The sequence below is a fragment of the Candidatus Desulfovibrio trichonymphae genome (assembly GCF_002355955.1).
Classification (GTDB): domain Bacteria; phylum Desulfobacterota; class Desulfovibrionia; order Desulfovibrionales; family Desulfovibrionaceae; genus Desulfovibrio; species Desulfovibrio trichonymphae.
Genome location: NZ_AP017368.1, coordinates 890001 through 1005343, shown reverse-complemented (window position 1 = coordinate 1005343; position 115343 = coordinate 890001). Strand labels below are relative to the sequence as shown.

At 55.6% G+C, this 115343-nt stretch carries 95 protein-coding genes, 4 tRNA genes and 2 pseudogenes (2 of these 101 cut by a window edge); 55 read left to right on the top strand and 46 right to left on the bottom strand.

The genetic code is table 11. From position 1 onward, the window contains the following. Positions 1-227, top strand: partial view of a bifunctional folylpolyglutamate synthase/dihydrofolate synthase gene (locus RSDT_RS04815; RefSeq protein ID WP_231941804.1) — the 3' end only. It extends 1102 nt beyond the left edge of the window; 227 of the gene's 1329 nt are visible here — the last part of the coding sequence; the start codon falls outside the window, past its left edge; it ends in the stop codon at positions 225-227. A gap of 274 nt (positions 228-501) precedes the next feature. Here RSDT_RS04815 and RSDT_RS04810 read toward each other — a convergent pair whose 3' ends face one another. Together RSDT_RS04810 and RSDT_RS04805 are read right to left on the bottom strand one after the other, a co-directional pair. Further along, complete coding sequence (locus RSDT_RS04810; RefSeq protein WP_408606723.1) at positions 502-828, bottom strand: zeta toxin family protein; 327 nt, start codon at positions 826-828, stop codon at positions 502-504. Between the two features lie 139 nt (positions 829-967). Then, on the bottom strand, positions 968-1309 hold the full coding sequence (locus tag RSDT_RS04805) for a hypothetical protein (RefSeq protein ID WP_408606722.1): 342 nt from the start codon (positions 1307-1309) through the stop codon (positions 968-970). Between the two features lie 39 nt (positions 1310-1348). Between RSDT_RS04805 and RSDT_RS04800 the strand changes: the two genes are divergently transcribed. Next, the gene (locus tag RSDT_RS04800) at positions 1349-1537 is read left to right on the top strand and encodes a hypothetical protein (protein WP_096399769.1); all 189 of its coding nucleotides are present in this window, start codon (positions 1349-1351) and stop codon (positions 1535-1537) included. Between the two features lie 82 nt (positions 1538-1619). On the opposite strand, the gene RSDT_RS04795 is transcribed toward RSDT_RS04800, so the two are convergent. From RSDT_RS04795 to RSDT_RS04785, 3 genes are all read right to left on the bottom strand, one after another. Then, a tRNA-Phe gene (locus RSDT_RS04795) sits at positions 1620-1695 on the bottom strand. Positions 1696-1776: 81 nt separating this feature from the next. Further along, positions 1777-2439, bottom strand: a complete 663-nt coding sequence (locus RSDT_RS04790; RefSeq protein ID WP_096399768.1) for a Maf family nucleotide pyrophosphatase — start codon at positions 2437-2439, stop codon at positions 1777-1779. Beyond that, the gene (locus RSDT_RS04785) at positions 2423-2641 is read right to left on the bottom strand and encodes a Trm112 family protein (RefSeq protein WP_096399767.1); all 219 of its coding nucleotides are present in this window, start codon (positions 2639-2641) and stop codon (positions 2423-2425) included. The genes RSDT_RS04790 and RSDT_RS04785 overlap by 17 nt, the downstream gene beginning before the upstream one ends. A 280-nt stretch (positions 2642-2921) precedes the next feature. Between RSDT_RS04785 and RSDT_RS07470 the strand changes: the two genes are divergently transcribed. Then, complete coding sequence (locus tag RSDT_RS07470; protein WP_231941802.1) at positions 2922-3989, top strand: hypothetical protein; 1068 nt, start codon at positions 2922-2924, stop codon at positions 3987-3989. 90 nt (positions 3990-4079) lie between these two features. Here the strand turns inward: RSDT_RS07470 and RSDT_RS04770 are convergent, their stop codons facing one another. Next, a complete protein-coding gene (locus RSDT_RS04770; RefSeq protein WP_096399766.1) occupies positions 4080-4460 on the bottom strand; it encodes a RidA family protein in 381 nt (126 codons plus the stop codon). A gap of 296 nt (positions 4461-4756) precedes the next feature. On the opposite strand from RSDT_RS04770, the gene dpaL reads away from it, so the two are divergent. The 13 genes from dpaL (at position 4757) to yqeB (ending at position 22055) form a co-directional block, all read left to right on the top strand. Then, positions 4757-5977, top strand: a complete 1221-nt coding sequence (gene dpaL / locus RSDT_RS04765) for a diaminopropionate ammonia-lyase (protein WP_096399765.1) — start codon at positions 4757-4759, stop codon at positions 5975-5977. Between the two features lie 31 nt (positions 5978-6008). Beyond that, positions 6009-7220 (top strand): YgeY family selenium metabolism-linked hydrolase, encoded by a 1212-nt coding sequence (locus RSDT_RS04760; protein WP_096399764.1) that lies wholly within the window; start codon positions 6009-6011, stop codon positions 7218-7220. Positions 7221-7231: 11 nt separating this feature from the next. After that, positions 7232-8197 carry a carbamate kinase gene (locus tag RSDT_RS04755; protein WP_096399763.1) on the top strand — a complete coding sequence of 322 codons (966 nt, stop codon included), beginning with the start codon at positions 7232-7234 and terminating at the stop codon, positions 8195-8197. A 603-nt stretch (positions 8198-8800) separates the two neighbouring features. Next, a complete protein-coding gene (ygeW, locus tag RSDT_RS04745; RefSeq protein WP_096399761.1) occupies positions 8801-9997 on the top strand; it encodes a knotted carbamoyltransferase YgeW in 1197 nt (398 codons plus the stop codon). A 72-nt stretch (positions 9998-10069) separates the two neighbouring features. Beyond that, positions 10070-11461 (top strand): dihydropyrimidinase, encoded by a 1392-nt coding sequence (hydA, locus tag RSDT_RS04740; RefSeq protein ID WP_096399760.1) that lies wholly within the window; start codon positions 10070-10072, stop codon positions 11459-11461. Between the two features lie 22 nt (positions 11462-11483). Further along, the gene (locus RSDT_RS04735; RefSeq protein ID WP_096399759.1) at positions 11484-12770 is read left to right on the top strand and encodes an amidohydrolase family protein; all 1287 of its coding nucleotides are present in this window, start codon (positions 11484-11486) and stop codon (positions 12768-12770) included. Positions 12771-12800: 30 nt separating this feature from the next. After that, positions 12801-15470: an FAD-dependent oxidoreductase gene (locus tag RSDT_RS04730; protein WP_096399758.1), complete on the top strand. Its 2670-nt coding sequence runs from the start codon at positions 12801-12803 to the stop codon at positions 15468-15470. 26 nt (positions 15471-15496) lie between these two features. Continuing rightward, positions 15497-16954: a uracil-xanthine permease family protein gene (locus RSDT_RS04725; RefSeq protein ID WP_096399757.1), complete on the top strand. Its 1458-nt coding sequence runs from the start codon at positions 15497-15499 to the stop codon at positions 16952-16954. A 30-nt stretch (positions 16955-16984) separates the two neighbouring features. Next, positions 16985-19555 (top strand): selenium-dependent xanthine dehydrogenase, encoded by a 2571-nt coding sequence (xdh, locus tag RSDT_RS04720; RefSeq protein WP_096399756.1) that lies wholly within the window; start codon positions 16985-16987, stop codon positions 19553-19555. Positions 19556-19575: 20 nt separating this feature from the next. After that, entirely contained in the window at positions 19576-20190 is a 615-nt protein-coding gene (locus RSDT_RS07465) for an alginate export family protein (protein WP_231941800.1), read from the top strand. Between the two features lie 28 nt (positions 20191-20218). Continuing rightward, positions 20219-20683, top strand: a complete 465-nt coding sequence (locus RSDT_RS07460) for a hypothetical protein (RefSeq protein ID WP_231941798.1) — start codon at positions 20219-20221, stop codon at positions 20681-20683. Positions 20684-20714: 31 nt separating this feature from the next. After that, positions 20715-21041 (top strand): hypothetical protein, encoded by a 327-nt coding sequence (locus RSDT_RS07455; RefSeq protein ID WP_231941797.1) that lies wholly within the window; start codon positions 20715-20717, stop codon positions 21039-21041. A 198-nt stretch (positions 21042-21239) separates the two neighbouring features. Further along, the gene (yqeB, locus tag RSDT_RS04710; protein WP_197702097.1) at positions 21240-22055 is read left to right on the top strand and encodes a selenium-dependent molybdenum cofactor biosynthesis protein YqeB; all 816 of its coding nucleotides are present in this window, start codon (positions 21240-21242) and stop codon (positions 22053-22055) included. Between the two features lie 140 nt (positions 22056-22195). On the opposite strand, the gene RSDT_RS04705 is transcribed toward yqeB, so the two are convergent. The 17 genes and pseudogenes from RSDT_RS04705 to RSDT_RS07450 all read right to left on the bottom strand — a co-directional run. Beyond that, positions 22196-22591: a PaaI family thioesterase gene (locus tag RSDT_RS04705; RefSeq protein WP_096399755.1), complete on the bottom strand. Its 396-nt coding sequence runs from the start codon at positions 22589-22591 to the stop codon at positions 22196-22198. A gap of 12 nt (positions 22592-22603) precedes the next feature. Further along, the gene (locus RSDT_RS04700) at positions 22604-23515 is read right to left on the bottom strand and encodes a Tim44 domain-containing protein (protein WP_096399754.1); all 912 of its coding nucleotides are present in this window, start codon (positions 23513-23515) and stop codon (positions 22604-22606) included. Positions 23516-23688: 173 nt separating this feature from the next. After that, a complete protein-coding gene (locus tag RSDT_RS04695; protein WP_231941794.1) occupies positions 23689-24726 on the bottom strand; it encodes a DUF4198 domain-containing protein in 1038 nt (345 codons plus the stop codon). Positions 24727-24799: 73 nt separating this feature from the next. Continuing rightward, positions 24800-25396: a ComF family protein gene (locus tag RSDT_RS04690; RefSeq protein WP_096399753.1), complete on the bottom strand. Its 597-nt coding sequence runs from the start codon at positions 25394-25396 to the stop codon at positions 24800-24802. Positions 25397-25563: 167 nt separating this feature from the next. Then, complete coding sequence (locus RSDT_RS04685) at positions 25564-26172, bottom strand: flavodoxin family protein (protein WP_096399752.1); 609 nt, start codon at positions 26170-26172, stop codon at positions 25564-25566. Next, on the bottom strand, positions 26169-26795 hold the full coding sequence (locus RSDT_RS04680) for an MBL fold metallo-hydrolase (protein ID WP_096399751.1): 627 nt from the start codon (positions 26793-26795) through the stop codon (positions 26169-26171). The genes RSDT_RS04685 and RSDT_RS04680 overlap by 4 nt, the downstream gene beginning before the upstream one ends. 1696 nt (positions 26796-28491) lie before the next feature. After that, a complete protein-coding gene (locus tag RSDT_RS04675; protein ID WP_096399750.1) occupies positions 28492-28917 on the bottom strand; it encodes a vWA domain-containing protein in 426 nt (141 codons plus the stop codon). Positions 28918-29009: 92 nt separating this feature from the next. After that, entirely contained in the window at positions 29010-29213 is a 204-nt protein-coding gene (locus tag RSDT_RS04670; RefSeq protein ID WP_096399749.1) for a VWA domain-containing protein, read from the bottom strand. A gap of 125 nt (positions 29214-29338) precedes the next feature. Further along, on the bottom strand, positions 29339-29473 hold the full coding sequence (locus RSDT_RS07695; RefSeq protein ID WP_269457525.1) for a hypothetical protein: 135 nt from the start codon (positions 29471-29473) through the stop codon (positions 29339-29341). Next, positions 29470-29760 carry a VIT domain-containing protein gene (locus RSDT_RS04665; protein WP_408606721.1) on the bottom strand — a complete coding sequence of 97 codons (291 nt, stop codon included), beginning with the start codon at positions 29758-29760 and terminating at the stop codon, positions 29470-29472. The genes RSDT_RS07695 and RSDT_RS04665 overlap by 4 nt, the downstream gene beginning before the upstream one ends. Positions 29761-29796: 36 nt before the next feature. Next, a complete protein-coding gene (locus tag RSDT_RS04660; protein WP_096399747.1) occupies positions 29797-30237 on the bottom strand; it encodes a MerR family transcriptional regulator in 441 nt (146 codons plus the stop codon). A gap of 280 nt (positions 30238-30517) precedes the next feature. Next, positions 30518-31870, bottom strand: a complete 1353-nt coding sequence (gene glmM, locus RSDT_RS04655) for a phosphoglucosamine mutase (protein WP_096400538.1) — start codon at positions 31868-31870, stop codon at positions 30518-30520. 2 nt (positions 31871-31872) lie between these two features. Continuing rightward, positions 31873-32856 (bottom strand): CdaR family protein, encoded by a 984-nt coding sequence (locus RSDT_RS04650; RefSeq protein WP_145954811.1) that lies wholly within the window; start codon positions 32854-32856, stop codon positions 31873-31875. After that, positions 32843-33577, bottom strand: coding sequence for a diadenylate cyclase CdaA (gene cdaA / locus RSDT_RS04645; protein ID WP_096399746.1), 735 nt, complete (start codon positions 33575-33577; stop codon positions 32843-32845). The genes RSDT_RS04650 and cdaA overlap by 14 nt, the downstream gene beginning before the upstream one ends. Further along, positions 33570-34478 (bottom strand): dihydropteroate synthase, encoded by a 909-nt coding sequence (folP, locus tag RSDT_RS04640; RefSeq protein WP_408606693.1) that lies wholly within the window; start codon positions 34476-34478, stop codon positions 33570-33572. Before folP ends, cdaA begins: the two co-directional genes overlap by 8 nt. 44 nt (positions 34479-34522) lie before the next feature. Further along, entirely contained in the window at positions 34523-36448 is a 1926-nt protein-coding gene (gene ftsH, locus RSDT_RS04635; RefSeq protein WP_096399745.1) for an ATP-dependent zinc metalloprotease FtsH, read from the bottom strand. 82 nt (positions 36449-36530) lie between these two features. Further along, positions 36531-36783 (bottom strand): annotated as a pseudogene (locus RSDT_RS07450) (IS1595 family transposase); the annotation flags it as partial. A gap of 192 nt (positions 36784-36975) precedes the next feature. On the opposite strand from RSDT_RS07450, the gene RSDT_RS04630 reads away from it, so the two are divergent. The 7 genes and pseudogenes from RSDT_RS04630 to RSDT_RS07890 all read left to right on the top strand — a co-directional run. After that, on the top strand, positions 36976-39015 hold the full coding sequence (locus RSDT_RS04630; RefSeq protein WP_231941791.1) for an Rne/Rng family ribonuclease: 2040 nt from the start codon (positions 36976-36978) through the stop codon (positions 39013-39015). 394 nt (positions 39016-39409) lie between these two features. Continuing rightward, on the top strand, positions 39410-39766 hold the full coding sequence (gene yajC, locus RSDT_RS04625) for a preprotein translocase subunit YajC (RefSeq protein WP_096399744.1): 357 nt from the start codon (positions 39410-39412) through the stop codon (positions 39764-39766). 34 nt (positions 39767-39800) lie between these two features. After that, a complete protein-coding gene (gene secD / locus RSDT_RS04620; RefSeq protein ID WP_408606692.1) occupies positions 39801-41384 on the top strand; it encodes a protein translocase subunit SecD in 1584 nt (527 codons plus the stop codon). Between the two features lie 15 nt (positions 41385-41399). After that, positions 41400-42503, top strand: coding sequence for a protein translocase subunit SecF (gene secF, locus RSDT_RS04615; RefSeq protein WP_096399743.1), 1104 nt, complete (start codon positions 41400-41402; stop codon positions 42501-42503). A 183-nt stretch (positions 42504-42686) separates the two neighbouring features. Next, a complete protein-coding gene (locus tag RSDT_RS04610) occupies positions 42687-43283 on the top strand; it encodes an epoxyqueuosine reductase QueH (RefSeq protein ID WP_408606691.1) in 597 nt (198 codons plus the stop codon). Between the two features lie 61 nt (positions 43284-43344). After that, positions 43345-43420: transfer RNA gene (locus RSDT_RS04605), tRNA-Asn, on the top strand. Between the two features lie 251 nt (positions 43421-43671). Continuing rightward, positions 43672-43854, top strand: a pseudogene (locus RSDT_RS07890) (Arm DNA-binding domain-containing protein); the annotation flags it as partial. Between the two features lie 13 nt (positions 43855-43867). On the opposite strand, the gene RSDT_RS07445 reads toward RSDT_RS07890, so the two are convergent. Next, positions 43868-44161: a hypothetical protein gene (locus RSDT_RS07445; protein ID WP_231941790.1), complete on the bottom strand. Its 294-nt coding sequence runs from the start codon at positions 44159-44161 to the stop codon at positions 43868-43870. Between the two features lie 90 nt (positions 44162-44251). Between RSDT_RS07445 and RSDT_RS04595 the strand changes: the two genes are divergently transcribed. Both RSDT_RS04595 and RSDT_RS04590 read left to right on the top strand, forming a co-directional pair. After that, on the top strand, positions 44252-44683 hold the full coding sequence (locus RSDT_RS04595) for a tyrosine-type recombinase/integrase (protein WP_145954810.1): 432 nt from the start codon (positions 44252-44254) through the stop codon (positions 44681-44683). Continuing rightward, positions 44683-44874: a hypothetical protein gene (locus RSDT_RS04590; protein WP_096399739.1), complete on the top strand. Its 192-nt coding sequence runs from the start codon at positions 44683-44685 to the stop codon at positions 44872-44874. The genes RSDT_RS04595 and RSDT_RS04590 overlap by 1 nt, the downstream gene beginning before the upstream one ends. A gap of 113 nt (positions 44875-44987) precedes the next feature. Here RSDT_RS04590 and RSDT_RS04585 read toward each other — a convergent pair. Continuing rightward, positions 44988-45080, bottom strand: a tRNA-Ser gene (locus RSDT_RS04585). A gap of 351 nt (positions 45081-45431) precedes the next feature. Between RSDT_RS04585 and RSDT_RS04580 the strand changes: the two genes are divergently transcribed. Then, positions 45432-47057 carry an outer membrane homotrimeric porin gene (locus tag RSDT_RS04580; protein WP_096399738.1) on the top strand — a complete coding sequence of 542 codons (1626 nt, stop codon included), beginning with the start codon at positions 45432-45434 and terminating at the stop codon, positions 47055-47057. Positions 47058-47238: 181 nt separating this feature from the next. Here RSDT_RS04580 and thrC read toward each other — a convergent pair whose 3' ends face one another. Genes thrC through RSDT_RS04565 form a run of 3 tightly spaced genes read right to left on the bottom strand, consistent with a single transcriptional unit; the run spans position 47239 to position 51492 of the window. Beyond that, the gene (gene thrC, locus RSDT_RS04575) at positions 47239-48687 is read right to left on the bottom strand and encodes a threonine synthase (RefSeq protein ID WP_096400530.1); all 1449 of its coding nucleotides are present in this window, start codon (positions 48685-48687) and stop codon (positions 47239-47241) included. Between the two features lie 16 nt (positions 48688-48703). Next, positions 48704-49321 carry a glycerol-3-phosphate 1-O-acyltransferase PlsY gene (plsY, locus tag RSDT_RS04570; RefSeq protein ID WP_096399737.1) on the bottom strand — a complete coding sequence of 206 codons (618 nt, stop codon included), beginning with the start codon at positions 49319-49321 and terminating at the stop codon, positions 48704-48706. 56 nt (positions 49322-49377) lie between these two features. Continuing rightward, the gene (locus RSDT_RS04565; protein WP_096399736.1) at positions 49378-51492 is read right to left on the bottom strand and encodes a ribonuclease catalytic domain-containing protein; all 2115 of its coding nucleotides are present in this window, start codon (positions 51490-51492) and stop codon (positions 49378-49380) included. A gap of 934 nt (positions 51493-52426) precedes the next feature. Between RSDT_RS04565 and RSDT_RS04560 the strand changes: the two genes are divergently transcribed. The 4 genes from RSDT_RS04560 to RSDT_RS04545 all read left to right on the top strand — a co-directional run bounded on the left by RSDT_RS04560 (position 52427) and on the right by RSDT_RS04545 (position 57762). After that, positions 52427-52618, top strand: coding sequence for a helix-turn-helix domain-containing protein (locus RSDT_RS04560; protein WP_096399735.1), 192 nt, complete (start codon positions 52427-52429; stop codon positions 52616-52618). Between the two features lie 17 nt (positions 52619-52635). Beyond that, on the top strand, positions 52636-55155 hold the full coding sequence (gene secA, locus RSDT_RS04555; protein WP_096399734.1) for a preprotein translocase subunit SecA: 2520 nt from the start codon (positions 52636-52638) through the stop codon (positions 55153-55155). A gap of 16 nt (positions 55156-55171) precedes the next feature. Then, positions 55172-56251, top strand: a complete 1080-nt coding sequence (locus RSDT_RS04550) for a M24 family metallopeptidase (RefSeq protein WP_096399733.1) — start codon at positions 55172-55174, stop codon at positions 56249-56251. Between the two features lie 293 nt (positions 56252-56544). After that, entirely contained in the window at positions 56545-57762 is a 1218-nt protein-coding gene (locus tag RSDT_RS04545) for an aspartate kinase (protein ID WP_096400527.1), read from the top strand. On the opposite strand, the gene RSDT_RS07885 is transcribed toward RSDT_RS04545, so the two are convergent. Continuing rightward, a complete protein-coding gene (locus RSDT_RS07885; protein WP_408606720.1) occupies positions 57696-58220 on the bottom strand; it encodes an MFS transporter in 525 nt (174 codons plus the stop codon). The genes RSDT_RS04545 and RSDT_RS07885 overlap by 67 nt on opposite strands. 313 nt (positions 58221-58533) lie before the next feature. Here RSDT_RS07885 and RSDT_RS04535 point away from each other — a divergent pair, with 313 nt between their 5' ends. The 4 genes from RSDT_RS04535 (at position 58534) to RSDT_RS04520 (ending at position 67741) form a co-directional block, all read left to right on the top strand. Continuing rightward, positions 58534-59553, top strand: a complete 1020-nt coding sequence (locus tag RSDT_RS04535; protein WP_096399731.1) for an NAD-dependent epimerase/dehydratase family protein — start codon at positions 58534-58536, stop codon at positions 59551-59553. Further along, a complete protein-coding gene (locus RSDT_RS04530) occupies positions 59550-61637 on the top strand; it encodes a peptidase U32 family protein (protein WP_096399730.1) in 2088 nt (695 codons plus the stop codon). The genes RSDT_RS04535 and RSDT_RS04530 overlap by 4 nt, the downstream gene beginning before the upstream one ends. A gap of 27 nt (positions 61638-61664) precedes the next feature. Then, entirely contained in the window at positions 61665-64994 is a 3330-nt protein-coding gene (locus tag RSDT_RS04525) for a UvrD-helicase domain-containing protein (RefSeq protein WP_096399729.1), read from the top strand. 365 nt (positions 64995-65359) lie between these two features. After that, positions 65360-67741: a tetratricopeptide repeat protein gene (locus RSDT_RS04520; protein WP_096399728.1), complete on the top strand. Its 2382-nt coding sequence runs from the start codon at positions 65360-65362 to the stop codon at positions 67739-67741. A gap of 18 nt (positions 67742-67759) precedes the next feature. Here the strand turns inward: RSDT_RS04520 and RSDT_RS04515 are convergent, their stop codons facing one another. Further along, entirely contained in the window at positions 67760-71014 is a 3255-nt protein-coding gene (locus RSDT_RS04515) for a DEAD/DEAH box helicase (RefSeq protein WP_096399727.1), read from the bottom strand. A gap of 52 nt (positions 71015-71066) precedes the next feature. On the opposite strand from RSDT_RS04515, the gene RSDT_RS04510 reads away from it, so the two are divergent. Further along, entirely contained in the window at positions 71067-72704 is a 1638-nt protein-coding gene (locus RSDT_RS04510) for a peptide-binding protein (RefSeq protein ID WP_096399726.1), read from the top strand. Here the strand turns inward: RSDT_RS04510 and RSDT_RS07435 are convergent. Both RSDT_RS07435 and RSDT_RS07430 read right to left on the bottom strand, forming a co-directional pair. Then, the gene (locus RSDT_RS07435) at positions 72686-73081 is read right to left on the bottom strand and encodes a hypothetical protein (protein WP_231941787.1); all 396 of its coding nucleotides are present in this window, start codon (positions 73079-73081) and stop codon (positions 72686-72688) included. The two genes, RSDT_RS04510 and RSDT_RS07435, sit on opposite strands and share 19 nt — an antisense overlap. After that, on the bottom strand, positions 73065-73346 hold the full coding sequence (locus RSDT_RS07430; RefSeq protein WP_231941785.1) for a hypothetical protein: 282 nt from the start codon (positions 73344-73346) through the stop codon (positions 73065-73067). Before RSDT_RS07430 ends, RSDT_RS07435 begins: the two co-directional genes overlap by 17 nt. 146 nt (positions 73347-73492) lie before the next feature. Between RSDT_RS07430 and RSDT_RS07425 the strand changes: the two genes are divergently transcribed. The 3 genes from RSDT_RS07425 (at position 73493) to RSDT_RS04495 (ending at position 77540) form a co-directional block, all read left to right on the top strand. Beyond that, entirely contained in the window at positions 73493-73825 is a 333-nt protein-coding gene (locus tag RSDT_RS07425; protein WP_231941783.1) for a hypothetical protein, read from the top strand. A 187-nt stretch (positions 73826-74012) separates the two neighbouring features. Further along, positions 74013-74321 carry a hypothetical protein gene (locus RSDT_RS04500; RefSeq protein ID WP_096399725.1) on the top strand — a complete coding sequence of 103 codons (309 nt, stop codon included), beginning with the start codon at positions 74013-74015 and terminating at the stop codon, positions 74319-74321. 234 nt (positions 74322-74555) lie between these two features. Continuing rightward, positions 74556-77540: an AsmA family protein gene (locus tag RSDT_RS04495; protein WP_096399724.1), complete on the top strand. Its 2985-nt coding sequence runs from the start codon at positions 74556-74558 to the stop codon at positions 77538-77540. Positions 77541-77656: 116 nt separating this feature from the next. Here the strand turns inward: RSDT_RS04495 and RSDT_RS04490 are convergent, their stop codons facing one another. The 8 genes from RSDT_RS04490 to RSDT_RS04455 form a co-directional block, all read right to left on the bottom strand. Further along, the gene (locus RSDT_RS04490; protein ID WP_096399248.1) at positions 77657-80728 is read right to left on the bottom strand and encodes an autotransporter outer membrane beta-barrel domain-containing protein; all 3072 of its coding nucleotides are present in this window, start codon (positions 80726-80728) and stop codon (positions 77657-77659) included. A gap of 347 nt (positions 80729-81075) precedes the next feature. Beyond that, positions 81076-82053, bottom strand: a complete 978-nt coding sequence (locus RSDT_RS04485; RefSeq protein WP_096399723.1) for a hypothetical protein — start codon at positions 82051-82053, stop codon at positions 81076-81078. A gap of 138 nt (positions 82054-82191) precedes the next feature. Next, entirely contained in the window at positions 82192-83463 is a 1272-nt protein-coding gene (gene sat / locus RSDT_RS04480) for a sulfate adenylyltransferase (RefSeq protein WP_096400525.1), read from the bottom strand. Between the two features lie 180 nt (positions 83464-83643). Next, positions 83644-84147: a single-stranded DNA-binding protein gene (locus RSDT_RS04475; protein WP_096399722.1), complete on the bottom strand. Its 504-nt coding sequence runs from the start codon at positions 84145-84147 to the stop codon at positions 83644-83646. Positions 84148-84180: 33 nt separating this feature from the next. Then, the gene (locus RSDT_RS04470) at positions 84181-84537 is read right to left on the bottom strand and encodes a hypothetical protein (protein ID WP_231941781.1); all 357 of its coding nucleotides are present in this window, start codon (positions 84535-84537) and stop codon (positions 84181-84183) included. Further along, positions 84519-85169, bottom strand: coding sequence for a biotin attachment protein (locus RSDT_RS04465; protein WP_096399720.1), 651 nt, complete (start codon positions 85167-85169; stop codon positions 84519-84521). The genes RSDT_RS04470 and RSDT_RS04465 overlap by 19 nt, the downstream gene beginning before the upstream one ends. A gap of 5 nt (positions 85170-85174) precedes the next feature. Next, positions 85175-87424, bottom strand: a complete 2250-nt coding sequence (locus RSDT_RS04460) for an acetyl-CoA carboxylase carboxyl transferase subunit alpha/beta (protein ID WP_096400523.1) — start codon at positions 87422-87424, stop codon at positions 85175-85177. Between the two features lie 73 nt (positions 87425-87497). Further along, positions 87498-88937, bottom strand: coding sequence for an ATP-binding protein (locus RSDT_RS04455; protein ID WP_408606719.1), 1440 nt, complete (start codon positions 88935-88937; stop codon positions 87498-87500). A gap of 200 nt (positions 88938-89137) precedes the next feature. Here RSDT_RS04455 and typA point away from each other — a divergent pair, with 200 nt between their 5' ends. From typA to RSDT_RS07690, 12 genes are all read left to right on the top strand, one after another. Further along, complete coding sequence (typA, locus tag RSDT_RS04450; protein WP_096399719.1) at positions 89138-90967, top strand: translational GTPase TypA; 1830 nt, start codon at positions 89138-89140, stop codon at positions 90965-90967. Positions 90968-90986: 19 nt separating this feature from the next. Further along, positions 90987-92045, top strand: coding sequence for a BMP family lipoprotein (locus RSDT_RS04445; RefSeq protein WP_096399718.1), 1059 nt, complete (start codon positions 90987-90989; stop codon positions 92043-92045). Positions 92046-92134: 89 nt separating this feature from the next. After that, a complete protein-coding gene (locus tag RSDT_RS04440) occupies positions 92135-93634 on the top strand; it encodes a DEAD/DEAH box helicase (protein ID WP_096399717.1) in 1500 nt (499 codons plus the stop codon). A 25-nt stretch (positions 93635-93659) separates the two neighbouring features. Beyond that, complete coding sequence (locus RSDT_RS04435; RefSeq protein ID WP_096399716.1) at positions 93660-94133, top strand: hypothetical protein; 474 nt, start codon at positions 93660-93662, stop codon at positions 94131-94133. Between the two features lie 68 nt (positions 94134-94201). Further along, positions 94202-94837 carry a hypothetical protein gene (locus RSDT_RS04430; RefSeq protein WP_231941779.1) on the top strand — a complete coding sequence of 212 codons (636 nt, stop codon included), beginning with the start codon at positions 94202-94204 and terminating at the stop codon, positions 94835-94837. A 1-nt stretch (position 94838) separates the two neighbouring features. Further along, positions 94839-95129, top strand: a complete 291-nt coding sequence (locus RSDT_RS07420) for a riboflavin kinase (protein WP_231941777.1) — start codon at positions 94839-94841, stop codon at positions 95127-95129. A 68-nt stretch (positions 95130-95197) separates the two neighbouring features. After that, the gene (gene mutL / locus RSDT_RS04425) at positions 95198-97048 is read left to right on the top strand and encodes a DNA mismatch repair endonuclease MutL (protein ID WP_096399715.1); all 1851 of its coding nucleotides are present in this window, start codon (positions 95198-95200) and stop codon (positions 97046-97048) included. 252 nt (positions 97049-97300) lie between these two features. Continuing rightward, a tRNA-Leu gene (locus RSDT_RS04420) sits at positions 97301-97387 on the top strand. Between the two features lie 653 nt (positions 97388-98040). After that, on the top strand, positions 98041-98421 hold the full coding sequence (locus RSDT_RS04415) for a type I restriction-modification system subunit M N-terminal domain-containing protein (protein ID WP_197702096.1): 381 nt from the start codon (positions 98041-98043) through the stop codon (positions 98419-98421). A 279-nt stretch (positions 98422-98700) separates the two neighbouring features. After that, complete coding sequence (locus RSDT_RS04410) at positions 98701-98898, top strand: heavy-metal-associated domain-containing protein (protein ID WP_231941776.1); 198 nt, start codon at positions 98701-98703, stop codon at positions 98896-98898. Between the two features lie 177 nt (positions 98899-99075). Continuing rightward, positions 99076-100071, top strand: a complete 996-nt coding sequence (locus RSDT_RS04405) for an NAD(P)H-dependent glycerol-3-phosphate dehydrogenase (RefSeq protein WP_096399713.1) — start codon at positions 99076-99078, stop codon at positions 100069-100071. A gap of 110 nt (positions 100072-100181) precedes the next feature. Then, complete coding sequence (locus tag RSDT_RS07690) at positions 100182-100424, top strand: hypothetical protein (protein ID WP_269457542.1); 243 nt, start codon at positions 100182-100184, stop codon at positions 100422-100424. Between the two features lie 133 nt (positions 100425-100557). On the opposite strand, the gene thyX is transcribed toward RSDT_RS07690, so the two are convergent. From thyX to RSDT_RS04370, 6 genes are all read right to left on the bottom strand, one after another. Next, complete coding sequence (gene thyX, locus RSDT_RS04395; protein ID WP_096399712.1) at positions 100558-101220, bottom strand: FAD-dependent thymidylate synthase; 663 nt, start codon at positions 101218-101220, stop codon at positions 100558-100560. Then, a complete protein-coding gene (locus RSDT_RS04390; RefSeq protein WP_096399711.1) occupies positions 101217-104459 on the bottom strand; it encodes an efflux RND transporter permease subunit in 3243 nt (1080 codons plus the stop codon). The genes thyX and RSDT_RS04390 overlap by 4 nt, the downstream gene beginning before the upstream one ends. After that, positions 104452-107553, bottom strand: coding sequence for an efflux RND transporter permease subunit (locus tag RSDT_RS04385; protein ID WP_096399710.1), 3102 nt, complete (start codon positions 107551-107553; stop codon positions 104452-104454). Before RSDT_RS04385 ends, RSDT_RS04390 begins: the two co-directional genes overlap by 8 nt. After that, on the bottom strand, positions 107550-108725 hold the full coding sequence (locus RSDT_RS04380; protein ID WP_096399709.1) for an MdtA/MuxA family multidrug efflux RND transporter periplasmic adaptor subunit: 1176 nt from the start codon (positions 108723-108725) through the stop codon (positions 107550-107552). Before RSDT_RS04380 ends, RSDT_RS04385 begins: the two co-directional genes overlap by 4 nt. A gap of 97 nt (positions 108726-108822) precedes the next feature. Then, positions 108823-109029: a hypothetical protein gene (locus RSDT_RS04375; RefSeq protein WP_096399708.1), complete on the bottom strand. Its 207-nt coding sequence runs from the start codon at positions 109027-109029 to the stop codon at positions 108823-108825. Positions 109030-109157: 128 nt separating this feature from the next. After that, positions 109158-109475: a hypothetical protein gene (locus RSDT_RS04370; RefSeq protein WP_096399707.1), complete on the bottom strand. Its 318-nt coding sequence runs from the start codon at positions 109473-109475 to the stop codon at positions 109158-109160. Between the two features lie 403 nt (positions 109476-109878). Between RSDT_RS04370 and RSDT_RS04365 the strand changes: the two genes are divergently transcribed. The 5 genes from RSDT_RS04365 to zapA form a co-directional block, all read left to right on the top strand. Next, positions 109879-110823, top strand: coding sequence for a DnaJ C-terminal domain-containing protein (locus RSDT_RS04365; RefSeq protein ID WP_096399706.1), 945 nt, complete (start codon positions 109879-109881; stop codon positions 110821-110823). Between the two features lie 14 nt (positions 110824-110837). Next, complete coding sequence (gene clpB, locus RSDT_RS04360; protein WP_096399705.1) at positions 110838-113438, top strand: ATP-dependent chaperone ClpB; 2601 nt, start codon at positions 110838-110840, stop codon at positions 113436-113438. Positions 113439-113571: 133 nt separating this feature from the next. After that, positions 113572-114927, top strand: a complete 1356-nt coding sequence (glmU, locus tag RSDT_RS04355) for a bifunctional UDP-N-acetylglucosamine diphosphorylase/glucosamine-1-phosphate N-acetyltransferase GlmU (RefSeq protein ID WP_096399704.1) — start codon at positions 113572-113574, stop codon at positions 114925-114927. A gap of 145 nt (positions 114928-115072) precedes the next feature. Continuing rightward, positions 115073-115318 carry a cell division protein ZapB gene (gene zapB / locus RSDT_RS04350; RefSeq protein ID WP_096399703.1) on the top strand — a complete coding sequence of 82 codons (246 nt, stop codon included), beginning with the start codon at positions 115073-115075 and terminating at the stop codon, positions 115316-115318. A gap of 6 nt (positions 115319-115324) precedes the next feature. Next, positions 115325-115343: the beginning of a cell division protein ZapA gene (gene zapA, locus RSDT_RS04345; protein WP_096399702.1), read on the top strand. Its footprint extends 245 nt past the window's final position; the window shows 19 of its 264 coding nt (coding positions 1-19); it begins with the start codon at positions 115325-115327; its stop codon lies beyond the right edge, outside the window.

Genomic DNA, 115343 nt, shown 5'->3' with positions numbered 1-115343 from the left:
GCGCCGCGTCGGCGCAACATGTGGCCCAAGTCTGCAACACGCTGCTGTCGTCGACAACCCTGGCTGTGCATAATCTTGCCGCAGCGCTGCACGCCGCTGAAGCTGTGCGGGGAGTCAGTGCAGAGTGTCCCGTATTGCTCACAGGCTCCTTATACTTGTTGGCCGAATTTTTTACACTCTATCCCGCACTGGCGGTGCCGGCACTGTTGCCGGAGAACAGCGTATGAGCCAGGTTTTCGTGCTATACTTTTACGCCGCTTTCGTCTGTGGTGATAAGATATGTCAAGTATTCCGCCGCTGAATTGCGGACGGTGATTATAGTATTTTAGATGGTTAATGTGGTATATAACAGCACACATTCTGCCTGTTCTGCGTAATTGTTTCTGACGACCAGAGGCGTACCTGTCATTTCCGCAAATTTACGCGCATCCTGATAGTGCATTGGTGGCTATTTCTATAAATTCCCGCAATTCAGGACTCGGCGCTATCGCTTTTGGCCGCTTATCCATTATTTTCTCCAGATTGTACATAAACAGGTTGTGTGTCCGCATTATCAAAAAGAATCCAGCTACCAACAATATGTTTATACAGCGCATCAAGATTTTCAAGGCCTGCATCAAATCTTCTGCGGATAACATCCTCGGCAATCGCGTGACCGCCTTGCGCCACTCTGGCGGCAACACGGGCAATGACGGTTTCCACATCAGGCAAAGTTAGGAAAATCAAATTCACACTATAACCGGCTTCCCGCCAAGCACTGATTTTTTTGGCATAGGAGCGCCCGGCCAAAGTAGTTTCCCGGCCAAAGTTTTCGCCTTGCTCAACCAGCTTGTCAATTTTAAATAATAAAAATATGTTAATTATAAAATCAGACTTGCCCCCGCAGTTGCCCCCAATAGTTTTGCTTGGTGCGAGATAACCAGTTCAACCCCGCGTTGCACTCAGTCCAATACCGAAAAGGCATTGCTTAATGCACAAGCCATTTCCCGTTTTTATCCGCGCCGCTACGTTCTATTAACCCAAGCTTTTTCAGCCTCTGAAGGATGTTGAGGCAATATTTTACGGAAAGACCTGCGCCACCATAGCCTTGAATGCGCCGCAATAACCCGCCGACTTTATCAGGGTCAGTAATCGAGGCACGGTGTTTTCTCGGAATGGGTTTCAGTGCGGTGACAATACGGTCAGCAATATTACGGTCGGCGTAGCCGATGCCCCAGGCAAACAGACATATTACGCTGGCATCCTGCGCCAGACGGTGCGCGGTATCAATACAGCCTCGCTCCTGTGTGGGCACTATTGCTTCTACGATGTCTCTGCGTTCAAGACGTGAAAAAGGAATTTTGCCGATATGCTGATTGAGAATACGCCGATGTCAGCGAATTTTCTCTGCGGTTTTTGGTGGGCAATCCGAGTATTCTTTTTCAAACCACTGCTCGGCTACCGCCTCAAAAGTCATGGCTTCTTCACGCTCCACAGCTTTGGCGACCGCTTTTTCCTCTTTACCAACAAAAATCTGGGCTATCTATGGATTTTATGAGACGGAGCGAGATGCAGAACCTATAAAAAAGCAAGTCCCGCAAGCCTTTTGGGACATTGCGGGACCTGGTGAGATTTTTGGATGGTGCCGGGGGACAGAATTGAACTGCCGACACGTGGATTTTCAGTCCACTGCTCTACCAACTGAGCTACCCCGGCCCGTGGTCGCAAGGCGTCAAACGCCGCGCCGTAAATGGAAAAAATTTTGTATTCGTTTGTCATGGCTTTGGCAAGCATTTTTTATGCGCCGTTGGAGACGGGCGAGATAATCCCCTCGTCCAGCATCGTCCGCGCCAGCATCGTTGTCGGCAGGCCCACCACCGTACTCCAGGAGCCTTCCACACGTTCCACCAGAAAAGCCCCCTGCCCCTGAACAGCGTAGCCCCCTGCCTTGTCGTCCGATTCGTGAGTGCGCACATACGCGGCCAGCACGCTCATCGGCCATGCGTGAAAAAACACCCGGCTCGCGTCGCTGAAAACGCGACGGCGACCATCGGGCAGAAGCAGGCAGACGGCGCTGATCACCTCGTGGCTTTGGCCTGAGAGCCGTTGCAGCATGCCGAGGGCTTCCTGCGCGTCGCGCGGTTTCCCCAGAATGTCGCCGTGCAGCGCGACGACAGTGTTCGCCGCCAGAATCAGAATTTCGTCCCCGGCCGTCTGCCGCGCAACGGCCAGAGCTTTGGCGGCTGCGGCGCGCCGACAGTATGCGTCGGGCGTTTCGTCGTGTTCCGGCCGCGGCTCCACGCCTTTCGGCCATACAGACGTGAAGGGCAGCCCCCATTCATGAAGGAACTGCCGCCGCCGGGGCGATGCTGAAGCCAGAATCAGCCGCAGGCCCGGCACAAGGGTAAAAAGAGGAATTATGCCGGCTTCCCCTGGCGCAATGTCAATCCTTTCCGGCATCAGGGTGTCCTTTGTCCCATGCGACACGGGGCACGGCTTCTTCTATCAACATGACGGGTATTTCGTCGACAACGGGGTAGACGGCCTGACAGGCCGCGCAGGCGAAGCCCACGGTTTCTCCGTTGCGGCACAGTGCCGTCAAATCGCCGAGACAGCGCGGGCAGGCCAAAATTTTTAATAATTCTTCAGTGTTGATTGGCATGCTTTCTCCTTGCGTGATGCAGCATACCCTGTGACGGCGCATGCTTCAAGACCAGGAGACATGGAGATCGCATGCGATATTCGTCAGTTCAAAAAAACCTTGACTCGTGGGGGCGGGTCTGGACATGCTGTCTCAAGCACCGGCTTTGCCGGTGGTAATATGAATTGCGTGTTGCCCTCAACGACAATGGTGTCTGACTGTACAGATCATATTGCTGCCCGTCTTTTCGGAGGTTTGTAAAATCATTTCGTTCCATTTCAGCCCCGACGTTTTTTCCGCCGTGGAACTCTGGCATTCGCTCGGTGTGCCGTTGTTGCGCCTGCTCACTGGGCTTGCCGCAGGTCTGCTGGTCGCCAATCTGCTGGAAGCCCTGCACTGGACCCGCCATATAGCCAGATTGGCCGCTCCGCTGTCACGGGCCGCGCATCTGCGCGAAACGGCGGGAGCGGCTTTTGCCCTTGCCTTTGTGTCTCCCGTCGCCGCGAACGGCCTTTTGTCTGAAAAATACAACGCAGGGCTGATTTCCGGCCGTGAGTTGATGCTGGCCAATCTGTTCAACAGTCTGCCCGCATATCTTGTGCACACGCCCACCATTTTTTTGCTCATCTGGCCGGTGCTCGGGCCGCCTGCAGCGCTTTATGTGGGGCTTACTCTGCTGGCCGCCGCCGGACGCACCTGTTTTACCGTGCTGCTCGGACGATTGCTTTTGCAGCCGGTTCCTGTCCGGCCCCAAACTGCGTTTCCCGCCGACACGCCTTTTGCCTCAGTGCAGAGGGATATTGAAAATGTGAAATTGCTTTGCAGGGATTTTGCAGCAAGTCCTTGCCTTAAAATTGTCGCAGGGCGAATCCGCTCCATCGTCAAGCGGCAGTCTCAGGCCTGTTTTGCTCCGGGTGACGCGCTGCGCAGAGCCTGTCGTCGATTTGCGCAGCGCTTGCCGAAATTGTTCGGCTTTACCGCGCCGGCCTATGTGTTGATGTACGCCTTGCAGCATTGCGGCGTTTTTCATTCGGCTGAACTGTGGATAACCGACAATATGGCTTGGCTCTCTTTTCTGAAGCCGCAGGTTATGGGCATTATAGCGCTGCATCTGGCCGCGGAACTGGGGGCGGCCCTCGGGGCCGCCGGATCTGCCCTGCAAGCCGGCGGGGTGTACCCGCGCGACATTGTGCTGGCCCTGATGGTAGGGAATATTCTGTCTACGCCCATGCGGGCTTTGTGCCACCAGCTCCCTTCCTATACGGGCTTCTTCCGCCCCGGTTTGGCGCTCAGGCTTGTTCTGGCCAATCAGGGCTTACGGGCCGTCAGCATGACGCTTATGACAGTGCTGTATTATTGTTGTTCGTAGCGCAGTTTTACTTTGAGACTCTTCTTTTTTTAAGATAATAAATTGCCGCAAAGAGAGGCGAAGGGAGTGTGTGATGCCGGAAAACTGTGCTTACACAGCCGCTACAGCTTCAATCTCCACTTTCGCCCCAAGGGGAAGAGCCTTCACCGCAAAGCAGCTCCTTGCCGGGAATGGTTTGGTAAAAAACGTCGCGTACACTTCGTTCACTGCTGCAAATTCCTTGATATCAGTAAGAAAGATGGTTGTCTTCACCACTTTTGCAAGGCTTGAGCCACCCGCTTCCAGAATGTTTTTCACGTTAGTGAGCGAGTTCTTCGCCTGTTTTCTGATATCTTCGGGCATGGTCTTGGTTGCCGGATCCATGGGAAGTTGACCTGAAGTAAAAATAAGGCCCCCCACGGTGATTGCCTGTGAATAGGGTCCTACTGCGCCGGGGGCATTGCCTGTGTCGATAACTGAAAGGGTGCTCATTGTAATGCTCCTCAGATTATAGATTATTTACGCAGACGCCTGTCGGCTTTGCCCTGCGTTGAGAACGCATGTAATAGGACAGGGGGAAGCGCTTCGTCAATCTACGTTACTGTCGGCAATCAATCCTCTACAATTTTAACCATGAATGAGGCTGATAAAAATATGGCCAGTCTGGCAGATATACAACAGTATGTACAGTCTTACGCCGATGTTGTTTCCCGTGTCACGGGCATTGACGTGGCCCTATTTTTGCTTTATTCTTGTATTTTTATTAAGCTGTAACCAGCGAGGCTGTGATGTCTGTCTGGATGTACGTCAATCACGACCGCAAGACCGCAGGATCTGGTGTCAACATTGACGTCCTGTCGCCAGCATGCGCCGATACGGTACGACGCTACCACGAATCTTTCAGGGAATATAAGCAAACCCCGCTAACGTCCCTGCCCGGCCTGGCGGCAAAGTTTAAGCTTAAGAGCTTTCTGGTTAAGGACGAATCGTTCCGCTACGGGTTGAACGCTTTTAAAGTTCTTGGCGCTTCCTATGCCATGGGCAGGTTTATTGCCGACAAGGTTGGTCGCAGCATGGAGGGCATGACCCGCGAAGAGCTGTGTTTGCCCGATATTCGCCAACAGGCCGGTGACATCACCTTTATCACCACTACAGACGGCAACCACGGTCGTGGCCTCGCCTGGACGGCTAGAGAACTTGGCTACAAAGCCATTGTGTTCATGCCCGAAGGTTCGGCGCCCATACGTGTGCAAAACATCAAGGCCGAGGGTGCGGAATGTACCGTAACCCAGTTTAACTACGACGAAGCCGTGCGCATGAGTTGGGATTTGGCGCAAAAGCATGGCTATGTTATGGTGCAGGACACAGCTTGGGAAGGATATACCGAGATTCCTACTTGGATTATGCAGGGTTACATGACGTTGGCTTTTGAAGCCTTGGAGCAGATGAGGGCCGCCGGCACAATGCCCACCCACTGCTTTTTACAGGCAGGAGTCGGTTCGTTTGCCAGCGCCGTTGTCGGCTATCTGACCGCAGCGCTTGGCGATGACGCACCCAAGTTTATTATTGTCGAGCCGCATAAAGCCAACTGTATCTATACATCAGCCGTGGCGGCCGACGGCCGCCCGCACAACGTCACAGGTGATCTGCACACACTTATGGCAGGGCTTGCCTGCGGTGAACCCAACACAGTAAGCTGGGAAATACTGCGCGACTACGCAACGGCCTATGTTTCCTGCCCCGATTACATTGCAGCTAACGGCATGCGGGTGCTGGCGGCCCCTGTTGGCGGCGACAAAGTCATTATTTCCGGCGAATCCGGGGCTGTGACCACCGGCCTTGTGCAGTGGCTCATGGAGCATCCGGCAGCCGCCACCCAGCGTGAGGCGCTGGGGCTGAACAGTAATTCCTCTGTGCTGGTTGTCAGCACCGAAGGCGACACCGCCCCCGACGTATACAGAAACGTGGTCTGGTTCGGTGCCCACCCTGACAATGACTGCCAAGTATAACTACAAATGCTATGCAAGGAGAGCATGTTAAATGGATGCCAACAAAATCAATGAACTGAGCAAGAAATATCAGCCACGCATGGTAAAGTTTCTGCGCGACATGATCCGCATTCCCTCTGAAAGCTGTCAGGAAGGGGGTGTTGTCAAGCGCATTGAACAGGAAATGGTAACTGTGGGTTTTGACCGCGTGGAAATTGACAAGATGGGCAATGTCATCGGCTATCTTGGCAATGGTTCCCGTCTTATTGCCTTTGACGCGCACATTGATACAGTCGGCATTGGCGAGCGCGCCAACTGGACCTTTGACCCCTATGAGGGCTACGAAGACGAGGAAACCATCGGCGGGCGCGGCGGATCGGATCAGGAAGGCGGCATGGCTTCCATGGTATACGGCGGTCTTATCATGAAGGAACTTGGCCTTATCTCGGCTGATGTTACCGTGGCAATGGTCGGCACCGTGCAGGAAGAAGACTGCGATGGTCTGTGCTGGCAATACCTCATCAAAGAACACGGCTTGAAGCCGGAATTTGTGGTCTCCACCGAGCCCACTGACGGTGGCATTTATCGCGGACAGCGCGGGCGCATGGAAATCCGCGTGGACGTGCGCGGCGTTTCCTGCCACGGCTCTGCCCCTGAGCGCGGCGACAACGCCATTTTCAACATGGCCCACATCTTGACTGAGCTGGAAGAACTGAACAAAAGGCTCAAGGACGACGATTTTCTGGGCAAGGGCACCCTTACCGTTTCCCAGATATTTTATTCCTCGCCCTCACGCTGTGCAGTGGCTGACGGCTGTTCTATCTCTCTTGATCGTCGTCTGACCATGGGCGAAGACAAGGACTTGGCGCTTGGGCAGATTCGCGAATTGCCTTCTGTCAAAAAGCTGGGCGACAAGGCTACTGTATCCATGTACACCTACGATTCCGCTTCCTGGACAAAGCTTGTCTACCCCACAGACTGCTACTTTCCCACTTGGGTGCTGCCCAAAGACTCTGTGGTGTGCAAAGCCGCCGGAGCAGCCTACCGCGCACTGTTTAATGCCGAACCGCGTATCGACAAGTGGACATTCTCCACTAACGGCGTGTCCATCACGGGTATGTTCGGCATCCCTGTTGTTGGTTTTGGACCCGGCAAGGAAAAAGAAGCCCACGCCCCCAACGAAAAAACTTGGAAGGCAGACCTTGTGCGCTGTGCCGCCCTGTACGCTGCCCTGCCTGAAACCTATGTGCGCCGGAACAAGTAGGGCAGGCGACCATGAGTGGCAGAAATAAAAATCTGGCAGTTATCGCCATTGGCGGCAACTCTCTGATCAGTAAAAAAAACAAAAAAAGCGTTGAGGATCAGTACGACGCCATCCGCGTAACGGTGCGCCACATTGCCGATGTTATTGAATCAGGCCGCCAGGTCTGCATTACGCACGGCAATGGGCCGCAGGTGGGGTTTATCCTGTTTCGTAGCGAAATTGCCCGCAAGCAAACCGGTATGCACCCCGTGCCACTGGTTTCCTGTGTGGCAGATACCCAGGGCGCTATCGGCTGGCAGATACAGCAGGCGCTTTCCAACGAACTGCGCGACCGGGGCAACAAGGCCGCAGGCCGCGTGATAAGCCTGGTCACACAGGTGCGCGTGGATGCGGATGACCTCGGTTTTGACGCGCCGGACAAGTATGTAGGCGAGTTTTACGACGAGGCCGAATTGCCCGGACTTCAGGCTCAGCACCCTGAATGGGTACTCAAGCAGGATGTCGACCGTGGCTGGCGTCGCGTGGTGCCGAGTCCGGTGCCCAGGGAAATTGTGGAGCTTGACGCCGTTCGCGCTTTGCTTGCCGACGGTTTCAATCTCATCACCGTAGGCGGCGGGGGCATCCCCGTTGTTACCGACACCAGGAATGACCTGCGTGGTGTGGACGCTGTTATTGACAAGGATCTGGCCTCGTGTCTTTTAGCCAACGAACTGAAAGCCGGGCTGTTCGTGATATCAACGGGCGTGGAAAAGGTTTGCGTCAACTTTGGCAAACCTGACCAGAAGGAGCTTTTCAGCGTTACAGCTGCTGAAATACGCGCTTATTACGACGAAGGTCAGTTCCCGGCCGGCAGTATGGGTCCCAAAATCAAGGCCGCGCTTAACTTCCTTGATAACGGCGGGGAAGAAGTCATTATCACCAACCCGGAAAACATGAAGATTGCCATGTCAGGCAACGGCGGAACGCATATAAAGTAACGATGCATAGAGTATTTTATGGGAGATCTAGAGCAAAGTGTGTTCCGTGCATTCACTTGTATTTATTGATGATCATCAGCAAAAACGAATAATGTGCGCTGTGCTGCAGATCAACAAAAAGTCGGCAATGTCACGATTCCACTTTCTGTTCATATATGGATGAGAAGGTCTATAGTTGGATGGGAAAAGGCAAGGCAGCGGTTTTAATCAACTTAATTTTAGCTTAGTTTGTTAGGTAAATATAGTTGAGATAGGATACCTGTACCACACGACTGCTAAAGAATGAGGACAAAATTATTTTATAATTTATAAATTGAGAAATATAATGGATAATAAAAGAGAAAAATTAGTAAAATGTCTATTTTCGCGGAGAAGAGCAGCAGAAAAAGATTCTTGATCCAACCCATCATCCACGACGGTTGGCAGTGGAAGTGTGGCATGCCTAGGTGAACAGATTCCGCAAGCTTCTGGTTCACCATGAAAAATTGCATTGCACATATATAGCGTTACTTCACTTGGTATACGCGATTATCGCCTTACGGAAAATTGGAATTATTTACGAATAACTTCTAAGTTTAACATCAAATATTAGGGAGAACTGCCATGGATCGCACCCGTATTCGCGAAATGATCAAAAATCTGACCCAGCTTGACTATAGCAAAATGTACATGCACGACTTTCTGGAAACCTGGCACAAAAACGACGACGAAATTGCCGCCACATTCAAGGTCGCCGACATCTTGCGCGGTCTGCGTGAAGCGGGCATTGCCCCGCGCATTTTTGACTCTGGCCTTGGCATTTCGCTCTTTCGCGACAATTCCACCCGCACGCGCTTTTCCTTTGCCTCTGCCTGCAACCTGCTTGGCTTGACCGTGCAGGATATGGACGAGGGCAAATCGCAGATTGCCCACGGCGAAACCGTACGAGAAACCGCCAACATGGTGTCTTTTATGGCGGAAACCATCGGTATTCGTGACGACATGTTCATCGGCAAGGGCAATGCCTATATGCGCGAAGTGTCCGCTGCCCTGGAAGAGGGCTACCGCGTGGGTGTGCTGGAACAGCGCCCGACAGTCGTGGATTTGCAGTGTGATATTGACCACCCCACACAGTGCATGGCCGACATGCTGCACATCATCAACTACTATGGCGGCGTGGACAAGCTGAAGGGCAAAAAAATCGCTATGACCTGGGCATACTCTCCCTCCTACGGCAAGCCCCTTTCCGTGCCGCAGGGTGTTATCGGCCTGATGACACGTTTTGGCATGGACGTGACGCTGGCTCACCCTAAGGGCTACGATGTCATGTCCGCAGTGGAGTCCATTGCCGCTGAAAACGCCAGGGCCTCCGGCTGCACATACAAGCGCACCCATTCTATGGAAGATGCCTTTGAGGGCGCCGACATTGTCTATCCCAAAAGCTGGGCGCCGTATGCCGCCATGGAAAAACGCTCCGACCTGTACACCAAGGGCGATCAGGACGGCATTAAGAAGTTGGAGAAGGAACTGCTTGCGCAGAACACCAACTTCAAGAAATGGGAATGCACCGAAAAGCTCATGAAGAGCACCAGCAAGGGGCAGGCCCTGTACATGCACTGCCTGCCTGCCGACATTACGGGTGTTTCCTGCAAGGAAGGCGAGGTAGAGGCATCAGTATTCGACCGCTACCGCGTACCCATGTACCGCGAAGCCAGCTATAAACCCTATATCATCGCCGCCATGATCTTGCTTGCCCGCAAGGCTGACCCGGCAGACACCCTCATGCGTCTGCTTGACAGCGGCGCTCAACGCATCAAGTAAACAGATCCGCCGGCAATCCGTGGTCTTCCGACCATAGGGGCTGGGTTGCCCGCGTCACAAACGATCTATGCTATGAAAATCCTGATCAGAAACGGAACAGTGGTAACGCCCAATGAGACAGTGGAAACGGATCTGCTGCTTGCAGAAGGTCGAATTATCGCCCTAGGCCACGCTCTTAGTACTGACGGGGCAGTAATGGTGGACGCTTCCGGCAGGTACGTGCTGCCCGGTGGTGTGGACATACACACACATATAATTTTTGATATCGATGCAACCGGCCCGGACACCTACTTTGCCGGTACCATGCCCGCTGCCTGCGGCGGCACCACCACCATTGTGGATCACATGGCCTTCATGCCCGAAGGCCGCGCCCTTGAGCAGCATATAGCGGCACACCGCGCCCTTGCCGAAAACAAGGCCGCCGTGGATTACGGCTTTCATGCCGTCATGCAAAACCGTGATGAGGCGAGCCTACAACGCCTTAAGTCTTTGCCCGAGCAGGGTTACACATCCATCAAGGCTTATATGACCTATGATAATCGCCTGGACGATGAGGCTCTGTTCAAACTTTTGCGGCGAACCAATGAACTTGACATGCTGTGCGCGGTACACGCCGAAAATCACGATATAACTACCTTGTTGCGTGCCGAATGTAAGGCCAAAGGCCTTGGTGAACCGAAATGGCACGCCAAAAGCTGCCCGGCACACACAGAGGCCGAGGCCGTAAGCCGCGTGCTGCATCTGGCGGCTATGGCTGACGATGCCACCGTGTACATTGCGCATGTATCATCGGCCCTGGGCCTTGCTGAAATACGCAAGGCCAGGGCGCAAGGGCAGAAGAATATCTTTGTGGAAACCTGTACGCAGTATCTTACCCTTACAGAAGAACGTTATTGCGATAAGGAAAAGGGCCTTAACTACATCATGTCCCCGCCGTTACGCACGCAGGCGGATGTGGATGCTCTCTGGCAAGGTTTGATAAACGGCGAAATACAAACTATCGCCACGGATCATTGTTCCTTTACAACGGCAGACAAGGCGCGTGGGCGCGGCGACTTCACCCGCTGCCCCGGCGGCGCGCCCGGAATTGAAGAACGCTTTTCCCTGCTGTTTTCCGAAGGCGTTGCCAAGGGCCGACTTTCCCTGAACGCCTTTGCCACCCTTATTGCCGCAAATCCGGCAAAACTCACCGGGCTGTATCCGAAAAAAGGCGCCCTCGTGCCAGGTTCCGATGCAGATTTTATTATTCTGGATCCAGGGTTCAACCCAGCAACCGAATACACCTTGTCGGCCTCAGACCTGCATGGCCCCTCGGATTATTCTGTCTATGAGGGCTTTAAGCTCACAGGCCGTATTGAAGCGGTGTATTTACGCGGTAGCTGTATCGTTCACAACAGCACCTATCTGGGTAAGCCCGGCGACGGGCAGTTTATGCAGCGGGGGCGCAACATGTTTCCAGGTTGATTTTGTAATTTTAGAGATATAAATGCTATACTTACGCAATGCCAGATATCTCGACAGTGTCACCTTTGCCTTTTTTGAGGGCAACATTGCCGTGGAAGAAGGCAAAAACGGCGACATACGCTTGGACGTGGTCATTCCGCCCTTGCCGGAACGTAACGTGGGTGATCGCGAGTTCGATTGCAAGGGGCAACTCGTCATGCGGGCCCTTTCCTGCGGTCATCATCATATCTATTCCATACTCTCACGGGGTATGCCGCCCCTGCCAAGAACACCGCAGAACTTCAACGAAATGCTGGAGCTTGTGTGGTGGCGGCTCGACAAGTGCCTTGATAACGACATGACCTATGCCTCGGCACTGGCTGCCGGACTTTTTATGGCAAAGAACGGCGTGGTTTTTTGCATTGACCACCATGCCTCGCCGCTGGCGGCTGACGGCTCCCTTTCAGCCATATCCAAGGCTTTTGAGCAAATCGGCATAGGGCATCTGCTCTGCCACGAGACCTCTGACCGTGACGGCATAGACATTGCCATGAAAAGCCTTGCCGAGCACGAGCGTTTCTTTGCCGCAGGCGGCAAAGGGCATGTGGGGCTGCATGCCTCCTTCACCGTGTCCGACGACACATTAAAAGCCGCCGTTGCCCTGGCGCAGCAGTACGATACCGGCATTCACATCCATGTGGCCGAGGCCAGGTCCGATCAGAAACACTGCCTTGCCACCTACGGCAAAACAGTGGTGCAGCGGATGAAGGATGCGGGCGTGCTGGATATGCCCAAAACCATTCTGGGGCATTGCGTGCATGTGAGTGAGGAAGACAAGGCCATCTTGGCCGCCTCGCCTGTCTGGATAGCCCAGAATGTCGAATCCAACATGAACAATAACGTGGGGCTTGGCGATTACAGCTTCAGCAAAAACGTCATGTTCGGCACAGACGGCATGCATTCCGACATGATTCGCTCTGCCCAGGCAGCCTATTTCACAGGCGTGATGACAGAAGGGCAAACTCTTGACGGGGCTTACAAGCGTTTGCGCAACGTCCACCGCCACACTGCTTTGCACGGGCCTGTGGGCGATGGGGCCAACAATCTCATAATTTTTAATTACGACAGTCCGACTCCGCTTATACCGGACTTGTCCCACGGCAACGTGCTTGGGCACTTCTTTTACGGTCTTTCGGCAAAAAACGTCAGCACTGTGGTGAGCCGGGGCAAAATTATTGTGGAAAATTGCCGGCTTGTCAGTGGCGATGAAGAAGAAATTTTAGCCGCAGCCTGCGAGCAGGGCAAGCGGCTGTGGGAAAAGTTGAGGTAGGCCGACATTAAAATTTTAACGGAGGGGACAATGGCCAGCGATCACATGCACGGCTTGAGCGCTGAACAGTTGCTGAAATGGATTTTGGACGATCTTGAAAGAGGTTCTGTTTTCGGTATCGTAAAAGACCTCTTCTTTATCCCCAAGGCTGATGACCCTTTCCGCATGAAGCGGTATAATGTCACCTTGGAAACCCCGCTGGGCGTGGCCGCCGGCCCACATAGCCAGATGGCCCAGAACATCGTCGCCGCGTGGTTCTGCGGAGCGCGTTACATGGAACTGAAAACCGTGCAGGTGCTTGATGCAATCACGGTGACAAAGCCCTGTATTGATATGGAAGATGAAGGCTACAACTGTGAGTGGTCGCAGGAGCTTAGCCTTGATAACAGCTATGACGAGTATCTGAAGGCCTGGATTTTGCTGCACATCCTGCACCACCGTATGGGCTTTGTGGGTAAACCCGGCATGATTTTCAACATGAGCGTCGGCTACAGTATGGAGGGTATTTTAAACCCGAAAGTGCAGCGTTTTTTGGACAGCATGCAGGATGCTTCCAAAGATGTGCAGGCCATAAAGCAGCGACTTGCACCGCTTTACCCCGCTGTGGCTGATATTGATATCCCGGGCTGCATTAGTGATAACCTTACCATTTCCTGTATGCACGGCTGCCCGCCCGATGAGGTGGAAAAAATAACCCTGTATTTCATTAAAGAGTGCAAACTCAACACCACGCTCAAGATGAACCCCACCCTGCTTGGGCCAAACTGTCTGCGCGGTATTTTGAACAACACATTGGGTTATAAAGTGGAAGTGCCGGACATTGCCTTTGAGCACGACCTTCCTTACGAGGAAGCCCTGCGCATCATCAAAAGCTGCCGCGAGGCCGGAGTAAGGGTCGGCAAGCCGTTCTCTATCAAGCTTACCAACACCCTTGAAACCATAAATGCGGAGCAAAATCTGCCGGACAGTGAAAAAATGGTCTACATGAGCGGCAGGTCTTTGCATCCCCTCTCCATTGCCGTGGCTGAGCGTCTGCAAAAAGACTTTGCCGGCGGTCTGGATATTTCTTTCTGTGCAGGCGTGGATGCGTTGAATGTGGCTGACACCCTTGCCTGCGGCTTCACTCCGATCACCATGTGTTCTGACCTTCTGAAACCCGGTGGATACGGACGCTTGGCGCAGTATATCTTTAACTTGCGCCAGGCATTGAAGGATGCCAAGGCCAACAGCATTGAAGCCTTTATTGTAAGCAGGGCCAAGGCCGGCGGGCACAAGTCAGCCATACTGAAAAATCTTGAAGCCTATGCAACGCAGGTTACCGCAGAAAGCTCACGCTACGCCAAGGCCGGCGGTTCCGGAGATGTGAAAAACTCTTGTCCGTTGCCGGTACTTGACTGCGCTGCCGCGCCCTGCATGAGCGCCTGCCCTGCACAGCAGCCCGTGCCCGCCTATCTTGCACATGCGGCATCAGGTGATCTGGATGGTGCACTTAAGGCCGTTTATACCACCAACCCTTTCCCGAATGTGCTCGGCAAGATGTGCAATCAGGTCTGCAGATCAAAGTGCATGCGCGGTCATTACGATGAAGGTTTGCACATTCGCGATATCAAGCGCTGCGCGGCAGAGCAGAGTAAGGGCAAAGCCGTAAAGCCGGCTCCTTTCAACGGGCGCATGGTCGCCGTGGTCGGCGGTGGGGTAGCCGGGCTTACCTGTGCGTACTATCTGGCGCTTTCCGGCTGCAAGGTCAGCGTGTATGAGGCAACCGACGCACTCGGCGGGTATATTCTGAGTAAGATGACCCGCGAGGCAGAGCGTATTGCCAAGGATGTAGACGCCATATTGGCCCTTGGGGTGAAGGTGCACATCAATCACCGTGTAGATGAAGCAATGGACAAGCTCAAAGCATCCTGCTCAGCTGTGTACAACGCGACTACAGGAAGCAGACTTTCTCTGGTTGAATCAGTAGGTTGCGGCAGGCGTGCGGCAATGGACATTTTATCCAGATTGGAAATTATTCCGCTGGTCCAATCCACACACAGCACAGGTCTTGATTACACTGCCCTGCGCGCAAAGCAGGCATATCGTGTTGCGCCTCACGGTAAAACCACAGCTTGTGAGAACGCAGCCGAAGAAGCGGATCGCTGTCTTCAGTGCGATCGTTACTGCGGTATCTGCGTTAGTGTGTGTCCCAACAGGGCAAATGTGCTGTTTGCTTCGCAAATACGCTCATACCCCATGCAGGAGGCCGTGCGCGCCAAGGAAGGAGTGCGCATAGTTACCGTAGCTCAGGGGAGCGTGCGTCTGCCCTGGCAGGTGGTGAATCTGGGTGATTTCTGCAACGAATGTGGCAACTGTGAGGCCTTTTGCCCCTCTATGGATGCGCCTTATCGCATAAAATACCGTCTGCACCTCTCGGAAAAATCCTTTTCTGCAGATCAAAACGGCCTTTTGCGCCTCTCAGCCACAGTCACCGAAGGCAAGCGTCAGGGCGAGAACTTTAGTCTGTGCGCTGAACCTGACGTGTATGTCTACAAAGACAGGCATATGCGCGTGAAGCTCGACAGGCTTAGTCTTGCCGCGCTTGAAGTGGAACTTCTAGACAAAAAAGCCTCATCCGCTTCGCTTTTGCAGGCCGTTCAGGCGGTCATTTTTTCAGAACTCACGGCTGGCACATCCACTGTATGCGCGGCCTTACAATAATAACCTCTAGATAGCAGGATATCTATATGGAAAACAAGCCGTCACCTCCACAACCTGTCAGCGAACTTATCTATCCTTTGGATGCCAATCCGCCTTTTGGCGTAACCGTGCTTGCCGCCGTCCAGCACATCCTGGCCATGATCATCGGCGTTATGACGCCACCGCTGATTGTGGCGAACGCTTTCGGAGCTCCTGCTGACGCTGTGGCCTACCTTGTCAGTATATCGCTCTTTTTTGCGGGAGCGAGTATTATTGTACAGGTAAGCCGACCTTTCGGCATCGGCTCCGGCATGCTCAACGTGCAGGCCACTTCCTTTGCCTTTCCTGCCACGCTTATCTCCATAGGCATGGCCTTTATGCAGACTCAGGGCATGACCTGGGACGAAACCCTGTGTACCCTTTTCGGCGTCTGCTTTGTCGGCTCTTTCTGGTTGACTTTGGGCGCGTACGCCATCGTATATCTGCGCAAGATAATCACTCACACCGTTGCCGGTGTTACCGTGCTCATGATCGGCGTTTCCCTTGTCAAGGTGGGCGCGGTTGATCTTGGCGGCGGTTTTGCTTCCATGAAAGCCGGCACCTACGGCAATTTGAGCAATCTTTTGCTGGGAGGCATCGTTATTTTGTCCGTGGTGTTTGTCAACCGTCTGAAAAATCCTATTTTCCGCATGTGCTCGCTGGTGCTTGGTATGGGCATGGGTTTTCTGGCTGCAATAATCATGGGCAAGGTAGACTGGAGCATTTTAACCAGTCCGCGCAGCTATTTTATGGTGCCCGTGCCCTTCAAATTTGGCTTCTTCGGCTTTGACTGGGAAGCCTTCGGGATATGTTCCTTCATCTTCCTTGTGCTCATTATTGAGGCCATTGGCGACATTACGGCAACAGCCTCAGTGTCGGAGCAGCCCACGCGCGGCTCCGTATACCGCAGCCGTCTTAAGGGCGGCATATTGTGCGGCGGCGTGTTCTCGGCCCTGGCTGCCGTGTTTGGCGGTTTCCCACAGATTACCTTTGCCCAGAATAATGGCGTTATTCAGCTTTCAGGCGTTGCCAGCCGCAAGGTTGGTCGTTTTTGCGGTGTGCTGTTCATGCTGTTTGCCATCTTCCCGGTGGTGGTGGTAATATTTGAACTGTTGCCGCGTCCGGTGCTTGGCGGGGCACTGGTTGTGCTGTTTGGCACCATTGCCACCTCAGGCATACGCATTTTGGCGGAAAATGGCGTGAACAGGCGTGAAAGCATTGTCATTGCCACGGCTATCGGTGTTGGGCTTGTTTCTATGTTGACGCCCGATATTTTTGCCAACATGCCGCAGTTCTTTAAAATATTCTTTTATTCCCCGGTGGTTTCGGGCGGCGTTACAGCCATGATTGTACACCAGATATTGCCCAAGCCGCCGATTGTTGCTGAGGAAGATGAAGAAGACGAGGCCGAGGCCCATCCTATTCAGGAAATGTACATCAAAGAACTCAGGGAAGAAGAGCGTTGAGTAGGCCTTATTTAGGAACAGGAGACAGCTGTGGCTACATTTACAGTGAACGGTAAGGCCGTAAGTACCAATAACGACAGCAAGAAGCTTTTGGCTTTTTTGCGGGAAGATTTACGGCTTATTTCCGTTAAAAACGGCTGTGGTGCGGGTGCCTGCGGCACTTGCACGGTGCTTGTTGACGGCAAGACCACCAGTGCCTGCATACCGACTGTGGGCAAGATGGAAAGTAAAAGCGTCATCACTGTGGAGGGCTTAAACCAAAGAGAAAAAGACGTCTACGCTTATGCCTTTGCCAAAGCCGGGGCGGTGCAGTGCGGTTTTTGTATTCCCGGCATGGTTATCAGCGCCAAGGGGCTTTTGGATACTACGCCAGACCCCACGCGCGAGGATGTGAAAAAGGCTCTGCGCGGGAATATCTGTCGCTGCACAGGCTATGTGAAGATTGAAGACGCCGTGCTTCTGGCGGCGGAGATGTTCAAGAAAAATAAGCCCATTCCTGATGTGGATCATAAAGGTGGACTTGGCGAAAATCTCCTTCGCCTGGACGCGAAGGAAAAGACTCTGGGCTACGGAGAATATGTGGATGACCTCGTCTTTGAAGACATGCTCTATGCCAAGGCTCTGCGCACAAAATATCCCAGAGCGAAAGTGCTCAGTATGGATACGGAAAAGGCGGCACGACACCCTGAGGCCGTGCGTATCATCACCGCCAGCGACATTCCCGGCAAGAAGAAGCTGGGACATCTGGTCAAGGACTGGGACGCACTGATAGCCGTTGGTGAAACAACCCGCTATGTGGGTGATTCCGTGGCACTGGCTGTAACCGAAAACAGGGAAGCGCTTGATGAGGTACTGGGCCTTATTGAGGTGGAATATGAGGAATTAAAACCTCTTGCTTCGCCTGCGGAATCCCTTGCCCCTGGTGCGCCGCTCATACACGAGTCCGGCAACCTGTTGCGTGAGGAAATACTGGACAAGGGGGATGCCGATGCTGCCATTGCCGGAGCTGAGCATGTGGTGAGCAGGCACTATTCCCTGCCCTTTACCGAGCATGCATTTATGGAGCCGGAGTGTGCCGTTGCCATGCCCGAAGACGATGGTATTTTAGTGTATACCGGCGGACAGAGCATTTATGACGAGCAGCACGAGATATCGGATCTGCTCGGCCTGCCGCACGAGAAGGTGCATGTACATTCGCAGCTTGTAGGCGGCGGCTTTGGCGGTAAGGAAGATATGGCGGTGCAGCACCATGCGGCACTGGCTGCCTGGATAGTGAAAAAGCCGGTCAAGGTCAGACTTTCCCGTCAGGAAAGCCTGATGGTTCACCCCAAGCGTCATGCCATGGAAATAGACTGCACCACAGCCTGCGATGAAGACGGCATCATTCTTGGAGCAAAATTCACAATCATTTCAGACACGGGGGCATATGCCTCACTGGGTGGGCCGGTATTGCAGCGGGCCTGTACGCACGCAGGTGGGCCGTACAACTTCCAGAATTTCCATGTGGTTGGCAGGGCTGCGTACACCAACAACGTGCCTGGTGGAGCTTTCCGGGGTTTTGGCGTAACGCAGTCGGCCTTTGCCATGGAATGTAACCTCAACCTGCTTGCCGAGATAGTGGGTATTTCACCCTGGGAAATACGCTACCGCAATGCCGTGCGTCCGGGGCAGGTGCTGCCCAACGGGCAGATTGCCGACGATTCCACGGGTGTTGTGCAGTGCCTTGAGGCTGTGAAAGAGGTCTATGAGAGTGCCCGGTACGCTGGCATTGCCTCTTGCTTCAAGAATGCGGGCGTTGGCGTTGGCATACCCGATACCGGGCGCTGCATCATTTCCATTGAGCAAGGCAAGCTGCATATCCGATGCTCTGCGGCCTGCATAGGGCAGGGCATGGCAACGGTCATGGTGCAGATGGCCTGTGAAACAACCGGGCTTGCGCCGGATATGTTCATTGTGGAACCGCCGGACACGCGCCGTACCCCCAATTCAGGTACTACCACGGCTTCGCGTCAGACGCTCGTCAGCGGTGAAGCGGTGACCAGGGCATCCGGGATGGTCAGGGTGGAGCTGGATGCCGGCAAAACTCTGGCTGATCTGGAAGGCAGGGAATTCTATGCGGAATATGTTGCCGAAACCGACCCCATGGGCAGCCCGAAGCCAAATCCTGTAAGCCATGTGGCCTACGGTTATGCCGCTCAGGTGGTGCGTCTGGACGAGCAGGGCAAGGTTATAGATGTAACCGCTGCCTATGATGTGGGGCGTGTGGTCAACCCGAAAGCTGCCGAGGGACAGATTGAAGGCGGCGTCGCTATGGGTCTTGGCTATGCCTTAACCGAGGACTTCCCTGTGGAAGGCGGCTATATCAAGGCCAGATACGGCACATTGGGGCTTTTCAGGGCAACCGAAACCCCGCCCATCATCGTGCGGATCATGCATCAAAAGCACTTTGGTCCCTTTGCTTACGGCGCCAAAGGTACGGGCGAGCTTGCCTGCATCCCCACAGCTCCGGCTGTGCAGGGGGCCTATTACAAGTTGGATAAGGTGTTCCGCACAAAGCTGCCGCTTGAAAACACCTTTTATAGAAAACCTAAAAACAGATAACCAGTGAATGGGTGGAAGTAATGAAAAAAATTGCGACGCTACTGCTGGCAGCCGGACTTGTGTTTGGTGCAACAACAGGCGCAAGTGCCGTTGACTTCAAAGTCAAGGGCGAATGGATCATGAGTTTTGACTACGGGCAAAACGGCAGGATTACCGGCGGCAACGGCGGTACCGGCTGGAACAACAGGGGTAGTGCCGGCGCTTCCGATGAGTTCGAGGCCGTGCAGCGCGTACGTGTGCGCTTGGACGCCGTAGCATCGGAATCCCTGTCCGGTACCGTGCATTTTGAAATAGGCGACTCGACCTGGGGCAGCAACAGAGTGGGCGTGAACAGCAGCGAAGGCGGCGCACTTGGTTCTGACGGTCATCCCGTGGAATTGAAGAATTCCTACATCGACTGGACGCCCCCGAACACCGATTTGAAGATCCGCATGGGTATTCAGAGCATAAAGCTGCCGAGTTTCACCACCGGGTCACAGGTATTCAACCATGACGCGGCCGGTATTACGGCAAGTTACACGTTCAACGACAACGTGGCTCTGACAGGTTTCTGGGCACGTGCGTATAATGACAACCTTGGAGATGGCAATATCTTGGGCCACCATGTATGCAAACGCTTACCTTTGACGGCGTGAAAGTAAGCCCCTGGGTGATGGCGGCATCGTGGGCCCTAACTCCGGCGGATACCATTTTGTCGGTACTCCCGGTGCTGCCGCTGGCGACATCAGGGCAGGCATGGTTCCTGTGGGTGGCGCGTACCGCAAGGACGGCACCCTTGCTGGCAAGTATCTGCAAAGTTACGGCAGTGCTTTTTGGGGAGGCGCGACCGGTGCTGCCGCCGTATGGGATCCTTTCTGCATTGCCTTTGATGTGAACTATGGTGCAATAACGTGGGGAGAAGACGGTCGTTTAAACCGCAGTGGCTGGCTGGCCTCCCTGCTGTTTGAATACAAGCTCGACTGGGCTGCTCCGGTATCTACGGCTGGTATTCCACAGGCGATGACAGCGACCCAAGCAACGGTTCCGAGCGTATGCCCACGTTCTCAACCATTCACACCAACAACGGCTTTTCCTCCTTTGCCTTCAACGGTCAGCCCTGGATTCCTGAAGGCGGGCGCGACAACGTGATAGGCAGAACCATGACAAGGCTACCTGGGGTGTGGGTGTGTATTTGAAGGATATAAGCTTTATTGACGATCTCAAGCACACGTTCCGCGTGAACTACATCGGCGGCAGCAACTCACCGGCCTTTGCGCGCCGCTATCTTGCCGGCAATAATCCCGACAACGGCAGGAGTGCCGTCCTTGACAACATATCCGGCCCCAATGCCTATGGGTTGGGCATGGATCCGCTGTATCTGACCACGAGGGACAGCGCGTTTGAAATTGGACTGGCTAACGAATACCAAGTGTATGAAAATTTTCAAATATACTTTGAAGGTTCCTACTTGGCTACCTTTATTGACAAAAATGAACGGCAAAAGTGATCAGGTGCGTGATCCCTGGAATATTAACCTGACCTTTATTTACTCATTCTAATCGGGTCAGCCGAACTGATAACAGGGGTACCCGTAAACGGTACCGGAGAGATTCGTTTTTTAATGATTTTGTATCAGTAATTCCATTGTTCTTGTTTAACAAAAATATCAGAATCATCACAAGGGCGAAATTCTCCGGTACCGACTATGAGCAACAAAATGGATTTAAATGCCTGCCGCCTTGTTATCAAGGGCGGGGGCGAAATGGCAAGCGGCATAGCCGTGCGCCTGTACAGGGCAGGCTTGCGCGAAATCCTGTTGTTGGAAGCGCCGGCTCCTTTGGCAGTACGCCGCACGGTAAGTTTTTGCGAGGCCGTATACGATGGTGAGCAAGAGGTGGAAGGTGTCTTGGCCCGACGTGAGCAGAACCGCGAAGAGATTGCCGCCTTGTGGCGGCAGGGCATTATCGCCGTGGCTGTTGATCCCGACTGGAAGTTGCTTGGGCAGATACGGCCGCATGTATGTGTGGATGCGATTTTAGCCAAGCGCAACACGGGCACGGCTCTTTCCGATGCACCGCTCACACTGGGCATTGGGCCCGGCTTTACGGCGAGAGTGGACGCTCACGCCGTCATTGAGTCCAACCGGGGGCACAATCTGGGGCGCGTGTACACCGAAGGTTCGGCGCAGGCCGATACCTGTATCCCCGGCGATATTGGCGGCTATACCGTGGAGCGCGTACTGCGCGCGCCAGAAGATGGCATAACGCGTGCGCACAGGAAAATCGGTGAACTTGTGCGGGCCGGAGATGCAGTGCTCAACGTGGGCACAACGCCCGTTACAGCACAGATTGACGGCGTGGTGCGCGGACTTGTCCGTTCAGGGGTGTCGGTAACAAAGAGAACCAAGGTTGGAGACATAGACCCGAGGGGAAATGCAGAATTTTGCTGCACTGTGTCGGAGAAAGCGCGAGCGCTGGGCGGGGCGGTTTTGGAAGCAATCTGCACTTTTATAACGAATTGACCCCGCACCAGCGAAAATCTCACCAGAGCATTTTGCTGTTGAGAACATTCACCTATATTCTCGTAATATTGTCCAGGGTGATCAAGGAGGTAAATAACGTGTTGCGAAAGAATATTGCCGGTTACAGATATTTGTTCTGTCTATTTCGGTAACGGCACATCAGTCAGAAAGCCGGACGACATGCATTTTGCTATCATCGCGCCTGAACCGTCAAAAATTTCGACGTCATAGGTTACGATATGCCGGCCTGCGCGCACCATCTTGGCTTCCGCCACAAGCGGGCCGGTCTTTCCCGGCCGTAGAAACTCAATATTTGTGCTGAGGCTGACGACAGCTGTTTTTGTATCTGCATTCGCGGCCGCGCCGAAGGCAACGTCGGCCAGTGAAAAAATAGCGCCGCCGTGGGCTATGCCCATGCCGTTTCTGTGGTGTTCCGTAAGGGGCATGCTGATCTTTGCGTAATCCTTGCGCACCTCGTTAATACTCATGTTAAGATGGCGCACAAGTTTGTCATGGTCAGCAACGTAATTTTTCATTGTTCGCTCCCGTCATGCAACCTGCTGTATGCCGTCCAGTTTCCATGCGTCGTTTTCTGTCGTCCGCACAAAATGCCAGACCTCACGCGTGGACGACGGGGCATCCTGATCTTGGTTTTCGCGCATGAGCACGTCAAAAAACACTTCGGCGCGTTCGTCGTTGCCGTCGGTTTCAATGTGCAACAAATAGGCGTTGACGAGAAGCAGCTCTGTGGTTGACGGCTTCGGGTCTTCTTCCATCTGTCCGCGCACGGCCGCGATCACGGCCGGTGTGGCAAATTCGGCTATATCTTCAAGGTCGCGTTTGTCCCACGCGCTTTGCAGGCGTCTATAGGCCATTTTTGCCCCGCGCAGAAATTCTTCCGTATTAAAACCTGCAGGCACGCCGTGAGGCATGCCTGCATCGGCCTGCGCGTCGTCCCGGCCTGTGTCGCGCAACCGTTCCCAGCCGGCGTCGCCATATGTTGGGACGTTGTTTTGCTGCGGCATGGAAGAAGGGGAGGTTGCGGCATATGCCGACGCCTTCTGCTGTCTCGCGTCTGCCGTTTTTGCGCGCGCGCGCGCAAAAAGTTTGAGGCAGAAGTACAGCAGCAGACCGAAAATTAGAATATCCAAAAAACCGCCGCCTGCGAAGCCGTGGCCGAAAAGCATGGAACCTATGAGCGTGCCCGCCAGGAGTCCGCCGAACAGGCCGCCCATGCCGTGCCGCTGCATGGCTGTGGGGGGTACCCCCTTTGACGGCGCGCTCTGCGTTGAAGGAGTCTGACGCGTCATGCCGGGCACGGGAGCCGGCCGGCTCATAAAGGGTTTGCCGCCGAAGGAGCGGCCGCCGCCCAAACGCGCCGCTTCAGCAGTTTCCGACAGGCAAAGTGCGCAAGTTGCGAAGAACAGAAAAAAGAAAATCAGAATGCTGTGTGTTTTCATGCGCTGTCCTGGTAAAAAAATGTTTCTTTTTGATTATATAAATTCGGGCGTCTAAAAGCAAGAAGGTTATTCTGAATTATGCTCAGCTGACTATATAATATTATTGATAATTTAAAATGACAGCGAATTTGTCCGCTTCTGTTGACCACAGATTTTTTGTGGAGAAGCCGTTTTCAGCGTTTGTGGGGTTCCGTAACCTGACCGTCCACATAAAACCATAACAGCGCTCCGAGTTCGAGGGCGCGCGGCCTGCCGTCCGGACCCCGCAGGGGCTCTCCCTCTGTCAGGGCCATACAGCACCACCAGCCCGGCTGGTTGAGCACTGAGGCAAACTGGCCGGCGGCGTCGGTCACGGCAACCAGCTCTTCATGCCATGGGGTGGGGGCGGTGCTTTTGTCCGTGTTGATGCGGGCAAGGCGCATGGTTGTATTGGACAGGGGCGCGCCGTTCAGGAGCACGCGGCCGGCAAAGAGCGCAGGCGAGGCGAGGCCGAAGGGGCGGGTCAGCGGCTGTATTTCAAAACGTTGTCCCACAGGGGAGTCCCATCCGCGTTCCACGCCGTGCACGGGCAGCATTGTTTTGACAAAATGCTGCAGAAAACGCTCCCGCGTTGCATCCCACCAAGGGCGGGCCTCAATGATGAATTGATAGAGGCCCGGCTTGTCAAAGGCCACGTTGGCCCCCCATGCCTTCTGGTCCAGATAGCGTATTGCCTCCATATCGCCGAGGAGATCGCGTCGTTCAGGCTGCAGGACTCCGTCTTTGACAGACATTGCGTTGTCATAGCGCAACACGGCGAAGAGCCGGGGCATGTCCATAACCATGGCCTCCCTGTTGAACGGGTGTATCATGGTGATCAGCACGTCCGCTTCTTCGGCGATGTTTGCTTCGGAGGAGGCATCGTCGGACTGCGGAGCCTGGGTGAGAGGAATCTCGTCGGGGCGTTGCGTTGTCTGTAGTGTTTTTGATTCTGCGGCGGAAGAAGTTTGCGTGGATTTTGCCTTGGGCTGTGCGTTTTTTTCCGCCGTCTTTTGGGCGTGTTCGCCGGTGACTGCAGGGGCTTCCACATTGGTGCGGCTCGGCACAAGCAACGTTACCTGCGCCCACGCTGCAGCGGCGGATAAAAGACAGCAAATCACCCCGGAAAGGACGAGCGCCGCAACACGGTGTCTTTCGGACAGATGCGGCATGACAAAACAGGCGACTGGCATACAACCCTCTGGTGTTTGTAGAGTGCAGTAAAGTGGAAGCGAAGTTGCATACTAGCAGAATTGCGCTGTCCTGTCAGCTGTGCAGGGGCGTTCTGGCCACAATGAGAACATATATTCCCTGCGCGCCGGCAGCGCACAGGGCGTGCGCTGCCGCCGACAGGGTAATGCCTGTTGTCATCACGTCGTCAATAAGCCAGACGCGCATATCCTTCGCTGCCGCTGGGGCGTGAAATGCATGGCGTTTGTTGCGTCGGCGTTCAGCGGCGGAGAGGCCTGTTTGCGGAATATGCGGCGCACGGCGGCGCAGCAGTTCCGTTTGCAGGGGGATGCCGGAAAATTTGTGCAGGGCCTTTGCCAGCTCGTGGGCCTGATTGAATCCACGTCTGCGCAGATGCACGGGATGCTGCGGCACGGCCGTCAGCGCGTCCGGCCGCGGCAGACAGCAGGAGGCTTCAAGCAGGCAGGCGCCGAGCAGGGGCGCTAAAAACAGCGCGCCGTCGAATTTGAGTCTGAGCAGCGCGTCGCGTAGTGTGCTCTGATAGAGGCCGTATGCGGCAATGCTATCCCAGGATGGCGGATTTTGCCGGCAGAAGGCGCACGGCACCGGGTCTGTTTGTAAGGGCAACGCGGGCCTTTGTAGGGCGTGAACAGGATGGAGCACTGCGGGCACAACGGCGCCGCAACGCCGGCCGGGCCGTTTTTCGGCGCATCAAGCGCATTTGAGGGGGCCGCCGGCGTGAATGGAGCGAGACAGTTTGCGCAACGCGTTTGTCCGAGTCCCATATTGCGCCACAAAAGACGCAGTCTGTTTGGAATCATGTCCGTAGCTGTGATGGATTATGTATTTTCGCGCATCCCGGCCGCCCACTGCCCCCAGTTGCGGCCAAGATCGCGCAGACAGGCGCAGGCCCGCCTGCGCCGCAAAAGATCCTTGGGGTCTTCAAGGCCGCGCAGCAAGCGCGTTTGTCGCAATTCAGCCCCAAGCGCGCGCAGAAAATATCCGAGCGTAAGCAGGGAGCCGCTAAACAGTCGTCTGCCGTGTTTTCTGCCTGCCGTCAGCGCTGCGACAACGGCGTTCTGCCGCTGCTGCGGACTCTGTCCCCGCGCGGCCCAAAAACGCTGGCTTCTGTCAATGAAGGCCTTGAAATGGGACGGCAGGGCATAAAAATAGACGGGCGCGGCAATGAAAACAAGCGGCGCGCTCCGCAGCAGGGCAAAGATCTCTTCCGTCTGGTCCGGCCGGCAGGCGGTTGGTGCCGCAATCCGGCACGAATGCGGCGGCGGCGCGCACTTTCTGCACCCGGTGCATGGCAGTATGCTGTAGTCGCGCAAGGCGACAGGCCGCATGCCGACGCCTGCCTCTGCCGCGCCTTCGGCAAAAATGCGAGCTGCAGTGTCGCTCACGCCTCCAGGCCTTGGGCTGCACAAAAGTGTTACAGCGCTCATTGGGCGTAGTCGCCGCAGAAGGGATTATTGACGCGTTCATCGCCGATTGTTGTTGCGGGACCGTGACCGGGAAAAACTTTTGTTTCTGTCGGCAGCGTGAAGAGCTTTTCGTGAATGGAACGCAGCAGGGTTGCGTGGTCTCCGCCGGGGAAATCCGTACGTCCTATGGAACGGTAAAAGAGCGTGTCGCCGGTAAAAACGAGTTTTTGTTCCGGAAAATACAGGGAAACCCCGCCCGGCGTATGCCCTGGCGTTTCAAGAATCTCGCAGTCCATGCCGCCGAAGGATCCCCGTCCGTCCGGCAACGGCAGGCTTTCAAAGGGGTCTACAAGGGGGAAACCCCATATCCCGCCTCGGGCTGATTCTGTCTCAGCAAGAGCGCCGTCGCCCGCAGGCGCGTGCACGGGCTGTTTGGTTGCCGCGGCAAGCGCCGCCACGCCGTAAAGGTGGTCAAAATGCAGATGGGTCAGACATATTGCGGCCAGCGGCAACCTGTGTTCGGCAAGCCAGGCGATCATTCCTTCAGGCTGGCCGCCGACATCAACGGCAACGGCCTGACTTTCATTGTGGAGAATGTAGCTGTTTGTCTCCAGCGGTCCGAGGGGAAAGGCGGCGACAGGCATGGTTTTCCTCTTTCAATTATGATTGATTAACTGTGCACTTATGGTATACGAGCGCGCGCCAGCGGGCAAGAGGCCGACCGGCCGGGTAGTGGGTCAGTTTGAAATAAAATAATTTGCGGTCTACTTTTACAGGTAGTCGCGGTGGTGGAAGCAGCGCGCTGGCTGGTAGCGGCTTCAGCTTCAATGATTTTCAGGGCTGTATTAAAACGTATGCAATAGTGAAAAGGAAAAAGTGAACGGATGCTTATAGAGCACTTTCTTACTAAGATCAACATATCCTATATGCTGATATGATACTATCTCTTTGTCTTTCCATTTCTCGCGTTGCATCATCTATAGTTTGCAGCTTATTACCGTATTGAGACTTAGGCTTTTTCGCACTATTATTTTGTGTTCTTGTATTGGATGAATTGGTATTCTCCTTACTGCTTGGCTCACCCTTTGATTTTAAAATTTGCACACATTTACTATTATCGGTTTACCATACCAACTTTTTTATTATATTTAGATATTACAGAAAACGAAAAATTTTTACATTCATTCTTATCAGAAAATGTACTACAACGTGGGCAGCGGTACTCCAGAATTTTACTAAGAGTGGTACTCGTTTTATTATTCTCTTGAGTGTCGTGATATTGCGTTGCTTCAGGCGTCGTTGCTGTGGCACTGACAGAATATTAACAACTGGCTTGTTCCACCCGTCATCATAAAGGGGTAACAGATTTTTTTTAAAAAAGCAACAAGTTGTTCCGTTCAAAATCGCGCTGTGGCGAATCCACAGCCAACGGCAGCAGACAACATAGACAGCGTAAACTGCATTTTTCATTCTGTCAAATCAGTTAGCCAGTTAGCGCTATCAATACTGACGCACAAGTATGCTAAGTAAAAAATCTTGGTATACGTAAAAACGCTATTCGCCAGTCCGTGAGTGGGCGTTACGTAGCGCGTGGTCGTCATTCCTACAATGGTCAAAATGCGATGTTATTTCCTTGATTACAGATGCTTTTACAACAGCATCCACAGCATCCACTGTGCGCAACTGCTCCCGTAAAAGTTTTGCCGCTTGGCGACATGGCGTTACTATATTTTTCAAGCGATCAATCAGGCCAATCAAGAACAATTACCCAGACCTGCTCAGAAGCTATGCCCTCCTGTACACTGATGTGCACAACAAATTCCGCTATATCACTGCCAGCAGTGTGCATTTCAATCTGTCGGACAGCCCCTGCATAAAATCAGCGCCTGCCAGCACCGCGTTATTCAGGCAGTTGAGAACATCACAAAGTGATTCTAGGCCAACCTGACTAGTTAATGAATCAGAATGTTTTCTTATATCGCTCAGTATTTCATTCCTGCTAAAAAAGGCGGGGGTGTCAAAATCTTCCTCAAAATCACATCTCGTTGCTATAGTTGCGGTCACTGTCCCAACGCCACCCCATCCGGCGGCAAGCATTTGCGGCACCTGTTGTAGAGCGGGCAGCCCCTCAACCTTCTTATCTTCACGGACATGCACTAAATAAAAACAGATTACTGTGCCTACTTACCAATTGATATTTCAGGGCAAGAGCTACCGCTTCCTGCGTGGTGCCAGCGATCAGCATCTGTTTTGCTCCGCCAAGTCTGGCTATGTCTTTATTTGTAGACTGACTGAGAGTTTCCGGTTTGGCAATGCCCTTATTCCCGTCACTTTTCCATGTTAGTTCGGGAACATATTCGGATTTTTTGGAAAATTTTGCAGAAATATGCAGCGTTTCACCGTCATATACCGGAGGGGCACGGGAGACTGCCAGAGAGGGTTTTGTCCCCAATCTACCTGCAAATCAATGCTCTTTGCACCGCGCATTCTGTGAAATATGCGTATGGTGGCTTCCGCAATATTTTCATTGGGTGCAACCAATTCACAGGCTCCGCCCGTTTTTTCAGCCAGATCGCGCAAAAGACTTTCAGCCGGGGAGCTTCCAACACCAACAGCAAAAATACGTTGTCCAGAATTCAGGCTTGCCCGGACAACGCCGTCCACGTCCCATACTTCCCCATCGGTAATAAGCAGCACACTGGGTACAGCCTCTTTGCCCTCCGGCGGAGCAATGTCTTTGAATGTGGCAAGCAGGGCATTTCCCATCTCCGTGCCCTCTCAAATCAGCGTCAGTATTCTCAACTGCTAGGGACAGTTTATGAATGGTTTCCGTTGAGCAGACGCACAATTGCCTGATCTCATGCCGCACATCCAAGCGCATATTTTGCCGATTCGATGCTGTTGCCGCTCATGGAACCGGAACAGTCCACCAGTATTTTTAACAACAAAGGTGCATCCTTCGCTGGCAACTCAGGGAAAAAACTGGCAAGCACCATATATTCGTCACTATCGGGGGCAATTTTGGCAAAGGACTGTCCGGTTAGGCCGTCAAGGTTCAGCACAAAATCACGATCCAGACAAAATCACGATCCAGCACGGCGTTGGATTCCAGAAAAACTGTCATGCCTTCCTCTGATGCCTCTGTTCTGATTTTGTGACTTGGCGAATGCACAGTGCTCTTTGCAATCTAGCCCAACAAATCAACCTTGAGGGTCAAGGGATACTCCGCCAGCAGGTCAACGCTGTCTGACTCATGCGGTGACAGACCACCTTGCCGGTGTGCGTCGCCATAGCGTGGAGCGATGACAGTGGGGATGCTCAACCGAACCCGGCCTTGTTCAAAGCGGAGCAAATGGGCATAGCTGTATACAGACCAGTAGTGGACTGTTCCACTTCATACTGTTGGTGGGCTTTCTTTTTTTCAATCACTGTAGCCTGCAAACGTTTTCCGGCAATGTCTACATCCATGCCCATAAGCGTTGCTCCCCATGCTAACGGGAAGGTGTAGAGCATCTCCAAATTTTTTCCTGTTTCATTGCAATAGCGCTGTTGTGCTGTCATGCTCAACATGAGTCCGTCAAGCCGGCCTTCCATGTGAACTGATTGCAGAGCAACTGCCCCTCCCCGCTGTTTCCATGTCCCTTTTTACATCTCATATTCATTCCCTGCCTTTTTTGTGTATGTTACCCCAGACGATACCCTACTTGCTGTCTCCATAGCTTCCCTGACAAAAGTCCTTACTTGTTCCGGTGTCATGCCCGCTTCTTCCGGTGAAATTTGTATCTCTATACCGGGAGCGACATAAAGATGGCTGCGCACTTCAACCGATCCGGGATGACGCTTACGGGGAGAAACAGGAGATTTTTCTCCCGCCAATACCTCACGTATGCGTTCCAGCGATACTCCCGCTTCAGACAGCTTTTTGATTTGGAGAAGCTGCCCAAGATGTGTGCCGGTGTAATGAGCTGCCCTGCCGTCACCGATAGGACGGGAAAGTAAGCCCAACTGGATATAGTACCTCGCCGTTCTTTTGCTGCAATCGGTGAGGGTACACAGTTCGTCTAATGTGAAAACTTTATTGCTCATAATGGCAGTCCGTACTGTCAGAGGTTGGTATAAGCTCTGTAGTTTTGCATACAGTATATATTAACAGTTATACTGTCAATATAAAGTGGCAAAAAAATCGGCGAGAGCATCGCCTTGCTCCATGTCAGCGGTAAACAGAGCAGCTACCGTGGCTGCTCTGTTGTCAGATTTTCTATGGGAAATTTGATGTAATTCTCAATAAGCGGGTGCGGTCAAGATTTTTGGGGAGTGAATGAGTGTACTTCTATAATTTTTTAGATTATATCATAGGGTTAAGTGTCTAGCACAGCTCCCGAACAACCACTTTGGCCAGTTGCGCGGCGTACTCCTTGACCTTGTCTTCGTCTTCTCCCTCCACCATGATGCGGCAAAGTGCCTCAGTTCCGGAATAACGCAAAAGCACCCTGCCACGACCGGCGAGCGCCTTGTCCACCTGCGCCACGGCCTTGCCTATGGCGGGGCGCTCTTCAAAGGGCAGACGTTTTTCCACCCGCACATTCACCAGTTCCTGCGGGAGGAGCGTCAACAAACCGGCGAGTTCAGAAAGAGGTTTTTCTTTTTCACGCATAATGCGCAAAATCTGCAGGGCAGCCAGCAAGCCGTCGCCCGTAGTGCTGTAACGGCGAAAAATCAAATGGCCGGACTGTTCGCCGCCAAGCATCGCGTCTTCACGGCGCATGGCCTCAACCACATAACGGTCGCCCACTGTAGTGCGCAAAAGCTTTCCGCCGTGCTCGTCCATAAAAATTTCCAATGCCATATTGCTCATAACCGTGGACACCAGCAGATTGCCCGGCAACTCGCCGCGTGCCATCATGGACTGCGCGCAGATTGCCATAAGCTGATCACCGTCAATAACTGCGCCGTGTTCATCCACGACAATCAGGCGATCAGCATCTCCGTCGAGCGCCAGCCCTACATCAGCGCGCACTTCACGCACTTTGGCAGCCACCACATCCGGAACAAGCGACCCGCAGTGATCATTGATGTTGACGCCGTTTGGCTCTGTTCCCAGACGGAAAACTTCAGCTCCAAGCTCTTCTAGGGCAAGCGGGGCAACCTTGTAGCTCGCGCCGTTGGCGCAATCCACCACGACGCGCATGCCGGAGAGGGTAAGGTGGGCCGGGAAGGAACTCTTGATGTAGACAATATACCGGCCGCCGGCGTCTTCAATTTTTGTGGCCCGCCCGGCATAGCGTGCGTCCGGCCAGGACCAGGCCATGTCCGTATTGAGCACCATCTCGGCGATTTCATTTTCGATCTGATCCGAGAGCTTGTAGCCGTCCGCGTCAAAAAATTTGATGCCGTTGTCGTAGAAAGGGTTGTGGGAGGCGGAAATCACCACGCCGAGGTCGGCCCGCATGCTGCGCGTGAGAAAGGAAATGGCCGGCGTCGGCAAAGGTCCCGTCATGATGACGTGCATGCCGGCCGCGCACAGGCCGGATGTGAGCGCGGATTCAAACATATAGCCGGAAAGCCGCGTGTCTTTGCCTATCACCACCTTATGGGGCGCCGTCCAGCGCCTGAAACGCATCCCGGCGGCAATGCCAAGACGCAAAGCCACGTCCACGGTCATGGGGGCGGCGTTGACCGTACCGCGCAGGCCGTCTGTGCCGAAAAAGCGTTCAGCCACCATCACTCTCCTCCGCCGGCAGAATGCTCATCAGCATCAACGTTTCCTGCCATTGGGTTGATATTTTTACGGACTATCATAACTTGTTCCGCCGGCGGATTCAAGAGCGTCATCCCTGCGGGCAAACGAAAACGCAGGTCAGCCTTGGCTTTTTGCCCCGGTTCAATCGACGGCGGCACAACGTTGACATCTAATTGCCCGAGGTAACTTGTATTTTTGCTCAATGCCTCCGGCACTTCCACAAGCACGGTTATTACTGTCGGGCTGATGTCATAAAGCTGGCTGTTTTCCGTAAACAGGTTTACCTTGCACTGGCGCAAAAGTACGGTGCGTCCGCTCGTTATGGTGTACCGCACCTGTACGGAAGAAGGCACCGCTGTAACCAGGCTCGGCGTATCAAGGACGATGTTTTTACTCACCGTGTCGCCCGTAGCCTGGGGATCAAGCATGATGGTCAGCGGCAGGCTGGAAATGGCCGAAACAACCCTCTCAGGCCCGCGCAGAAGAACAGAGGCCGGCGTCACGCTGACGTTGCCCACCGTCAGGGCTCCGTTGCGCAGGGGCGAATTCAGAATGGGGCGCAATGGCACGCTGCGTTCAGTCAAATTGTCCGCATTGATCACAATGCGCGTAGGTTGAATGTCTACAATCTCAAATGCCCGGAAGCTCGGCCCCATCGTGTCGCTGCTCAGAGGCACAACGGTAACGCCCTTCTTGATGGAGGCAATGTTTACAGCCCGAACCAGCCGTTGCTGGGTGACGGAACGCAACAGGATTTCAGGACCGCGAAGACGCACGACAACCTTGCTGATCAAGCCGTCTGTGACGACAAGGCCCGGTGGAATGCCGAAATAATCTATACTCACCTCAACCTGGGCTTCCAGCCTTTCGCGCACGCTCACCACATACCATAAGCAGATAGCCGTAAGAACGGCGACAACCAGTGAAAACAGATGGGGCAACTGCGGGTGTCTAAAAAATGTCATTGAGTTTCTGCCTCAAACGTGTGGCGTCTTGGGTGAGCAGCAGCTCGCCCCGTATGGCCAGCGAAATTTCGCCGCGTTCTTCTGAAACAACCACAGCTGCCGCGTCGCTCTCTTTCGTGATGCCCAGGGCGGCGCGGTGGCGTGTGCCGAAGCTCTGCCCCTTGGCTACGGCCAGAGGCAGAATGCAGGCTGCGGCCATGATCCGCCCGGCGCTGATAATCACAGCGCCGTCGTGCAGAGGAGCTTTGGGATGAAAAATATTCATCAGCAAACGGCGTGAGAGCTGGGCGTCCACACGCACACCCTCGCGTTCAATCATGTCGCCAAGGCGCATGCTGCGCTCAATAACAATAAGCGCTCCCACACGCAGACGCGCCATCTCCTGACAGGCCATGACAACTTCTTCTATGCCGCCCTGCTGAAGTTCATGCCGCTTGAAGAGTCGATGCATGCCGATTTCTCCGAGCGCCTGCCGTATGTCCCCCTGGAAGATGACCACAATAAGAATAAACAGGGAGCCGAAGACATGTTGTAAAAGCCAAGTAAGCGTATACAGTCCCAAGGAGCTGGACATAAAATACAAAAGCGTCAAAAGTCCAAGACCCGTCAGCACAGCAAAAGCGCGTGAACCGCGCACAAGCTGGATAACTTGATACAGTAGCGCACTGACAAGGGCGATGTCGAAAAGATCGCGCCAGCCAAAGACGAGAGAATCAAACACGGCCGCATTCCCTCTCAGGCGGTCGCAACGCAGCTGCCAGAACAAGACTGCGGCGGGTGGCGGTCACATCGTGCACACGGTGCCAAAACACGCCCCTGCTCCAGAGCAGGGCGGTGGCCACCTGCGTGGCAGCGCCGCGCGCGGCTGTGGGAAGATACAGCAGGTCGCCGAAAACAGACTTCATGGACAAAGCTGCAAGCACCGGCCTGCCGAAAGAAAGCCAGTCTTCAGGATGGGCCAGTAATGCCGTATTGTGGGCAAGTGTTTTGCCAAAGCCTATACCGGGGTCAAGCGCAATACGGTCCTCAGGCAGACCAGCCCCTGTCAGACGCGTCAGTTCGCGTTCAAAAAACGTCGTGACCTCACGGCGCACGTTGTCATAACGCGGATTGTGCTGCATGTTTTTTGGGCATCCCCGGCTGTGCATGAGCACATAGCCTGGCTTGTATTGAACAAGCACATCCAACAGCTCCGGGTCAAACGCACAGGCGGAAATGTCGTTAACAACGGTCGCGCCCAGATCAAGTGCGGCGGCGGCTGTGCCCGCGTGATAGGTGTCAACCGAAACCGTAATGTCCGGGGTTGTCCGGCGTAGGGCGGCCAGTACGGGCAACAGGCGGGACTGTTCTTCCCTCGGCGCAAGTTCTTTAGCCCCCGGTTTTGTTGTCTCGGCCCCGATGTCCACAATGTCCGCGCCCTCGGCGACAAGGCGTAAAGCGTGGGCGATGCCGGCCTCAGCTGTTGCGTGCGCACCGCCGTCGTAAAAAGAATCTGGCGTCAGATTGACAATGCCCATGACCCCGAAGGGGGCTGACGGCGTGAGCAAACGCCCCCTGCGCGCATGCCATCCTGTGTTTTTTTCCGCTTCATCCGACCCGGCCGATGTTTCTGTCCGTGACATTGCCGCCTTTCCTCTCGCCCGCTGCTCGCCACGCACAAGACACATTACTTCGGCTTGTCAGTCGTCTCTTTGCCGGCGGCATCCGGCTCCAGTGCAAAATCACCCGCTTTTGCGTCGCTTCCGTCCGTTCCTCCATCCTGGTTCTGTGCAGGTTTTTTGTCGTTTGTTTCAAGGGGCGGCAATTCCCGGTTGTTCATAAGCATGTCAAGTTCGTCGCCGCTTAAGGTTTCACGTTCAAGCAGAGCCGCAGCAATGCGGTGCAGCATTCCCGCATTTTTTTCCAAAAGCACGCGGCAACGGCCGTGGGCTTCTTCCACAATACTTTTGACTTCAGCGTCCACAAGACGGGCCGTGTCTTCGCTGTAGTTTTTGTTTTGTACCCATTCACGGCCGATAAAAACCTCTTCACCGGTTTCGCCGACGGCAATCGTGCCGATAACTTCGCTCATGCCCCACTCGCAAACCATTTTGCGCGCCATGCGCGTGACGCGCTCAATATCATTGGATGCGCCTGTGGTGATGTCGTCAAAAACCAGCTCTTCAGCCACGCGTCCGCCGAGCAGCACAACAAGATTATTGCGCAGGAACGTGCGCGAATAGCCGTGGCGGTCTTCTTCCGGTAACTGCATGGTGACGCCCAGAGCCCGTCCGCGCGGAATAATCGTGACTTTGTGCACAGGGTCGGAACCGGGCAGCAGCCGCGCCGCCAGAGCGTGCCCGCCCTCGTGATAGGCGGTGATACGTTTTTCTTTTTCTGAAAGAATCAGGCTGCGCCGCTCCCGCCCCATGAGCATCTTGTCTTTGGCGTATTCAAAATCGCGCAAGTCGAGCGCGTCCTGATTGAGCTTGGCGGCCTGCAGCGCCGCTTCATTTACCAGATTTTCCAGATCGGCGCCGGAAAAGCCTGGCGTGCCGCGGGCCAGCACGTCCAGATCAACACTTTCATCAATCGGCGTGCGTTTTGTGTGCACCTGCAGGATACGCTTGCGGCCGCGCAAATCCGGCGTGGGCACCACAACCTGCCTGTCAAAGCGTCCTGGCCGCAGCAGGGCAGGGTCAAGCACATCCGGCCTGTTGGTAGCGGATATCAGAATCACGCCCTCGTTACTTTCAAAACCGTCCATTTCCACCAGCAGCTGATTGAGGGTCTGCTCGCGTTCGTCGTGGCCGCCGCCTAGGCCCGCGCCGCGTTGGCGGCCAACGGCGTCAATTTCATCAATAAAAATTAGACATGGCGCGTTTTTTTTGCCCTGCACAAAAAGATCCCGCACGCGCGACGCGCCGACGCCTACAAACATTTCTACAAAATCAGAGCCGGAAATGGAAAAAAACGGCACGCCGGCCTCACCTGCCACAGCGCGCGCCAGAAGAGTTTTACCGGTGCCTGGCGGGCCCACCAGCAAAACGCCCTTGGGAATGCGCCCGCCAAGGCGTGTGAATTTTTTAGGGTTTGACAGAAATTCAACAACTTCAGAAAGCTCGTCTTTGGCTTCGTCCACGCCGGCCACGTCTTCAAAGGTCACGCGCGCGCTGTCCTGATTGAGCATGCGCGCTCGGGAACGGCCGAAGCTCATGGCCTTGCCCCCGCCACCCTGCATCTGGCGCATAAAAAAAACCCACACGCCGATCAGCAGCAACATTGGGAACCAAGAGACCAGCAAAGTCATATACCAGGGCTGCTCTTCCGGCGGCTCCGCCTTGATCTCCACTTTTTTTTCAATAAGTCTGGCTACAAGGCCGATATCCTGTGGAGCATAGGTCTGTATGCTTCTGCCGTCGGTGGTTTTGCCTGTGAGAGTGTGCCCCTGAATTGTTACGGACAAAAGCTGCCCGTCGTTGATCTTGGCTAAAAATTCCGTATAGGACACCCGCTGCACATTGCTCTGCGTCTGCTCAAATGTATTAAAAAGCATAACCATCGCCAGGACGATGATCGCCCAAAGCATCAGGTTGCGGCTAAATTGGTTCAATATTGCCTCCTAAACATGCGTATTCGGATATTACGGCAGAAAACTATCCTTTGTACCGCGTCGGTGTCAAATACGTCTGCAGACCGCCATCCACCAGGCCGCCACAGCCCTTCATCCATCGGAATGAATGGCACTTTCCGGAGATATTTTTCTCCGGATGATTCCTTGGTGCGTTTTTGCCGGACAGTCAGTGACAAGTTTGAAACACAACCGTTGAACCGTTGCACTCATAAATTCCGAAAATGGGCTGTTTGAGCGAACCACGGCCACTTTTACGGGGCAGGCACGGCTGTGTGCGCGAGTTGGCCGAAGAAACTTTCATTATGCTGCATCAGTATGGCATGCCATAGCGCATCAAGCAATACACATGCTTGCATATTTTTCAAAAAAACGTATTCTGCGCCATACAGGTTGGGCATGTCTGCGGCGAGAGCTTTTGCAGTTACCGCACTGCTGTGCTTTTGTTTGACACCCGGCCAAAAAATTTTCGCGGCACCCTGATGCGGTTGCCGCTCAAAAGGATTTCCATGACAATAGAACAGGATTTCTCTGCGGCTGCCGCGGGCAATGCCGCGCCTGCCCAAAAACGACGCCGGGTGTCCCGCGTCCGCAAAACAACCCCCTCTGATGCCACGATAAGTGCGGACAATATGTTAGGCGCGGACAAGCCGGCGTCTTCTTCCTATGGCCTGGGGCGACGCCGCGCAAGTCGCGCAAAAAAGCCCCGGCCTGATAATGAAGCGACGCCGTCTGTCGTGTCTGACGCTGTACCAGTTTCCATGTCTGCCGCCGAAGACAATGCGGAGGAGGCAGCTGTTCCTGCTGCGGAGGGAGGAACACCCCGGCGCAAAAGCCGGCGCGGACAGCGCGGGGGCAGGGGGCGTAATCGTAAAAAAAGTCAGACGGCCGCGAACGAGACTGAGGATGAAAAAGCAGAGGCAGGCGTCGTTTCTGTTGTGGCTGAGGATGCCGGCGAGGTGCCGAAAAATGACGCCGCTGATACTGGGCGGGATACGTCCGCCAGTGCGGGAGGCAAAAGCGGTGGATCCGGCAAGACCGCAGCTGAAGGAGGAGAAAAGGCCACGGTGCGCGCTGTTGCGGCCAAAGCCAAGGTTGGTGTGGCAGTACAGCGGTGTATGTTTATCAGTGTGATGTCTGGGGAGCAGGTGGAAGTGGCCCTGACGGAAGAAGGCGTTGTGCTGGAATATTATTTGGAAATGTTGCATCAGCGCAAAATCAAGGGCAATATTTACAAGGGTATTGTGCAGAATATAGACACGAATCTTCAGGCCGCGTTTGTGAATTACGGCGCCGGCAAGAACGGTTTTTTGCAGATAGACGAAATTCATCCCGAATACTGGCAGGCCCATTATGAGGCCGCAAGTGGCAATAAATTCCCGCCCATTCAAAAAGTGATCAAAGTCGGCCAGGATGTGCTGGTGCAGGTTGTCAAGGAACCTACAGGCAACAAGGGAGCTTTTTTAACTACCTGGCTTTCCCTGGCCGGGCGTTTTCTTGTGCTTACGCCGGGGCAGGAACAGACAGGCGTTTCGCGCAAGGTCGACAGTGAAGATGAACGCGTCCGTTTGCGTGAGCTGATAAGCGATATGTATCCCGGCTCCGGTCTCGGTGTGATTGTGCGCACGGTGAGCGCGGGTGCCACCAAGACGACGCTGAAAAGCGATTTGCAATACTTGAAACGCCTCTGGCGCGACATCCGCAAAAAGGCCACGGAAGTTGCAACGCCCGCTCTGGTGCATCAAGAACCGGGCCTCTCCGAGCGCGCCGTGCGGGATTATCTGACTGATGATGTGGGCGAAATTTGGCTTGACAATGAAGACACAGCTCAGGCTGTGCGCGATACAGTCACGCTGCTTTTCCCACGCAGAAAAGATCTGGTGCGTGTTTACAGTGATGCGCGTCAGCCGCTGTGGGAGCGGTTTAATCTGCGCCGTCAGCTTGATCAAATATATTCGCGTGAAGTTGTGCTGCCTTCGGGCGGGCGGCTTGTTTTTGACCAGACAGAAGCCATGATGGCCATTGACATCAATTCCGGAAAAATTTCCGGCAAGGCCAACTTTGAGGACATGGCTTACAAAACCAACATTGAAGCCGCGGAGACGATTGCCAGACAGCTCAAATTGCGGGATGTGGGCGGGCAGGTAGTGATTGATTTCATTGAAATGCGTGAGAAAAAGCATGTCTTGGAAGTGGAAAAAATTTTGCGCCATGCGATGAAGAACGATCGTGCCAGACACGATGTGGGGAATATCAGCTCGTTTGGCCTGCTGGAACTGGTGCGCCAGCGCACAGGCTCTTCCGCGCTTGCCATCACGATGGAGCCCTGCCACGCCTGCGGCGGCACAGGGCAGCGCCGCAATCTGGAATGGCAGGCGCTTCAGGCCCTGCGTGATCTGCGCCGCGCATTACGGATGGAAAGCGGCGAAAAGTGCCTTTTTGCAACCTCTCTGGAATTAGCCCTGTATCTGCTTAATCATAAACGCGACACCCTGCGCGAAATGGAGCAGGACTATGGGAAATGCCTGGAAATCACCTCGCGTTCCTAATGTCTAATTATTAAATTTCGAGCTTTATTTTTAAGCTGATTACCCTTGGCTCCACGCTTTCTCCATACAAAACAAAAGCTTTGCGGTTTTGTTGTAAGCGGAGATAAAGCGTTCCATACGAACGGCAAGTTCTTCCATGCTCCTGAAGTTCTTCTTGCGCAAAGGCTTTCGGGATAAAAACCGAATCATGTTGAGCCGGCTTGCGCTTGTCGGCGTGTAAGGAACAGTTCACGGTCATGGCATTTATTCAATTGGCTGCAAGATGTTTCATGCGTGACTGCCTGCGGAGGCCGGACAACTGTGAATCACAAACAGGCTTGCAAATCGGCGCGACAAAGAATAAAATATTAAATTGTTCTTTAATCACTAAAACAGTTCCTCATGGAGGTACGCTTTGTTTGACTCCGTCGCTTTTGCCATGGGTACGCCCCAGACCGGCGCCGCTCCCGCAAGCGGCACAGATATGCTGATGCAGTTTTTGCCGCTGATCCTGATGTTCGTCATTTTCTGGTTTCTGCTTATCCGCCCCCAGCAGAAACGCGCCAAAGCGCACAAACAGATGCTGGCGGAACTCAAACGCGGCGATTACGTTCAGACGGGCAGTGGGCTCATTGGCCGTATTCTGGAAATTGATGAAGAAAAGGCGCGGCTGGAATGCGGCAAAGCCGAACTCCTTATTGCCCGCGGGGCAATCGGCGCGCGGATGCCTGACAAAGGCGGAAGGTCAGCCGGAACGGAAGAGAAGAACTAACATGGGCTGTCGCCCTGTTTGTCGCGAAAGGTAAATGATGGCTTTGCGCTGGCGTTTGTCCATAGTGCTGCTTGTCTTTGTATTGTGCCTTGTGTACGCCCTGCAGAACGTCACGGCTCCCGGCACTCTGCTGGAACGCATTTTGCCGTCCTGCAGAATAAATCTCGGGCTTGATCTCAAGGGCGGCATCCACCTGACGCTCGGCGTGGAAGTGGACAGGGCAGTGAGCAACTCTCTGGCGCTTACCGGGCAGGATATGCGTCGTCTTGCGCAGGAAGAAAAAATTGTGATCCTGCGTCCGCGCGTTGTGGGCGGCGACGCTCTGGAATTTCTGCTGCCGCGCGCAGCAGATGAACAAAAACTCAAAGAACTGCTGCTCAGGCATTTTACACAGCTTGCCGTCAATGAGCCCCAAAAGGGAGATTCCGGCCAGTTGCGTTATGTCGCCCGTTTTACGTCAGCGGAAGTGTCGCGTCTGGAAAATCTGGCTCTCGACCAAGCATTGCGCACCATTCGCAACCGTATCGATCAGTTCGGCGTTGCGGAACCGGACATACGCAAGCAGGCCGGCAACCGCATCCAGGTGCAATTGCCCGGCATTTCCGACCCGCGCCGCGCAGTGGAACTGCTTAGGCAGACGGCGCATCTGGAATTTTATCTGGTGCGTGACGATGTGGACCCCGGCAAACCCGTGCTGCCCACAGGCGTTACCGTCCTGCCGCAGCTTGAGAAAACGGCGGGCCAGCAGCAACCGGAAAGCCGCATTGTTGTGGAGAAAGACGTCATGCTCACCGGCGAGGACGTGGCTGACGCCCGCCCCGCCTTTGACCGAATGAACAAAGCGTATGTGACGCTCAGCTTCAACAGCCGCGGCGCGCGCGTTTTTGAACAGATCACCGGCGAAAACGTGGGCAGGCGCATGGCTATTGTGCTGGACGGCAAAGTCTGTTCCGCTCCGGTCATTCGCGAACGCATCGGCGGCGGCAGAGCCAGCATTTCAGGAAATTTCACCACGGAAGAAGCCCAGGATCTGGCCATTGTGCTGCGCGCCGGATCCCTGCCCGCCCCCACCACAGTGCTGGAAGAACGCAGCGTGGGTCCCTCTCTGGGGCAAGAATCCATTGACGGCGGCATTAGGGCCGCTGTTGCGGGTGCGGCCGCCGTCGCGCTTTTTATGGCGATCTATTACGGCATAAGCGGCGTTATTGCCGACGCGATGCTCTGCTTTACCATGCTCATGATTGTAGCCGGTCTGACAGCCTTCGGCGCCACCCTGACTTTGCCGGGCATAGCCGGCATTGTGCTGACCATAGGCATGGCTGTTGACGCCAATGTGCTTATTTACGAACGCATTCGAGAAGAGCTGCGTATCGGCTTTACCCCACTGGCGGCAGTGAAGGCGGGCTTTGACCGCGCCGCTATTTCCATTACCGATTCAAACCTGACCACCATCATCGCCACGATCATTTTATACCAGTTCGGCACCGGGCCCATACGGGGCTTCGCGGTGACGCTCTCCCTCGGGATCATTGCTTCCATGTTTACGGCCATCTTTGTCTCGCGCGTTGTTTTTGAAGAATGGGCGCGCTGTTGCGGTTCCAAGGGTCTGAGCATTTAGCGCCGGGAATACAATATGGCTTTCGCATTCATCAAACACGATACACGCATAGATTTTATCGGCAAGCGATATTGGTCGTACGCCATCTCCATTGCGCTGATTCTTGTCGGGCTGGCCTCTGTACTATGGGGCAGCGGCGTCAAAATGGGCATTGATTTTGCCGGCGGTCTTATTGTGCAGGTGCAATTTCAAGAGCCTGTGGACGACGAGACTCTGAAAAAAAATCTGGATATGTTCGCCCTGCAAGGCATTTCCACGCAGCGTTTCGGCGAGGGAGGACGCGATTATCTCTTGCGTTTTTCCAGTCTGGAAAATGCCGACGCGTCCGCGCTGCGCACACAGATGACCCAGACACTTGCAATGGCCTTTCCCGACAATCCGGCGCAGATACAGCGTCTAGAAATTGTGGGCCCTAAAATAGGCGTCGATCTTACAAACAAGGCTCTGGCCGCGCTCTATTACTCCATTTTATTGATTGCCGTCTATATTTCCGGCCGCTTTGAACAGCGCTGGATGGCCGCGGCAATCATGGCTGCAGCGTTGTGGGGCGGCATGTACCTGATGAGCTTTACCGGCCTCGGCATGGGCGCACTTGTGCTGGTCGCTCTCGGCATCACACTTGTCGTCTGCTTTTTTCTCAAGCTCAACTTTGCTCTGGGGGCTGTGGTGGGCCTTCTGCACGATGTTTTTATCACCACCGGTCTGCTGTCCATCCTGAATGTGGAAATTGACCTGAACGTCATGGCCGCTCTGATGACATTGATAGGTTACTCGCTCAATGACACCATCATTGTCTATGACCGGCTGCGCGAAAATCTGCGTTTAAACGACACACTGACGCTCGACGCTCTTATCAACAAAAGCGTCAACCAAACGCTCTCGCGCACTATTCTCACCAGCGGAACAACATTGCTCGCCACTCTTGCCCTGCTGTTGCTCGGCGGCGGGGTGATACACGATTTTGCGCTCACCATGCTCATCGGCGTCTTCATAGGCACTGGCTCATCCATCTATGTGGCTTCGGCCATTCTGCTTTCGCTGGGCGACACGGACTTCTACCGCAATCTTCAGTCAAAGAAAAAAATTTACGAACGCCCCGATGAACACGGCGTAGTGTAACCCCGACAAAAATCCGCTGACCGGCGCACGGTGCTTTCCCCTTTGAAGCAATTGGAAAAGCCTTGAAATCAGTTGCCGCGGCCGACACATGTGGATGGCTTGAAACCTGTCGATATTTTCAACAGCAAAATGCTTAGGCACGAATATCATAATAATTGAAATTTTAGCAATTAGACACTAGCCGTGGCACCTGTCCCCAGAAACAAGGGAAGCAACAGCCTGTTGCTTCACGCCTGTTGTGGGCCGTGTGCCGTTATGCCCATTGTGCGTCTTTTGGACGAAGGTTTCAGTGTGACGGCATGGTTTATGAATCCCAACATTCAGCCGCTGACAGAATACCTGCGCCGGCGTGACGCGGCGCTGAAGGCCGCCGCGTTGCTGCATGTGGATATCATCTGCGCGGACGAAACTTGGGACATCACGCTCTGGCTGCGTGGCGTGGTCGGACGGGACACAAAGCTCGGACGTTGCGTTTTTTGTTGTGAAAGCCGTATCGCTGCCGCCTTTGCCAAAGCTTCTGAACTGGATTTTGATTGTGTGAGCAGTTCTCTCCTGTATTCTCGCTACCAGCCGCACGACTGCATTGCGGCGGCGGGCAGACGCATGGATGAGGAACATCCTGCAGGGCCTCGCTTTGTCTATCGTGATTTTCGTAACGACTGGCAGGACGGCATAGCGCTATCGAAAAGGTTGGGGCTGTACCGTCAGGCGTATTGCGGTTGCGTGTACAGCGAGGCGGAACGCTACGAGAAACGCCTTGCCGTGCTCGTGACGCGATGATGCCATTTTTTACTTGACCTCTGGGGTGTTTTTTCGTATAAGGTGATTTGCCATTATGCATTCCCCGATAGCTCAATTGGCAGAGCGGGTGACTGTTAATCACTAGGTTGGCGGTTCAAGTCCGTCTCGGGGAGCCAAAGAGATTTCCAAACAAGGCCGTTAATGTCCAAAAGCATTAACAGCCTTAGCTTTTATATCATCTTATAGTTCTTCACGTCTTTTATTGTTCGCTGACTGCCGCTTGCTTTTATGGTATTTCATAGGGCATATTGAGCCTTGAGGGCTTGAACGCCTGAAAACGAATACCATAAGGCTACCATCATGGCGACAAAAGCAGTTACCGACATAACGATCCAGAACTTGAAGCCCAAGGACAAGCTTTACAAGTTTGCCGTTGGCCGGGGGGCTGTATATTGCCGTAACGCCGATAGGCGGCAAGCTCTGGCGCTGGAATTATTCCTTCGGGCCGATAGGGCAGAACGGAAGGCGGCTGCGCAATCAGAAAACCCTGTCCATAGGCCCATACCCCTTTGTGAGCCTTGCAGATGCCCGTAGGAAGCACTTTGAAGCAAAGGGTATGCTTCTCACGGCATTGATCCAAGCGCGGCAAAAAAACAGGAACAGGCCGCAGCCGAACAGCGCGACGCTGAAAACATATTTAAGGCCGTGGCGCTGGAATAGTTCAAGACACATTCCAGAGATATTGCCGAGCAGAACGCGCATAAAAAGAAGCGGTTTTTCGACGCCGTTCTTTTCCCGTCCATAGGGGCAAAGCCTGTAAAGGACATTGTGCCCGCCGCATATTCCATGCTGTTCAGGATGCCCTGGACAAAGGGCACCTTGAAACGGCGCACAGGCAGGTTGGGCTTGTCCGCCAAGTTTTGGAATATGCTTTTATCAAGGGGCTTGTGCCATTTAACATCGGGGCGCGTATATCAGCGGCACTGCCGCCTGTAAGGGTAAAACACATGGCGGCGATCACCGAACCGGCAAAGATCGGCCGACTTTTGCGGGACATTGACGGGTATGGCGGAACGTCTGTTGCCATTGCCTATTTTTTTAAAATCCTGCCGTATGTATTCACGCGGCCTTCCGAATTGCGCCTTGCGGAATGGACTGAAATAGACTTTGACCAAAAGCTGTGGACTGTCCCGGCCGGCGGCTCAAAAACACGCAAGCTTTCTGAGCAACCCCTGCTTGTGCCCCTGGCGCGTCAGGTTGAGGGCATGTTCCGGGAACTGCGCCAAGTTACAGCTGACAGTCGATATTGTTTCCCGTCCACAAGAGGAAAGTCGCGGGTCATAAGCAACGAGGGGGCATTGGCGGCGGCGCAGTCTTGGATACAGCAAGGAAGAATTAAGCCTGCACGGAATGAGAACAACCGCCAGCACGCGCCTTAATGAAAGCTTCAATATTCTGCCCGGATGTGATTGAAGCGCAGTTGGCGCACAAGGGCAGGGACGCTGTGCGGGCCATCTATAACAGGTCTGAATACTTTGATGAACGGCGCGGGGCCATGCAGACCTGGGCCGACTACCTGGACGGCTTGCGGGAGGAAGAATTAACCCTGAAACGGATAAGGCAAACGTAACCAGCATTTTCGTTTAGCAAAGAATTTTTTAAAAGTTTCGGACAGGTCACTTTCGATATTCCCTTGATTTTCAGGAGATATTTGACTTGTCTGAGCTCGGCTGGATTAACTTCTGGCGGAGAGGGTGGGATTCGAACCCACGTATCGGGACTAACCGATAACCCGATTTCGAGTCGGGCGCGTTACGGCCGCTTCGCTACCTCTCCAGAAAAGACGGGATAAGGCAATGCTGCTGTGGGAACGCTGTTGGGTAACTCATTTTTACGGCAATGGCAATACCGTTGCAGGATACGCAAAGTCGCTAGGCGTTAGGACACGGAGCATCTGTTGTTCAGGTGGGAACGGCTGGTGAGGTTTTTGTTCAATTTTTTAAAAATGAATTTTAATTTTCTTGATATGCCCTCGTCTCCATGACATGGTTGTTGTCGTGTATTCATGTTAAACATATGCGCTGAGATTTTTTATTGCTGCCTTTTTATATCTCGTGTTACTTGTCAGGTCTCAGTTCACCTTACAGCAACAAAACAAACAAGTAATAAACAAATAAAGAGGATTCTATGGAAGCAAAGCAAAGGAGCAGACTGAAAATATGTAAAAAATGCTGCCTGACCATTCTGCTCGCGGCGGGGCTGTTGCTCAGCGCGGCAGGCGGCGCAAAGGCCGTTGATTTTCAGGCCAAAGGCGGATGGCTCATGGGTTTCGGCGTCAACGGCGGTCTGGGCGAGAACAGTTTCATAAACAAAGTTCGCAATAATGGCGGCAGCAAAACTAAAGCAAACACTCAGGACACCTTTGCTGCGGCACAGCGCATACGCCTTCAGTTGGACGCAGTTGCCTCGGAAGCACTCTCCGGCACGGTGTTTTTTGAAATCGGCGACACGACCTGGGGGCAGAATGCGACAGGAGGTGCGCTCGGCGCGGACAGAACCAGTGTTATTGAACTTAAAAACGCCTATCTTGACTGGCAGATCCCCAAGACGCAACTGCGCACGCGCATGGGCATTCAGGGCATAGCCCTGCCCAACACGGCCGGCGGTTCCGCTATCATGGACGCTGACTCGGCCGGCATTGTGGCCTCGTATCAGTTTAACGACAATGTTGGTCTTACAGCGCTGTGGATGCGCCCTGTCAACGGCAATTTTGCCGGATGGACTGACGGCGCGGATAGAGCACAGGGCAACAATTATCTTGATAATATTGACCTTATCGCCTTAACCCTGCCGCTCAAGGTTGACTGCGTCGAATTCACGCCTTGGGTCATGTACGGCATGATGGGCAAAAACGTCCTGGAAGGCTATGGCGACGGCAGTTATCCCTCACGTTATGCAAATGCCAATCCCTCCAGTTGGTCCACCGTGGACGGCAATCTTGCCTTCACGCTGAACAGCCTCTACCCAGGTTTCAATGCTCCCAACGGTCTCGGCAGCACAAGCAAGGCCTACGGCAGCATGTTCTTTGCGGGCCTGCCGCTCGCCGTCGCAGTATGGGATCCGCTGAATATTGAGATTGACCTTAACTACGGCTATGTGGAAGCCATGGGCCGCTACGACGTGGCGCGCTACGGCGATGTTGCCGACATCATGCGCGCCAGCACCCGGCGTCAGGGCTGGCTCGCCAAGGCCCTTATTGAATACAAAACGGACTGGGGCACGCCGGGCATTTTCGGCTGGTATGCTTCCGGCGACGACGGCGACGTGAAAAACGGCTCGGAACGCCTGCCAACTATTGCCGGCGCTGCCAATTTCACCTCCTTCATGGGCGACGGTAATCTGGGGTGGGTGCCGGGCGCGTGGTATGACCTCGACTTGTCGTACGCCGGTACATGGGGTCTCGGCATGCAGCTCAAAAACATGAGCTTTGTGGAAAATCTCACCCACACTTTCCGCATCGCTTACTGGAACGGCACCAACAGCCCGTCCCTGGTCAAGTACATGAGTGGCGCCACAGCCTGGACACAGGGAACAGGCGCTCAGGACGGCCCATATTTGACCACCAACGACGGCTTGCTGGAATTCAACCTGGTGAATTCCATGACAATATATGAAAACCTTGAGGCCAACCTGGAACTCGGCTATATTGCCAACATGGTGGACGACGGCACATGGAAACGCAACTGGACAGGCGACTCCTATGAAAAACAGGACGCATGGAAAGCGCAACTCGTATTTGCATATAGGTTTTAACGCATAAATCCCATCTCAACACACAAATGGGAGCGAAAAAACAGTTTTCGCTCCCATTTGTGTCTCCGAATTGACCCATTCCCGCGGCCGACATGTGCCCGCCCAGGCGGCGGTTTCACCGTGTGTTTTTTGGCATGACGGACACAGCAGTCTGCCCATCTTGCTTCAGCGGGTGGAGTATTTATTTTCGCCGCAGTTGCAGGCGTTCAACTACGGCTTGTGCCGCCAAGCGGGCGTATTCGCCGTCGCTTTTGCCCGTGCGCGCGCTTTTCGGCAAAAGGGAATGCGGCTCGTTGGCAAGGCTTTTATCAGGAGTGATGCCGTATTCCGGCGTGAAGCCGTCAGTAAAATACATTTCCTGAAAACCGGCGAATTTCAGACTGTGCGCCGTGGCGTTCAGCAGAGCGCGTTCTCCGTTGCCGATGAGGCCAAGGATTTTTGCGTTCATAAGCCCGGCCAGAGACTCGCCACCTTGGGTGCAGGCAATGTGGCCGTGGCGGTTGGCCTTGATCATGGCATCCATAATCTGCTGTTCCGTGACCTGAATCACCTGGAAGGCGCGTTCCCCGCCCGCTGCAGTGAAACGTTCGGCCAACGCACGCACGCGCGGGAAGGAAACAGGGTTGCCGATCATGGCTGCCTGGGCCACGCTGGACGTTACCCGTACCGGCCGCCACTGCCGGTTCTGCGCCGGCACGGCGTAATAGCGGTACACAGGATTTGCGTGCTCTGACTGTACGCCGAAAACACGCGGCAGGCCGGTGGTTATGCCGAGGTCGCGCAGTTTCAGAAAACCTGACATAATGGCCGTGATGTTGCCCGCATTGCCGATGGGCACAAAAAGGCACAGTCCCGTCACGTCCCAGTTATACCACTGTGCTGTCTCATATGCCCAGGATTCCTGCCCCAGAATGCGCCAGGCGTTTTTGGAATTGAGCAGGGCAACGCGATAGTTTTCCGCAAGATGCTCCACCGCCTTCATGCAGTCGTCAAACACGCCCGGAAGCTCCAGTACTGTTGCTCCGCTGCCGAGCGGCTGCGAAAGCTGTTGCGGCGTCACTTTGCCTTTGGGCAGCAGCACCACGGATTTGAGCGGCGGACCGATGTATGCCGCGTACAGCGCTGCGGCGGCCGATGTGTCGCCCGTGGATGCGCAGACAGTGAGCACCTCGTCCCACTGCCGGCAGCGGCAGAGCCATTTGAGGTAGCTGAACGCGCAGGCCATGCCGCGATCCTTGAACGAAGCGCTGGGGTTCTGCCCATCGTTTTTATAGGCGAACGGCAGTCCTACAGCGTCGCGCAGCGCGGGCGCGGCCTCCACAATCGGGGTGTTGCCTTCGCCGAGGTAGACAATGTCTTCTTCGTCAAGCAGGGGCGCAAGCAATTCGTAATAGCGAAAAACGCCGCGCAAGGCAGTAACGCGGCTTGCCGCGCGCGCGTCGAAAAGCTCGCGCCAGAACGCGCCGTCACGTTTTTTCAAAAGTTGAAAATCCAGATTTTCAAGCAGAAAAACCCCGCCGCATTTTGGACAAGTGTACAGCAGGCTGTCATGCGGGTAGCGCGCGTCGCAGCCGAGACAGACATATTCCATACGGCCGCGGTATGTCGGAAATGTTGCGGTAGAAGACATGAGGGCATTCTCCATCTTACGAGTTTTCATGCGTTTTGTCGGCATGCTGCCGGGATTTTTGCCAGCTTTTTTCTGTGCCATTGCGCAGGCGCCGGATATTTTCGGCATGTTTGCAGAGCACAAGGGCAAAGATGCACAGGCTCAACGGCAGCCATTGCCACAAGCCGCATACGGCCAGAAGCGGGGGCATGGCCGTGACAAACGTGAGCGACCCCAGGGAAACATAGCCGCTGCGCCAGATAACCAGAAGGCAGCACACCGCCGCCGTAAGCAGCTGCCAGAAGGCCAAGGGCAGAAAAACACCGATGCTTGTAGCCACGGCTTTGCCCCCCCTGAACTTTATGAAGCAGGAAAACACATGCCCCACAACGCACGCAAGCCCCACGGCCGACACGAAAACCGGAGATGTGTTTATGTGCGGGGCAAGCCATACGGGCAGGGAGCCTTTGAGAAGATCGCAGAGCAGCGTGGCGACGCCATAGCCGAAGCCGCAGAGCCGGGCCACATTTGTTGCTCCGGTATTGCCGCTTCCGCTACGGCGCAGGTCAACGCCGCAGCATATTCCGGCAATAAGCAGACCCCACGGCGCGGATCCCAGCAGATAGGCCATAACAATCAAAAGCGCTTCCGGCATGGTTGATCTTGGTTTCGCTACGTTGGGTTACTGCTCGTGCGTTGTTATATTTGCGGCTATTGCGCGGCCGCTTCCAATATTTGTATTTCATTATAGAGCGGATGTATTTTCCCCAGGCGCACCGCGACGGGCATGCCCGGATATGCCCTTTCGTCAAAAAGAAGGCGTCTGCCGCGCACAAACAGCCCCTGATCCGGCAGGTTCACGTTGACAACGGCGTCGTTTTCTTCGGTAATAACGCCGTGCCACCAGACTTTGTCCCCCTTCTGGCGGAAATAGAGCAGCTTCCAGTAGCGCGGGCGGAAACGTTGCGCCTGCCCTGCCGCGTTCAGAACGGGGGATAACGCGCCGAGAATGTCCACAAGACCAGCCTCGCTCCATAAGGGTGTGCCTGTTTGCAGAAAATGCGTCACTTGCGCCTCGTTGACAAGATCTGTATAGCGGCGCAGGGGCGAGGTGACAGGCGTATAGCGCGCAACTGCAAGGGCGGCATGGGGCCGAGCCTGTACTTCCAGGCAGGAGGAGGCGAGCGAGCGCATAATGCGGGTCAGGTCTTCCGGCAGTGTCCATATCCCGGCGTATTCTTTCGGCAGGGCCACGTCCTGCGTGCGGTGCAGCATGGACAGGCTGTGCGCGCATGCCCAGTTCGCCGCTGATGCGCTGGCCAGAATCATCAATTCAGCGACAAGGTTCTGTGCGTCACGGGCGGGGGCCGGCATTTCCATTTCCACGGTCGTGTTCGCGCCATCGCCGTGCAAATGCAGCACGGGCTCGACCCTGTCCATAATAACGGCGCCCGCTGCAATGCGCGCCTGTTGCCGTAAACGGGCGAGCGCCAGTCCATGACGCAATTGGTCGGCGTAAGGCCTTGCGGCATTGTCCGGCAGAGGAGCCTGTTTTCGATCGGCGTCAAATACGGCCTGACAGTCCGCGTAACACAGGTTTGCCGCAAGCCGGACCCTGGCAATAAAAAGCTCGCAATCGTCCGCGTTGCCCGCTCCATTCACCTGTATGCGCATGCACAGCGCAGGGCGCATTTGCCCGGCTGTCAGCGAAAAAGCCGCTGTCGCCATCATTTCCGGCAGCATGTGGCATGTGCCCTCCGGCAAATAGATGCTTGTGCCGCGGTACAGCACGGCTTTGTTGAGAGGGCTTTCAAAAGGCCAGAACAGGGCCGGACAGGCCAAGGCCAGCGTCAACGTACAACCGGTGCCGTTGGGTTCCACAAAAAAAGCGTCGTCCACATCACGGGTGCTTGCGCTGTCTATGCTCAGAAAAGGTATATCGCACAAGGGTGCATCGCAGTTTTGCGTAGTGAGCACAAGGGCGTTTGCTTCCCCGGCGTGGGGGAGCCACCAGTCGTCGCCGGGTGCGTAACCGGCCCTGTCCAGCCAGAAGTTATAATGTTCCGGCAACTCGCCCCACGCCGTGAGCAATTGCAGGGGCAGATGCGGCACGTCCGGCAGGGTTTTGACCAGCATGCGCCAGAGGTTTTCGTTCTCCTGACTTTCCGGATCAACCATCCTGGCGCGCAGCAGGGCTTTGAGCCGTTCTGCCACTTCAGGCGAGGGCCATTCACCGCATTCCGCGCCGCTCGTTCCTGACAGCGGCAGAACACATTTTTTGCAGGCGGCCTCCCACAGCAGACGAAAAAATGCCGCGCCGCCCGTGACAAGGGCCTCACGCACTTGTTTCTCGCGCTGCTCGGCAAGGCGTTTTTCCACTGTTTCAGCGGGAAAAATCTGAAAAGCGGGCGGCTGAAAACGAAAATGGCTTTTACAGGCAAGCAGCGCGCGGCCGCAGGCGGCTACAGCGTCCGCGTCCGGCTCGGCGGTGAAGAATTCAGCAAACCAGCGCGCCGGCGCCTGGGGGACCTCCCCTTGGGCGATGTCCCATACTTCGAGCGGCGCGACGGCAAGCGCCAGGGCTTCCCTTTTTTTTTTATGCGACTCCAGAATGCGCACAGCGTCTTCTCTGCCCATGCCGGACGCGTGCATGGGGCCGATCCAGGGCAGAATGCGCGCGGCGTTCAGGCGCATTTCGCGCCGGTTGGGCAGCAACAGACGCAGATGCCCTCCGGATTCTTCTGTGATCATGGCGATCTGGGGGGCATTGCCCTCCATGTATTCCACAATACAGCCCGGTGCAGGGTATCGCACGCAATCAGGCATACGCGCTCCTTCACGCTATGTTGTTCAACGCCGTTTGTTCCGACTGCCCTTTCAATCAGCACCAGATACGCCTGATGGCCGTGATCTTGAAGGTCAGGATTTGCCCTTTGTCCAGCGATTGCGCAGACACTAACGTCCTGCTGGATTTTTATGGGCGCGGTTGACCTGCTGTCGCAGCAGGCACCTGCTATGAGCATCCATCTGTTTTGCCGCTCGTCAACCTTGAAGCGGTAGTCGCCGTAGTTCGGCGCATGTCCTTGTTGACAGCATCCTTCAGTATTTCATGGCGCCTTTCAACATAACGCCCCGAAAAATTTCCTGTCGCAAAAATAAATGCAGGTTTTCGAGTTTTTCCTGTATTGGGCTGCGCGTATGGAAGAAGTATGCGACGCTCTGCTTGTCAATCACATTGCCTATTGTTTTCCTTGCGTCTTTCATCATATCAGCATCATCTCCGCTCCACTCAAAAAGACTTTAACCCGGAGGGCGGCTTCAGGCAAGGGGCAATAGCCTTGGAGTGTTTCGCCCTGGCAATGATAAGAGTTCAGAGATATTCCCATTGAACCTGAAGTTGGCAAATAACCGAGTCATCATTTAAAATTATTGGTCATGCTTGGCTGAAGGATTTTCCCTGAACATGTTTAGTACCATTTTGTATAATCTCTCTTTCTTGTGGTCAAAACAACATTCACATTCCTTCAATCGGAATAAATCTTGCGGATCAAAGCGCAGTGAATTGTTATCATAGGGCGTTTTATCCGCGATATGGGTTTTCATGCGTGAAAGACGGCTGTTGCATTGTATGGTGTGACGCGTTACAAGAGTAAAATGTCTACGCGCCGATTGTTGTTTCTCTCGCCGGCCAGAGCCGTGGCAGCCATTTCTCCGTCGTTGCGAGACGCGGGCTGTGAGATCGATCTGACAGAAAATCTCAATGGTTGCAGCAAGGTTGCTGGCCGGCTCGGTGATGCCCCTGCACGAAGTGGAAAAGCTCACGATTATCAAAGGTCTTGAAGCTATGGTCGGGAATTGCGCGCATGCCGCGGAACTGCTGGGCATTTTCGTGCGCACGCTGTGCAACAAACGCAATGTATACCGTTCTCAGGGCCTTCCTGCCGACGCATGAAATATTGAAGGAACCGCATGTTTTCTTTTTTATTTAAAAAAATTTTCGGCAGCAGGAACGAGCGCTTTCTGCGCCGCCTGCGTCCGTTGGTCGAGCGCATCAACGCGCTGGAACCGGAAGCGCAGGCTCTTGCCGACTCAGATTTTCGCGTCCGTATAGACGCTTTTCGGAAGGAGATTAAGGACAACAATGCCACGCCGGACAGCCTGTTGCCGGAAGTATTTGCCCTCACGCGCGAGGCCTCGCGCCGTACGCTCGGCTTGCGCCACTATGACGTGCAGCTTGTGGGCGGCATAACACTGCACTGGGGCAAAATCGCCGAAATGAAAACAGGCGAGGGCAAAACTCTGGCGGCAACGCTGGCCGCTGTGCTGAACGCGCTTTCCGGCAGGGGCGTGCACGTGGTTACGGTCAACGACTATCTGGCAAGGCGTGACGCGGCATGGATGGGTAAAATCTATCATTTTCTCGGTCTGACAACCGGCGTCATTGTGCACGATCTGGACGACAACGAACGAGCGGCCGCCTATAACGCGGACATCACCTACGGCACAAACAATGAATTTGGTTTCGACTATTTGCGCGACAATATGAAATTCTATGCCAACCAGCTTGTGCAATGCGGCCACAACTTCGCCATTGTGGACGAGGTGGACTCCATTCTTATAGATGAGGCCCGCACCCCGCTGATCATCTCCGGAGCTTCCGATGAGTCCGTCGGCATGTATCGTATGGTGGACGAGCTCGTGTGCAAGCTTGAGCCGGTACATTATAGCATAGACGAAAAAACCCGCACCGCCATGCTGACGGATGCGGGCGTTTCCCGGTGTGAAGAGCTTTTGAAGGTAGAAAATTTGTTTGATCCCGCCAACATTACCCTGCAGCACCACGTATTGCAGGCTTTGAAAGCGCACAGAATTTTCAGGCGCGATGTGGACTACATCGTCAAGGACGACCATGTGGTCATTGTGGACGAGTTCACCGGTCGGCTTATGGATGGCCGCCGTTACTCCGACGGCCTGCATCAGGCCTTGGAGGCCAAGGAGCATGTGACCGTGGCCGCGGAAAATCAGACGCTCGCCTCCATCACCTTTCAGAACTACTTTCGTCTGTACGGCAAACTCTCGGGCATGACAGGCACGGCGGACACAGAAGCTGTGGAATTTCAGCAGATATACAATCTTGAGGTCGTGTGCATTCCGCCCAACAAGCCCATGATACGCAAAGATTATCCCGACATGATCTATCGCAGCCGTCAGGAGAAATTTGACGCCATTACGGCCGCCATAGCCGACATCCACAAAGAAGGGCAGCCCGTGCTTGTGGGCACCATTTCTATTGAAACTTCGGAAATGCTTTCAAACCGTCTCGCGAAGCTGAACATCCCGCACAATGTACTGAACGCCAAACAGCATGAAAAAGAGGCGGAAATCGTGGCACAGGCCGGGCAAAAGGGTAGGGTGACTATTGCCACCAACATGGCCGGACGCGGTACGGATATTGTGCTTGGCGAAGGAGTGCCGGATATCGGCGGACTGCACATTCTGGGTACGGAGCGCCATGAGAGCCGCCGCATAGATAATCAGCTCCGCGGCCGTTCGGGCCGTCAGGGCGACATGGGGTCTTCGCGTTTTTATCTTTCGCTTGAAGATGATCTTATGCGTCTGTTCGGCTCGGACAGAATCAAGGGCCTTATGGAAAAACTCGGCTTGCGCGATGGAGAATCCATTGAAAATGCCATGGTTTCCCGCGCGGTCGAGAGGGCGCAAAAGCGCGTGGAAGCCCACCACTTTGAAATACGCAAGACCCTGCTTGATTATGACAATGTCATGAACCAACAGCGTGAAGTGATTTATGCTCTTCGGCGTGATCTGATGGTGGAGGAGGTTCTTGACTTTGTTGTGGACGAATTTTTTGGCGACGTGCTTGACAATGAATACGCACAACTCGGCAATGCCGGGCCTGACGCGGAGCAGGAGGCAGCCGTGCTGGCGCGTCTGCGCGAGATATTCAACCTTGATCGGGTGCTGCCGGAAAATGCCGCTCTGCCCTCCCGCGAAGAGTGCGAGGGACATGTGCGGCGCATGCTGGAGATGCTTAAAGCTGATACCGGCGAAAGCTGGACAGGCGTGCAGCGTTATTTTCTGCTGGAAGGGCTGGACCGCTGCTGGAAAGAGCATTTGCGCAACATGGACGCCCTGCGCGACGGCATTGGCCTGCGTGGTTATGGGCAGAAAGACCCCAAGTTGGAATATAAGCGTGAAGGTTTTGCCATGTTTCAGGAGACGCTGTTTCACATCCGGGAGAGCGTTTTTCGTGTGCTGACGCGTTTGCGTGTAGAAGCGCCGGCAGTTGAAGCAGCGGAGAACGTAACTCGGGAATACCGTCACAAGGAAGATTCGGCGACGGGGCTTTCTTACTCGGGCGGGGGAGAGGAGGCGGCGCGTGAGCCTGTCAGGGCAGCGCCCCGTGTAGGTCGTAACGATCCCTGCCCTTGCGGCAGCAGCCTGAAATATAAAAAGTGTTGTGGGCGTTAGGGAGTGGTTTTTTATTATGGAAAATATTTTCGCCGACCGTCGGGAACGGCTGCGCCGCGCCATGCGCGCGCGTGGTCTCGACGTACTATTGGTCAGTAACGCCGCCAACCGTTTTTATCTCTCCGGATTTGAATTGCACGATCCACAGCGTAACGAGAGCGCCGGGCGGCTTGTGATTACCGTTGACGGGCGGGACTGGCTTGCTACCGATTCCCGCTATGTGGACGCTGCCGCTTGCCTGTGGGAGACTGAGCGTGTTTTTCAATACGGTTCGGACGCTGCCGGGGATACAGCCCGTCTGCTCAAGCGTTGCGGCTCACGCGTCGGTCTGGAGGCGGACGACGTGAGCTTTGCCTTTGCCCGTGCGCTCGGCACGGCCGGAGGTCTGTTTCTGGAGGCAGCGGACGGCCTTGTGGAAGAACTGCGCCTTGTCAAGGGGTTGGAGGAACAGGCGGCGCTCGCGCAATCTTTCGCACTCAATCACAGGCTGCTTGCCTGGGTGGAGGGCGAGGTGCAGCCCGGCAAAAGCGAGGCCGAGATAAGTTGGGCCATTGAACGTTTTTTTCGGGAGAACGGCGCGGACGAACTGGCCTTTGCCGTTATTGCTGCAACAGGCAAAAATGCGGCGCTGCCGCATGCGATACCTGGGGCGGACAGGATTGTGGAGCACAATCCTGTGCTTGTTGATGTGGGCTGCCGTGTGCAAAATTACTGCTCAGATCAGACGCGAACTTTCTGGGCAGGCGATGAGTACGGGCCGTTGTATTCACGTTTCGCGCGCACGTTTGCGCTGGTACGCGATGCGCAGGAGGCGGCCTTGGAAACGATGTGCCCCGGCATGACCGGACGGGATGTCTATGCTCTGGCCCGTGCTGTGTTTGAAAAGGCCGGAGAGGAAAAAGCTTTTATCCACGGCCTTGGGCACGGCGTGGGCCTGGAAACGCATGAAGCGCCTTCCCTCAGTCCGCGTAGTGAGCGCGCACTCGCGCCCGGCATGGTCGTCACCGTGGAGCCTGGCCTCTATTATCCCGACTGGGGAGGCGTGCGCCTGGAATACACTGTGTTGGTAGAAGAGGATGGCGTCCGGATTTTGTAGGCTGTTATCCACCATGGCCTGCGCACCTATCTGGATGGTTTGGAAGAATCCCTGTCCGGCCCTGTTCTTTGCGGTGGATGAGAGTTTTACCTTTGTGATGTTTTTGATATTTTTACCAAGTAAAAACAATTGATTACTAGTATCTAATTGCTGAAATTTCAATCAGCCGATATGCCGGCGAAATCCGACGCAGATTGTGGACAAACGGCTGTTTGTCGGGATAATACACGCCCTCATGTGCAGGAGACCCCATGCCGTTCCCCTGCAGGATCATGGACAGAGTGGATACAGCTATGCAAATTCTCGTGCAAAAATTCGGCGGCACTTCCGTAGCCACGCTGGAGCGCATGGAAAAAGTGCGTGACAAAGTTTTAAATGGCCTCCAGCGCGCTGACAGAATTATTGTTGTGCTCTCGGCAAGGGCCGGGGACACAAACAATCTGCTGGCGCTTGCCGGGCAATGGTCGCCAACGCCGGATAAGGCGGAATGCGATGTGCTTGTTTCCACCGGCGAGCAGGTTTCCATCAGTCTTTTCACCATGCTGCTCAAAGATATGGGCATTCGCGCGCGTTCCCTGCTGGGGAGCCAGATACCTATTGTCACTGACGACAGTTTCGGTTGCGCGCGCATTCGCGCGATCAACAGTGAAGCCCTGCGCGGCTGGCTGGAACAATATGACATTCTTGTTGTCGCTGGCTTTCAAGGATGCACGGAAGACAAACGCGTCACAACACTTGGACGTGGCGGTTCGGACACGTCGGCAGTGGCTCTGGCCGCCGCCCTCGGCTCTGTGGAATGCGAAATCTATACAGATGTGAACGGCGTGTACACGACAGATCCCAATATATGCTCCACAGCACGCAAAATAGACCGTATCGCCTACAATGAAATGCTTGAGATGTCCAGCATGGGCGCAAAAGTTCTGCATATCCGCTCTGTGGAGTTTGCCCAAAAATACAAGGTGGCTGTGCGTGTTCGCTCCACCTTTGACGATGATCCCGGCACGCTTGTCACTCAGGAGGATTCCAGCATGGAAGCACTGCTCGTTTCAGGTATTGCGTATGATAAAGATCAGGCCCGCGTTACCCTGCATGATGTGCTCGATGTGCCTGGCGTCGCGGCTGCCGTTTTCTGCCCGCTTTCCGAAAAAGACGTGCTTGTTGACATGATTGTGCAAAACACCAGCCTTGACGGGCATACGGATATCACCTTCACCATTTCCCGCAGGGATTTGCAGCAGACATTGGGTATCATGGCGGAGATTTCTCCGAAAATAGGGATGTCGAAGGTGGTGCACGACGTGAATGTGGCCAAGGTTTCGGTCATCGGCGTGGGAATACGCAATCATTCGGGCGTTGCGGCTAGAGCGTTTGCGGCACTGACTCAGGAAGGCATCAACATTTTGATGATCAGCACCTCGGAAATAAAAATTACTATCCTGATTCAGGAAAAATACGTGGAACTTGCCGTGCGCATTCTGCACGACACCTTTGGCCTTGACTGGACATAGGCTGGGGCAGATTGCCTTTTTTCTGAAAAATGCACGGAATACCTGCGCCGGCTGAACCGTTTCTGCCGCGCCGCAACCGACACGAGGTCAGCCTCAGCATGCCCGCTCCCAGCATGGGCGCTATGGTGCTGATGCTCTGCATCCACACAAGCGCATTTTCCATCTCCCATCCCTTGAATGCGTCTTTGACGATTGCCATGGAAACGGAGCACACGGCTCCGCTGCCCGCCGCCTACAGGATGCGCCCGGCAATGAGTATATATGCTGACGGAAAAAAGGCAGACGAGCGAGGCTGCGGCATACACGCCCAGACCTGCGGCGAGTACTGGCTTGCGGCCGTATTTGTCGCTCAACGGGCCCCATACGAGCATGGACAGGGCAAAGCAGAGCATAAAGCCGCTGATGGTGAGGTCAACGAGCGCGCGCGGGCAGTCAAAGACCGCTATCATGCTCGGCAGCGCGGTGAGATAGAGATCTGTCGAAAGGGGAACAAAAGCGTTTAAAAAGGCCAGATAGACGATAAAGGGCGTGCGCCCGAAGCGGAAATCACCGCTGTGCCGGCGGCGTCGCAGTCACGTCGGATTTCGACGTCAACCGACGTCAATCCCGGCCTCCGTCTTAATAAATAGCAGCTCCGACGGCTTTTGGCAACAGCCAGCCGCGCAGCGGCGTAGCAACAGAGCGGCTTTCGTCCTGCCCGCTTGAAAAACCAGCCCTTGCCTTGGGAACACATCTGCCGTACTCTTGGCGCGGACAGGCAAAGGAGGCGGCATGCATGTGCTTGTGACCGGCGCGGCCGGTTTTATAGGCTATCACCTGACGTTGCGGCTGCTGGCTGCCGGTCACGACGTGACCGGCATTGACAATCTGAACGACTATTATGACGTGCAGCTCAAGAAAGATCGCCTGGCCAGTATTGCATCTGCGCCGGAAGCCGGCAAACACTTTCGTTTCGTCAGGCTGGATCTGGCCGACAATGCAGGCCTTGATGCCCTTTTTACGCACGAAAACTTCACTTATGTCGTCAATATGGCAGCGCAGGCGGGCGTGCGCTACAGCCTGCAAAACCCGGCAGCTTATATCAGCACAAATCTGACAGGATTCGGCCATCTGCTCGAATGCTGCCGCAACCACAACGTCGCCCACCTGATTTTTGCCTCATCCAGCTCGGTTTACGGCCTGAACACGCAAAGACCCTATTCTGTCCGCCACAATACTGATCACCCGGCAAGCCTGTACGCCGCCACAAAAAAGAGCAATGAACTCATGGCGCATGCCTACAGCCATCTCTACCGTCTGCCCTGTACGGGAGTACGCCTGTTTACGGTGTACGGTCCTTGGGGTCGGCCGGACATGGCCCCACACATTTTTGCCGCAGCCATTGTGCGCGGGCAGGAGCTGCGGGTATTTAACAAAGGCCGCATGTGTCGCGACTTTACCTATATTGACGATGCTGTGGAAGCTCTGGCGCGTCTTGTGCCCCTCATCCCCACGCCGGATACGGACTTTGACACGGCCGCGCCGAACCCGGCCGCAAGCTCCGCGCCTTGGCGCGTGCATAATATCGGCAATAACACCTCTGTTGAACTCAATACCTTTATATCCCTGTTGGAAGACGCCTTTGGACAAAAAGCTCGCAAAACGTTCTTGCCCATGCAGCCCGGCGATCTGGAAGCCACCTTTGCCGACATAAACGATATGAATGAACGCACCGGTTTTACACCCAAAACGCATCTGCGCGACGGCATTGCCCGTTTTGCGGCCTGGTACAGGGAATATTACAAATCATGACGGAGCATTCCGCCCAAACGCCGCCACGCACGCCGCCGGAAATTCTCGCACCCGCGGGCGACATTGACTCGTTTTTGGCCGCGCTGGCCGCAGGAGCGGATGCCGTATATGTGGGACTCAAGCATTTTTCCGCACGAATGCAAGCGGAAAACTTCAGCCTGACAGAGCTTTCGCGTCTGACAGATCTGGCGCACGCAGAGCAAAGGCGCGTCTACGTCACCATGAACACTCTGCTCAAACCGTCGGAAATAAAGGCAGCCTACCGTCTGCTCGTGCGTCTTGTGCGGCAGGCAAGGCCGGACGGCCTGATCATACAAGACATGGGGATGCTTGATCTGGCCCGTCAGGCAGGATTTGAAAAGGGACTTTTTCTCTCCACCCTTGCCAATGTGACCCACCCGCGCGCGCTTATCGCTGCGCGCTGCTGTGGAGCGGACAGGGTCATCCTGCCGCGGGAGCTCTCCATTGACGAAATACGCATGATGGACGCGGCCTGTCCTGACGGACTCAACCTGGAATGTTTTGTACATGGCGCATTGTGTTATTGCGTTTCCGGCCGCTGCTGGTGGTCAAGCTACATGGGAGGTAAAAGTGGGTTGCGCGGCTATTGCGTTCAGCCATGCAGACGCCTCTACAGCCAGGGGATCTCTGCTGTCCGCCGCCATGAACACAAACGCATTCCGGAAGACATTTATCATCATGAACGCCGCAAAGCATCCGGCGGCAAAGGGCGGGAAGGCCGCTTTTTTTCCTGTCTTGATCTCTCTCTGGACGTGCTCACAAAAACCCTCCTCGGCATGCGCCGTCTTGTTTCCTGGAAAATTGAAGGCCGTAAAAAAGGCCCTTATTACGTTTATCATGTTGTCACGGCCTATCGCATGTTGCGGGCCGACGCGTCTGACCCCAAGGCCCGTAAAATGGCGCAGGAACTCCTGCAAATGGCCTTAGGCCGCCCTCTCACCAGAGCGAACTTTCTGCCTGCCAAAGAGCGCGTGCCTACCGACCCCGGCGGGCAGACTTCTTCCGGCCTTCTGGCGGGCAAAATCAACATGACACAAAACAGGAGCGTGCTGCTCAAGCCGCATTTTGATTTACTGCCTGGTGATTGCCTGCGTGTCGGCGTTGAAGATGAAACTTGGCACGCCACGCTGCCCGTCACCCGTCGAGTCCCCAAGGCAGGTACATTAACTCTGCGCACGGCAAAGCACAAAACACCCAAAAACGGTACCCCTGTTTTTTTGATTGACCGGCGCGACCCTCAACTCGCAGCGGCGATTGCCTCTTGGCAGGCCAAACTTCGCGAGGTGCAGGGCCGTCCTGCAAAAGCCGTTGACGCCTCCCCCCGTCTTTCTATGCCCGTCCGGTCTGCCCCACAGCCGGATATGCTTCTGCGCGCAAGCGTGCCGCGGGGCAGGGAAACGCGTTTTAGCCGCAAGTTTGAGACGGCGCTCTGGCTTTCGCTACGCAGTGCCGCGCTTTCCCGCACTGTAGTTTCACGCGTTGTCTGGTGGCTGCCGCCGGTTGTCTGGCCGGAAGAAGAAGATTCTCTTGCCCGCCGCATAGAGCACCTCCGACGCGACGGTGCGCGGCGTTTTGTCTGCAACGCCCCCTGGCAGCGCTGCTTCTTTCCTGACCAGTCAGACAGTGTGCAGCTTTTGGCTGGCCCCTTTTGCGGCGCAGCTAATGCCGCAGCACTGGGCGTGCTGCGGAAAATGGGCTTTGCAGCCGCTTTTGTCAGTCTGGAGCTTGCCCGTGACGACTTGCTCGCGCTGCCGCGTCAGAGTCCCCTGCCGCTCGGTCTTGTTCTCACCGGGTTCTGGCCTGTGGGCATCAGCCGTTTTGGCCTGTTGGGCATCAAGACGGATATGCCTTTTGTCAGCCCCAAGGGAGAAATGTTCTGGGCACGCCGCTATGGTGCCAATATCTGGCTCTACCCCGGCTGGCCTCTCGACCTGACTGAAAAACGCAAGGAGCTTGTGGACGCGGGCTACAGTTTCTTCGCGCATATTGAGGAGCACACGCCGCACGGCTTGCCTGAATCGCGGCGTCAGGCTTTTTTTAACTATGATGGACAGCTCCTCTAACATGTTTTTCGCTCTTATGTTACGAATATGCTGACCTTTACTGCCGATCTCCATATTCATTCCCGCTTTTCGCGTGCCACCAGCAAGCAACTCAACCCGTTAACTCTTGCGGCCTGGGCTTCTTGCAAGGGCATAGACGTGCTTGCGACGGGCGATTTCACACATCCGCAATGGCGCGCGGAATTGCGGGAACATTTATGTCTTGACGAAGAAAGCGGCTTCTACCGTCTGACTAGTCCTGCTCCTCTTCGGGAAATTGACATTCCTTTTGTCCCTCCTTTTGTCCCTGCAACCGCCTCAGACACGCTTTTTTGCCTTCAGGCAGAAATCAGTTCCATTTACAAACGTCACGGTAAAGTCCGTAAAGTACACAACCTTGTCTATGCGCCCACACTTGAAGATGCTGACCGCATTGCTGACAGGCTTGCTTGTGTAGGCAATCTCTCTGCCGACGGACGGCCCATACTGGGACTTGACAGCCGTGATCTGCTTGAAATTGTTTTGGAGGCTGCTCCGCACGCCGTCCTGATACCGGCTCATATATGGACCCCCTGGTTTTCCCTTTTCGGTTCAAAATCAGGCTTTGATCGACTGACTGACTGCTTCGGCGATCTTTCCTCACACATTTTTGCGCTTGAAACCGGACTGTCATCTGATCCTGCCATGAACCGCCTTGTTAGCCGGCTGGACAACTTTGCTCTCATTTCAAATTCCGACGCACATTCCCCTGCAAATCTCGGAAGAGAAGCAAATCTCTTTGCAGGACGTCCCTCCTTTACAGGCTTGTTTACAGCGCTGCGAGCCGCGGCGGCGCGACGGACGAATCAAACGTCTTCCTGCCTTTTTCTCGGCACACTGGAATTTTGCCCTGAGGAAGGCAAATACTATCTTGACGGCCACAGAGCCTGTAATGTCGTTTTTGAACCGCATGAAACGCTGGCACTCAACAATATTTGTCCTGTCTGCAGCAAATCCCTGACTATTGGCGTGCTGCATCGTGTGCTTGCGCTCGCTGACAGGGAGTCGCCACCTGAGCTGCCACTGGAACCGTCGGCAAAGCCGCTGATACCCCTGCCTGAGTTGCTTAGTGAAATTCTTGGCGTCGGGCCGGAATCCCGCAAGGTTCACGACTGCTATATACGCCTCTTGCGTGACCTCGGGCCGGAATTGCGCCTCCTCTGTCTTTTGCCTGAAGCCGATATACGTGCGCGCTGGGATGTGCTCGGTGAGGCTGTTGCGCGCATGCGCCGCGGTAATATTATCCGCAGCGGCGGTTTTGACGGTCAGTATGGTTCAGCGCGCGTCTTCACACCTGAAGAATTGCGCGATATACGCGCCGGAAGCAAGGCGTTGCCCGGCTTTGCAATGCGCAGTGCACCGCAGTCCTTTCCTGCAACAGACATGCGGGCGTCCGCAAGGCTTCAAAAGCATCCCTCCACGGCACTTGAAGAACGGCCTGTGACATCTCTGATTTTCCACGAACAGGGGGGCCTTTCTGAGGAACAGCGAACCTCGCTTGCTGCCGGTCCCGCCCCTGTTCTTGTTCTTGCGGGACCAGGCGCCGGAAAGACCCGCATTTTGACAGGCCGCTTGCAATGGCTGCTTGAGCACGGCGTGGAGCCGCGGCGGATTGTTGCCCTCACCTTTACCCGTCGCGCTGCGGGCGAATTGCGTGAACGGCTGTCGCGTGCATTGCCGCATATGCGCGAGCATCTGCCGCGCTGCGACACCCTGCACGCCCTTGCCTACAGTGTTGTTCAGACGCACTATCCAAAATCTCTCCTGTTGACGGATGACGCATCTTACGCGCTTTTTGCAGCGGCAAATCCCGCCGTTGCGCAACGTGACTTGCGGAGACTTTGGGATATAATCTCCCTAGCCCGCGAGACCGGCGGCACTTTTGCTGAAGTCGCCCAGCTTGCCGTTGACCGCTATAATCAACGTAAAACCGCAAATCCGGAAATCCGCCTGCTGGACTATCAGGATCTGCTGGAAAGCCTTCTGGCACATTTGCCCACGCTTCCGCCAGCGGAACGTCCGCTGCATGTGCTTGTGGATGAAGTTCAGGATCTTTCGCCCGTCCAGCTTGAGCTTGTCCGCGCCATGCTGTCCGCTGGCGGCCAAGGTTTTTTCGGCATAGGCGACCCTGATCAAGCAATCTATGGTTTTCGAGGTGCCGGACAAAACTGCGCAGCAGTCCTTGCAGACTTCTGGCCGCAACTGTCCCTTTACCGTCTTGGACAGAGTTACCGTTCCGGGCAGGCGATTCTCACGCTGGCGCAGACGCTGCTTGGCGGCAGAGCAGCTTGCGCCCCGCTGAACGCTGTACGGCGCATTGACTGCAGCATCCATTTTTTGGACGCGCCGGACGATCAGGCGGAGGCCGACGCCATAGCCCGCCGCATACAACGCCTGCTTGGCGGCACAAGCCATACGCTGCTTGATCAGATGTGCTCCAATGGCGAAGACCGCGCAACGGGTGACGAGCCGGAACCGCTTTCTCCCTCGGATATTGCCGTGCTGGTTCGCCTCAAAGCACAAATGCCGGTATTGCGACGGGCTTTGGAGCGCGCCGGCATTCCCTGCGCAGCCCCTGCCGAGGAAAATATACTGCAGGATCCTGTCTGCGGACGCCTGCTCAAGATGGCTGCAGCACACTGCGGATTTGCGAATCTGTCTGTATCTCTCGGGCCGCTCCTCCCGGCTGATGACACAATATTGGTTGAGGACCTTCCATGGACTGCCGGTTTTCTTCCCTCCCCGACAGAACTCTTCCCTTGGCTCGCCCGCCAACCTTGGGCAGGAGAGCACATCAGCAGAAGTAGGGCATGGCGGGAAGTCTGCAGCCTTTTTCAGGAATGCGGTGACTGGGAGGAACTCTTTCGCCGTCTGATCTGGCTTCAGGAGGCTGAACTAGCGCGATCCAAGGCGGAGCAAGTGCAAATTCTCACTCTCCATGCCTCAAAAGGGCTTGAATTTGAAGCTGTTTTTCTGCCTGGGCTGGAAAACGGTCTGTTGCCGTTGCGTCGCGGCCTTCTTTTGCGCTGCGAAGACAAGGCCACTGCTGACCGCCCCACAGCCCAGACACCGGCAGATAACAGAGAAGATGAATCAGGAGAAGACGGCTCTGATGTTGAGGATGAACGTCGTCTTCTCTATGTCGGGTTGACACGCGCCGCACGAGTGCTGTTTCTGAGCCGCGCAGCGCAACGTGTGCTGTGGGGGACAAGGCTCCGCCTTGCGCTGTCACCATTTCTTAACGACATCAAACAATTCTGCCGCCCAAGCGCTCTTGTAAAGTACAAACGTGCCGCAGCGCGTCGTCTTTCGCTGCTGTCCGTTATGGGAACAAATTAGAGCATTGTGCTTTTGAAAATTATCTGGAGACAGTTTTAAAAGACATGGGAATCGCAAGCTAGGAACTCATTCTTTCACGGAAGAAAAATCATAAAATTTTAAAATATTATGAAGAAAAATACCAAACAAAGACCGACAGGCTGTGCGCCATAACAGGGCAGTGCCGGACAGATGCGTTTTGTATGTGTTTCGCTGTGCCGTATAGAGAGCTGCGCAACCGGTGGTGATGGAATGACAATAAAATCTAATAACAGCAATGGTTATGGATAAAATATGTGAATCTCCCCTTCTCCGTCAGCCTTCGTTGGACGTTCTGAGCGAACCTGCTGCTGGACAATCGGTCGCGCCTTCACTACACTGCCGGCATGAAAATTTCCCGTCAGTCTGGGCTTGAGCGTCGCGATCTGCTGGAAATGGAAGACATGCTGCGCCGGAATCTGGTGGATTTTTTTTCCTTCAGCGGGCACGCCCTGTATTTTCCCACAGAATCCGCGCCGGCAACGCCGAAGCTTGTGCCGCAAGAGCGGCGTCTGCTTCTGCCGCTTGCCCGGCAAAATCGCCTGCTGGGCGTTTTTATGGCGCGCGGCGTGCGTCTGCGCGAGATCAGACCGCTTTTGCCGGTCCTGCCCGCAGTGGCCGCGCTTTGCCTGGACAATCTTGCCCTTGTAAAAGCCACGCGCACAGATGCGCTGACTTCTCTTGCCACGGAAGAGGCTTTTTTTGCCGATATCCAGCAGCAGGCCCTTCGCGTGCGCGCTTTTTTGGATGACCCGGCCGCAACAGGCAATCAGTCCGCTCCCCTGCACAGTTTGTGCTTTGGGCTTGTGTTGTTGCGCCTGTGTAACGGCAAAGAAACTGCCCTGCGTGTGGGTTATGCCTCTGAAAATGCTCTGTTGCGCAAGCTGGCGCAGGCGTGCGCGGCCGACCTGCCCGAGGGCGTACAGGCAGCCCGCGTGGGGCGTCATGAGCTGGCTCTTGTGCTTCCTGTCGGCGGGCGTATGGCCTGTCACGAACTGGCCCGCGCCGCGCTTGACCGTATGGAAACAGTGCGTCTGCCCGATCCGTTGACAGGCAGATCCATCCGCCCCGTGCTCTGCGCGGGGCACGCGCTGTATCCGCAGGACATGCGGGGAGCGGAGATGCGGCTACCCATGTTTGAACAGGCCCGCAGGCTCATGTCGCTGGCAGGGCTCGCGGCGGACGTTGCGCGGGACGGCATGGCCGGAACGGGCAAAAGTCGCGTCATGCCTTTTGCCCGTATTTTGCATGAAGGCGGTGTTGTGCTGCAAAGTCTTCAGGGCGCGTGTCTGCGCGTCAGCCTCGGCCGCCGGGCCAAGGCTGCCGAAGGAATGCGCTTCGCGGTATACAGCCCGGAGAAAGGCCGGGAAACAGGGCGTGCCTGCAAAGGCGAAATTGTGCTGTTGCAGGTAGAGGAATCAGGCGCCGTTGCGGAAATTCTGCACGTTGCCGACGCGGCGAACATGCCTGCGCCGGGCGATGGACTGACCCTGCTTGACCCTGCGTCAGCCCCGGCTTCGCAGCCGAAGACCCATATTGTTCTCAGGGCGTCTGACTGCGCACATGGTGCAAAAGGAGAAAGCCTGTGCGGCTACGGCGATTTTTTGAAGCGTTCCGGCTTTGAAATGGAGAGGTCGGCGCGTTTTACACTTGTCCTGGTGCGCCTTGACAGGGCAGGATCACGGGCATGCGCCGGGGCATTTAGGCTTTGGCGCTCTCTCGTATCCGGGTCTGGCGGCCTGGGAGGCGGCGTTGCGCCTTTTGGCGGAAGATACGGCGACAACAGCCTGATTTTGTTTCATTCTGGCGCAACGCCGGAAGATGTGGCGCCGGTCTATCGCCGTTTGTGCGAATGTCTTGCACAGCGTGGCCTTGGCGCGGCGGCCGGCGTGGCAGGCTACCCTTTTTTGCGCTATACAAAAGCCGAGACGCGCGACTGCGCCTTGAAAGCACTGGAATACGCGCTTTTATTGCCGGAACCGAAAGCCGGGGTATGTAATTCTCTGGCGCTGAACATCAGCGCGGACAGGCTTTACAGTCTTGGCGACGTATTCGGAGCGGTGGAGGAATACAAGCTCGCCCTGCTGGCGGACAAGACCAATGTGATGGCCTTGAATTCGCTTGGCGTGTGCATGGCCGCCCTTGGGCGTAGACAGGATGCGCGCCGTCATTTTCTGGCGGCCTTGAAGCGCGGGGCTGACGGGCCTTTGGCAGGGCAGACCTGCTACAATTTGGGCGCAATCTGCCAGAGCCTTGGCGAGCGCCGCGCTGCGGGCCATTATTATCGCCGTTGCATCGCTGTTGTGCCGAATCACAGCTTTGCCCATATCCGTCTTGGGCAGATGTGTGAAGAACGCCGCAGGCCGGGGCAGGCAAAGCGTTTTTACGAACGCGCGGCGGCTTTGGAAGACGCGCAGCCGGGCAACCTGTGCCCGGCGCGAAGGCTGCTGGCCGGGCTTGCGGTGCACGGGCGGCAACAGGGCGAAGCGAGGGAACTCTTGCGTGAGGCGCTTTTGCGCAACCCGGATGATGCGGCGGCCATGCTGGCGCTGGCCAGACTTTATTTGAACGGCAATGAGGATCCGTCGCTTGCGGAAATGCTGGCCCGTAGAAGCGCGGCATTGCGCGACTGCCCGGAGGCGTGGCAAACACTGGCGCGGGCGATGCGCGTCTTGGGACGCGACGCGGAAGCGCAGCTTGCGGAAGCAAGAGCCGAGCGGCTTCCGTAACCTGTTGTTCAGCTGCGGTCATATGTCGAAGATCATCTCCAGATCGTCGCGCGTGAGCGGCTTCCACGCCCCCCTGCCGGGAATGATGGCCTCGGCCATGTCGCGCTTACTTGCCTGCAGTTTGACAATTTTTTCCTCCACCGTGTTCTCACAGATGAGCTTGTAGGAAAAAACTTGACGCGTCTGGCCTATGCGGTGCGTGCGATCTGTGGCCTGATTTTCCACAGCCGGGTTCCACCACGGGTCGTAGTGGATCACATAGTCGGCTGAGGTCAGATTCAGACCGGTGCCGCCTGCTTTTAGAGAAATGAGAAAAATGGGTATGTCGGGGCTGTTGTTGAACTTGTCTACCATTTCAAGGCGTTCTTTGCTCGCTCCGTCAAGGTAGCAGAAGGGCATTTTTGAGGCATCGAGCCATTGCCGTATGATGTGCAGCATCCGCACAAACTGCGAAAAAACAAGCATTTTGTGCCCACCTTCCACTATTTCTGTGACCATGTCTTTGAAAGCGTTAAATTTGCCTGACGGCAGATTGTTGCTGAACCCCGGCATCTCTATTTTGAGCAGACGCGGGTGGCAGCATATCTGACGCAGTTTGAGCAGCGCGTCCAGAATGGACATCTGGCTTTTGGCAATGCCTTTTTCGTCCACATCGGCCAGCACTTGGGCGCGCAGCTTGCGGGCAAGGGCCGTATACAGCTCTGCCTGAGCGTCTTCAAGCGCACAGAAGGTCACGTTTTCGAGTTTGGGCGGCAAATCCTGCGCCACTTCAGCCTTGGTGCGGCGCAGAATAAAGGGGCGAACGCGGGTGCGCAGGTATTCCAGTGTTTCCGTATCGCCGTCCTTGATGGGTTTGACAATGCCGCACTGGAATGCGTGCTGGGATCCCAAAAAACCCGGCATGAGAAATTCAAAGAGCGACCAGAGTTCAAAGAGGTTGTTTTCAATAGGCGTGCCCGAAAGGCACAGCCGCATGCGGGCGTTCAGGCGGCGCACGGCGCGGGCCGTGATGGTGTTGGGATTTTTTATGTTCTGGGCTTCATCCAGAATGACGGTGTTGAAGTCGTACTTTTCCATCTCTTCCAGATTACGTCGCAACAGAGCGTATGTGGTGACGACAATGTGTGCGTCCGCCGCATGTTTGAGCAGACCCCCGCGTCGCGCGCCGTAAATAATGACGCATTTCAGGTTGGGCACAAATTTTTTCGCCTCGCGTTCCCAGTTGGGTAAAACAGACGTGGGCACAACGATGAGGTTTTGTCCCTCACGGTGGCGTTCGGCCATATATTGAATAAAAGCGAGCGACTGCACGGTTTTGCCAAGGCCCATTTCATCGGCCAGAATGCCCCCGAATCCGTATTCCGAAAGAAAATTCAGGTACGAGAGGCCCTGCTGTTGGTAGGAACGCAAGGATGCGTTCAGTCCCTTGGGCGAAGCAATGGGCGTGATTTCGCGGAAAGAGCGAATTTTTTCGCGCAGGGAGTTCCAGAACGAGTCTGTGGTCGCGTTCGGCATATCCTCCAACAGAGTGTCGAGCACAGGAGCTTCAAACAGCTGAAATTTCTGTCGCGGGGGTTTTGAAGGGTCCAAACCCAGACTTTGCAGCCTGCGGGCAAGTTTTGACAGCCAGGCTTCCGGCAGGTTTGTGTATGCGCCGTCTTTCAATTGCACATAGCGTTTGCCGTGCGTCCATGCCTTCCATATTTTTTCAAGCGGCAGGCTCTGACCTTCATAACTCACGTTGATGTCGAGCGAAAACCATTTTTCTTTTTCATTGCTTGTCACATCTGCCGTGACAAAGGATTTTGCCGCGCGCACTTTGTAGCGGGTGAGCGCGTGTTCTCCGTAAATGCGGTAATAATCCACCATTGCGGGGTAAACATCGAGCAGAAAGACGATGGCCTCTTCCGGTTCAAGGAACCAGAGTTTTGTCGAGCGCGACTGAAAGCCGGCCCGGGCGAGTTCGGTGAGCAGCTGGGCCTCTTTTTCCTGATGACGGCGCACCAGATAGGTTTTGCCCTTGTATGCGTAGCTGCCTGTCTGGAAATCGGGATTAGGCCCGTTTATGGTGAACTCGCCGTGAACGGTTTCATAAATATTGTCTATTTCCAGCGTCAGCAGACTGCCTTCTTCATTCAGAAAGAGTTTGGGATTGTATGTGGCCGGCTGAAAAATGGGGCTTATGAGTTTTAAAAATTCCTGCGGCCGGTAAAGTTCCGAGGCCGGCATCCTGGTCCAGACGCGGTCCAGAAATTCTGAAATTTCTTCGTGCGGCACAACAGGGCAGTCGTGCAGGAGTTTGTGGACAAGTTCGGGGTTCAGGCATGTCTGCACAGGGTAAAATTTGTGGTTAAAGCAGACCCACAGCGGCATCTGCCCGTGAAAGGTGGTGGGCGGCTGTTCCGCAATGGTTTGGCCGTCTTCGTCCGCCTGTTCATTCAGTGTGCGTATTGTCAGGGGCGGGCGGCCTTCATGCTGAATAAGCACCTGAAAGCGCAGACCCGCATCGTCCAGAATGGGGTTGAGTTTCAGGGCAAAGGGGGCGCTTTCAATGCCGCAGGGTTGATCCGTGTCTTCCCAGAGCAGATAATATTCGTTGCGTATGGCCCAGAAAAACCAGGAGAGGAGGCCGTCCGGAATTTTAACCCTGTGGCCGTAGTAGTCGAGGCAACGGCCTATCTGGCTGGCCACGTGCGGCAATTGCGGCGAAGCCTCGCACCAGTCCGGGTTGTAGATGATCTGCTCAAGCGTTACTTCCGCATGTACGCTGGAGAGGCCGGTTTTATTCTGGCGCGCCCGGAAAAACGATACAAGCAGGCGGCCATCCTCCGGCGTGAAGCGAAAAATCAGGTAGTAGCGCCCTGGTTCCGCTTCCATAGCTGTGGAAAAAAAGCTGCGGAAACTGTGCTTCCAGTCCACGGTCACCGGGAAATCGTCTATATCATCGCCCTGTTCCCTGCGTATGTCTTCCATAAGGAGCAGGGCAAGCGCCGCCACATGGCGGCAGACTCCGGAAAAAGCGTCCGGGCAGTTGCAGTGGCTGGTTGTTGCGCGGTCGATCAGGGAAAAATTCAGGGAGGGGGTATACACCTGAAGGTTTTCTCCCTGCACGGAACCCCGCGCCGTCCAGGTTTCGCCCTCCTGAATATTTATTTTTTGCACCTCGTTGCCGGAGAGTATATGATGTGCCGCGTCACGGATGTATTCCTGCACGGAATCCTGCAGGAATATCCTGCACATTTCACTCACGGCGTTTTGTTCTGAACGGCTCATGTTCAGAAATTAACACAGGGCTCGAGACAAAGGCAACATAAGCGCACACTGTATGAATAAATTTTTTTGCATGCGTTCTGTCTTCCCTGCTGCTGCAGCTGTCATTCTTGCGCTCTGTCTTCCTGCGTTTTCAGGCGCTGTCTGGGAAAAGGACGATACAGGCCAGGCCTTTGGCGACCGCATTATTTTCGGCAGCGTTGGCGAAGCTTCCAATCTCATACCCTATCTGTCCACCGATTCGGCTTCACATGAAGTGGCTGATCTGATTTTTGTCGCGCCGCTGCGTTACAACGCCGATTTACAGATTGAGCCCTGGGCTGCGGAAACCTTTTCTGTGGAAGACGAAGGACGTTTTTTGCGTTTTACCCTGCGCAAGGGCATATTGTGGGAAGACGGGCGGGAACTGACGGCGGAGGACGTGGCCTTTACTTACAGACTTGTGATTGACCCGGCCACGGCAAGCCCCTATGCCGATGATTTTTTGCGCGTCAAGGAATTTCGCGTGACGGGCCGCTATAGCTTTGAGGCGAGGTATGAAAATTTTTTTGCGCGCGCCGTCGCCTCATGGATGAATCCCGTGCTGCCCAAACATATTCTTGAGGGGCAGGACATACGCAAAACGCCTTTTTCCCGCAAACCACTGGGCGCCGGGGCTTACCGCCTGAAAGACTGGGCGCCCGGCAGCCGCATCACCCTTGCCGCCTCGCCCACGTATTTTATGGGCCGTCCGCGCATTGCTGAGGTGGTGTACCGGATTATTCCCGACAATGCCTCCATGTTTATGGAAACCCGCGCAAACCGTCTGGACGTGATGAATTTAAGTCCCCTGCAGTACCTGCGTGAAACCGACGGTCCTGCATGGGAGGCAAATTTTGATAAATACCACTATCTTGCTTCTGTCTATGTTTTCCTGGGCTTTAATATGGAGCACCCTTTTTTCAAGGATGTCCGCGTGCGCAGGGCCATATCCCTTGCCGTGAACCGCGATGATATTGTGAAGGGGGTGTTGCTGGGGCAGGGTGTGCCGGCATTTGGACCTTTTATGCCGGGAACCTGGGCTTATCACCCGGCGCTTTCGCCTGTTCGTCAGAATGTGGAGGCCGCCGCAGCTCTGCTGGCCGAAGCGGGCTTTGCGGACAACGACGGAGACGGTGTACTGGAAAGGGACGGCCGGCCCTTTTCTTTCACAATATTGACCAATCAGGGCAACGACCAGCGCATTCTGACGGCCGAGGTCATTCAGAACGAGCTCGCCGCTGTGGGCATAGATGCGCGCATACGCACGGTGGAATGGGCGGCTTTTATCCGCGAATTTGTGGACAAGGGCCGCTTTGACGCTGTTATTTTGGGCTGGACTATTCCGCAGGATCCTGACATTTATACAATATGGCATTCTTCCCAAGCGCGGGAGGGGGGCCTGAATTTTACGCGTTACATCAGCAGCGAGGTGGACGCGCTGCTTGAAGAAGCGCGCACAACGCCCGACCAGAGCGTCAGAGCGGCGCTGTATCGTCGCTTTCAGGAGGTTCTGGACAGGGAGCAGCCCTATTGTTTTTTATTCGTGCCCTATGCCCTGCCGCTTGTGCAGCGGCGCTTCATGGGCATAAAGCCCGCGCTTGCCGGTATCATGTATAACTTTGACGAATGGTGGGTTCCCAAGAGCGCGCAACGCTATACGGTGACGCCGTGACTGCCTGAGACCGCGCCTGTCACGTCGGAAGGCATGTTCCACTGCCCCGGCATGGGCGCTGTTATTACGACCTTTTCCCCGAGCCAGGGGTTGAAATAGCCGTAACGCAGCCAGGGGCAGAGTAATGTCGTGAGTCCCATGCATGGGGAAGGCTGCGCCGCGTCCGCCGTCATGGTGAAGTGCCATTCCGGGTCAATGTTCAAATTGCGCCACTGCACCATGCTGACGCCGTTTTCGTCGACAAGCCGCGCAAGCGCGGCGAGTTCATCTTCCGTATCTGTGATGCCGGGAAAAAATATAAGATTCAGCGAAACAAAAATGCCGCGTTCTCTTGCCTCGCGCATGGAGCGGCGCACGTCGTCAAAATTGTAATCCATGGGGCGATAATAGCCGTGGTACAGACTGTCGCGGGCGCTGTTCAGGCTTACCCCGCAGGCTTGTCATGCCCGCTTGCGCAAGGCGGATAACGGCCTCGGGCCGGGATACGTTGGTGTTGCAGTTGATGGTGCCTCTGCCGCCGCCGTCTCGGAACGTCTGTATGCTTTCAGCAAGCAGATCCGCGTCCATCAGGGGGTCTCCCTCGCAGCCCTGACCGAAGGAATAGACAGGATGTCTTGTTTCGCGTTGTTCGTGCAGGCGCATGACCTCCACAATTTCCGACGCTGTCGGGCTGAAAGAGAGGCGGCATTGCGCAGTACACAATTGTTCAGAATATGGCTGATCAGACGGTTTCCAGGGTATGCGCGCAGAAGCCGGCGCGCATTTTGTTCGATGCGTGCCGGCGGAATATGCTGAAATTGCTGGCGCTGGTCTGTATCTACCCTGCGGGCGCAGACATAAAAGCGGCCCCCGGCAAAGCCTACGGCCCCATAAGCAAAGAGGGGCAGCAGTGGGGCCTTTGCGTCGCTTTTATACGCGGGATGGGCCGAAAACGTGTGCCCTGGGGCGACAAAAGCGGCCACAGCCGATTCCGGCAGGCATGTTATCCTGCCGCTTCGCGGGTCAAGCCCGGCGGCGCGGCGGCCGGGCAGGAGAAAGAGGTCGCTTCCCGGGGGCAGTACAAGCATTTCGTCCGGGCGCGGGATGCCCCATTGGCCGCCGCGGCGGCAGACCATCAGTAATTGCGGGGCATCTCGTCGGCCATGACAGTGCGGGGCTGGAGACGTGTTTTAGGCATACGCCGTAATCTCTTGTTGATAATGAATTATGGTCGTTTCAATCCATTCTGCGGCGGATTCTGGTCAATTATGTCTTGCTCAAGCTTGCGCAAAGGTGTAAAATGTTATATCCTGTTTTGTGGGGCGAGCCATGTTTTCTATTATGTTGTGCATGTTTTTTGGTTTTTCAGGCATATTGCTTGTGTTGTTCTTTATGTTGCGCAACGGAGAGCAGCAGTACAGGGCGTTGCGCGATGAACTAGACAAGACGCAGGCTCTTCTGCTGGCCCTTGAAGCGCGGCTGAACCTCCCGAATGCGGCGGACGAAGGGGAAGATCCCTTCCTCAAAATGACAGATGAAAAAAGCGCCTTCCCGGAACAGGGCGGCTTTGACCCGGCGCTGGATCTGCACTTTGACCCCGCCGCCGGGCAGGATTCAGACGGCCGCCACGGGCAGTGAAGACTTGATGCTGCGCCGGACACACAGGGGTAACATAGTGTAAAGCCTGTTGTTGTGACACTAGTCCATGACTTGCGCGGCGTCAAGGCACGACAGATTTGGCCTGTGTGGTCATGTTGCACAGCAATTATTTAAAACAGTTATATTTTTTATGCGCTTCCGCAAATCGGCGACACATAAAAAATATGTAATCCACAGAGTTACGAGCGCCGGTAGTGGAGTAAGGCCAATTTCATGCTGCATGTTTTCAGCCGGTTCCGTTTGCTGTTGGGCATTGTACTGGCACTGCTTTTTTTAGCGGCGGCGGCCTGCTGGTTTTTGCAACGCAATTTCGGGTACTTTGCACAGCAGTATCTGGACAAGCTGTCCGTGGAGACAGGCCTTGCGATACGCGCGCAAAGCGTGCGCGTATCGCTTTGGCACGCGCCGTCTTTTGTTGCTCGAACGTTTTCTGTAGAAAGCGCGGATATGCGTTTCAGCGCGGCAAAAGTGATTCTGTGTCTTGATTTGTTCGCTTTGCTGCGGGGCAAAGTTGTTCTGAAAAGCCTTTTGCTGGCGCAGCCGGCTGTGAAGGGAGAGGTCGCCCCTGACGACGCGCGGAGACTTGCGGCGTTTTTCGCCGCGCCGACACAAGGGGAGGCCTTTGCGCCGTCAGAGAAGTTGCGCTTGACCATTGAACAGGGCGAGGCGGATCTGGCAGGAAAGGACACTGTCCGTCTGCAACTCTCAGGGATGGATTGCGATCTTTCTGTGCTACAGTCGAAAGCCGGCGGATGGCGGGTCAAGGCGGATGTTCGCGGCGTTGTAGCTATAGACGGCGCGCGCACGCCTTTTTCTCTCGGCGGCGTTGCCGTGACCTGCGGCAGGAGCAATCAGGGCGGGCGCCTTGTCGGCTTTGAAGATATTGACATGAGGCTTGGCGGGGACAGCGCGCGGCTCAATGCTGTTTTGACGCGGCACGATGCGGATGCCGCAGGGTTCGGTCTCGCGGGAAGTCTGCATGTACAGCGCGTCAGCCTAACCCGCTGGCTCGGGTTTGCCCGCAACCTTTCCCCCGGTCTGCAATGGGCGCTTGACAACGTGACGGACGCTGTTCTGGATTTTTCCCTGGACGGGCGGGGGCTTTCCGTGCCGCATATTGAGGCGAGCGTGGCGGGCGGGCGTTTTACAGGTTCCGGCGGCGTGCGGACCTGGGCAAATCCGGAAGTGGCTCTGGATTTGACAGCTGACAGGCTCAGACTTGAAGCGGGGATTCCCGAAGCCGTGGGGCGCTTGCCCAGGCCGCCGGACTTCCCTCATGCTCCTTTGACTCCCATGCCCGGAGAACCGCTCAAACCCGGTGAAATCGGTGTCAATTATAATATCCGTCTTGGCGCGCGGACGCTGGACTATGCTTCCGTGGCCTTTGAGAACGCCGGCGTGGCGATAACGCAGGGCAAACAGGATGAGAATGGTCTGGAAGACACGCTGCTGACGGCTGACGCACGTTTCTGCGGCGGGAGCCTGCATGGAGAGGCGGTGTTTGGCGGCGGTCATGCCGGCCCTTATGCCGTCAATCTGCGTTTTCGCGATGTGGACGGCGCTGCCGCGTCCGAAATTCTGACCGTGCTGCCGCTAAACAAAGGCCGCTTGCGGGGCGATGTTCAGCTCACAAGCCAGGGTCGCTCCATTGCGGAATTTCTTGAAAGACTCCGCGCTAGGGTTGATGTGGTCCTTACGCAGGGGGCCTTGCTTTTACCGGACGCAGGATCTGCCAGAGAAGCCCGGGCCGGGACACTGGATATCCGCAGCCTTGTCGTGAGCGTCGACGCACATTCCGGCGTTTGGGAAAAAGGCAGGCTGGCTTTGAACGGGCAATGGAGTTCCGTTCTGGAGGCCGCCGGCTGCAAGCTGCGCTCGGAACTTGCCGGCACGCTGTCCTTCGGCGGCAGCGCCGACGAAGGCACTGTGTTCTTCAACAATTGTCCGGGCGTGTTCTCTTTGCAGTTTGTATCTGCCGACTGGGCTACCTTGCAGGGCGTGTCTGCGGAATTAAAGGGCAATTTTTCTTTGCGTGAGTGCAAGCAGGTGGAGGTCGGCAATGCGCGCCTGTCCATCCCCGGCATTGAGGTCAGCGGGAATATTCAGCTTGGCGGTGGCAGTGACGGCGCGGCTTTTAAGGGCGCTGTCGTCGTGCGCAGCAAGGATATGGGGCAACTTGCGCGTCTTTTTGGGGTGACGGGCGCGCATTTTTTGTCATCGGCGTGCGAACTGACGCTCGACACCGACATCAGGGGCGGCATGCGGGCCGTTACGCTCGGCAACCTGCGCGCGGTTGTTGACCAGACAAAGGTGACGGGTTCTTTTTCCGCCGTCTGGCGCGAACAGCCGAATCTGGAATTCGATCTTGCGGCCGACGCAGTGAATGCAGACCGTTTTTTCTCAGACAGGAAAGAAAAGACAAACAAAAAATCGTCTGCCGGCAAGGCGTGGGATTTGCGTTTTTTACGCGGGATGCATGTGAAGGGCGCGTTGCGTGTCGACAGGCTGGCCCTGTGGGGTTTGAACTTGCGTGACGTCATGCTGCCCGTTCTGCTGGAAAATGGCCATCTTGTCTGTTCGCCTGTAAAAGCGGGCTGTTATGGAAGCACATTGCACGGCAAAAGCGTAATGGATTTTGACCGGGGGCTGTGCTTTGCGGCTGATTTCAGCGTGGACGGCGCGGAAATGACAGCCGCGAGTAAAGATGTGGGCGGCGGCGTTGTGCTGGGCGGCAAGGTCGGCTTAAGCGCGGCGATCTCCGGCGTGCTGGGCGGGCCGGGGCAGATGCCCTCTGCGCTGAACGGCGCATGGCGTTTTCTCGTGCGTGACGGCTCGTATCAAAAGCGCGGAGGCGACGGCGAGGGGAAGGGCAAGGCTATAGAGTTTGCAACAGCCGGCGCCTCGGGCGACATCAAAGCCGGCGTGGCACGCAGTAATGATTTTGCGCTTCAGGGCAAGGGACTTGCCATGAACGGCGGGGGTGTTGTTGATCTGAACAGCGATGCCGTTGACTGCAATTTTATTGTCAATATGCCCGGTGTGCCCGAGATTCCCATCCGCCTGCACGGCGGCCTGCGCGACAGCAAAACAACCGTGAGCGTGGGCAAGGTTATTTTGAACACGCTTGGGGCTGTTCCCAAAGGCATTTTTGACGTGCTCGGCGATGTGGTGCAGGGCGCTTGGAAACTGCTGCGCTGAGAGGCTTGCCAGGTCTGCCAGGACGATGCTGAAGTTTCCGTATTGCAAAAGTGCGGCGCGGGCCGTCCCGTAAGGGCCGACACCGCGCCGCATCTGGTGACGTTGGCGGTTAACGCCTAGAATTCCAGTCCCACGCGGAGGGAACCGCTCACGCCTTCGCGTTTGCCGACATAGCCCTGCACGCCGAGATCAACGAGCCACGGAGATTTGCTGGAAGGTTTAAAAACCAAACCCGCTTCACCAATGCCCGTCTCTCCTTCGAACTTCGCAGCCTTGAGATCATAGCCCCATACAGACGCTCTTGCCTTGCCGTCAAATTCATATTCGAAGGCCGCACCGATATAAGGGCTGATATACTCGTTGATTGCATAGGCAAATCGAGCTCCGCCACGCAGACGATGAGAATCAATCGGATCAAAACTTACCGGTTCGCCTGTGGAAATTGTTGCGTCATTGCCGTCCTGGTGCAACCAGAAGTATTTGCCGTACACATCAAGAGAGGCTTCCTCGGTGATGTTCCACACATAGCCCACACCGGCGTGAATACCGTAATACGTCGATTCCGTATCAAACGAGGCCTTGCGTCCGGAAACATCCTTCAGTCTGGTGGATTCATAATCATTATTGAGTCCACCGATGCGGGCCGCGGCTTCTGTATAGAAGTGACCCGGGCCGACATCATTGAACTTTAAGTGACCCAGCAAACCGCCACCAATATAGGAAGTGTTGCCGCTTCCATGAATATCGTATGAAGCTCCACCATATTCAAAAAAGGCACCGGCAGTCAGTTTACCGATTTCCGTATTTATATTACGTGAAATACCGGCCATCAAATTTACACTGCTTGTGTCAATATATGAACCGGTGTTATAACGCATGCTGCTTGCATCAACAACAGCGAAAGCACCCCAGGCATCTTCTTTCGCAGAATTGATTGCGCTTCCCATACCTGCGCCTGCCGCAAGGTCCGCACCCTGATTGGCAAGAGCTGCCCCAACAGAGGCTCCTTCGGTTATCGATTTGGCACCGGGTACAACAGGAGTACCACCGCCGCCTGGGCCGTCAGATTCAATAAGTTCAGCAACGAAGTCGTTGTCGCCGTCTTTCCTCAACTGAAAAGTGAATTCAAGAAGAGAACCGTGTTGTATTGTTTGAATTCCGCTGTCTTTAATATTACCTGCCAATTCTGTACTTCCGCGAAGCAGATAGTATTTGTCGCCAAACTGCAATGGTTCAACATCGCCAGAGAAATCTAGTTGTGGCCACATTCCATCAATACTGATGCTGTCCGCTGTAACAGTTAACACTGGATTATCTTGATTATTGACTGGAATACCTCGCAGATAAAATGCTAACATTCCTCTTAAATCGGCCGCATGCACAGTCATGCTGCTTCCAGGATATATATGCAGATTTGCATAACGACTCATATTAAAATCGTGATTGGGCGCATCCAAATTGAAACCGCTCATTAACGATGTATTAGTATACTGACGCAAATTGACAATATTTTTTTCAGCATCGGGCGCGTCTACAATAAACTTGTTATCGCCGCCCCAGTAAAAGTATCCATCCTGAGTAACTTCCATTCCGAATGTTTTACCGTTGTCCTGTTCCACATAGATGGGGTCATACAAATATACATCACCACCCGAGAATGGGGAAATGACAAGAGTCGCGTCAGCATTGCTATGGGGTTCGATTATCGGTGTCGTCGATCGGATAGAGATGGAATTGGTCCGTTTTCCATCAATATCATTAATCTCGTTGTTCCGGAAAATCGTTGTGTTGCCGGCAGTTGCAACTATAGTTAAGGACAAAGTCCCAGAAGAAGCGGCGATGTCGGTGCCGGTATCCAGTGTAATGGCACCACCGTATACACGACCCGAATCATACGTCTGCAAAGAAGTAAATATATTATCTGTAAACTGACTATCAGTGACTGTCAAACTATCTTCAAGATACAGTATTCCGGCACGTATATTACCTCTTGCTGTAATTGTATTATCAGCAAATATACTGCCACTGATATCGCCTATTGTACTTGTTAAAGTACCAACAATACCGCCATTAATATCTATAGCAGAAATAACATTGTTGGTGAACGTACAATCAATAATATCGCCAATAGTACTCTGATTTAAAGCACCAACAATACCACCTGTCCAAAGTGAGCCCGTGGTAATTACAGTATTGTTATCGAAAACATTATTGACAATATCGCCTATTGTGCTGTATGTATCAGCACCAACAATACCACCACCAACAACTCCAGAAGCAATGATCGTATTACCGCTGAATATGTTATCTGTAATATCTCCTATATATGTCCCATCGGCACTTTGCAGGTTATCAGTGTAAACTCCAACTATCCCACCACCACGAATTACTGCGTCGATTGTTACCGTATTGTCGCTGAATATATTGTTCTTAACGGCACCAATAGAGGCTGAAGCTTCCTGACTACTATGAACACCAACTATCCCACCACCTGCCATAGTGTCGGCGATTGTTACCGTGTTGCCGCTGAATATATTGTTCTTAAGGGCACCAATGGCTGAAGCTTCCTGAACACCATAAACACCAACTATCCCACCACCACGCATTATTTCGGTGGCTGTTACGATGTTATCGTTAAATATACTGTTGCTGATATCGCCTATAGTTCCCCGATAGGCTCCGATAATGCCGCCACCCTGGAAATCGCCGTCTCCATTTTTTGTTACTGTGTTATTACTGAAAATAGCATTGTCGATGGCGCCTATCTGTTGATTCTCACCAGCTCTTAATACGCCGCCGCCTCGTAGATTGTCGCCCACCTCAAAGGTTACTGTATTATTGTTGAACACAATTTCACTAAGATTGCCGATATTGCCATATAGTACAGCATTGTTACCAGCATAATCCTTGAAATGGTATCCACCAAGATTTGTTGTTGGTTCAATCATCGCATCTGACGGAAAAGCTGTACCACCAAAACTGGTTATAGCAAGCTCTACAGCATCAGAAATAAGTTTTTTCAAACCGCCCGTTTCCCCTCTTGCTAGATCAATCAAGCCGGTGGACAAGTCTGAAGGCAACTTTCCACCACCATTAAGATCTTCCGCCCGGGTAAAAAACGGATACGCTGTAAACATGGTTATGGTTATCAGAGTAACCATAAACTGCTTTACGTAGTTTCTTTTCATAAATTCCTTCCCCTGTTTTTATATGTAAACGATAATGCTGAATTCACCATGTCCGAAGGAAACGCCGAAAGCCGCGCTGAACCTTGCGGCGGACAGCGCGGCACTGCGGAGTTAGTGTGTGTGTGTGTGTGTGTAGCAAGAATCGGGCCGAAACCGTCAGCTTCGCCCGAATCTCTCTCCGCTCCGCGCGGGAAAATTTGTCCTTGCCCTGACCACATGCACTATGCCTTTACGTTACAATGCAAAAAACCATGAGGTTTTTCTCTCTATACAAACAAAATACGAAAACTGTCAAGCACAAATGAAAATTTTATTACCCGGCTGCCCGTTTCCCTGCAGGTTCATATCTAAGGACAGGGCGTGGTTGCGCCGCAACGTTCTTCTGAGGGGGAATCAAGGGGGAGTGTTGCATCAGAGCCGTCGCGTGAAAGATTATCTTGCCCACGGCCTTGCGGCGGCAGCGTTCCTGTCTGTTTTTTTTGCATGAGCAGCGCGGCCGGCAAGCCCTGATATTCAAAAAAAGGCACTGATTGGGCGTCTGCTGAAAAAATATGGGCCTTGTTGCGTAGCATTCTGAAACGCAGCAAGAGCATGTCGGGACTGAAAGACGAAAAGCCGTGCGGCGCCTGCACCTCCCGCGACCGGGCAAGCGCTTCGGCAAGGTTCATGCCTGTGTCCAGCAGTTCGCGCATCTGTGCGATTTTGTAAATGTCTGCGTCATTCTCCCCAATCGGGTAGAAAGCCACATCCACATGGCCGGAGAGCATGGTGACCGCTTCCTGACAACCGGAGCAGGAAGGGGAGAAAAAAAGGCGTGTCGTTACTTCGTCATCCGCCGGGATAATTGGCCAGATTTCGCTCTGGGAGCGGACGAGGGCGCCGATATTGATTGTGAAAAGCAATGCCCAAACCCAGAGCAGAAGTGAACGGCGCCGTCTTGCGTTGCTGATGCGGATCGCCCCTGTTTCGGCATGGCTGAAGCTCATGTAGCTTGCGGCAAAAAACAGGGCCGCGATGAGGCAGCTTACGCATGGGGCGGTAAGTGTCATGAGCAGCAGCAGGCAGATATCGCCTGTCAGGGCAATGCCCGCGACTGCGCGGCCCAAGGATGCCGCGCCCACGAGAGACAGCAGGGCCAGCACGGCGAAAACGCCTGTGCCGACCAGCCACAGCGAAATGCCGTTGAGCGTGAAGTCCTGATACAGGGAGCATCCTGCAGTAACACAAAAATTGATGTCGTTGCCGAAGACGCTCCAGATGCAGAAAGCCGCGGCAAGAAGCGTAATGGACAAAGAGCCGGTAAGCACTTCACGGGGGCGATTCATGAAATACCTCTGGAGTTGGCAGACCGCAAGAACGACGATAAAATATAGATTGTTTTTTGTTGTTAGTAAAGCGTGTTTTTGCGTGCGAAAAAGGCGCCCTTTTCAGAACGCCTTTTTCGTAATGCTGTTGCGGTTTATTTACATAGTGAAACCGGCGGCGGCGCGCTGCATTTTGATTTCCACTTTTTCCGTCAGGCTGGAATAGTATTCGCGCAGGATGACAAGAACTTCATTGCGCCCGAAGTGATCCGGAACTTCAGCGCCTTCAGAGAGCATTTTGCGCAGTTTCGTGCCAGAGAGGATAACGCGGTCTTCCTTGGAATGTGGGCAGGTGCGCATGCTGGCCATGCCGTCACACTTTTTGCAGTAAAACGTCCAGTCAATGTTCAGCGGCTCGCAGAGCAGGCGTTTGGCGGGATCTGAGGGGCGGGGAATCCTGCGGAAGATTTCTTGGGCTTCAAACATGCCGTAAAAGTCGCCCACGCCTGCGTGGTCACGGCCGACAAGCAGGTTGTTGATGCCGTAATTCTGGCGGAAGGTGGCGTGGAGCAGAGCTTCGCGCGGGCCCGCGTAGCGCATGTCCAGAGGGTAGCCGGCCTGTATGACGAAATCTTTCACAAAGTATTTTTCGACCAGCTTGTCAATACACTGCACGCGCACTTCAGCCGGGATGTCGCCGGGCTTGAGCGAACCGACCAGAGAGTGAATCACCACGCCGTCGCAGACTTCAATGCCGATCTTGGCCAGATATTCGTGTGAACGGTGCATGGGGTTGCGAAGTTGGAGGGCTGCCACTTTTTGCCAGCCGCGTTCATCCATTTTGACGCGCAACTGGGCCGGCGTCATGTAGACGCCGGGAAATTTTGTCGGGAATTCGCCCTGGGAAAGCACCTTGACAGAGCCGGCGACGTTGTATCCCTTCTGGGCCATCACCATTTTGACGCCGGGATGGTCATTGAGGGCGACTTCCCAGAATTTTTCAGAGTCAGGCCCCGCGCCCTTGAAGATAAGTTCACATTCCCATTTCTTGTCTTTTTCAGTCATTTCATAAAGTTCTTCTACTTTCAGGGTTGCCATGATTTCGCCGTTGTGCACGAGGGCGACATCCTGATCGTTTTTGAGATTTCTCGCGTCAGCGGCGGAAACATCAAGGGTGACAGGCAGCGGCCAGAACGTGCCGTCGGTGAGCACCATTTTTTCACACACGCTTTTCCAGGCCGCTTTGTTCATAAAGCCGTTCAGCGGCGAAAAACCGCCGATGCCCATCATAATCAAATCGCCTTTGGCTCGTGAAGAAATCTCGATCCGCTTCAGTCCGGCGGCTTTTTTCTTTTCGTCTTCCAGCGCCTTGCCTTCCAGAAGGCAGCATACCAGACCTTTTCCTCCATGAGCGGGCACCAGTTTGGACATGGTTGAATCCTCCGGGTTATATATATGGTTTGACGTTGCCTCACCGTGCCGATCCGCAGGGAGCAGGCAGGCAGGCAGCGGGAAAGACTGTTTCGGCGGGGGTATCTTGTGAATAATCGAACAAAAAGTCAACCGCCCTTTGGAAATTTTCAGACTGAATTTCATCAGAAGGTCTAATGTCTAAAAAGGCACTTCGTCCATATTGGCGGTTTCTGAAGGGAAGGCCGGTCCCAGGTCTTCCTGCGCGGCTTTGGGCTGCTGATTGCCTCCCGGACGTGCGCCCTGAGGCCGGGCAGGCGCGTCCTGACCGGCATGGTCGTCTTCAAAGCCGCCGTGGGCGCCTCCGCGCGGGGAATCGCTCTTGCGGTCCAAAAACTGGACGCGTTGTGCCCTGATTTCCGTGGTGTATTTGTCCTGCCCGCTTTGATCCTGCCATTTGTGCGTTTGCAGCGAGCCTTCCACATAGACGAGACTGCCCTTTGAGAGAAAATTGGCGCAGTTTTCAGCCTGACGCTGAAAAACGGCGACACGGTGCCATTCCGTGCGTTCCACCTTGTTGCCTTCGCGATCCGTGTAAGATTCGTCCGTGGCGACATTCAGGGTTGCGACCGGCGATCCGCTCTGTGTGTAGCGCAGTTCCGGGTCGCGGCCAAGGCGGCCGATGATCATGACTTTATTCAACATGACAGAACTCCTGTAGTAAAGGTGAAGAAATTTTCAGGCCACAATGGACGTTTCCAACTGATCAAGCGTGTCTTCCAGCTGATCGCTCAGCGCGTTGGCCTCACGAGGCTGCCAGTTTGCAAGGGCTTCCTCAAGGGCTTTTTTCAATCCGGCGGCCCGGCGGATGCCTTCGCCCATGGCCTTTTTGCGGGCGCAGGACCATTGCATGAACATAAGACCTTCATCCAGAGCCCGCACCATTTCAAGCACGCCGTGTCCTTCGTGTTTTATGGGCACGCTGAAAGCAAGCTCCGACAGCTTCGGCCATATCTCTTCCATGAGGTCTTCGTTCCAGGTGACGGCGCTGACGCGGATCTGCAATGCTTTTCCCATCAGGACGGTTCCGTCCATTCTGTCTGCACGCGCATGATCATCTCCTGAACAAGCTGCAGTTGACCTTTCGGGCAAACGCCGATCAGCGGCGATCCCGCATCCATATTTTCGTTGTATTTGAAATAGACCTCATAGATGACGCCGTCCGGCCCGGTATAGTTCAGGGGGGCCTCACGCTTCATGCGCGACATGATGAAGAGCTCCATACCGTCGCGAACAGTAACTGAATACGTGTCGGCGGCGCGAATTTTTTTGTCCGCCTCAGGCGTCAGGTAGTATTTGGCCCGTTCAGGAGCACGGAAGAGATACAGGGCCTTTTGCAGAATGATCCTCTGCACTTCATCACGGGTGAGCATATGGCGCAGGACGACAAGCGGGGTGCCGGCTTCTACGTACTGACCTTCCAGATTTTTGTGCACAAGGCTTATTTCGCCTTTTTCCGGAGCGCGAACCGGTTTTGGGTTGTGTTCGCGTTCCAGCGTGGCCAGCAGGACGCCGGGCTTCTCCTTCCATTGCCCCTGCCGGCCGAGAACGACATCGCCCTGTTTTATGTCGGCAAAGGTGATTCTGCCGGTGTGGGGAGCGGCAATGACAATTTCACGATACGGTGAGGCCTTGATTGCGTCCAGCAGTTTGGAGATGTCGAGCATGCCTGTCACCTGTAATACAGGTTTCGTCCGCCGATGGTCAGCAGCGCCTGTTTAAGATTTGCCCTGATTTGTCTTCTGTCCCAGATTGCCTGTATGTGTCCTCGTGAGAGAGCGTGGTAGGAGCGGTGGTATTTGGGCGGAATGTCCATGCCTGTGGTTTCTTTGATGACGCCGGGGCCGGCAAAGCCGATATTGGAGGAGCGCACCGCGAACTGATAGGGTGAACAGCCGAGAAAACTGGCGACCGGCCCGGCAAAGGAATTGGTGTCGTAAAGCACCATGTACAGGCCGCCTGTTTCGATATAGCGGCGCACAGCCACAGTGCAGCGGGGCATCTGTATCACGCCGTGGGTACCTTCCTGTATGCGTATGCCGGCTGTGCCGTGTACATACGCGAGAAAAGGGTAACGTTTTTTCGCGGCTCTGGTTGCGGCTTCAACAAATTTATAACCTTCCGCGGCTCCCACGGAGCCTCCTCGAAATGTCCCCATGAGCATGGCAACGACCATCTTTATATTGTCGATGCGAGCTTCAAAGGTTACGCAGCCGCTTTTGGCGCCGGTTTTTGCCTTGGCTTGCGCGATTTGTTCTGAAAAACCCGGAAAATCCAAAGGATTGCCCGCTTCAATTTCGCTGTTGAATTCAAAGACCGACCTGGGGTCAAAAACATTTTTAACATACCATTCAGGTTCCATGGGGAAGTGATAGCCGCAATGGGTGCACACGCCGGCAAATTCGGCAAAGAGATCCGGCCCCCAGAGATCCAGACAGCCGTAAGATTTACTGTTGGGACATGTCAGCGTGCGGTCAATTTTGTATCGGGGGGAAATATAATTCCATCGGTGGCCGCGGGAATCGCCCTGCCAGAGCGACAGGGCTGTCAGTTCTTTTGCCTTGTTGTCCATACTGCCCGGCAGGTTGCGGGTGAGCTTCCGCAGGGGGGCCAGCAGAAGTTTTTTGAACATTTCAAATTCATTGTTGATTTCTTCCATGAACGTGCTGATCTGACGCTGGTGTTTGTGGTAAAAATCATATTTGAAACTGAGCCAGGGGGTGGAAATCCAGTCTAGGAAGGCGACGGCGGATTTTTTTATAAAGGGGCGTCTGTCACTGGCCGCCTGACGCGAAAGTCTCAAAAATTTTTCCTGGCGGCGGTGCAGCATCCGTGCTTTTGCCGCTTTGGTGAGTCCCCAGCGGATGTGCAGGTCGTCGAGGTCGGCTTCAGAGTTGCGGTGGCGCGCGAGAGCCAGACCGCGAAAAACAGGAGTTTTTCTTGTGGAAATGATGACTTCGTCCGTGGCTCTGATAATCTCCTGCCGCAGGGAGCGGAAAAAGTTGAAATGCCAAGGGCGCGCGCCGAGGGGGGGTTCCTGCACTATGCGGTCAATGTAGCCGAATTTCAGATTGTCCCGCGCCATGATTTTGAGATTGGCCGCGCAGTGTGCAATCAGTTCGGGCGTGGCGCGCTCTCCGTTTTTGAGCCGGCCTTCAATAGCCGCCGCGCCTTCAGGGGAAATGACGGAATAATAGCCGTGGGACAGCATCAAACGTCTGTCCGCCAGGCCTATGGCCTCGGCGCCGCCCGATCCGCCCTCGGAAATGACGGCCACCACAGGTACGCGCAGGCCCGCCATCTGATAAAGATTGCGGGCGATTTGCTGGGCCGCGCCGGGGTAGTCTTCAACAGGATAGGATCCCGGCGTGAAAATATATGTATGGACGGGGATGCCTTCTGTTTCAGCAACTTTCATAAATTGCAGGGCCTTGGCGTTACCCCAGGGCTTGACTGACCCGCCGTTGCGAAATTCCGCGCCGTGTCCTTTTTCCTGGCCGATAACCATGACGGACTGCATGTAGATTTTTTTGCCGCGGCGGCGGGTAATCACCGCGCGGGCAATGAGCATGCTTGGATCGAGGCTGTGCTCGTCCTGACCGCCCACTTCCGTAAAATTGTCGTAGACGTTTTCCAGAATATCACGCAGACAGACGCGTTGCGGGTGGCGCACAATGCGCACGCGATCCATGGGCGTTATGGCGCTTTCGAGGCGTCGTTCCACATAGGCGAATATGTCTTCAATGGTCGCGAGTTCCGCATACGGGTCTTCACAGGCGCCCGTGTGGGCGTTCGCGTCGAAAGCCGCAAGCTTTTCTTCCAGCATGGCCGTATTGTTCCTGTGCCTGCCGGCAAAAATGTCGCCGAGATAGGCCAGTCTGTCGCGCAGGCTCTGCAGCCGTTTTTCGATATTGTTGTCCATGTCGTAGGCGCGTCGGTTATTTTGATGTTTTTTGTCAAACAACAGCGCATGCTTCGCTGTCCGGGCGTGGCGTTCAAAAATGCAGAATGCGTTCAGTGTTGGCCTTCAGAAAAGCCGCATTGGATTTCAGGCTCTCGCCGGCGCTGTTCCGGCCTGTCAGTCGCAATGAGTCAAGAAAGGCCGTTCCCCGTGTTTTTGCCTCTGAGATATCCTTGCCCCAGACGATGGCCAAAGCCAGATTTGGATCAAATTCTATAGGAATTTCATATGGTGTTGTGTTCGGCACATGTGTCAGCATGGTCAGCCAGGGGGCGTCTTCCCAGTGGAAGCGTTCGATCCGGCCAACCCAGGGCGTGAAATTGTTGTCCGGGTCTTCCGCGATCAGCCGGTATTCAATGCAGACCCCTTCAAAGCCTATGTCGTTCTGACTGTATCCTAGGGGTTGTCCCAGGCCAAGACGTATCTGTTCGGCTATCAGGTCAACGCCGTCATTTCCTTTTATCCGGGCAATGCGGGCGGAGACGCCGTTTTCCACCTGGATGCGGGTGTTGACTTCCATAAGGAAGGGTTCGCCTTTGCGCGTGACGATCCATTCCCACGTGCCCACATTGTCGTAGCCGACCTTTCGGGCCATGGCCAGCGAATAGTCCACGATATCCGTGAGCAGTTTTTTTGCGTTAAACGTATATTCCAGAGTTTCGGACGCAAAGCCCGGTGCGACCTCAATACGTTTCTGCAGCCCCGAGGACTGTATGGAGCAGTTGCGCGTGCCGAAATGCACGGGGTTCCGGCCTGTGCGGTCTGAAACAATCTGGACTTCCAGGTGATTGAAATCCATGACCCTTTGTTCGATAAGAACGCCTTCATCCTTGAACTGGCGCAGGGCATAGTTGCGGATACGTCGGTACACCGAGCGGAACTGATCGGGGTCATACACTTCCTCAATGCCCATGCCGCCGCCGCCGGCCGACGCCTTGACGAGCACGAGCGGGCGTTTGAGGCCCTGCTGTTCTTGAAATTCGAAGATCGTCTTGGCAATGCGTTCGGCTTCCATTTCATTATAAATAGGCCTGTCCGAACCTGGCACGGTAGGCACATTCAGGCTGCGGGCCAGACGTTTGGTATTGATTTTATCACCCAGTTCGCGGATGATTTTCCAGGAAGGTCCGATAAAGATCATTGTTCTATCGCGTTTTGCCACACGGCGTGCAAAGCGGAAATCCTCCGCAAAAAAACCGTAGCCCGGGTGCACGGCCGTGCAGCCCGCCTCGTCGGCCACAGACATCAGTTCATTGGCGTCGTGATAAGAAGAGACGCGGAAGAGGCTTTTTTCGCCGCCTTCCCGACGGGCCATAAGCACATGGCCGGAAGCGGCGTCTTCAGCCGTGTGAATGGCTGTAAAAGCCACGCCGAGCTTGTGGCAGGCGCGCATGATGCGCATGGCGATTTCACCCCGGTTGGCCACCAGAATTTTGTGATCATTCAAGGGGCGGGTGTTGTGAGTGTTGTCCAGATGTTTTCCCTGTTTTTAGTCTCGTTCGTCGCACGCTTCTCTGCCGGCCTTGTCGTGCGGTTGCATATGCGTTATAGTGGCCGGTGCGGTTGTATTTTGACAAAAAGTTCTTTTAACCGGCTACAGACAATATACGCAAAATCCGCAAAAAGTCCAGTTCGCTGTAATCCGGCACCGGCCGACATAAAGGCAAGACATACATGCAGCAGAATAACGCACTTCGCAATGTGGCGATTATCGCCCATGTTGATCACGGCAAGACAACCCTGGTAGACGCGATGTTCAGACAAAGCGGCGTATTTCGCGCCGACCAGCGCGTGGATGAGCGCGTCATGGACAATATGGATCTGGAACGCGAGCGCGGCATCACCATTGCCGCCAAAAATTGCGCCGTAACTTGGAATGGAGTGAAGATAAACATTATCGACACGCCCGGTCACGCGGATTTCGGCGGAGAGGTGGAGCGCGCGCTCTCCATGGCGAGCGGGGCCATTCTGCTGGTGGACGCTTCGGAAGGCCCGCTGCCGCAAACGCGTTTTGTGCTGCGCAAAACCCTGGAGGCCGGTTTGCCCGTGCTTGTTGTGATCAACAAGATTGACCGCAAAGACGCGCGTCCTGCGGAAGTGCTGAACGAAATTTATGATCTTTTTATTGATCTGGACGCCGATGACCGGCAGCTGGAATTTCCCGTGCTGTACGCCGTCGGCCGTTCGGGCATAGCCATGAACGCTTTGGATGCCCCGCAAAAAGACCTGACGCCGCTTTTTGAGGCTATTGTGGGAAAAATTCCCGGTCCGTCGCACGATCCGGCCGAGCCTTTTCAGATGCTTGTGGCGGATCTTGATTACTCCGATTATCTGGGGCGGCTTGCCGTCGGCCGGATAATGCACGGCAGCGTGGCGGCCAAAGAGTCTCTTGCCTGCATGCGGGAAGACGGCGCGCTTTTGCCCCTGCGCGTCACCAGACTGCAGGTTTATGACGGCCCGCAGCTTAAGGATGCGGACGCGGCCGACCCCGGTGATATTGTTGTTCTGGCGGGCATTGAGGATGTGGTCATCGGCGACACTATCTGCACCCGCGACAACCCGCAGGCTTTGCCGCGTATTCGTGTGGACGAGCCCACGGTGGCCATGCGCTTCGGCATCAATACATCGCCGCTCGCCGGTCGCGAGGGCAGGATTGTCCAGAGCCGGGCCATTGGGGAGAGGCTCAATAAAGAAAGCCTTCGCAATGTGGCCATCGCCGTCGAGCAGACAGACGATCGCGATGCCTTTCTCGTGAAGGGGCGGGGCGAGTTTCAGATGGCCATCCTGATCGAAACCATGCGGCGTGAAGGCTTTGAACTTTCGGTGGGCCGCCCGCAGGTGATTTTGAAAAAAGATGAAAACGGCGCCGTGCTTGAGCCCATTGAGCACCTGTATGTTGATTGCGGCGAGATGTTTATGGGCGTTGTGACGGAAAAGCTGGCGCAGAGAAAGGGGCGTATGCTCAACTGCGCCATCAGCGGCACGGGCAGGGTGCGTCTGGAGTTTTCCGTTCCGTCGCGCGGGCTCATCAGTTATCGCGATGAATTTCTGACGGACACCAGAGGCACTGGGATAATGAATTCTTGCCTTGAAGGCTATGAGGCATGGCGCGGTGATTTTCCCGTCCGTTTTTCCGGTTCCATTGTCGCGGACAGGGCGGGCGCGGCTGTGGCCTACGCGCTGTTTAATCTGGAACCGCGCGGTGTTCTTTTTGCGGCGCCGGGCGACCCTGTTTACGAAGGCATGATTGTGGGCGAGCACAATCGTGACAATGATATTGACGTGAACCCCACAAAGGAAAAAAAATTGACCAATCTGCGCGTGGCCGGCAAGGATGAAAACGTGATTTTGACGCCGGTGAAAAAAATGACGCTGGAACACGCGCTGCATTTTGTGCGCGAAGACGAGCTGGTTGAGGTGACGCCGAAATCCGTTCGTCTGCGCAAGGCCGAGCTTTCCGCCCACAAGCGCTATCAGGCGGCAGGTGTCAGGCGGAAGTCCTGAGTCGCTCCGGGAGGAAATAATGCGTTGCATGCCCTGTCGGCCGTATGGCGTTTACGCTGTTCTGGCGTTGCTGCACATGTTTTTTGCGGCGCCGCTGCAGGCGGCGGTGCCGGAAAGCGCGGCAAAGCCCCTGCGTGCTGCTCTGCTCTTGGAACACGACGGGGGCGACTGGGCAGGACTGCTGCGCGCTGGTCTTGTTCAGGCCGGGCGTAATTTTTCCGTAACTGTCGAAGTAATGTCGGAATCGGTTGCGGAGGAGCAGGAGACGTTGTTTCACATGGCCGCGCGCGAGTTTGATCTGGTGATCGTCGCATCTGATCGCTTTCACGAAATTTTGCGCAACAATGCCGCCAATTATCGCAAAACGTTTTTTGGCTGCGTGGACGCCGGCGTGCGCGCGCCGAACATCATGTCCGTGACGTTTGCCGACGAGCAGGCGGCCTGTCTTGCCGGGGCGGCGGCAGCCATGCTGACCGTGCAGACAGGTCTGCCCGGCGTCAACAGTAAAAAAGTTTTGGGCTGGCTTGCCGGGGAGGATGTTCCGGCCATGCGCTCTCTTATAAACGGCTTTACGGATGGCGCGCGGCTGATTGACCCTGAAATGCGGGTGATCAACGCGTGTTCCGGTTCTTTCAGCAGCCGTGGACGAGCGCGGGAAGAGACACAACGCCTGCTTGACGCGGGCTGCGACGTGCTGGTGCTGGCCGCCGGCACAGGCAATGCGGAAGCTCTTTCTCTCGTCGGCGGGCAAGGCTGCTATCTTGTCGGCATGGATGAAAACCGGGACGAGCTGCTGCCCGGCCGCATGCTGACGTCTATTGTAAAACGGGCGGACAGGGCCGTGTACGACATTGTATCCGCCGCCGCGTCCGGGCGTTTCAGGGGCAAGGAAATTATTGTCTATGATCTTGCGAACAACGGTGTGGGGATTACGGATATGGCACGCTTTCACGCGTCAGCCGCCCGGAATTTTCCCGATGATATGGACCGCCGCATTGCCGAATTGAGAAAAGAGCTTGTGAGCGGCGGCATTCAGATAAAATCTCTTCGGGCGAGAACATTGTGTGACTGTTTATAAGGTGAAATACTCATCGCCCAGGCACCTTGCGGAAAAATGCGTTCTGCGGTATTATAACATGTTGTTGAACTGAGAACTCGGGATACAATATGCCGGTACTGGACTCTTATAAAGGCCGCAAGCCGCAAGCCGAAGCCGCGTGCCTGTCGGGTGAAATTTTTGTCAGCGAGCCGGAAGGCGCCCTGCCCGCCGTTGCCATGGGTGATCTGCCGGCAGCCATGCGGGCGGCCTGCGCGCGGGCCGGCTGGCAAAGCCTGATGCCCGTGCAGTCACTGGTGCTGCCCTATCTGCTGGAAGCCCGCGACATCATGGTGCAGTCGCGCACGGGCAGCGGCAAAACCGGATGTTATCTGCTGCCGCTGCTGCCGCGTCTGTCTGCGAAACTCAAGGCGCCGCAGGCGCTTGTGCTTACTCCCACGCGTGAGCTGGCCATTCAGGTGGCCCGTGAGGCAGCGACGATTTTTGCGGAAACGGGCATACGCACGGCGGCTGTTTATGGCGGCGTCGGGTATCAACAGCAGGCGGACGCCCTACGCGACGGTGCCCAACTGCTTGTGGGTACGCCGGGCCGCGTGTTGGATCATCTGCTGCGCCGCACCATGCACCTTGACGAGTTGCGCGCCCTGATTTTTGACGAGGCGGATCGTATGCTCTCCATTGGGTTTTACCCCGACATGAAGGAAGTGCAGCGCTATCTGCCGCGGCGGCGCGTGCACACCTGCCTGTTTTCCGCCACCTATCCGCCGCATGTTCTCAAACTGGCGGCTGAATTTATGGAGACGCCCTCCATGCTCTCCCTTTCGCACAAACAGGTGCATGTGGCTGAAGTGCAGCACCTTTTTTGCGAAGTAAAGCCCATGGACAAAGACAGGGCGTTGGTGCGCCTGCTGGAGACGGAAAATCCGGCCCAGGCCATTATTTTTTGCAACACCAAGGCCAATGTGCACTATGTGACAGGAGTGCTTCAAGGCTTTGGCTACAGTGCCGATGAGCTTTCCTCAGATCTTTCGCAAAGCCGGCGTGAGGCGGTGCTGAACAAAATACGCGCAGGGCGGCTGCAGTTTCTGACGGCGACGGATGTGGCCGCGCGGGGCATAGACATACCGGCGCTTTCGCATGTTTTTCTCTATGAGCCGCCCGAAGATCATGAAAGCTATATCCACCGTGCCGGGCGTACCGGCCGCGCCGGAGCCGCGGGGACGGTGATTTCGCTTGTGGATGTGATGCAGCGCATGGAACTGAAGCGCATAGCAGGGCATTACGGTATTGCGCTTACGGCATTGCCCCCGCCCACGGACGAAGATGTGGCCGTTGTTGCCGGCACGCGTTTGACGGCCATTCTGAAGACGTGCTTCCGTAAACTTACAGGCCTTGAGCGACTGCGCGCGGCCCGGTATGTCGCACTGGCGCGTGAGCTTGCGCGCGGGAACGATGAGGAAGACAATGCGCCTCTGCTGGCCATGCTTCTGGACGCTTTTCACCAGCAAAGCCTTCAGGAAAACCGCTTCCCCGACCAGCAGCCGGCTGGAGCGAAAGGGTCAGGTTCGGCGCCGGTCAGGCGCCGGCGTTCTCGCCGCCGCGCTTGTTGATCAGACAGAAAGGCGAACAACCGACATGCAAAATACCGCGGAAATTTTTGACCCGGAGAGCGCGGGCCAGCAGGCTCTGAAAAATTTTGAAGCGCTTCTTGGAGATATGGACTTTACTGTTGAGCTGGAGCTTATGGGTATCGGGCGTCTGCAGTTTTTGCTCCGTCGACAGATGCTGCTGGAATGGAGAAGTTTGTACATGGCGCTTTGGCGTCTGGCGCTTGACAAATCCTTCCCTCATGACGCAGGGCGCATATTCGACGCGTTTGTGCGCGATTACAGCGCCGCGCATCCTGACAAGCAAAGCGCCGCTGGTCTTGTGCGCGCCGGCGAGTACTGGGGTATGCTTGCGCCTGCCGGCGAGACTGATTTTAACCCCGCGGCGCGGCATCTGGTTTCTTTTTTCAGCCAAGACGTCAAAGAACTGCGCAGTATGCGCCTGAAACTCGCGCTGCACATCCGCAAGATATATAAAAGCATTTTTGACAGGCTGTTATAGCCCGGCGTTTATTTCATTCATCCGTGTGGATGTATGTATTTATACAATATGACAGTCTTTGCTTGCGCATGCTGATTGCGTCCTCACTGGAGGCTCTGCCCTCCTTTTCCGGCGCCGGCGTTACCATCGGCAATTTTGACGGCGTCCATATCGGGCATCAGACGCTTGTACGCCGCACGCTCGACATTTGTCGTGAGGACGGCCTGCACTGTGTACTCATAACATTTACGCCGCATCCGCGCAGCGTACTCGCTCCGCACAGGCATGTGCCACTGGGCAGTCGTGCGCGGTGCATGGAACTGCTGGCTGAACTTGGCGTGAAAACAGTGCTGGAGCTGTCTTTTACGCGGGAACTGGCGAACATGTCGCCTGAAGAATTCGCGCGCCGGTGGCTTGTGCCGCTGTCTGTCCGCCGCCTTGCCGTAGGTTATGATTTTTCTCTCGGCAAAAATCGCGGCGGCTCCTTTGTTGTGCTGCGCTCTCTGGGCCTGGATTTGGGTTTTCTTGTGGAACAGTTGCCGCCGGTCATTCTGGACGGGGCCGTTGTCAGCTCTACGCGTTTGCGCGACATGATAGGCAGTGGCGATGTGCGGAGAGCAGCGCGCCTGCTGGGGCGTTTTTACGGTTTTTCCGGAGAGGTGACGCACGGCGCGGGGCGGGGGGGGGGGGCTCGGTTTCTCCACAGCCAATCTGACGAGGCCTGACGTGCTGCTGCCGGCTTGTGGCGTATATGCGGCCTTTTTATGGGTGGGCACGCAGAGGTTTAAGGCTGTGACCAATGTTGGCCGTCGCCCCACGTTTGGCGGCGGTGACGTAATCGTGGAAAGTTTTTTGCCGGATGCTTCTGAAAATCTCTACGGGCAATGCGTTCGTCTGGAGTTTGTGGCCCGCTTGCGCGACGAGCGTCATTTTGATTCGGCTCAGGCTCTCAAGCAACAAATTGACCGTGATGTAGACACCGCGCGCGTCTTGCTGGAATCCGCAACGTTGCGCTGACGAGCGGACAATCGCGTCTGCCGCTTATCAGGCTTGGCTTTTGTCGGCAGGCCGGGTATACTGTGGCAATGACTGAAAAAAGTCGTCATATCAAGCTGTTGCTTCCAGAGTTGCGCAATCAGATCGCTGCCGGCGAAGTGGTGGACAGGCCTGCCGGCGCTTTGAAAGAGCTTGTTGAAAACAGTCTGGACGCCGCCGCCGGACACATTGTCGTCACGCTGGAAAACGGCGGACAAAGCCGCATCTCCGTGCAGGACGACGGTTGCGGCATTCCCGCCGCGGAACTTGAGCTTGCCGTTACACGCCACGCTACAAGCAAAATTGCAAGCATGGACGATCTGGAACGTGTCTCTTCCTATGGGTTTCGGGGCGAGGCCCTGCCGAGCATTGCCTCTGTCTCCCGTTTCAAAATCACTTCCGCCGTGCGCGAAGACGGCGGTCTCGGCACGGCCCGCTCTGTTGAAGTGGAACACGGACGGCTTGTGGCGTCAAACCCTGCGGCGCTGCACCAGGGCACTGTTGTGGAAGTGCGCGATCTTTTTGCAAATGTGCCCGCCCGTCTTAAATTTTTAAAAAGCCCGTCCGCAGAGTTCAAGCGCGCTCAGGAGTGGCTTGCCCGTCTGGCTCTGGCCTGGACAGATGTGGGTTTTGTTCTGCGCGCGGGCGAGAGAGAAGTTCTGCGTTTTACGGCGGGGCAGACTCTGCGTGACCGCCTTGCCCTGCTCTGGCCGGCGCTGGTTGTGAACGCCCTGTGTCCCTTTGACGTGCAGCGCCACGGCATACGCGTGCATGGTCTTGCCGCGCCGTCGCATGCGAGTCGGCTCCGCGGGGATCGCATTTTTCTGTATGTCAACGGCCGTCCTGTGGCGGACAAAGGTCTTTCCGCAGCCGTGCGAGAAGCCTATAAAGGGCGATTGACCAGCCGGGATTACCCGCAAACAGCCCTTTTTGTGGAGATTGATCCGCGTGAGGTGGATGTGAATGTGCATCCGGCCAAGTTTGAAGTGCGTTTTCGTGACAGCTCCGCTGTTTTTTCCGCAACGCTGCACGCGCTGCAAAGTGCGTTGCCTTCCGTTGTGGTTTTCGACGGGCTGAGCGCGGAACTGCCGGCGCAGGGCGCTGCCGTGAACGCCCCCCCCCGCCCGCAAGGTTTCTGGGGCAGCATTGACAATCCCCCGTTGCTGCCCCGCAGGGAAAGCGCCGAAATGCAGGACGCGTATCTGCCCTCTATTGACGCGCCGCCCTTCTGTAAGGCTGTTGCCGAGACAGCCGCCGCCTATGGCCTTGCGGCTGCGGAACACCGTGGCGAGGGCGCCGCCCCGGTCGACCCGCCGGACGAAACAACGGCGCCGCAGCGCGGTCGGCCGCAGGTGGGTTCATTCTGTTATCTTGGGCAGGTGGCGGATACGTATCTTGTGCTGCGTGACGCCGTCGGCGCTTTGCTGCTTGTGGACCAGCATGCGGCGCACGAACGCGTGCTGTACGAACGCGCGAAGAAGCATGTTTTTTCCGGCAAGGGACGACGTCTTGCGCTCCCGTTCAATTTGCCTCTGCACCCGGCGGAAAAAGAGCGTTTGTACGAGATCGGCGACCGTTTCAAGTCTCTGGGTTTTGAGCTGGAATGCGCAGACGCCGTTCTTGTTGTTTTGTCAACGCCGCCGACGCTTTCGCGCGCCGACGCCGGCGAATTTCTGCGCGAGGCGCTTGCCGGACGCAAGGACGATCTCGCGTCTGTGTTTATCTCTCTGTCGTGCAAGGGGGCTGTCAAGGCCGGGCAGCGCCTGACGGACGACGAGGCGGCGGAACTTGTGCGGCAGTGGCTTTCTTCACTGGAAAAAGAATACTGCCCGCACGGGCGCCCCTGTGTGCTGCGCCGGGACGCGACGGATCTGGAAAAACTGTTCAAGCGTCGGCAGTGACCGTGAAACAGCCATATCGCAAAATCGTCCATGAAGCGGCGGTTCTTTTGCCTGCGGACTTTGCGGTCGTCTGCTCTGCCTTGAAAAAAATCTGAACGTCCTGCACGTGTGCTGGATTCAGGCAGGCCGGTGAGAAGAAGAACGCCCTGTGCCGCCTGAACCTCCGGCCGACCTGAAAATCAGGCGCGTCAGCAGGCCGGTCGCGGGGTAACCGCAACGCAAACCGGCAATACAGTTTTTTGCAACTATGCTGCCCGGGTGGTGGAACTGGTAGACACAAGGGACTTAAAATCCCTCGGCCGTAAGGCTGTGCGGGTTCAAGCCCCGCCCTGGGCACCAAAAAATGGGGAATCGGCCTTCTTGATCTTTTGCGGCCATTTTGTGTCAATTGCTCAGCAAAATGTGACGCAGAAGTTGGAGCAAAACTATTTTGCTGGGTCGCACTGGTATGTTTATATTTGTTGAAATTATTATATTAAATTATTTTTTAAGTTTAGATTATTGACATTTCTAAAGACGCATAATTTTTATAAAATACAAGGGGTTGGCCGACAGCAAGTTCAGATAAAAAGCTTTTTAGGGAAAAGAGCTTTCAAGGACAACGATGATGGCAGAGCCTTCAGTATTGCCGCTCTCTATATATTAAAGCAGGTTCAGCCATCTTTCCACAAAAAAATTGTCTTCCTTCTGGAGGAATATGTCTTTTGTATTGGTGGTGCAGGTTCGCAAGAAAACCATCTGCAAACTATCATGCCCTTAGGGAACGACTTGTTAGAATTTTTGTGGAGTTAACCATTGCTGATATCTACGCCAAGCATAATATAGCATTGTGTTTACCTTCGGTAGACGTCAAAATACGCACACAAATTTAAGTCTAAAAGAATTTTTGTTGCGGTATAAGCAGTATAAATTTGATATCACATAGATGCACATTTTTTATACTGTGCCATTCTTATAGTTTTTTTATATTCATATATAAGGAGAAAGCAAATATGCCTGACAGCAGCAAAGATCAAGAACGGGCGGAACTTCACCGCGCGATCTGGAGTATCGCAAACGACCTGCGCGGGAGTGTGGACGGTTGGGATTTCAAGGCATACGTCCTCGGCATGCTGTTTTATCGTTACATATCGGAAAACCTCGCGGCATACATCAATGCCGGCGAGCGCGAAGCCGGAGACGCTTCTTTCGACTACGCCGAACTCTCGGACAGCGATGCTGAGCAAGCCCGCGAAGACATGGTAAAGACGAAAGGCTTTTTTATCCTGCCGAGCGGGCTGTTTGAAAACGTGCGTCGCCGCGCGTCAAATGATGCAAACCTCAACGAAACGCTTGAACGCATATTCCGGAATATTGGAGCATCGGCGGGATGAAACGCGGCGATTCATCGACAGTTCTTTCCGTGACGGCGCACTGAAAACAACAGGCACTGACATTGACAAAATCCTGCCGCTGTTTATCCATCTTTTTTGATTGGGGCCCATAGCGCCGGATTACATCATGGCACCTAGAAAATTCTCTGTTGACGATGCCGTTCATTGACGGCGCGGCATCAGGAAATCGACTGTGCTTATCGAATGATTGACTGTCCGGTGCAAGAATTTTATCATATCAACGATCTGCAAATTTCGCAACGGCAAGGGGGCTTGATCGTGAAAAAATTGAACGTAACAGGCATGCACTGCGGCCGCTGCAAGGCCGCAGTAGAAGAAGCGGCGGGCAAGGTACCCGGCGTGCGCAGCCCTGTTGCCGACCCTGCCGCAGGCCTGCTGAGCTACGAGGAATCCGCGCCGGTGGACAGGGAAGAGCTCAAAAAGGCCATACAGGACACAGGTTTTGATGTGGAATGAGACACGCATTATATTCTGTTCTCTGTCCTGCCATATGCCTTTGCCCCGCTGATAGAACAACGGCGCGTGGATCGTTTTCATTTGATTTCACAACAATTCGCTTGGGCAACACCGCGCCTGGCGTCTGGTGGCAGGCGGCATTCAAGGTGAGATGATGCTGACCGTCAATGGTAAAATATGGACGCCGTTTCTGTTTGTGTAGCGGGCGGCGGCAGCTGGGGCACGGCGCTTGCACACATGCTCGCCGCCCGCGGTCATGTGGTCACGCTCTGGCTGCGGAATGAGGAAGTGGCGCACGCCATCAACACCCATCGCGAAAACCCGCGCTATCTTCCCGGAGTGTCACTTGACAAGGGTGTGACAGCCACTACAGATCCGGCTGCACTGCACAACGATCTGCTGGTGCTGTCCGTGCCGTGTCAACAGTTGCGCGCGTGGCTGCGTGTCTACAAAAAATATTTCCGGCACAGCCTCACCGTGGTCAACACGGCAAAGGGGATTGAAACAGGCAGTCTGGCCGTGTGCACCACAATCGCGCAGGAAGAACTTGACGGTTTCGCTTTGCGTTACGCCGCGCTTTCCGGACCGTCTTTCGCAAAAGAAGTGCTGCGCTCTCTGCCCACGGCCGTTGTTCTTGCCACGCATGACGAAGCTTCCGGCCGGCATCTTCGGGAAATTTTTTCAGGCGCGACGTTTCGTTGCTATTCCAGTACAGACGTTGTCGGGGTGGAAATGGGCGGAGCGCTCAAAAATGTCATGGCCATCGCAGCGGGCCTTTGTGACGGTCTTGAGCTGGAGCTCAACAGCCGCGCTGCGCTGCTCACCAGAGGTCTTGCTGAAATGAGCCGCATCGGTGTGGCCTGCGGTGCCTTAGAACGCACTTTCATGGGACTTTCAGGTCTCGGCGATCTGATTTTAAGCTGCACGGGTGATCTTTCTCGCAACAGACAGGTGGGCTTGCGCCTCGGACGCGGAGAATCGCTTGAAGGCACAACAAAAAATCTCGGCATGGTGGCGGAGGGGGTTAAAACCGCTGCCGCCGTCCATGAACTGACCCGCCGCCTCCGTGTGGACGCGCCGATAAGCGCGGCGGTGTATCATATCCTTTACCGCGGGAGTTGCCCCCGTGAGGCGGCTCAAAGCCTGATGGCCAGAACATTGCGGGATGAATGATAAAAAAGACATTGTAGCCTTACGCACTTATAGCAGTGCTTGCAGTTTGCCTCGCTGAGCAGCAGATAGTCCGACAAGGGCCGCCCACAGACTGTGCGCCTCTGTAGTATGTGCAGGACATAAGCGTCGCCATCTCCTTCGGCGTTATCGGCCTCGGGTTGGAGCCCGTGCACGCGTCGCCGACGGCAAGTTCGGCTATGGACGACAATTTTTTGGTGAACTCATCGCCGGCTGCCCGCGGCGCGCGAGTTGTACCGAATGACATACGTCAGATATATCGCGTTGGCGCAGCCGTGAGGGATATGCCCTGTCGAGAACGCCGCTGCCGGTTTTATGTGCCATGGAGTGCATGATCCCAAGAAGCGTGTTTGAGAACGCCATTCCAGCCAGACACTGTGCATAGTGCATCTGTTCCCGCGCGGTTTTGTCGCCTTTCCACGAGGGGATCAGGTTATCAAATACCATTTCGTGGAAGAGGCCGGCCCGTCAGCCTTTCCATGTTTCGTCTTCAATGTCCCGCTGGAACTGCTCAAACAGGTCGGTGAAGAGTTCTGGCGCGCGTTTGTGCATGGCGGCAAGCAGGGGCAGCATTACCTCGCGCATTTGCGGGTGCGCGGTTTTTGCGCAGCGCAAGGTAAAAATATGCCGCCATTCGCGCATATTGCAGGTGAGCACGATTTCCGTTTTCAGGCTGTTGGGCAGCACCGAGCGCGTCTGCTGGGCCGTGGCTCCGGTCGCAACAAGCGACAGATAAGCCGCTTCCGCCGCGAGCATGGCCTCACGCCACAGATCGTATTCCGGTGAGCTCTCCCGCCAGAAACAGGGCCTGATCACCGTGATTTCGCTTCCGAACTTGTCCCGCGCGTAATTGGCGTAGCGCGTACTCTCCTGACTGCAGGCGGCGAGACGGTGGCGTACAAGCTCGTGGGAGACCCCGCGGTCGCACACGATGCGCGCCGTTGCGGAGGCGTGCTCAATAACGCTGTGATGGCCTGACGCGAGAATTTTGCGCACAAAGGAGGCTGCGGAAGTGTCCGTTATTCTGTCTTCAGACTTGTGACACACGCGTCCGGCCGTCTCAATGCGTCTGAGTATATTCGCGCCCGGGGCAATAGCCGTGATTTCAAAGCCGGCTCCAATGATGTTCATGTGATGTTCTCCGGAAAATCTGTGATTATTTTCGGCCGTCGCGTTCCGAAAAGCAGAATGCGCGCGGCCTTTGCCCGGCCGTAACGCAGTTCGAGCCGGGCGCGCCGCGCGGCAAGGCGCAGCCGGTCAAGGTACAAAAATACCACCGGCGTTGTGTAGAGCGTCAAAAACTGGCTCACCACAAGCCCGCCCACAATGGTCACGCCGAGCGGCGCCCGCAGCTCCGCGCCGTCGCCTCGGCCGAGCGCCAGGGGCACGGCCCCCAGAATGGCGGCTGCGGTTGTCATCATAATAGGCCGGAAGCGCAGCAGGCAGGCCTCGTATATGGCCTTTTCCGGAGGCAGTCCCCGAACGCGCACGGCCTCAAGGGCGAAGTCGATCATCAGGATGGCGTTTTTTTTCACTATGCCGCACAGCAGCAACATGCCTATCAGGGCGATGACGGTAAATTCCATGCGGAAGAGCAGCAGCGCGGCGAGCGCTCCCCCCCCGGCCGGCGGCAGGGTGGAGAGTATGGTCACGGGATGGACAAGGCTTTCGTACAGCACGCCCAGCACAATATAGAGCGCGGCGAGTGCCGCCAGCACAAGAATGACCTGATTCGTCGCCGTGTCGCTGTAGAGCTTGGCCGTGCCCTGAAAGCTGCCCAGCACGTTCTGCGGCGTGTCCAGAGCCGTCCGGGCGGCTGCAATGGCCTCCTGCGCCTGTGAAAGAGCCGCGCCCTGCGCTAGGTTGAAAGAAATGGTCACTGCGGCGAACTGCCCCTGATGTGCCACGGAAAGCGGCGCGAATCCCGGCCCGACGGTTGCGACGGAGGCAAGGGGCACAAGGCCGCCTGCGCCCGACAGGCGCACCCTGTCAAGTGCGTCCGCGTCCTCAAGCCAGTTCTGTCCGTATTCCAGCACAACGCGGTACTGATTTTTGTCTTCATAAATAGTGGAGATCTGCCGCTGGCCGAAGGCATTGTTCAGGGCGCTGTCCACATCACGCATGGAAAGTCCCGCGCGGGCGAGCGCGTCGCGGTTGACCGCGAGCACGGTCTGCAGGCCGCGTTCCTCAATGTCGCTGTCCACATCCCTGAAGAGGGGGTGTCGGGCGAGGGCCGCCTGCATGCGGCGACCCTCGGCGCGCAGTTCCGTCAAGTTGTCCGCCTGCAGGGTGTACTGGTACTGCGAGCGCGAGCCGCGACCGCCCATCATGATGTCCTGCGCGGGCTGCAGAAAAATCTGCAGGCCCGGCTCCGAGGAAAGGCTGCTCCGCAGCCGGCCTATCACGGCCTCGGCCGGAAGCTTGCGCTCGGCTAGGGGCTTGAGGGATATAAACACCCCGCCCCCGCCTCGTCCTCCGGAAATATGGGCGGAAACCTGCGCCACGGCGGGGTCTTTCCTTATGGTCTCGACAAGGCGGGTCAATTTGTCGCGTATGGACTGGAATGAGGCACTCTGGTCCGCCCGTATGCCGCCCATGATGACGCCTGTGTCCTGTTGCGGAAAAAAGCCTTTTGGTACAATGAAATACATATATGCATTGCCGGCGATCACCAGCGCAAGCCCGGTCATGACCAGCGCGGGATGCCGTAGGGTGACGGCCAGGCTTTTCGCGTAGCCCGCGTGCAGGCGGCCCGGCAGGGCGGCGAGCCGCGGCATGAGGCGGGCAAGGCGGCCTGAGCGTGCAATGCCTGTCTCGCCGGGGCCGTCCGCCTTGTCCGTGCGCCGCGGCCTGAGCAGGCGGGCGCACATCATGGGCGTGACGCTCAAGGAGATGAATATGGAGATGAGCACCGCCGTGGTCAGAATCACGGCGAACTCGCGGAAAAGGCGGCCGACAATGCCGCCCATAAAGAGTATGGGCGTGAACATGGCGACAAGGGAAAGGGAAATGGAAAACACGGTGAAACCCACTTCCCTCGCGCCGCGCAGGGCGGCCCGGAAGGGGGAATCGCCCGCCTCGATGCGGCGGGTGATGTTTTCAAGCACTACAATGGCGTCGTCTACCACAAAGCCGGTGGAGACGGTGAGCGCCATGAGCGAGAGATTGTTCAGGCTGTAATCGCACAGATACATCACGCCGAAGGTGGCGATGAGCGAAACCGGCGCCGCCATGGCCGGAATGATCGCCGCCCGCGCGCTGCCGAGAAACAGAAAGACCACCAGCACCACCAGAATGACGGAGAACGCGAGGCTTTTTTCCACTTCGCGCAGAGAGGCGTGTATGGTTACCGAACGATCCATGCGTTCTTCCAGTTCCGCGCCGGCCGGAAGCCACTCCTGCAGACGCGGCATCATGGCCTTGACCTGATCCACCGTGTCGATGATGTTGGCCCCTGGAGCGCGGAAGACGATAAGCAGTATGGCCTGCCTGCCGTTTGCCACCGCCATGTTGCGCACGTCCTGCGAAGAGTCCGTCACCTCGGCCACATCCGCCAGGCGCAGAACGCGGTCCCCGCGTTCTGCGACAATGACATGTTTGTACTGTTCCGCTTTTTGCAGTTGGTCATCCACGCCCACGAGCCGGCAAACCGTTTCGTTCTCAAGCATGCCCTTGGGCAGAAATGCGTTGGCCCGCACAAGCGCCGCGCGCACGTCCTCCATGACAAGGCCCGCCGCAGAAAGCGCGCCGGGATTCACGTCCACGCGCACGGCGGGCAGCGCGCCGCCGCCCACAATGACCTCGCCCACGCCGGGAATCTGCGATATTTTTTGGGCCAGCACGGTGGATGCCGCGTCGTACATTTGGGCGCGGGTCAGCACCTGCGAGGTGATGGAAAGTATCATGATGGGCGCTCCCGAAGGGTTGACCTTGCGCCAGGATGGGTTGGAGGGCAGGGCGGGCAGAGCGGCGCGCGCGGCGTTGACGGCGTCCTGCACGTCGCGGGCCGCGCCGTCTATGCTGCGGTCGAGATCAAATTGCAGGGTCACGCTGCTCGTGCCGAGGCTGCTTGTGGATGTCATTTCCGTAATGCCCGCGATGTGGCCGAGCGCGCGCTCCAGCGGCGTGGTGACAGTGGCGGCCATGGTTTTCGGGCTCGCGCCGGGCAGGCCGGCGCGTACCACCACAACGGGAAAATCCACCTCGGGCAGCGGCGCCACCGGCAGAAGGCCGAAGGCCGTCGCGCCGGCGAGCGTGAGCGCGATGGTTAAAAGGGTGGTGGCTACAGGACGGCGTATGAAGAGCGCCGAGACATTGAGCGGCAAAAATTCAGGGCCGAAGCGCCTGCGGCCCGCCGCGCCGTTATTCATGTCTTTTGCCTCCGCCGAGGGCCCTGCCGAGCCTGTCAAACCACAAATAAATCACGGGCGTCGTAAAAAGCGTCAGAACCTGACTTACAATCAGCCCGCCCACCATTGTCACGCCGAGCGGGCGGCGCAGTTCCGCGCCCATGCCCGTGCCGAGCATGAGCGGCAGGGCGCCCAGCAGCGCGGTCATGGTGGTCATTAAAATGGGCCGCAGACGCAGGAGGCATGCCTTGCGTATGGCATCCTCGGCCGACAGGCCCTCGCGGCGTTCGGCGTCAAGGGCGAAGTCTATCATCATGATGGCGTTTTTCTTGACAATGCCGATCAACAATATGATGCCGATAATGCCGACGACCCCCAGCTCCATGCCGCCGATCAGCAGCGCCAGCAGCGCGCCAGCGCCCGCCGAAGGCAGGGTGGAGAGTATTGTCACGGGGTGGATGTAGCTTTCGTACAGCACGCCGAGCACAATATACATGGTGACTACCGCCGCGAGAATGAGCCGGAGCTGATTTGTCGTGGAAGAGGCGAATGCCTCGGCCGCGCCCTGAAAGCGCGTGCGCAGGGAAGCAGGGAGCGCGAGCCCCGCCTGCGCTTCAAGCACCGCCTCTGTGGCCGCGCCCAGCGAGGAAGCGCGGGCAACGTTGAAGGAAATGGTCGCTGCGGGAAACTGCCCTTGCCGCGACACGGCTGCCGCCGCCGGGCGTTCCTCCACCGAGGCCAGGCTCGTCAACGGCACTGGCGCGCCGCCTGCGCCGCGCACGTAGATGCCGTCAATGGCCGAGGCGTCCGCGCGAAAGCGCGGGGCCGCCTCCAGCACCACCTTGTATTGGTTTGTCTGTGTGAAAATGGTGGAGACAAGGCGCTGGCCTAGGGCGTCATAAAGCGCGCTGTCTATGTCGGCCATGCTCACGCCGAGCCGCCCCGCCGTTTCGCGGTTGACGCGCAGCCAAGTCATGCGGGCGGGCTCTGGCAGGTCGCTTGTGACGTGTTCAAGCTCCGGCCGGACGCGCAGGGCCGCGACAAGGCGCGGAACCCATGTTTGCAGCTCGTCACGGGTGGTGGCCTCTGCCGTGAACTGATACTGGCTTGCGGAAATGCGGTCTTCAATAGTCAGCTCCTGCACCGGCTGCAGATGCAGACGCACGTCCGGCAGGGCTGCGGCCTTGCGCATAATGCGCCGGGCGATTTCCGGCGCGCGGGCATTGCGTTCGCTCAGGGGCTTGAGTTTTATTGTCAGGCGCGAGACGCTCATGGAGCGGTTGACGCCATCCACGCCTATAAAAAAAGCCGCGTTTTCCACAGCCTCGTCGCCTGTGATTACCTCGGCAAGGGCGTTCTGGCAGTCGCGCACGGCCGCGAAAGAGGCGTCGGGCGGGCATTCGGCCATGCCCTGTATGACGCCCGTGTCCTGCACGGGAAAAAAGCCCTTGGGCGTGACGGCCCACAGCATGGCCGTGAGCCCCAGCACCGCAACGGCCGCGCCGAGCACAATGCCCTGCCGTCGCAGCACAAGGTCAAGGCCGCGCCCGTACAGGCCGAGCAGACGCTGAAAAAAGCCTCCGGGGCGTTCTGATTCACGGCACTTCTGTCGAAGGGCGACGGTGCAGAGCATGGGCGTCAGGGTGAGGCTGGTGACGGCTGAAACAAGTATGGTCACTGCGAGCGTGACCGCGAACTCGCGGAACAGCCGCCCGGCCACGTCGCCCATGAACAGCAGCGGAATGAGCACCGCCACGAGGGAAACCGTCAGTGAAATGATGGTGAAACCTATCTGCCCAGCTCCGTTGAGGGCGGCCTGCAGGGGCTTTTCCCCAGCCTCCAGATAGCGTGAGATGTTTTCTATGACAACAATGGCGTCGTCCACCACGAAGCCGGTGGCGATGACAAGGGCCATCAGCGTCAGATTGTTGAGGGAAAATCCGGCCAGGTGCATGACGCCAAGCGAACCCACGAGCGAGAGCGGCACGGCCAACGCCGGAATGAGGGTGGCCCGCGCGTTGCGCAAAAAAAGCCATATCACAAAAACAACCAGGGCCACGGCGAAAAAAAGCTCGCGCTGTACGCCGCGCACTGTCGTTCTGATAGAGGCCGTGCGGTCGGTGATGACGCGCACCTCCACGCTGCCGGGCAGGCTTTGCGTGAGCGAGGGCAGGAGGGCATTCACGCTGTCGGCCACGCGCAGCACGTTCGCACCGGGCTGGCGCTGTACAGAGAGCACGATGGCGGGCCGGAAGGGCATCTCGTCCGCGATATTTTGATGCCGCCCAGCCACCCATGCCGCCAGACGGACGTTTTCCGCGCCTTCCACCACCTCGGCCACATCCTGAAGGCGCAGGGGCGCGCCGTTTTTGTAGCCTATGACGGTCTGCGCGTATTCCTGCGCCGAGGCGAGCTGATCGTTGGCGTCTATGGTGGATGCTCGTTCCGGGCCGTCAAGGCTGCCCTTGGCGGCGTTGACGTTGGCGCGCGCTATGGTTTCGCGCACGTCGGCGAGCGTCAGGCCGGCGGCGGCGAGCAGGCGCGGGTTTGCCTGCACGCGTACGGCCGGGCGTTGTCCGCCCGAGAGCGTCACCAGTCCCACGCCCGGCAGTTGCGAAATTTTTTGCGCGAGGTGCGTGTCAGTCAGGTCTTCCAGGCTGGTGAGGGGCATGGAGTCGCTGAGCACGGCCAGCGTGACGACCGGCGGGTCGGCGGGGTTCACCTTGTTGTAGACGGGCGGAGAAGGCAGGTCCGCGGGCAGCAGGTTGGCCGCAGCGTTGATGGCCGCCTGCACCTCCTGCTCCGCCACGTCCAGCGGCACAGAGAGGTCGAACTGCAATGTTATCATGGATGCCCCCGCCGCCGAGAGCGAATACATCTGCGTCAGGCCCGGCATGATGCCGAACTGCCGCTCCAGCGGCGCTGTGACAACGACGGTCGTCACGTCGGGCGAAGCGCCTGGGTAAAAGGTCTGCGCCTGTATGGTGGGGTAGTCTATCTGCGGCAGCGCCGCGACGGGGAGCGAGCGCCAGGCCAGCAGGCCGGAGAGAAAGAGCGCCGCCGTCAGCAGTGACGTCGCGATGGGCCGTAAAATGAAGATGCGCGAGAAGTTCATGGCGCCGCCGGCGTTTGCGTCTCGGCGGCCACGGTGACGGCGATTCCGTCGCGCAGGCGGTCAATGCCGTCCGTGACGACGCGATCGCCAGCTCCAATGCCTCTGTCTATCACGGTCAGGCCCTGCGTGGCGATGCCCTGCGCGACTTCGCGGACGCGCGCCGTGTTGTCTGCGTCAATCACAAAGACGTACGGGCCGCGCGCGCCGAGCTGCACCGCCGAAGAGGGTATGGTGACAGTGTTTTCAAGCGTGCGCGCCTTCAGGCGTGCGTTGACAAACTGATTCGGGTAGAGGCGCTCGTCGGTGTTGGCGAAGCGGGCTTTGAGCCTTATGGTGCCGGTTGCCGCGTCTATCTGATTGTCCATTGAGACCAGACGGCCTGTGGCCAGCAGAATTTTTCCTTCCTGATCCCATGCCTCTACCGGAGGCGGCACGCTGTCGGGGTTCGCTTCGCCGGCGCGCAACGCCCGCATGACGAGCGGGGTGAATTTCCCCGGCAGGGTGAAGATTACGTCGCAGGGGCTTGTTTCGGTGATGCGTACAAGGCCGTTCGCGTCCGAGCTTTTTATCTGATTGCCCTCGTCTACCTGTTTGAGGCCTAGGCGTCCGCCGGCGGGCGCTGTGACGCGGCTGTATTCAAGCTGCAGGCGGGCCGCGTTCATGGCAGCTTTGTCCGCCTCCACGGTGCCTTCGTGCTGGCGTACAAGGGAGCGCTGGGTTTCATACTGCTGGGCGGCGATGAAATCTCCCCCGGCCAGTCTGGCGTAGCGGGCGAGATCGCGGCGGGCGTTGGCGAGCTGGGCTTCGTCGCGGGCGAGCGTACCCAATGCCTCCCCCAGCTTCGCCTCATAGGGGCGTGGGTCTATTTCGGCCAGAAGATCGCCGGCCCTGACGCGCCGGCCTTCCTGAAAGTGCAGGCGCACAAGCTCGCCGTCCACCCGGCTTGTCACGAGCACGTCGCTTGAGGCAAGCGCCGTGCCGAGGCCGCCGAGATAGTGCGGCATGTCCTGGACGCGGGCTATGGCCACGCGCACCGGCGGCTGTTGCATGCTCACGCGCTGCGCGTCCTCACCGCCGAAGAAGAAAATGCGCCACGCAAGCCCAAGGGCCGCAAGCCCGGCGAGCAGCCAGGGCAGTTTGCGGCGGGGGCCTTTTTGCCCTGACAAAATCATGCCGTTTCCGCCTCCCCGTGTTCGTGCATATTCTTTATATCACGAACTCCGCAGGGACAAGGGAAGAATTTTGGGCAACCTGTCACGCGGCAGTTTGTTAAGAGGCCGCAAGGCTGCTGTCCTCCTCCCGTTGGGGCGTTTTTTCGCGCTGCGCAAACAGCAGTGGGCGAATGTCATGAATTTCATGTTTACCGTCTTGTGACCGGTGAGCAGATTTACGGCTCGCTGGCAGCAGGGCGTGGGTTTTGCCCTGGCTGTTATTCTCAATGCCATACGCGCCGCATGCGGCGTGCGCATAACTCATCTGACCGCTTAACCGGACAGCAATGAGTCAAAAAGAGTATTTTACGGACTATAATTATTGGTAAATCCTATACTTTTTTCCTGAGAATGCAAATGTATTCAGCATAATGTCTCTATTCGGGTGTCCAATTATCTAACCTTTTGATTTAGCTTCATCTTGCGGTTGAACTGTTTTTCCTGTTTCAACTTGCTTCGCCATTTCTCGAGTTCCCGCTGTGCCGCTTGTAGGCGGCAACCACCTTCACTTGTCCCGTTTTGCTGAAGTTCAAACAGGAGCGGAAACGGTATAGCCTGATCTTTACACCGCAAGACGTCGTTTTTCAATGCGCCTGAATACCTGAATTTCCGGTACTGCTTTGCTTGCCGGAGTATTGGTGATTTCCGGCGGCGATAAAAATGAACTCCAGAACTTCGATTTTGGAAAGTTCCGCCTTCAGCGCTTCCCATAAAATCCGCCTGCATGTTAGATATTACTGAAAACTATGCATAATTGCAAAACATACTTGACCGACAAGGTGTCCGCCCTAAAAGGGAGTTACCGGCTCCATTCCGTGTCGCGCTCCCGTGCTTTTGGCGTTCCGGCTCTTGCTGAAACACGATATGCCCTTTCTCCAAGGCAATAATATGCTTGCCCCATTTCTTTTTGCTGCCACAGAGGCCATAGAGCGGAAGCCGTGAAAGGTCATTTTTGAACATATGGATGTCCCTGTCGGTAGATATTGTTTCATTGTGATTGCCCCCGGTGCAAAAGTGTTGACGATCTCCGGCGCGGTCTTATTTTGTCTGTAACCGCGTCGGGCAGTGCGCCTTGGCGTCGTAACTGTTGCCCAGCGCGAATGGAGATCAGAGCATGACGGTAGAGTATAAGGATTATTACAAGCTTCTGGGCGTGGAACGCGGGGCAGACGCTGAAGATGTCGCCAAGGCTTTTAAAAAGCTGGCCCGGCAGTACCACCCGGATCTCCACCCCGGCGACGCGCAGGCCGAGGAAAAATTCAAAGAGGTCAATGAGGCATATGAAGTACTAAAAGATCCGGAAAAACGCCGCCTGTATGACCGGTTGGGGTCGAACTGGCAGCACGGTCAGCAGTTTCAGGGCGAGCCGGGTTTTGAGAACGTGCATTTTACGTTTAACGGCAAAAGTTTTGACGGCTCCGGCTTTTCTGATTTTTTTGAAACACTTTTCGGCGGCGCGGCGCAGGGCGGATCTGCGGGCAGAAACGCAGGTTTCGGGCCGGATTCTTTCAGCGGTTTTTCCGCAAAGAGCCGGCGCGGCCGGGATGTGGAAGCGGAATTGGCCTTGAGTCTTGAAGATGTTTCGTGTGGCGGTCGCCATACGGTAACGTTGCGCATGGCTCATGGGCCGAAAACGCTGGAGGTCAACGTACCGGCCGGCGTCCGTGAGGGCGCCAAGCTGCGTTTGGCCGGCCAGGGAGTCCCTCTTCCGGGCGGCTCGCCCGGCGATTTGTTTTTGCGCGTGCGCTACCTGCCTCACTCTCGCTTCAGGGTAGGGGGAGACAATCTGCAGTGCGACGTATGGCTTGCGCCGTGGGAAGCGGCGCTGGGCAGCAGAGTGGCTGTGCCGACGCTGGATGCCAGTGTGGAGTTGAATATTCCGCAGGGCACGAGTTCAGGTCGCAAATTTCGTTTGCGCGGCAAAGGGCTTGGCTGCGGCGTCAAATGCGGTGATTTGCTTGTCAGAGTAATGATCAGAACACCCGCGTGTCTGAACGAGACCGAACAGGAGCTTTGGCAAAAGCTCGCGCAGGCGTCAGCGTTTGATGCGCGGGCGTAATTCCGGAGGCATATATGGACATCAGCAGATTTACGGACAAAGCCCGCGAAGCGGTGAGCGACGCGCAAACTCTGGCCGCCGGCATGGGCCATCAGGAAACTGACGCCGAGCATCTGGCGTTTGTTCTTGCTCGGCAGGATAACGGTATTGTGCCCCGTATTCTCGAACACGCGGGCATACAGCCCAAAGCGTTTGCCGTTGCGGTGGAAACGGCGTTGCGCAAGCGTCCGCAGATTTCGGGCGGCGGCGTGGATTCGACAAAAATCATAATCACCCCGCGTCTGGCAAAAGTGCTGGGTGAGGCACAGAACGAGGCAAAACGTCTGAAAGACGAATACGTGAGTGTGGATCATCTCTTCGCCGCACTTGTCGGCGTGGAGCCGTCTTCTCCGCTTGGGCAGACGCTGAAAGAATACGGCGTCACCCGCGCGAGATTTGTCATGGCCATGGAGGAATTGCGCGGCAGCGCGCGCGTGACAAGTCCCAATCCCGAAGGCACGTTTGAGGCCCTTGACAAATACGCCCGCGATCTTGTCGAGGCCGCGCATCAGGGCAAAATGGACCCGGTTATTGGCCGTGATGCGGAAATACGCCGTGTCATACGCATTCTTTCACGACGCACCAAGAACAATCCTGTGCTGATCGGCGAGGCGGGCGTGGGTAAAACCGCCATTGTCGAGGGGCTTGCCTTTCGCATTGTCAAGGGAGACGTGCCGGAAGGCTTGAAAGGGCGTAAATTATTCGCGCTGGACATGGGCGCGCTGATTGCGGGTGCGAAATACCGGGGAGAATTTGAAGAGCGCCTCAAGGCCGTACTCGGCGAAGTGGAAAAAAGCGAAGGCAGGATCATTCTGTTTATTGACGAGTTACACACCATTGTGGGTGCCGGCAGAACAGAAGGCTCCATGGACGCAGGCAATCTGCTCAAACCCATGCTGGCGCGCGGCGAGCTGCATTGCATCGGCGCCACCACTGTGGATGAATACCGCAAATATATTGAAAAAGACCCGGCGCTTGAACGGCGTTTTCAGCCGGTGATGGTGGATGAGCCTACGGTGGAGGACTCCATTTCCATCCTGCGCGGCCTGAAAGAACGTTTTGAGGTGCACCACGGGGTGCGCATCAGCGATTCGGCCATTGTGGATGCCGTGACGCTTTCGCACCGTTATATTTCAGATAGACAGCTGCCGGACAAGGCCATTGACCTGATTGACGAAGCCGCCGCCATGATACGCACGGAGATTGACTCCTTGCCGGCCGATCTGGACGAAGCCAATCGTAAAGTCATGCAGCTGGAAATTGAACGCGAGGCCCTGCGCCGTGAAACGGACGAGGCTTCGCGCGAACGCCTTCAGCGACTGGAGAACGAGCTTGCCGATCTGCGTGGTGAGCAGACCGCCATGCGTGAACAGTGGAAAAATGAAAAGGGTTCCATAGATACGGTGCGGAAGATCAAGGGACAGATTGAGCAGACGCGTCTTGCCATTGAGCAGGCCGAACAGGCCTATGATCTCACCAGAGCGGCTGAACTCAAGTATTCAAAATTGCTTGATTTGCAGAAAAAACTGGCTCAGTTTTCCGGTGGCGATGTCGGCGATGCCCCGCGCCTGTTGCGTGAAGAAGTGCGGCCTGACGACGTGGCGGAAATTGTGGCCAGATGGACGGGTATTCCGGTTGCGCGGCTGGTTGAGTCTGAACGCGAAAAATTGTTGAAGCTCGCCGATGAGCTGCATAAGCGTGTCATTGGCCAGGACGAGGCTGTGAGCGCGGTGGCCGACGCTGTGCTTCGCGCGCGGGCAGGGCTGTCCGATCCGTGTCGGCCGACCGGCTCCTTTATTTTTCTGGGTCCGACCGGCGTGGGCAAGACAGAGCTTTGCAAAACGCTTGCCGAGGCGTTGTTTGACACTGAAGATAATATGGTGCGCCTTGACATGAGCGAATATATGGAAAAACATTCCGTGTCGCGGCTTATCGGCGCGCCCCCCGGTTATGTGGGCTATGACGAGGGTGGGCAGTTGACCGAAGCGGTGCGCCGCAAACCCTATTCCGTCATTTTATTTGATGAAATTGAAAAAGCGCATCCCGATGTCTTCAACACGCTTTTGCAGATGCTTGATGACGGCCGCCTGACGGACAGTCAGGGACGTACGGTGGATTTTCGCAACAGCATTGTGATTATGACCTCCAACATCGGCTCCCTGCATCTGCTCGAAGGCATATCTCCGGACGGCGCGCTGGAAGACGGCGCGCGGGAGCAGGTTATGGAGGCTTTGCGCGCTCATTTTCGTCCAGAATTTTTGAACCGCGTGGATGAAACCGTGGTTTTCCTGCCGCTGAGGCGTGAGCAAATCGCGCGTATTGTGGATTTGCAGCTTGCCCGCTTGCGTTTGCGGCTTGAGGAGCGCAAGATCAGTCTTGTCATGACGGACGTTGCGCGTGACTTCATTGCCGTGGCGGCGTATGATCCTGTTTACGGCGCACGTCCGATCAAACGTTACGTGCAGCAGCGTGTGGAGACGCCGCTTGCCCGCGAGATTTTGGCGGGCAACATTTGCGACGGACAGGACGTCACGGTGGATGTGAAAGATGAGGAGTTTATTTTTGGCTCCTACTAAAGACAGATATTAGACTTTGACTGGTTCAAGTTGGCCTGTGTCCGGTATTTTCGGCGGTCGGACGCGCAGTAGAGCACTTCACGATGTGCAATGCTCCAGTTGTTCAGAACGCGCAGTACACAGCGAGGGGGGTATGCCGGACAAGGCAGCTCTTGTTTTAGCGGCCGGCAAGGGCACGCGCATGCATTCCGACAGGCCGAAGGTTTTGCAGACCCTTCTCGGCGAATACATGCTCGCTTATGTGCTTGCCGCATTGCGCCCGCATTTTGGCGACGATGTCTGGGTAGTTGCAGGTCATCAGGCGCAAATGCTTCAGGCTGCCTTTCCGGATCGGCGTTTTGTCATGCAGGCCGAGCAACTCGGCACAGGCCATGCTCTGATGCAAGCCATGCCGACGCTTGCCGGGGCGGGCTGCCGTCATATTTTGCTGGTTAACGGCGACGCGCCGTTGCTCGACGAACATCTGGTCCGCATCTTTCTTGAGAAAGCCGAGGGTGCGGATATTGCCTTTGCGAGCATTGTGCTGGATAGCCCCGGCGCGTATGGCCGCGTGTTGCGCGAGGGGGGGCAGGTGCGCGCCGTTGTGGAGGCTAAAGATTGCGACGCTCCGGCAAACGGCGCACAGATTCATGAAGTCAACGCCGGCATGTACCTGCTTGATCTGGCCCTTGTGGCGGAACTTCTGCCCTGCCTTACCTGTGCCAACAGGAGCGGAGAATACTATGTCACTGATTTGATTGCCCTGGCTGCGACAAAAGGACACAGCGTTCGCGCTGTGGAATGCGGCAAGGATGAAAGTTTTCTGGGCGTCAATTCGCCGCTGGAGCTTGCGCGTATGGAAGAACTGCTCCGTGCCCGCGTTGCTGAGCGTCTTTTGCAGTCAGGCGTCCTGCTTCATGCGCCGGATATGGCGCGTGTTTCTCCGTTCGCGCGCATAGAGCCGGGTGCCGAACTGACAGGACCTTGTGAAATTGCGGGCCGGTCAGAGGTGCGGCGCGGGGCGCGTGTCGCTTCGCATTGTGTTGTGCTCGACAGCGTGATTGAAGAAGGGGCCGAACTGCGTCAATTCTCACATCTTGAGGGTGCGCGCGTGGGTGTGGGCGCGACTGTGGGGCCGTTTGCGCGTTTGCGCTCCGGTGCTGTCATTGCGGCGAACGCGCATGTTGGCAATTTTGTTGAGGTAAAGAATGCCCGCCTTGGTGAGGGTGCCAAGGCCAATCACCTGACCTATCTTGGAGACGCTGATGTCGGCGCGGGCGCGAACATCGGCGCGGGAACCATCACCTGCAATTACGACGGCAGCCATAAATATAAGACCATCATTGGGGAAAAGGCCTTTATCGGCAGCAATACTGCGCTGGTTGCCCCTGTCAGCGTCGGCGCCGGGGCTCTTGTCGGCGCTGGTTCCGTCATTACCAAAGACGTGCCTGAAGGTGATATGTCCATCGCCCGCGGAAAGCAAAAAAATCTGCCGCGCAAAAAAGTTTGATAGGCCGGCGTTTTTTTGTTGAATGAACGCAAAATGACTTGACAATAATTATTTGTTAAGAATTGTAATATGTTTTTTGGCAGATGCGGTATGCACACTGTATCCTTATCTTGCCATTGAAAAGTGGTGGTGGTAGGTTTCATGTATGGAAATTTTTGAACAGTTGGAAAAGCACATAACCGGACTTTTGACGAAATTTGACAATCTGAAGGCGGAGAACGCGCGTTTTCGTGCTGAAGTCGCCGAGGCGGCTACAAAAAAAACTGAACTGGAAGAAGAAAACCGTACATTGCGGGCTTCGCTTGCCCAGGCGGGGAACACTCGCGCCGAGGCGCTGAAGCGTCTTGACGACCTGCTGCGCAAGATTGAGGAGCATGAAAGCATTGAGTAGTTTTTTGTGAGTGAAAACATTAATC

Excerpts from the sequence above, each read along its gene's own strand:
- RSDT_RS04580 (WP_096399738.1), top strand. The coding sequence starts at position 45,432 with ATGGAAGCAAAGCAAAGGAGCAGACTGAAAATATGTAAAAAATGCTGC.
- RSDT_RS04630 (WP_231941791.1), top strand. The coding sequence starts at position 36,976 with ATGACAATAGAACAGGATTTCTCTGCGGCTGCCGCGGGCAATGCCGCG.
- RSDT_RS04405 (WP_096399713.1), top strand. The coding sequence starts at position 99,076 with ATGGACGCCGTTTCTGTTTGTGTAGCGGGCGGCGGCAGCTGGGGCACG.
- RSDT_RS04730 (WP_096399758.1), top strand. The coding sequence starts at position 12,801 with ATGGCCAGCGATCACATGCACGGCTTGAGCGCTGAACAGTTGCTGAAA.
- RSDT_RS04590 (WP_096399739.1), top strand. The coding sequence starts at position 44,683 with ATGAAAGCTTCAATATTCTGCCCGGATGTGATTGAAGCGCAGTTGGCG.
- RSDT_RS04755 (WP_096399763.1), top strand. The coding sequence starts at position 7,232 with ATGAGTGGCAGAAATAAAAATCTGGCAGTTATCGCCATTGGCGGCAAC.
- RSDT_RS04545 (WP_096400527.1), top strand. The coding sequence starts at position 56,545 with ATGCAAATTCTCGTGCAAAAATTCGGCGGCACTTCCGTAGCCACGCTG.
- RSDT_RS04800 (WP_096399769.1), top strand. The coding sequence starts at position 1,349 with ATGCTGATTGAGAATACGCCGATGTCAGCGAATTTTCTCTGCGGTTTT.
- RSDT_RS04660 (WP_096399747.1), bottom strand. The coding sequence starts at position 30,237 with ATGAGCAATAAAGTTTTCACATTAGACGAACTGTGTACCCTCACCGAT.
- RSDT_RS04460 (WP_096400523.1), bottom strand. The coding sequence starts at position 87,424 with ATGGACAACAATATCGAAAAACGGCTGCAGAGCCTGCGCGACAGACTG.
- RSDT_RS04680 (WP_096399751.1), bottom strand. The coding sequence starts at position 26,795 with ATGCCTGTCGCCGCCTTTCCCCTCGGACCGCTGGAGACAAACAGCTAC.
- mutL (WP_096399715.1), top strand. The coding sequence starts at position 95,198 with ATGACTGAAAAAAGTCGTCATATCAAGCTGTTGCTTCCAGAGTTGCGC.
- plsY (WP_096399737.1), bottom strand. The coding sequence starts at position 49,321 with ATGCCGGAAGCGCTTTTGATTGTTATGGCCTATCTGCTGGGATCCGCG.
- RSDT_RS04495 (WP_096399724.1), top strand. The coding sequence starts at position 74,556 with ATGCTGCATGTTTTCAGCCGGTTCCGTTTGCTGTTGGGCATTGTACTG.
- RSDT_RS04565 (WP_096399736.1), bottom strand. The coding sequence starts at position 51,492 with ATGCCTGATTGCGTGCGATACCCTGCACCGGGCTGTATTGTGGAATAC.
- typA (WP_096399719.1), top strand. The coding sequence starts at position 89,138 with ATGCAGCAGAATAACGCACTTCGCAATGTGGCGATTATCGCCCATGTT.
- secA (WP_096399734.1), top strand. The coding sequence starts at position 52,636 with ATGTTTTCTTTTTTATTTAAAAAAATTTTCGGCAGCAGGAACGAGCGC.
- RSDT_RS04375 (WP_096399708.1), bottom strand. The coding sequence starts at position 109,029 with ATGAGTTATGCGCACGCCGCATGCGGCGCGTATGGCATTGAGAATAAC.
- folP (WP_408606693.1), bottom strand. The coding sequence starts at position 34,478 with ATGTCACGGACAGAAACATCGGCCGGGTCGGATGAAGCGGAAAAAAAC.
- RSDT_RS04370 (WP_096399707.1), bottom strand. The coding sequence starts at position 109,475 with ATGGGAAGCGCTGAAGGCGGAACTTTCCAAAATCGAAGTTCTGGAGTT.
- thyX (WP_096399712.1), bottom strand. The coding sequence starts at position 101,220 with ATGAACATCATTGGAGCCGGCTTTGAAATCACGGCTATTGCCCCGGGC.
- RSDT_RS04785 (WP_096399767.1), bottom strand. The coding sequence starts at position 2,641 with ATGCCAATCAACACTGAAGAATTATTAAAAATTTTGGCCTGCCCGCGC.
- RSDT_RS04530 (WP_096399730.1), top strand. The coding sequence starts at position 59,550 with ATGACGGAGCATTCCGCCCAAACGCCGCCACGCACGCCGCCGGAAATT.
- RSDT_RS04430 (WP_231941779.1), top strand. The coding sequence starts at position 94,202 with ATGCTGATTGCGTCCTCACTGGAGGCTCTGCCCTCCTTTTCCGGCGCC.
- dpaL (WP_096399765.1), top strand. The coding sequence starts at position 4,757 with ATGTCTGTCTGGATGTACGTCAATCACGACCGCAAGACCGCAGGATCT.
- zapB (WP_096399703.1), top strand. The coding sequence starts at position 115,073 with ATGGAAATTTTTGAACAGTTGGAAAAGCACATAACCGGACTTTTGACG.
- RSDT_RS04380 (WP_096399709.1), bottom strand. The coding sequence starts at position 108,725 with ATGATTTTGTCAGGGCAAAAAGGCCCCCGCCGCAAACTGCCCTGGCTG.
- RSDT_RS04595 (WP_145954810.1), top strand. The coding sequence starts at position 44,252 with ATGGCGGCGATCACCGAACCGGCAAAGATCGGCCGACTTTTGCGGGAC.
- RSDT_RS04650 (WP_145954811.1), bottom strand. The coding sequence starts at position 32,856 with ATGACATTTTTTAGACACCCGCAGTTGCCCCATCTGTTTTCACTGGTT.
- RSDT_RS04435 (WP_096399716.1), top strand. The coding sequence starts at position 93,660 with ATGCAAAATACCGCGGAAATTTTTGACCCGGAGAGCGCGGGCCAGCAG.
- RSDT_RS04520 (WP_096399728.1), top strand. The coding sequence starts at position 65,360 with ATGAAAATTTCCCGTCAGTCTGGGCTTGAGCGTCGCGATCTGCTGGAA.
- RSDT_RS04560 (WP_096399735.1), top strand. The coding sequence starts at position 52,427 with ATGGTTGCAGCAAGGTTGCTGGCCGGCTCGGTGATGCCCCTGCACGAA.
- RSDT_RS04500 (WP_096399725.1), top strand. The coding sequence starts at position 74,013 with ATGTTTTCTATTATGTTGTGCATGTTTTTTGGTTTTTCAGGCATATTG.
- RSDT_RS04550 (WP_096399733.1), top strand. The coding sequence starts at position 55,172 with ATGGAAAATATTTTCGCCGACCGTCGGGAACGGCTGCGCCGCGCCATG.
- RSDT_RS07465 (WP_231941800.1), top strand. The coding sequence starts at position 19,576 with ATGAAAAAAATTGCGACGCTACTGCTGGCAGCCGGACTTGTGTTTGGT.
- RSDT_RS04790 (WP_096399768.1), bottom strand. The coding sequence starts at position 2,439 with ATGCCGGAAAGGATTGACATTGCGCCAGGGGAAGCCGGCATAATTCCT.
- RSDT_RS04385 (WP_096399710.1), bottom strand. The coding sequence starts at position 107,553 with ATGAACTTCTCGCGCATCTTCATTTTACGGCCCATCGCGACGTCACTG.
- secD (WP_408606692.1), top strand. The coding sequence starts at position 39,801 with ATGATGGCTTTGCGCTGGCGTTTGTCCATAGTGCTGCTTGTCTTTGTA.
- RSDT_RS07430 (WP_231941785.1), bottom strand. The coding sequence starts at position 73,346 with ATGCGCCTGCACGAACAACGCGAAACAAGACATCCTGTCTATTCCTTC.
- ygeW (WP_096399761.1), top strand. The coding sequence starts at position 8,801 with ATGGATCGCACCCGTATTCGCGAAATGATCAAAAATCTGACCCAGCTT.
- RSDT_RS04700 (WP_096399754.1), bottom strand. The coding sequence starts at position 23,515 with ATGAAAACACACAGCATTCTGATTTTCTTTTTTCTGTTCTTCGCAACT.
- RSDT_RS04770 (WP_096399766.1), bottom strand. The coding sequence starts at position 4,460 with ATGAGCACCCTTTCAGTTATCGACACAGGCAATGCCCCCGGCGCAGTA.
- RSDT_RS04415 (WP_197702096.1), top strand. The coding sequence starts at position 98,041 with ATGCCTGACAGCAGCAAAGATCAAGAACGGGCGGAACTTCACCGCGCG.
- RSDT_RS04515 (WP_096399727.1), bottom strand. The coding sequence starts at position 71,014 with ATGAGCCGTTCAGAACAAAACGCCGTGAGTGAAATGTGCAGGATATTC.
- RSDT_RS04705 (WP_096399755.1), bottom strand. The coding sequence starts at position 22,591 with ATGAAAAATTACGTTGCTGACCATGACAAACTTGTGCGCCATCTTAAC.
- RSDT_RS04760 (WP_096399764.1), top strand. The coding sequence starts at position 6,009 with ATGGATGCCAACAAAATCAATGAACTGAGCAAGAAATATCAGCCACGC.
- RSDT_RS04675 (WP_096399750.1), bottom strand. The coding sequence starts at position 28,917 with ATGGGAAATGCCCTGCTTGCCACATTCAAAGACATTGCTCCGCCGGAG.
- RSDT_RS04445 (WP_096399718.1), top strand. The coding sequence starts at position 90,987 with ATGCGTTGCATGCCCTGTCGGCCGTATGGCGTTTACGCTGTTCTGGCG.
- secF (WP_096399743.1), top strand. The coding sequence starts at position 41,400 with ATGGCTTTCGCATTCATCAAACACGATACACGCATAGATTTTATCGGC.
- hydA (WP_096399760.1), top strand. The coding sequence starts at position 10,070 with ATGAAAATCCTGATCAGAAACGGAACAGTGGTAACGCCCAATGAGACA.
- RSDT_RS04695 (WP_231941794.1), bottom strand. The coding sequence starts at position 24,726 with ATGCCAGTCGCCTGTTTTGTCATGCCGCATCTGTCCGAAAGACACCGT.
- RSDT_RS04510 (WP_096399726.1), top strand. The coding sequence starts at position 71,067 with ATGAATAAATTTTTTTGCATGCGTTCTGTCTTCCCTGCTGCTGCAGCT.
- RSDT_RS04470 (WP_231941781.1), bottom strand. The coding sequence starts at position 84,537 with ATGGACGGAACCGTCCTGATGGGAAAAGCATTGCAGATCCGCGTCAGC.
- RSDT_RS04485 (WP_096399723.1), bottom strand. The coding sequence starts at position 82,053 with ATGAATCGCCCCCGTGAAGTGCTTACCGGCTCTTTGTCCATTACGCTT.
- RSDT_RS04440 (WP_096399717.1), top strand. The coding sequence starts at position 92,135 with ATGCCGGTACTGGACTCTTATAAAGGCCGCAAGCCGCAAGCCGAAGCC.
- RSDT_RS04475 (WP_096399722.1), bottom strand. The coding sequence starts at position 84,147 with ATGTTGAATAAAGTCATGATCATCGGCCGCCTTGGCCGCGACCCGGAA.
- RSDT_RS04725 (WP_096399757.1), top strand. The coding sequence starts at position 15,497 with ATGGAAAACAAGCCGTCACCTCCACAACCTGTCAGCGAACTTATCTAT.
- RSDT_RS07435 (WP_231941787.1), bottom strand. The coding sequence starts at position 73,081 with ATGGATTACAATTTTGACGACGTGCGCCGCTCCATGCGCGAGGCAAGA.
- RSDT_RS04735 (WP_096399759.1), top strand. The coding sequence starts at position 11,484 with ATGCTATACTTACGCAATGCCAGATATCTCGACAGTGTCACCTTTGCC.
- RSDT_RS04535 (WP_096399731.1), top strand. The coding sequence starts at position 58,534 with ATGCATGTGCTTGTGACCGGCGCGGCCGGTTTTATAGGCTATCACCTG.
- RSDT_RS04490 (WP_096399248.1), bottom strand. The coding sequence starts at position 80,728 with ATGAAAAGAAACTACGTAAAGCAGTTTATGGTTACTCTGATAACCATA.
- RSDT_RS07425 (WP_231941783.1), top strand. The coding sequence starts at position 73,493 with ATGCTGAAATTGCTGGCGCTGGTCTGTATCTACCCTGCGGGCGCAGAC.
- sat (WP_096400525.1), bottom strand. The coding sequence starts at position 83,463 with ATGTCCAAACTGGTGCCCGCTCATGGAGGAAAAGGTCTGGTATGCTGC.
- RSDT_RS04365 (WP_096399706.1), top strand. The coding sequence starts at position 109,879 with ATGACGGTAGAGTATAAGGATTATTACAAGCTTCTGGGCGTGGAACGC.
- RSDT_RS04525 (WP_096399729.1), top strand. The coding sequence starts at position 61,665 with ATGCTGACCTTTACTGCCGATCTCCATATTCATTCCCGCTTTTCGCGT.
- RSDT_RS04685 (WP_096399752.1), bottom strand. The coding sequence starts at position 26,172 with ATGAGCGCTGTAACACTTTTGTGCAGCCCAAGGCCTGGAGGCGTGAGC.
- clpB (WP_096399705.1), top strand. The coding sequence starts at position 110,838 with ATGGACATCAGCAGATTTACGGACAAAGCCCGCGAAGCGGTGAGCGAC.
- thrC (WP_096400530.1), bottom strand. The coding sequence starts at position 48,687 with ATGTCTTCTACCGCAACATTTCCGACATACCGCGGCCGTATGGAATAT.
- yqeB (WP_197702097.1), top strand. The coding sequence starts at position 21,240 with ATGAGCAACAAAATGGATTTAAATGCCTGCCGCCTTGTTATCAAGGGC.
- glmU (WP_096399704.1), top strand. The coding sequence starts at position 113,572 with ATGCCGGACAAGGCAGCTCTTGTTTTAGCGGCCGGCAAGGGCACGCGC.
- RSDT_RS04390 (WP_096399711.1), bottom strand. The coding sequence starts at position 104,459 with ATGAATAACGGCGCGGCGGGCCGCAGGCGCTTCGGCCCTGAATTTTTG.
- RSDT_RS04465 (WP_096399720.1), bottom strand. The coding sequence starts at position 85,169 with ATGCTCGACATCTCCAAACTGCTGGACGCAATCAAGGCCTCACCGTAT.